Annotated in this window: 107 protein-coding genes, 3 tRNA genes, 1 pseudogene and 1 other annotated feature; of the genes and pseudogenes, 56 read left to right on the top strand and 55 right to left on the bottom strand. The window is 57.3% G+C overall.

The genetic code is table 11. The annotated features are described in order from the left end of the window. Positions 1-75: 75 nt before the first annotated feature. From ACMWKK_RS16330 to hpaG, 4 genes are read right to left on the bottom strand one after another with little or no spacing between them, the layout of a single operon-like run. Positions 76-456, bottom strand: coding sequence for a 5-carboxymethyl-2-hydroxymuconate Delta-isomerase (locus ACMWKK_RS16330; RefSeq protein ID WP_045327536.1), 381 nt, complete (start codon positions 454-456; stop codon positions 76-78). A gap of 8 nt (positions 457-464) precedes the next feature. After that, positions 465-1,316: a 3,4-dihydroxyphenylacetate 2,3-dioxygenase gene (hpaD, locus tag ACMWKK_RS16325; protein ID WP_112781598.1), complete on the bottom strand. Its 852-nt coding sequence runs from the start codon at positions 1,314-1,316 to the stop codon at positions 465-467. A 2-nt stretch (positions 1,317-1,318) separates the two neighbouring features. Next, a complete protein-coding gene (gene hpaE, locus ACMWKK_RS16320; RefSeq protein WP_112781599.1) occupies positions 1,319-2,785 on the bottom strand; it encodes a 5-carboxymethyl-2-hydroxymuconate semialdehyde dehydrogenase in 1,467 nt (488 codons plus the stop codon). Continuing rightward, complete coding sequence (gene hpaG, locus ACMWKK_RS16315) at positions 2,782-4,059, bottom strand: 4-hydroxyphenylacetate degradation bifunctional isomerase/decarboxylase (protein WP_112781600.1); 1,278 nt, start codon at positions 4,057-4,059, stop codon at positions 2,782-2,784. The genes hpaE and hpaG overlap by 4 nt, the downstream gene beginning before the upstream one ends. A 270-nt stretch (positions 4,060-4,329) precedes the next feature. Between hpaG and hpaR the strand changes: the two genes are divergently transcribed. Continuing rightward, the gene (hpaR, locus tag ACMWKK_RS16310) at positions 4,330-4,770 is read left to right on the top strand and encodes a homoprotocatechuate degradation operon regulator HpaR (protein WP_045327540.1); all 441 of its coding nucleotides are present in this window, start codon (positions 4,330-4,332) and stop codon (positions 4,768-4,770) included. Positions 4,771-4,853: 83 nt separating this feature from the next. Next, positions 4,854-6,518 (top strand): methyl-accepting chemotaxis protein, encoded by a 1,665-nt coding sequence (gene tsr, locus ACMWKK_RS16305; RefSeq protein WP_112781637.1) that lies wholly within the window; start codon positions 4,854-4,856, stop codon positions 6,516-6,518. Between the two features lie 416 nt (positions 6,519-6,934). On the opposite strand, the gene ACMWKK_RS16300 is transcribed toward tsr, so the two are convergent. From ACMWKK_RS16300 to ACMWKK_RS16215, 18 genes are all read right to left on the bottom strand, one after another. Further along, positions 6,935-7,441 carry a GNAT family N-acetyltransferase gene (locus tag ACMWKK_RS16300; RefSeq protein WP_112781601.1) on the bottom strand — a complete coding sequence of 169 codons (507 nt, stop codon included), beginning with the start codon at positions 7,439-7,441 and terminating at the stop codon, positions 6,935-6,937. Positions 7,442-7,470: 29 nt separating this feature from the next. Continuing rightward, entirely contained in the window at positions 7,471-7,944 is a 474-nt protein-coding gene (locus ACMWKK_RS16295; RefSeq protein WP_045327541.1) for a hypothetical protein, read from the bottom strand. 1 nt (position 7,945) lies between these two features. Then, a complete protein-coding gene (locus tag ACMWKK_RS16290; RefSeq protein WP_112781602.1) occupies positions 7,946-8,686 on the bottom strand; it encodes a winged helix-turn-helix domain-containing protein in 741 nt (246 codons plus the stop codon). Between the two features lie 127 nt (positions 8,687-8,813). After that, positions 8,814-9,770, bottom strand: coding sequence for a spore coat U domain-containing protein (locus tag ACMWKK_RS16285; RefSeq protein ID WP_112781603.1), 957 nt, complete (start codon positions 9,768-9,770; stop codon positions 8,814-8,816). After that, entirely contained in the window at positions 9,761-12,052 is a 2,292-nt protein-coding gene (locus tag ACMWKK_RS16280) for a fimbria/pilus outer membrane usher protein (RefSeq protein ID WP_406542866.1), read from the bottom strand. Before ACMWKK_RS16280 ends, ACMWKK_RS16285 begins: the two co-directional genes overlap by 10 nt. Then, a complete protein-coding gene (locus ACMWKK_RS16275) occupies positions 11,973-12,749 on the bottom strand; it encodes a molecular chaperone (protein WP_112781605.1) in 777 nt (258 codons plus the stop codon). The genes ACMWKK_RS16280 and ACMWKK_RS16275 overlap by 80 nt, the downstream gene beginning before the upstream one ends. A 2-nt stretch (positions 12,750-12,751) precedes the next feature. Continuing rightward, complete coding sequence (locus ACMWKK_RS16270) at positions 12,752-13,249, bottom strand: spore coat U domain-containing protein (RefSeq protein WP_045327546.1); 498 nt, start codon at positions 13,247-13,249, stop codon at positions 12,752-12,754. A 32-nt stretch (positions 13,250-13,281) separates the two neighbouring features. Next, complete coding sequence (locus tag ACMWKK_RS16265) at positions 13,282-13,824, bottom strand: helix-turn-helix transcriptional regulator (RefSeq protein WP_045327549.1); 543 nt, start codon at positions 13,822-13,824, stop codon at positions 13,282-13,284. After that, a complete protein-coding gene (locus ACMWKK_RS16260) occupies positions 13,821-14,459 on the bottom strand; it encodes an EAL domain-containing protein (protein ID WP_045327551.1) in 639 nt (212 codons plus the stop codon). The genes ACMWKK_RS16265 and ACMWKK_RS16260 overlap by 4 nt, the downstream gene beginning before the upstream one ends. Positions 14,460-14,639: 180 nt before the next feature. After that, complete coding sequence (opgB, locus tag ACMWKK_RS16255; RefSeq protein WP_112781638.1) at positions 14,640-16,931, bottom strand: phosphatidylglycerol--membrane-oligosaccharide glycerophosphotransferase; 2,292 nt, start codon at positions 16,929-16,931, stop codon at positions 14,640-14,642. A gap of 269 nt (positions 16,932-17,200) precedes the next feature. Then, on the bottom strand, positions 17,201-17,683 hold the full coding sequence (locus tag ACMWKK_RS16250; RefSeq protein ID WP_112781606.1) for a DUF2501 domain-containing protein: 483 nt from the start codon (positions 17,681-17,683) through the stop codon (positions 17,201-17,203). An 83-nt stretch (positions 17,684-17,766) separates the two neighbouring features. Continuing rightward, complete coding sequence (dnaC, locus tag ACMWKK_RS16245; RefSeq protein ID WP_045327555.1) at positions 17,767-18,504, bottom strand: DNA replication protein DnaC; 738 nt, start codon at positions 18,502-18,504, stop codon at positions 17,767-17,769. Next, complete coding sequence (gene dnaT, locus ACMWKK_RS16240) at positions 18,501-19,046, bottom strand: primosomal protein DnaT (RefSeq protein ID WP_045327557.1); 546 nt, start codon at positions 19,044-19,046, stop codon at positions 18,501-18,503. The genes dnaC and dnaT overlap by 4 nt, the downstream gene beginning before the upstream one ends. A 148-nt stretch (positions 19,047-19,194) precedes the next feature. Then, positions 19,195-19,623, bottom strand: a complete 429-nt coding sequence (locus ACMWKK_RS16235) for an organic hydroperoxide resistance protein (RefSeq protein WP_013095463.1) — start codon at positions 19,621-19,623, stop codon at positions 19,195-19,197. Positions 19,624-19,706: 83 nt separating this feature from the next. Then, positions 19,707-20,159 carry a MarR family winged helix-turn-helix transcriptional regulator gene (locus tag ACMWKK_RS16230; protein WP_112781607.1) on the bottom strand — a complete coding sequence of 151 codons (453 nt, stop codon included), beginning with the start codon at positions 20,157-20,159 and terminating at the stop codon, positions 19,707-19,709. A 41-nt stretch (positions 20,160-20,200) separates the two neighbouring features. Beyond that, complete coding sequence (locus ACMWKK_RS16225) at positions 20,201-20,842, bottom strand: TetR family transcriptional regulator (RefSeq protein WP_045327560.1); 642 nt, start codon at positions 20,840-20,842, stop codon at positions 20,201-20,203. Between the two features lie 68 nt (positions 20,843-20,910). Beyond that, positions 20,911-21,384 carry a threonine/serine exporter gene (locus ACMWKK_RS16220; protein ID WP_045327562.1) on the bottom strand — a complete coding sequence of 158 codons (474 nt, stop codon included), beginning with the start codon at positions 21,382-21,384 and terminating at the stop codon, positions 20,911-20,913. Then, on the bottom strand, positions 21,375-22,151 hold the full coding sequence (locus ACMWKK_RS16215; RefSeq protein WP_045327564.1) for a threonine/serine ThrE exporter family protein: 777 nt from the start codon (positions 22,149-22,151) through the stop codon (positions 21,375-21,377). Before ACMWKK_RS16215 ends, ACMWKK_RS16220 begins: the two co-directional genes overlap by 10 nt. A gap of 411 nt (positions 22,152-22,562) precedes the next feature. Between ACMWKK_RS16215 and ACMWKK_RS16210 the strand changes: the two genes are divergently transcribed. Both ACMWKK_RS16210 and bglJ read left to right on the top strand, forming a co-directional pair. Further along, entirely contained in the window at positions 22,563-23,300 is a 738-nt protein-coding gene (locus ACMWKK_RS16210; RefSeq protein ID WP_045327566.1) for a helix-turn-helix transcriptional regulator, read from the top strand. Further along, positions 23,297-23,932, top strand: coding sequence for a DNA-binding transcriptional activator BglJ (bglJ, locus tag ACMWKK_RS16205; RefSeq protein WP_112781608.1), 636 nt, complete (start codon positions 23,297-23,299; stop codon positions 23,930-23,932). The genes ACMWKK_RS16210 and bglJ overlap by 4 nt, the downstream gene beginning before the upstream one ends. A 38-nt stretch (positions 23,933-23,970) precedes the next feature. On the opposite strand, the gene ACMWKK_RS16200 is transcribed toward bglJ, so the two are convergent. Next, entirely contained in the window at positions 23,971-24,429 is a 459-nt protein-coding gene (locus tag ACMWKK_RS16200) for a YbaK/EbsC family protein (RefSeq protein ID WP_045327570.1), read from the bottom strand. 328 nt (positions 24,430-24,757) lie between these two features. On the opposite strand from ACMWKK_RS16200, the gene ACMWKK_RS16195 reads away from it, so the two are divergent. After that, on the top strand, positions 24,758-26,104 hold the full coding sequence (locus ACMWKK_RS16195) for a PTS sugar transporter subunit IIC (RefSeq protein ID WP_048994492.1): 1,347 nt from the start codon (positions 24,758-24,760) through the stop codon (positions 26,102-26,104). 100 nt (positions 26,105-26,204) lie between these two features. On the opposite strand, the gene fhuF is transcribed toward ACMWKK_RS16195, so the two are convergent. Further along, positions 26,205-26,993 (bottom strand): siderophore-iron reductase FhuF, encoded by a 789-nt coding sequence (gene fhuF, locus ACMWKK_RS16190; RefSeq protein WP_112781609.1) that lies wholly within the window; start codon positions 26,991-26,993, stop codon positions 26,205-26,207. Positions 26,994-27,088: 95 nt separating this feature from the next. Then, positions 27,089-28,153 carry a GGDEF domain-containing protein gene (locus ACMWKK_RS16185; RefSeq protein WP_112781610.1) on the bottom strand — a complete coding sequence of 355 codons (1,065 nt, stop codon included), beginning with the start codon at positions 28,151-28,153 and terminating at the stop codon, positions 27,089-27,091. Between the two features lie 215 nt (positions 28,154-28,368). Here ACMWKK_RS16185 and ACMWKK_RS16180 point away from each other — a divergent pair, with 215 nt between their 5' ends. Then, positions 28,369-28,638 carry a DUF1435 domain-containing protein gene (locus ACMWKK_RS16180; protein WP_045327576.1) on the top strand — a complete coding sequence of 90 codons (270 nt, stop codon included), beginning with the start codon at positions 28,369-28,371 and terminating at the stop codon, positions 28,636-28,638. 41 nt (positions 28,639-28,679) lie between these two features. Here the strand turns inward: ACMWKK_RS16180 and ACMWKK_RS16175 are convergent. From ACMWKK_RS16175 to rsmC, 4 genes are all read right to left on the bottom strand, one after another. Then, positions 28,680-28,765 (bottom strand) — tRNA-Leu (locus ACMWKK_RS16175). 42 nt (positions 28,766-28,807) lie between these two features. Continuing rightward, positions 28,808-28,894, bottom strand: a tRNA-Leu gene (locus ACMWKK_RS16170). A gap of 28 nt (positions 28,895-28,922) precedes the next feature. After that, positions 28,923-29,009: transfer RNA gene (locus tag ACMWKK_RS16165), tRNA-Leu, on the bottom strand. Between the two features lie 172 nt (positions 29,010-29,181). After that, the gene (gene rsmC, locus ACMWKK_RS16160; protein ID WP_112781611.1) at positions 29,182-30,210 is read right to left on the bottom strand and encodes a 16S rRNA (guanine(1207)-N(2))-methyltransferase RsmC; all 1,029 of its coding nucleotides are present in this window, start codon (positions 30,208-30,210) and stop codon (positions 29,182-29,184) included. Positions 30,211-30,312: 102 nt separating this feature from the next. On the opposite strand from rsmC, the gene ACMWKK_RS16155 reads away from it, so the two are divergent. The 8 genes from ACMWKK_RS16155 (at position 30,313) to ACMWKK_RS16120 (ending at position 36,674) form a co-directional block, all read left to right on the top strand. After that, positions 30,313-30,726: a DNA polymerase III subunit psi gene (locus tag ACMWKK_RS16155; RefSeq protein WP_045327579.1), complete on the top strand. Its 414-nt coding sequence runs from the start codon at positions 30,313-30,315 to the stop codon at positions 30,724-30,726. Then, a complete protein-coding gene (gene rimI / locus ACMWKK_RS16150) occupies positions 30,695-31,138 on the top strand; it encodes a ribosomal protein S18-alanine N-acetyltransferase (protein ID WP_112781612.1) in 444 nt (147 codons plus the stop codon). The genes ACMWKK_RS16155 and rimI overlap by 32 nt, the downstream gene beginning before the upstream one ends. Before the next feature lie 19 nt (positions 31,139-31,157). Next, positions 31,158-31,835, top strand: coding sequence for a pyrimidine 5'-nucleotidase (gene yjjG, locus ACMWKK_RS16145; RefSeq protein ID WP_045327584.1), 678 nt, complete (start codon positions 31,158-31,160; stop codon positions 31,833-31,835). Positions 31,836-31,926: 91 nt separating this feature from the next. Next, positions 31,927-33,516, top strand: coding sequence for a peptide chain release factor 3 (prfC, locus tag ACMWKK_RS16140; RefSeq protein ID WP_112781613.1), 1,590 nt, complete (start codon positions 31,927-31,929; stop codon positions 33,514-33,516). 299 nt (positions 33,517-33,815) lie between these two features. Then, the gene (osmY, locus tag ACMWKK_RS16135) at positions 33,816-34,433 is read left to right on the top strand and encodes a molecular chaperone OsmY (protein WP_112781614.1); all 618 of its coding nucleotides are present in this window, start codon (positions 33,816-33,818) and stop codon (positions 34,431-34,433) included. Between the two features lie 127 nt (positions 34,434-34,560). Then, positions 34,561-34,722 (top strand): DUF1328 domain-containing protein, encoded by a 162-nt coding sequence (locus ACMWKK_RS16130; protein ID WP_003856556.1) that lies wholly within the window; start codon positions 34,561-34,563, stop codon positions 34,720-34,722. 120 nt (positions 34,723-34,842) lie between these two features. After that, positions 34,843-35,895 carry a patatin family protein gene (locus tag ACMWKK_RS16125; protein WP_045327587.1) on the top strand — a complete coding sequence of 351 codons (1,053 nt, stop codon included), beginning with the start codon at positions 34,843-34,845 and terminating at the stop codon, positions 35,893-35,895. After that, positions 35,892-36,674, top strand: coding sequence for a TatD family hydrolase (locus tag ACMWKK_RS16120; protein ID WP_112781615.1), 783 nt, complete (start codon positions 35,892-35,894; stop codon positions 36,672-36,674). The genes ACMWKK_RS16125 and ACMWKK_RS16120 overlap by 4 nt, the downstream gene beginning before the upstream one ends. On the opposite strand, the gene ACMWKK_RS16115 is transcribed toward ACMWKK_RS16120, so the two are convergent. After that, on the bottom strand, positions 36,669-37,529 hold the full coding sequence (locus ACMWKK_RS16115; RefSeq protein ID WP_112781616.1) for a YjjW family glycine radical enzyme activase: 861 nt from the start codon (positions 37,527-37,529) through the stop codon (positions 36,669-36,671). The two genes, ACMWKK_RS16120 and ACMWKK_RS16115, sit on opposite strands and share 6 nt — an antisense overlap. Beyond that, positions 37,504-39,039: a YjjI family glycine radical enzyme gene (locus tag ACMWKK_RS16110; protein WP_112781617.1), complete on the bottom strand. Its 1,536-nt coding sequence runs from the start codon at positions 39,037-39,039 to the stop codon at positions 37,504-37,506. The genes ACMWKK_RS16115 and ACMWKK_RS16110 overlap by 26 nt, the downstream gene beginning before the upstream one ends. Before the next feature lie 262 nt (positions 39,040-39,301). On the opposite strand from ACMWKK_RS16110, the gene deoC reads away from it, so the two are divergent. The 4 genes from deoC (at position 39,302) to deoD (ending at position 43,604) form a co-directional block, all read left to right on the top strand. Next, complete coding sequence (deoC, locus tag ACMWKK_RS16105) at positions 39,302-40,081, top strand: deoxyribose-phosphate aldolase (protein WP_032644972.1); 780 nt, start codon at positions 39,302-39,304, stop codon at positions 40,079-40,081. 100 nt (positions 40,082-40,181) lie between these two features. Next, the gene (gene deoA, locus ACMWKK_RS16100; protein WP_112781639.1) at positions 40,182-41,504 is read left to right on the top strand and encodes a thymidine phosphorylase; all 1,323 of its coding nucleotides are present in this window, start codon (positions 40,182-40,184) and stop codon (positions 41,502-41,504) included. Between the two features lie 53 nt (positions 41,505-41,557). Then, complete coding sequence (gene deoB / locus ACMWKK_RS16095; RefSeq protein WP_023310322.1) at positions 41,558-42,781, top strand: phosphopentomutase; 1,224 nt, start codon at positions 41,558-41,560, stop codon at positions 42,779-42,781. 103 nt (positions 42,782-42,884) lie between these two features. Further along, positions 42,885-43,604 carry a purine-nucleoside phosphorylase gene (gene deoD / locus ACMWKK_RS16090; protein ID WP_003856538.1) on the top strand — a complete coding sequence of 240 codons (720 nt, stop codon included), beginning with the start codon at positions 42,885-42,887 and terminating at the stop codon, positions 43,602-43,604. A gap of 85 nt (positions 43,605-43,689) precedes the next feature. On the opposite strand, the gene lplA is transcribed toward deoD, so the two are convergent. Further along, positions 43,690-44,706: a lipoate--protein ligase LplA gene (lplA, locus tag ACMWKK_RS16085; RefSeq protein WP_139156920.1), complete on the bottom strand. Its 1,017-nt coding sequence runs from the start codon at positions 44,704-44,706 to the stop codon at positions 43,690-43,692. A gap of 39 nt (positions 44,707-44,745) precedes the next feature. Then, positions 44,746-45,390, bottom strand: a complete 645-nt coding sequence (locus ACMWKK_RS16080; RefSeq protein ID WP_045327598.1) for a YtjB family periplasmic protein — start codon at positions 45,388-45,390, stop codon at positions 44,746-44,748. A 117-nt stretch (positions 45,391-45,507) separates the two neighbouring features. On the opposite strand from ACMWKK_RS16080, the gene serB reads away from it, so the two are divergent. The 3 genes from serB to nadR all read left to right on the top strand — a co-directional run bounded on the left by serB (position 45,508) and on the right by nadR (position 49,203). Continuing rightward, on the top strand, positions 45,508-46,476 hold the full coding sequence (serB, locus tag ACMWKK_RS16075) for a phosphoserine phosphatase (RefSeq protein ID WP_025757501.1): 969 nt from the start codon (positions 45,508-45,510) through the stop codon (positions 46,474-46,476). Positions 46,477-46,550: 74 nt separating this feature from the next. Then, on the top strand, positions 46,551-47,936 hold the full coding sequence (gene radA / locus ACMWKK_RS16070; RefSeq protein ID WP_023310326.1) for a DNA repair protein RadA: 1,386 nt from the start codon (positions 46,551-46,553) through the stop codon (positions 47,934-47,936). Positions 47,937-47,970: 34 nt separating this feature from the next. Then, positions 47,971-49,203, top strand: a complete 1,233-nt coding sequence (gene nadR / locus ACMWKK_RS16065) for a multifunctional transcriptional regulator/nicotinamide-nucleotide adenylyltransferase/ribosylnicotinamide kinase NadR (protein ID WP_112781618.1) — start codon at positions 47,971-47,973, stop codon at positions 49,201-49,203. Between the two features lie 64 nt (positions 49,204-49,267). Here the strand turns inward: nadR and ACMWKK_RS16060 are convergent, their stop codons facing one another. Beyond that, entirely contained in the window at positions 49,268-50,269 is a 1,002-nt protein-coding gene (locus ACMWKK_RS16060) for a zinc-binding alcohol dehydrogenase family protein (RefSeq protein WP_112781619.1), read from the bottom strand. 108 nt (positions 50,270-50,377) lie between these two features. On the opposite strand from ACMWKK_RS16060, the gene ACMWKK_RS16055 reads away from it, so the two are divergent. Then, positions 50,378-51,277, top strand: coding sequence for a LysR family transcriptional regulator (locus ACMWKK_RS16055; protein WP_045327607.1), 900 nt, complete (start codon positions 50,378-50,380; stop codon positions 51,275-51,277). A 94-nt stretch (positions 51,278-51,371) separates the two neighbouring features. On the opposite strand, the gene ettA is transcribed toward ACMWKK_RS16055, so the two are convergent. Next, positions 51,372-53,039, bottom strand: coding sequence for an energy-dependent translational throttle protein EttA (ettA, locus tag ACMWKK_RS16050; protein ID WP_006810191.1), 1,668 nt, complete (start codon positions 53,037-53,039; stop codon positions 51,372-51,374). Between the two features lie 229 nt (positions 53,040-53,268). Here ettA and sltY point away from each other — a divergent pair, with 229 nt between their 5' ends. Further along, positions 53,269-55,206, top strand: coding sequence for a murein transglycosylase (sltY, locus tag ACMWKK_RS16045; RefSeq protein WP_161656298.1), 1,938 nt, complete (start codon positions 53,269-53,271; stop codon positions 55,204-55,206). A gap of 55 nt (positions 55,207-55,261) precedes the next feature. Beyond that, entirely contained in the window at positions 55,262-55,588 is a 327-nt protein-coding gene (gene trpR, locus ACMWKK_RS16040) for a trp operon repressor (RefSeq protein WP_021240574.1), read from the top strand. On the opposite strand, the gene yjjX is transcribed toward trpR, so the two are convergent. After that, a complete protein-coding gene (yjjX, locus tag ACMWKK_RS16035) occupies positions 55,585-56,100 on the bottom strand; it encodes an inosine/xanthosine triphosphatase (RefSeq protein ID WP_008502058.1) in 516 nt (171 codons plus the stop codon). The genes trpR and yjjX overlap by 4 nt on opposite strands. A 50-nt stretch (positions 56,101-56,150) precedes the next feature. Here yjjX and gpmB point away from each other — a divergent pair, with 50 nt between their 5' ends. Further along, positions 56,151-56,798, top strand: a complete 648-nt coding sequence (gene gpmB / locus ACMWKK_RS16030; RefSeq protein WP_013095504.1) for a 2,3-diphosphoglycerate-dependent phosphoglycerate mutase GpmB — start codon at positions 56,151-56,153, stop codon at positions 56,796-56,798. Here gpmB and robA read toward each other — a convergent pair. Continuing rightward, positions 56,795-57,664 (bottom strand): MDR efflux pump AcrAB transcriptional activator RobA, encoded by an 870-nt coding sequence (gene robA, locus ACMWKK_RS16025; protein WP_045327609.1) that lies wholly within the window; start codon positions 57,662-57,664, stop codon positions 56,795-56,797. The two genes, gpmB and robA, sit on opposite strands and share 4 nt — an antisense overlap. Before the next feature lie 211 nt (positions 57,665-57,875). On the opposite strand from robA, the gene creA reads away from it, so the two are divergent. Continuing rightward, positions 57,876-58,349, top strand: coding sequence for a protein CreA (creA, locus tag ACMWKK_RS16020; protein WP_045284830.1), 474 nt, complete (start codon positions 57,876-57,878; stop codon positions 58,347-58,349). Between the two features lie 47 nt (positions 58,350-58,396). Here creA and arcA read toward each other — a convergent pair whose 3' ends face one another. Beyond that, positions 58,397-59,113, bottom strand: a complete 717-nt coding sequence (gene arcA / locus ACMWKK_RS16015; protein ID WP_003856501.1) for a two-component system response regulator ArcA — start codon at positions 59,111-59,113, stop codon at positions 58,397-58,399. 95 nt (positions 59,114-59,208) lie between these two features. Here arcA and yjjY point away from each other — a divergent pair, with 95 nt between their 5' ends. The 7 genes from yjjY (at position 59,209) to ACMWKK_RS15980 (ending at position 66,045) form a co-directional block, all read left to right on the top strand. Beyond that, the gene (gene yjjY, locus ACMWKK_RS16010; RefSeq protein ID WP_085928893.1) at positions 59,209-59,349 is read left to right on the top strand and encodes a protein YjjY; all 141 of its coding nucleotides are present in this window, start codon (positions 59,209-59,211) and stop codon (positions 59,347-59,349) included. Between the two features lie 399 nt (positions 59,350-59,748). Then, entirely contained in the window at positions 59,749-60,435 is a 687-nt protein-coding gene (locus tag ACMWKK_RS16005; RefSeq protein WP_112781620.1) for a tRNA/rRNA methyltransferase, read from the top strand. A gap of 211 nt (positions 60,436-60,646) precedes the next feature. Continuing rightward, positions 60,647-60,715, top strand: a complete 69-nt coding sequence (gene thrL, locus ACMWKK_RS16000; RefSeq protein ID WP_072039575.1) for a thr operon leader peptide — start codon at positions 60,647-60,649, stop codon at positions 60,713-60,715. Beyond that, positions 60,654-60,771 (top strand) — a sequence feature (Thr leader region). Its footprint overlaps the gene before it by 62 nt. 24 nt (positions 60,772-60,795) lie before the next feature. After that, positions 60,796-63,258, top strand: coding sequence for a bifunctional aspartate kinase/homoserine dehydrogenase I (thrA, locus tag ACMWKK_RS15995; protein WP_112781621.1), 2,463 nt, complete (start codon positions 60,796-60,798; stop codon positions 63,256-63,258). Between the two features lies 1 nt (position 63,259). After that, on the top strand, positions 63,260-64,189 hold the full coding sequence (gene thrB / locus ACMWKK_RS15990; protein WP_023310337.1) for a homoserine kinase: 930 nt from the start codon (positions 63,260-63,262) through the stop codon (positions 64,187-64,189). A 3-nt stretch (positions 64,190-64,192) separates the two neighbouring features. Continuing rightward, a complete protein-coding gene (gene thrC, locus ACMWKK_RS15985) occupies positions 64,193-65,479 on the top strand; it encodes a threonine synthase (protein ID WP_045327615.1) in 1,287 nt (428 codons plus the stop codon). 263 nt (positions 65,480-65,742) lie between these two features. Continuing rightward, positions 65,743-66,045 carry a DUF2502 domain-containing protein gene (locus ACMWKK_RS15980; RefSeq protein WP_045327616.1) on the top strand — a complete coding sequence of 101 codons (303 nt, stop codon included), beginning with the start codon at positions 65,743-65,745 and terminating at the stop codon, positions 66,043-66,045. Between the two features lie 33 nt (positions 66,046-66,078). Here the strand turns inward: ACMWKK_RS15980 and yaaA are convergent, their stop codons facing one another. Then, a complete protein-coding gene (yaaA, locus tag ACMWKK_RS15975) occupies positions 66,079-66,852 on the bottom strand; it encodes a peroxide stress protein YaaA (RefSeq protein ID WP_112781622.1) in 774 nt (257 codons plus the stop codon). A gap of 66 nt (positions 66,853-66,918) precedes the next feature. Beyond that, positions 66,919-68,349, bottom strand: a complete 1,431-nt coding sequence (locus tag ACMWKK_RS15970) for an alanine/glycine:cation symporter family protein (protein WP_045327619.1) — start codon at positions 68,347-68,349, stop codon at positions 66,919-66,921. A 262-nt stretch (positions 68,350-68,611) separates the two neighbouring features. Between ACMWKK_RS15970 and tal the strand changes: the two genes are divergently transcribed. From tal to ACMWKK_RS15955, 3 genes are all read left to right on the top strand, one after another. Next, positions 68,612-69,565, top strand: a complete 954-nt coding sequence (gene tal / locus ACMWKK_RS15965; RefSeq protein ID WP_045327620.1) for a transaldolase — start codon at positions 68,612-68,614, stop codon at positions 69,563-69,565. A gap of 110 nt (positions 69,566-69,675) precedes the next feature. Next, positions 69,676-70,263, top strand: a complete 588-nt coding sequence (mog, locus tag ACMWKK_RS15960; RefSeq protein ID WP_112781623.1) for a molybdopterin adenylyltransferase — start codon at positions 69,676-69,678, stop codon at positions 70,261-70,263. 122 nt (positions 70,264-70,385) lie between these two features. After that, on the top strand, positions 70,386-71,708 hold the full coding sequence (locus ACMWKK_RS15955; RefSeq protein WP_112781624.1) for an MFS transporter: 1,323 nt from the start codon (positions 70,386-70,388) through the stop codon (positions 71,706-71,708). Here ACMWKK_RS15955 and satP read toward each other — a convergent pair. Continuing rightward, positions 71,685-72,251, bottom strand: a complete 567-nt coding sequence (gene satP, locus ACMWKK_RS15950; RefSeq protein WP_112781625.1) for an acetate uptake transporter — start codon at positions 72,249-72,251, stop codon at positions 71,685-71,687. The genes ACMWKK_RS15955 and satP overlap by 24 nt on opposite strands. 296 nt (positions 72,252-72,547) lie before the next feature. Between satP and dnaK the strand changes: the two genes are divergently transcribed. The 4 genes from dnaK (at position 72,548) to nhaR (ending at position 78,000) form a co-directional block, all read left to right on the top strand. After that, on the top strand, positions 72,548-74,461 hold the full coding sequence (gene dnaK / locus ACMWKK_RS15945) for a molecular chaperone DnaK (RefSeq protein WP_008502041.1): 1,914 nt from the start codon (positions 72,548-72,550) through the stop codon (positions 74,459-74,461). Positions 74,462-74,548: 87 nt separating this feature from the next. Continuing rightward, entirely contained in the window at positions 74,549-75,694 is a 1,146-nt protein-coding gene (gene dnaJ, locus ACMWKK_RS15940) for a molecular chaperone DnaJ (RefSeq protein WP_023310347.1), read from the top strand. 172 nt (positions 75,695-75,866) lie between these two features. Continuing rightward, positions 75,867-77,042, top strand: coding sequence for a Na+/H+ antiporter NhaA (gene nhaA / locus ACMWKK_RS15935; RefSeq protein ID WP_112781626.1), 1,176 nt, complete (start codon positions 75,867-75,869; stop codon positions 77,040-77,042). 58 nt (positions 77,043-77,100) lie between these two features. Then, on the top strand, positions 77,101-78,000 hold the full coding sequence (gene nhaR / locus ACMWKK_RS15930; protein ID WP_406542865.1) for a transcriptional activator NhaR: 900 nt from the start codon (positions 77,101-77,103) through the stop codon (positions 77,998-78,000). Between the two features lie 57 nt (positions 78,001-78,057). On the opposite strand, the gene rpsT is transcribed toward nhaR, so the two are convergent. Continuing rightward, the gene (gene rpsT / locus ACMWKK_RS15925) at positions 78,058-78,321 is read right to left on the bottom strand and encodes a 30S ribosomal protein S20 (protein ID WP_003856458.1); all 264 of its coding nucleotides are present in this window, start codon (positions 78,319-78,321) and stop codon (positions 78,058-78,060) included. 101 nt (positions 78,322-78,422) lie between these two features. Here rpsT and ACMWKK_RS15920 point away from each other — a divergent pair. From ACMWKK_RS15920 to dapB, 7 genes and pseudogenes are all read left to right on the top strand, one after another. Then, a pseudogene (locus ACMWKK_RS15920) lies at positions 78,423-78,641 on the top strand (DUF2575 domain-containing protein). A 7-nt stretch (positions 78,642-78,648) separates the two neighbouring features. Next, positions 78,649-79,575: a bifunctional riboflavin kinase/FAD synthetase gene (gene ribF / locus ACMWKK_RS15915; protein ID WP_045327636.1), complete on the top strand. Its 927-nt coding sequence runs from the start codon at positions 78,649-78,651 to the stop codon at positions 79,573-79,575. Positions 79,576-79,620: 45 nt separating this feature from the next. Next, positions 79,621-82,437: an isoleucine--tRNA ligase gene (ileS, locus tag ACMWKK_RS15910; protein WP_112781628.1), complete on the top strand. Its 2,817-nt coding sequence runs from the start codon at positions 79,621-79,623 to the stop codon at positions 82,435-82,437. Then, positions 82,437-82,937: a signal peptidase II gene (gene lspA / locus ACMWKK_RS15905; RefSeq protein ID WP_032644023.1), complete on the top strand. Its 501-nt coding sequence runs from the start codon at positions 82,437-82,439 to the stop codon at positions 82,935-82,937. Before ileS ends, lspA begins: the two co-directional genes overlap by 1 nt. 118 nt (positions 82,938-83,055) lie before the next feature. Continuing rightward, positions 83,056-83,505 carry an FKBP-type peptidyl-prolyl cis-trans isomerase gene (fkpB, locus tag ACMWKK_RS15900; protein ID WP_003856450.1) on the top strand — a complete coding sequence of 150 codons (450 nt, stop codon included), beginning with the start codon at positions 83,056-83,058 and terminating at the stop codon, positions 83,503-83,505. A gap of 1 nt (position 83,506) precedes the next feature. Next, positions 83,507-84,457, top strand: a complete 951-nt coding sequence (gene ispH, locus ACMWKK_RS15895; protein ID WP_045327641.1) for a 4-hydroxy-3-methylbut-2-enyl diphosphate reductase — start codon at positions 83,507-83,509, stop codon at positions 84,455-84,457. A gap of 205 nt (positions 84,458-84,662) precedes the next feature. Then, the gene (gene dapB, locus ACMWKK_RS15890; RefSeq protein ID WP_045327643.1) at positions 84,663-85,484 is read left to right on the top strand and encodes a 4-hydroxy-tetrahydrodipicolinate reductase; all 822 of its coding nucleotides are present in this window, start codon (positions 84,663-84,665) and stop codon (positions 85,482-85,484) included. A gap of 114 nt (positions 85,485-85,598) precedes the next feature. On the opposite strand, the gene ACMWKK_RS15885 is transcribed toward dapB, so the two are convergent. Further along, complete coding sequence (locus ACMWKK_RS15885; protein ID WP_161656297.1) at positions 85,599-85,757, bottom strand: hypothetical protein; 159 nt, start codon at positions 85,755-85,757, stop codon at positions 85,599-85,601. 181 nt (positions 85,758-85,938) lie between these two features. Between ACMWKK_RS15885 and carA the strand changes: the two genes are divergently transcribed. From carA to folA, 6 genes are all read left to right on the top strand, one after another. Next, complete coding sequence (gene carA / locus ACMWKK_RS15880) at positions 85,939-87,087, top strand: glutamine-hydrolyzing carbamoyl-phosphate synthase small subunit (RefSeq protein ID WP_045327646.1); 1,149 nt, start codon at positions 85,939-85,941, stop codon at positions 87,085-87,087. 18 nt (positions 87,088-87,105) lie between these two features. After that, positions 87,106-90,330 (top strand): carbamoyl-phosphate synthase large subunit, encoded by a 3,225-nt coding sequence (carB, locus tag ACMWKK_RS15875; RefSeq protein ID WP_045327648.1) that lies wholly within the window; start codon positions 87,106-87,108, stop codon positions 90,328-90,330. Positions 90,331-90,469: 139 nt separating this feature from the next. Next, complete coding sequence (locus tag ACMWKK_RS15870; protein WP_003856439.1) at positions 90,470-90,703, top strand: YgdI/YgdR family lipoprotein; 234 nt, start codon at positions 90,470-90,472, stop codon at positions 90,701-90,703. A gap of 103 nt (positions 90,704-90,806) precedes the next feature. Then, positions 90,807-91,337, top strand: a complete 531-nt coding sequence (gene kefF, locus ACMWKK_RS15865) for a glutathione-regulated potassium-efflux system oxidoreductase KefF (RefSeq protein ID WP_112781629.1) — start codon at positions 90,807-90,809, stop codon at positions 91,335-91,337. Continuing rightward, positions 91,330-93,195: a glutathione-regulated potassium-efflux system protein KefC gene (kefC, locus tag ACMWKK_RS15860; RefSeq protein WP_045327652.1), complete on the top strand. Its 1,866-nt coding sequence runs from the start codon at positions 91,330-91,332 to the stop codon at positions 93,193-93,195. Before kefF ends, kefC begins: the two co-directional genes overlap by 8 nt. A 114-nt stretch (positions 93,196-93,309) precedes the next feature. Beyond that, positions 93,310-93,789, top strand: a complete 480-nt coding sequence (folA, locus tag ACMWKK_RS15855) for a type 3 dihydrofolate reductase (protein ID WP_008502023.1) — start codon at positions 93,310-93,312, stop codon at positions 93,787-93,789. A gap of 78 nt (positions 93,790-93,867) precedes the next feature. On the opposite strand, the gene apaH is transcribed toward folA, so the two are convergent. From apaH to lptD, 6 genes are read right to left on the bottom strand one after another with little or no spacing between them, the layout of a single operon-like run. After that, positions 93,868-94,716 (bottom strand): bis(5'-nucleosyl)-tetraphosphatase (symmetrical) ApaH, encoded by an 849-nt coding sequence (gene apaH, locus ACMWKK_RS15850; protein ID WP_045327655.1) that lies wholly within the window; start codon positions 94,714-94,716, stop codon positions 93,868-93,870. 4 nt (positions 94,717-94,720) lie between these two features. Continuing rightward, positions 94,721-95,098, bottom strand: a complete 378-nt coding sequence (gene apaG, locus ACMWKK_RS15845) for a Co2+/Mg2+ efflux protein ApaG (protein ID WP_032644031.1) — start codon at positions 95,096-95,098, stop codon at positions 94,721-94,723. Between the two features lie 3 nt (positions 95,099-95,101). After that, positions 95,102-95,923, bottom strand: coding sequence for a 16S rRNA (adenine(1518)-N(6)/adenine(1519)-N(6))-dimethyltransferase RsmA (gene rsmA / locus ACMWKK_RS15840; protein ID WP_045327661.1), 822 nt, complete (start codon positions 95,921-95,923; stop codon positions 95,102-95,104). After that, positions 95,920-96,906: a 4-hydroxythreonine-4-phosphate dehydrogenase PdxA gene (gene pdxA, locus ACMWKK_RS15835; protein WP_112781630.1), complete on the bottom strand. Its 987-nt coding sequence runs from the start codon at positions 96,904-96,906 to the stop codon at positions 95,920-95,922. Before pdxA ends, rsmA begins: the two co-directional genes overlap by 4 nt. Then, the gene (gene surA, locus ACMWKK_RS15830; protein ID WP_045327665.1) at positions 96,906-98,192 is read right to left on the bottom strand and encodes a peptidylprolyl isomerase SurA; all 1,287 of its coding nucleotides are present in this window, start codon (positions 98,190-98,192) and stop codon (positions 96,906-96,908) included. The genes pdxA and surA overlap by 1 nt, the downstream gene beginning before the upstream one ends. 53 nt (positions 98,193-98,245) lie before the next feature. Then, entirely contained in the window at positions 98,246-100,597 is a 2,352-nt protein-coding gene (gene lptD / locus ACMWKK_RS15825) for an LPS assembly protein LptD (protein ID WP_112781631.1), read from the bottom strand. Between the two features lie 239 nt (positions 100,598-100,836). Here lptD and djlA point away from each other — a divergent pair, with 239 nt between their 5' ends. Then, positions 100,837-101,652: a co-chaperone DjlA gene (gene djlA, locus ACMWKK_RS15820; RefSeq protein ID WP_045327669.1), complete on the top strand. Its 816-nt coding sequence runs from the start codon at positions 100,837-100,839 to the stop codon at positions 101,650-101,652. 39 nt (positions 101,653-101,691) lie between these two features. Here djlA and rluA read toward each other — a convergent pair whose 3' ends face one another. The 6 genes from rluA to araB form a co-directional block, all read right to left on the bottom strand. Then, positions 101,692-102,351 (bottom strand): bifunctional tRNA pseudouridine(32) synthase/23S rRNA pseudouridine(746) synthase RluA, encoded by a 660-nt coding sequence (gene rluA / locus ACMWKK_RS15815; protein ID WP_008502014.1) that lies wholly within the window; start codon positions 102,349-102,351, stop codon positions 101,692-101,694. A 12-nt stretch (positions 102,352-102,363) separates the two neighbouring features. Then, on the bottom strand, positions 102,364-105,270 hold the full coding sequence (gene rapA / locus ACMWKK_RS15810) for an RNA polymerase-associated protein RapA (RefSeq protein ID WP_112781632.1): 2,907 nt from the start codon (positions 105,268-105,270) through the stop codon (positions 102,364-102,366). Between the two features lie 129 nt (positions 105,271-105,399). Continuing rightward, complete coding sequence (gene polB, locus ACMWKK_RS15805) at positions 105,400-107,757, bottom strand: DNA polymerase II (RefSeq protein WP_112781633.1); 2,358 nt, start codon at positions 107,755-107,757, stop codon at positions 105,400-105,402. A 155-nt stretch (positions 107,758-107,912) separates the two neighbouring features. Continuing rightward, positions 107,913-108,608, bottom strand: coding sequence for an L-ribulose-5-phosphate 4-epimerase (gene araD / locus ACMWKK_RS15800; protein WP_161656296.1), 696 nt, complete (start codon positions 108,606-108,608; stop codon positions 107,913-107,915). Positions 108,609-108,695: 87 nt separating this feature from the next. Further along, positions 108,696-110,198 carry an L-arabinose isomerase gene (gene araA, locus ACMWKK_RS15795; protein WP_112781635.1) on the bottom strand — a complete coding sequence of 501 codons (1,503 nt, stop codon included), beginning with the start codon at positions 110,196-110,198 and terminating at the stop codon, positions 108,696-108,698. A gap of 10 nt (positions 110,199-110,208) precedes the next feature. Beyond that, the gene (araB, locus tag ACMWKK_RS15790; protein WP_112781636.1) at positions 110,209-111,918 is read right to left on the bottom strand and encodes a ribulokinase; all 1,710 of its coding nucleotides are present in this window, start codon (positions 111,916-111,918) and stop codon (positions 110,209-110,211) included. A gap of 337 nt (positions 111,919-112,255) precedes the next feature. On the opposite strand from araB, the gene araC reads away from it, so the two are divergent. Together araC and ACMWKK_RS15780 are read left to right on the top strand one after the other, a co-directional pair. Then, positions 112,256-113,101: an arabinose operon transcriptional regulator AraC gene (gene araC / locus ACMWKK_RS15785; RefSeq protein ID WP_045327681.1), complete on the top strand. Its 846-nt coding sequence runs from the start codon at positions 112,256-112,258 to the stop codon at positions 113,099-113,101. A 128-nt stretch (positions 113,102-113,229) separates the two neighbouring features. Next, the gene (locus ACMWKK_RS15780) at positions 113,230-113,997 is read left to right on the top strand and encodes a DedA family protein (RefSeq protein ID WP_045327682.1); all 768 of its coding nucleotides are present in this window, start codon (positions 113,230-113,232) and stop codon (positions 113,995-113,997) included. Positions 113,998-114,095 lie beyond the last annotated feature (98 nt).

Genomic DNA, 114,095 nt, shown 5'->3' with positions numbered 1-114,095 from the left:
GCGCTTTGCTTACCCGGCCTGCGTTCGGGGCCGTTGTAGGCCCGGTAAGCGCAGCGCCACCGGGCAAGCAGACGACTACGTAAACAACGCGTGCACGTTGTTTTGTTTGTAATTGAGCGTCGGGTGCAGTTCGTCGAGCTCAAACGACAGCGCCAGATAACGGGCGGCCATGAGGTCGGCAAAATGCGCTTTGATAAGCCCAAAAAGCATCTCACCCACGGCTTGCCGGCTCTCCAGGCTGCGCCCGGCACCAATCTTCAGCGTCATATGCACGAAGGCGTAATCGTGCCTGCCGTCCGCCATCTGCCAGGTGTCCAGCCAGTGGGCGCGGCTGCGGATACCGCCGATCGGGAAGATGCCGGTCGCGGCCAGCGCTTCGTTCACTTTGGCGAACAGCCCCGGCAGGTCGGCCTGCTCGCGGATGTTGTCGGTACATTCAGCAATAAAGTGCGGCATGGTGGCTCCTAAGCGGGCAGCGGGAAAACGGCGTTGACCTGGCCGGTGCCGGAGCTGGCGAACAGCTCGGTGAGAAACTCCACCTTGCCGTCGTATTTGTCCCAGCCGAGCATGCCCAGCAGCATCACCGTGTCGTGCATGTTGCCCTCGCCGTAGCAGTAGTCAGCGTATTCCGGCAGCATGCTGCAAAACTCTTTGAACTGGCCCTCGCGCCACAGCTTCACCACCCGCTCGTCCATCTGGCGGTCAAACTCGCGGGTGTAGCTGTTCATTCCTTCCTCGGCGCGCTGGTCGTCAATAAAGCGGTGCGACAGCGAGCCGCTGGCGAGCACCGCCACGGTACCGTCGTATTTTTCGATGGCGCTGACGATGGCCTCGCCCAGCCTGCGGCTGTCGGCGAAGTCGTGAACCGTGCAGAACGCCGAGATGGAGACCACCTTGAAGCGTTTATCCGCATTCATGTAGCGCATCGGCACCAGCGTGCCGTACTCCAGCTTCAGGCTCGGAATGTTGTGCGCCTTGGCGCGCACGCCACGCTTCACCGCCTCGTCGGCGATCAGCTGGCCGAGCGCCGGGTTGCCGTCGTAGTCGTAGGTCATGTCGCGGATAAAGTGCGGCAGCTCGTTGCTGGTGTAGACGCCCGAAAAATGGTCCGCACAGTTGATGTGGTAGGCGCTGTTCACCAGCCAGTGGGTGTCGAACACGATGATGGTGTCGACGCCCAGCTCCCGGCAGCGCTTGCTGATTTCTTTATGCCCGTCGATGGCCGACTGGCGGCAGCCGTGGTTTTTCCCCGGCAGCTCGGAGAGATACATCGACGGCACGTGGGTGATTTTTGCCGCTAACGCTAATGTACCCATGGTCAGATCCCCCACTTTGGAATCGGATGGTCGCCCATGGAGATGCAGACGTTCTTCATCTCCGCGAACACCTCGAAGCTGTACTCACCGCCCTCGCGGCCGGTGCCGGAGGCCTTCACGCCGCCAAACGGCTGGCGCAGGTCGCGCACGTTCTGGGTATTCACGAACACCATGCCCGCTTCGATATTGCGCGCCAGGCGCAGCACCTTGCTGACGTCCTGGGTCCAGATGTACGACGCCAGGCCGTACTCCACGTCGTTCGCCAGGCGAAGCCCTTCCGCTTCGTCCTTGAACGGCAGCAGGCAGGCCACCGGCCCGAAGATCTCCTCCTGCGCCACGCGCATGCGGTTATCGACGTCCGCCAGCACGGTCGGGCGCAGGAAGTTGCCGCCGCGAAGGTGCGCAGGCAGGTCGGCTGGTTTGTCCGGGCCGCCCGCCAGCAGGGTCGCGCCTTCCTCGATGCCGAGGCGAATATAGCCGGAGACTTTCTCCCAGTGCTGTTGGCTAATCAGCGCGCCAACCTGGGTGTTCGGATCGGTCGGGTCGCCCACGCGCAGGCGGCTGGCGCGCTCGGCAAAGCGCTTCACGAATTCCGGGTAGATGCTCTGCTGGATGAAGATGCGCGAGCCCGCTGTGCAGCGCTCGCCGTTGATGGAGAAGATGGTGAACAGAGCGGCGTCCAGCGCGCGCTCAATGTCGGCATCCTCAAAAATCAGCACCGGCGATTTGCCGCCCAGCTCCATGGAGTACTTCTTCAGCCCGGCGTTTTTCATGATGTTGCGCCCGGTGGCGGTGCCGCCGGTAAACGACACGGCGCGCACGTCGTGATGACGCACCAGCGCGTCGCCTGCCGTGGCGCCGTAGCCCTGAACGACGTTCAGCACGCCCGCCGGAATACCCGCTTCGAGGGCCAGCTCGCCCAGGCGGTCGGCGGTCAGCGGCGAGAGTTCAGACATCTTCAGCACCGCGGTGTTGCCGAGCGCCAGGCACGGGGCGACCTTCCAGGTGGCGGTCATGAACGGCACGTTCCACGGCGACACCAGCGCGCAGACGCCCACCGGCTGCACCAGGGTGTAGTTCAGCATCTTGTCGTCGACCGGGTAGGTTTTGCCGTTCATCTGCTGGCACACCTCGGCGAAAAATTCGAAGTTGTGTGAGGCGCGCGGGATGAGCACGTTTTTGGTCTGGTGGATCGGCAGGCCGGTGTCGGCGGTCTCCATGGCGGCGATCTCCGGGACGTTCTGGTCGATCAGATCGCCCAGACGGCGCATCAGGCGCGCGCGCTCCTTCATCGGCAGGTTGGCCCATTTCGGGAATGCCTCTTTCGCGGCGGCGACGGCCTGGTGAATTTCCGCTTCCCCGCCGGAAGCGACTTCGGCCAGCACCTCGCCGGAGGCCGGGTTGGTGGTGTGGAAGTACTCGCTTCCGGCGACGTTTTTACCGTTGATCCAGTGGTTAATCTTTTTCATTTTGCCGTCTCCTCACTCACAATTCGGTTCGCCAGGCGTCCTACGCCTTCCACTTCCACCACCACTTCATCCCCCGGCACCACGTCGGAAAGCCCTTTCGGCGTGCCGGTGGCAATCATGTCGCCCGGCTGCAGGGTCATAAAATCGCTCAGGTAGGCAATCAGGAACGGAATGCTGAAGATCAGATCCGCCGTGGTGCCAAGCTGTCGCATCTCGCCGTTGACGAAGGTGCGCAGGGTCAGGTTGTGCGGGTCGGGAATAGCCTCTTTTGGCACGATGTTTGGGCTGATGGGGGTCAGCCCGTCGCGGCTTTTCACCCGCAGGTTCGGGCGGTAGTAGTTTTCAAGGTAGTCGCGGATGGCGTAGTCGTTGCAGACCGTGTAGCCCGCAACATAGTCCATCGCCTCGGCTTCGCTCACCTTACGGGCGGTTTTGCCGATGACTACCACCAGCTCCGCTTCGTAGTGCATGTATTCAATATTGTTCGGGCGCACCGAGGTCTGGTTGTCGCCGTTAAAGGTGTTCGGCGCTTTGATAAACACCAGCGGTTCGGTAGGCGGCTTAAAGTCCAGCTCGCTGGCGTGATCGGCGTAGTTCAGGCCGAGGGCAAACAGCGTGGCGTGCGGCGGCGTGCGGTGAGCGGGAATGACGTCGCGTTCATCCACCACCGGGTTTTCCAGCGGCGGAAAGCCTTCCGCCAGAATACGCACGCGATCGCCTGGGCGGATCTCAACCCGGCTGTGCGGGGTGCCGAGCAGGATCGCATCGCCGGGATTGAGGGTGGCGAACTCGCTCAGGACGCTCAGCAGCTCGGCGGCGTTGCGCTGAAGATCGGCCGTGTTCCAGTGGTCCGCTTCGCGACCGTTAATTTCGGTGATGAGGGTCAGGTTATCCACGTTCTCAACGTTGACCAGCTCGCCGAGCGGGCAGAAGCCGTCCCGGCATTTGGCCTTGATCGCCGGGCGGTAGAAGCTCTCTTCCGGCAGGCTCACCTCGTTGGCGAGCGCATACCCGGCGATGTACGCCGCCGCGTCCTCCACGCGCACCCTGCTGGCGGTTTTGCCCACCACCAGCGCTACCGTCGCACCGCTCAGCACCGTTTCCCCCTGCGGGAACGGAATGGGTTCGCCTGCGCGGATCACGGTGTTATGCGGTTTGATGAACCATACCGCCGTTTTCGGCGGCGTGCTGTAGGGGGCTTTTTCAAACGCCTCGCGCCAGGCTTCCCGCTGGCTTTGATGGTTGAGGGCGACGGCAAAAACGGTACCTTTCATTCACATACTCCTCAGGCCGGATGTCCGGTTTGGATTTCATTAATATGTTAATGATCTGGTTTTATGCTTTTGCTGTTTATTTCGCAATCAGAAGTGAAACATTTGTGATATGAATAACAATAAATTTACATTCTGTTTTATATTGCTATTAAAATCATGTTGTTAATGAGTTTGGTGGGTTTCTGTTAGACTTTTTGATGAAAAACGTGTTGTTTATAAAAGCATCTCTTATGGATTGTTTACTTGTTAATGATGTGAAGGGGAGAAGCCATGCATGATTCATTAACCATCGCGCTGCTGCAGGCGCGGGAAGCGGCGATGTCCTACTTCCGCCCGATCGTGAAGCGCCATAACCTGACCGAACAGCAGTGGCGCATCGTGCGCGTGCTGGCTGAACATCCGTCGATGGATTTTCACGATCTGGCGTTTCGCACCTGTATTTTGCGTCCCAGCCTGACCGGCATTCTGACGCGCATGGAGCGCGACGGCCTGGTGCTGCGCTTAAAGCCGGTAAACGACCAGCGCAAGCTGTACGTGTCGCTGACCAAAGAGGGGAATGCGCTGTATGAACACGCGCAGGCGCAGGTTGAAGAGGCGTATCAGCAGATTGAGGCGGAATACACGCCGGAGAAGATGAAACAGCTGACGGCGCTGCTGGAAGAGTTTATTGAACTCGGAAACCGGCATAACGCAGGACGGGAAGAAGAGTAAAAACCCCAAATTCCAGGATGATTTTCGTAAAGTTTTCCCTTTCCAGGCCGAAAATTCTGTATCTGTCTGAGGAAAGAGAAAACATGTTAAACCGTATCAAGATTGTCACCAGCTTAATGCTGGTTTTAGCGATATTTGGCCTTTTACAACTCACATCCGGTGGTCTTTTCTTTAATGCTCTGAAGAATGACAAAGAGAATTTCACCGTCCTGCAAACCATTCGCCAGCAACAGTCCACGCTGAACGGCAGTTGGGTAGCGTTGCTGCAAACCCGTAATACCCTGAACCGCGCGGGTATCCGCTACATGATGGATCAGAGCAATATCGGCAGCGGCGCGACCGTGAACGACTTGATGCAAATTGCGTCTGCGTCTCTGAAACAGGCGGAAAAAAACTGGGCTGACTATGAAGCCCTGCCGCGCGATCCGCGTCAAAGCGATGCGGATGCCATGGAGATCAAGCGTAACTATGATATCTACCACGGCGCGCTGGCGGAGCTGATTCAGCTGCTGGGCGCGGGCAAAATTAACGCCTTCTTCGACCAGCCGACCCAGAGCTACCAGGATGGTTTTGAGAAGCAATATGTGAGCTACCTGCAGCAGAACGACAAGCTGTACCAGACGGCGGTCGAAGACAGCAACAGCTCCTACAGCCAGGCTATCTGGGTGCTGATCGGCGTCCTGATTGCCGTGCTGGTGGTGATTGTGGCCGTCTGGCTGAACATCAAGCAGACGCTGATCTCCCCGCTCAATCGTCTGATCGATAATATTCGCCATATCGCCAGCGGCGACCTGGTGAAGCGCATTGAGGTTCAGGGCACCAACGAGATGGGTGAACTGGCCGACTCCCTGCGTCATATGCAGGGTGAGCTGGTGCGTACCGTTGGCGACGTGCGTAACGGCGCGAATGCGATCTACAGCGGCGCGAGCGAAATCGCGATGGGCAACAACGACCTCTCCTCCCGTACTGAACAGCAGGCCGCTTCCCTGGAAGAGACCGCTGCCAGCATGGAGCAGCTGACGGCGACCGTGAAGCAGAACGCCGAGAACGCCCGTCAGGCGAGCCATCTTGCGCTGAGCGCCTCTGAAACCGCGCAGAAGGGCGGCAAAGTGGTGGATAACGTGGTGCAGACCATGCGCGATATCGCGGGCAGTTCGCAGAAGATTGCCGACATTATCAGCGTGATCGACGGCATTGCTTTCCAGACCAACATTCTGGCACTGAACGCGGCGGTAGAAGCGGCGCGCGCGGGCGAGCAGGGCCGTGGTTTTGCGGTGGTGGCGGGTGAAGTGCGTAACCTGGCCCAGCGCAGCGCCCAGGCTGCACGCGAGATCAAGAGCCTGATTGAAGACTCCGTGGGTCGCGTGGAGGTGGGTTCAACGCTGGTCGAAAGCGCCGGTGAAACCATGGGTGAGATCGTGAATGCAGTTACCCGCGTAACGGACATCATGGGTGAAATCGCCTCTGCGTCCGACGAGCAGAGCCGCGGTATTGACCAGGTGGGTCTGGCGGTGGCCGAGATGGATCGCGTCACCCAGCAGAACGCCTCGCTGGTTGAGGAATCTGCCGCAGCGGCTGCCGCGCTGGAAGAACAGGCGAGCCGCCTGACGCAGGCCGTAGCGGTGTTCCGCATTCAGCAGGAGCAGATGAAGGCGCGCGAATTCGCTGCGGCTAAAGCGGTTTCCACGCCGGTGACGGCGCGTAAAACCGCGACGGTCGATTCAGGCGATAACTGGGAAACGTTCTAGTCCTGTGCGCGTTGTGCCGGGTGGCGGCTACGCCTTACCCGGCCTACGGTTCGTGGTTTTTGCCGGGTGGCGGCTGCGCCTTACCCGGCCTACGGTTCGTAGTTTTTTGCCGGGTGGCGGCTGCGCCTTACCCGGCCTACGGTTCGTGGTTTTTGCCGGGTGGCGGTTGCGCTTACCCGGCCAACGTTTCGTGGTTTTTGCCGGGTGGCGGCTGTGCCTTACCCGGCCTACGGTTCGTGTTTTTTGCAGGATGGCGGCTGTGCCTTACCCGGCCTACGGTTCGTGGTTTTTGCCGGGTGGCGGCTGTGCCTTACCCGGCCTACGGTTCGTGGTTTTTGCCGGATGGCGGCTGCGCCTTACCCGGCCTACGGTTCGTGGTGTTGTAGGCCCGGTAAGCGCAGCGCCACCGGGCGATATCAAAGCGGCAGACGCATGGCGCAGCGGGAATCAAACGCTAAGCCGTGCGCTGTCTCTTCTTCCCTTTTCTGACGCAGTTCAGGCGTGAGTTCAGTAACGTATTCAAACCCCAGCCGCGCATAGAACGGCGCATTCCACGGCACGTTCCGGAACGTCGTCAAGGTCAGCGACGCCAGCCCTCTTTCACGGGCATGATCAGCCGCACAGGCGATAAGCTGCCGACCAATGCCTTTTCCCTGCCAGTCCAGATCAACCGAAAGCTCCACGATAAACAGCGAAGAAGAATGCGCTTCGGCGAGGATAAACCCGACGGGGCGGCTGTCTGCCAGCGCCAGCCAGCTTAGCCCACGTTCGGCATAAGCAAGATGCTGCTCGGCGGAAATGACCTCGCCATCGGCAAGCCAGGCGAGCGTCGGGTCGTCACGAAAGCGCGCGCCCGCCGCGCGTTCAATAGCGGGCAGGGCAGTAACGTCGTCAGGGGCGGTGGAGCGAATATGAATGTGCATGGCGGCAAGTATAGCCTGAGCCGTCGACATTATTCCGAGCAGATCAGCACCGGCGAGTAAAAATTGCTGATCACCAGCGCATCATGCGGAGTGCGCTCTATCGTCAGAAGCCTTTTATTGCCCAGCGTCAGGCCCGAGACGTATTTTTCAAAGACCCCGGGCGGCATGGCGTCGTGGCTAAACCGCTCCACTTTTTGTATGACAATCTCATACAGTTCGCCCTCTACGTGCCGCCATTTAAACATCTCCTGGCGGGAGACCTCCCAGCTGCGCGGCGCATTCACCACGCTGCCGTTTAGCGTGATATACCCCGTTTTGTCGGGGTGAAAACGCATAATGATCTCGCCGTCAAAGGTGAACTCGTGGCTATCGCGCCGATCGGAAAAGGTCAGGTTTCCGTCGCAGGCCACCGACAGCGGGGGCGTGTGAAAGTACCACGCCAGCGCGGCGCCCAGCAGCAGCAGGTTGAGGATGAGGATTAGCCAAACTTTTTTGTGTCTCATTTCACCACTCGTAATAGTAAAGCGTCCGGCAGGCGCTGGCTTTACCCTGCGTGAGGGAACATTGGGAGAGCACCAGCCGCCCTTCGTGGCCGTAGAAAAGCGTTCTCTGAATGTGCATGTAGAAAATGGAGTTTTTCAGGCACGGAAGATGGCCGTCCTGCTGAATCGTCTGCGCCAGCCCAATCGCCCTCTCGTGAAACACGTCCGCCAGCGGCGTAAAGGTGTAGACCGGACACGTGCCAATATGGGTCAGCAGGTGGATCTCCTGCTGCTGGGTTGCCGGCTTGATTGCCGTTATCCAGATGCACAGCGCAACGATCGCCAGCGTGAGCGCCCCGCAGAACAGCACGTCCGGGCGAACGCGCCGAACGGATGTCGCCGTCCTGGCTGCCGGGCATGGCTCCTCCAGCGCGGTGACCGTGACCTCTGCGCTGAGCATAAAGCCCGTCTTAGGCACGGTGACGATAAACAGGACGTCGGGCAGCAGGCTTGCCAGCAGCTTTCGCAAAATGCTGATGTACTGGTTTAACGAATTGTTCGACCCCTGCAGCCCGCGGCTGTCCCAGACCTCGTGAAGAAGCGTTTCTCGTTCGACCACGTTCCCATGATGCTGCACCAGCAGCTTCATAATGGTATTGGCCGTGCAGGTGAGGATCTGCACATCCTCATCCGGTGCATTAATAAGAGAAACAGAACCGTCCTCGTCGTTGTAGACGAGGGCGTCAGCAAGCAGGTATTTCATAAGTTGTTGTAATACAGACAGAGATAACGAATAAAAGAACAGGCCTTTCGCCTGATTAAGCAGAGCTGTTGGCTATTTTAGCGTCATTGTTACCCATAACATTGATCCAGGCAGGATTTTGCGCTGTTTAATAAGTCAGCGTAACGATGACGTCATCGCTGAATTCCCCCGTGCCGCTCAGCGGCTGCGCCGGGACGTCGCCGTAGACGGTGTAACTCTGCGTGCCGCCAGCGGAGTGAGTGACCTGCATCGCGTCGCCGCTGCTTTGGTCGCCCCAGCGCTGCGTGGCCCCCGCATCCTGCCAGAGGCCGTAGCGCAGGCACTGGCCTCCCTCGTTGCATAGCTGCCGCTGGTTACCGCTGGCATGATTGCCATTTCCCATCGCCAGCGTGAATGCGGTACCGGCTGGACAGCGCGTGGTAAGGGTTGCCGTGGAGCGCGTCGGGCGCAGCGTGGCGGCGCTGGTCAGGGTGCCGAAATTAAGCGGAGTGACGTGCTCGATGTAGCATCCCTGGCTGATTTCGGCCTGCGCGCTGGTGCCGCCCTGCACCTGTTCTCCCTCTGCGGAACCGTCCGAGCAGTTTTGCAGCGCATCCTGGCGCAGGGCGCTGTGCCATGCTATCCGCAGATTCATGTTGTAGTTGTAGTAGTGGTAGGCCGGAAGCTGGCTTTGCCCTGCGGGTAGGGTGGCGATCAGCGGAAAGGTACCGCTGACGTTGGCATTGCTTTCCGCGGCCAGGGTCTGCTGAATCAGGTTCCCGCTGCCGGCAGGCCCCAGCTCCTGAGAGCGCGCAACGCCGTTAAGCAGGCGGAAGAGAAGGGTGTACTGTTTTCCCTCCTGATCCCCCGGCGAGATCATCTTAAAGGGCGGGGCGTCGATGCTGCTCAGGCAGACGTTGATGTACTCTGTCGTCCCGGGGTTATCCGCCTGGCAGCTAAATTTTACCTCGGCGTTGACGGAGGCGGCGTTGCCCGCCACGACGTTGCCAAAGTTAATGGCGGGCATGGAGGTGATCCAGCAGGCTGCCGCCATTGCCTTTATGGACAGGACGAGCAGCAATAATAACGGCGTTCTTAGCGACACGGTTGTTCTCCGATATTCTGTATAGATGACGCGGTACGCGGCGCCGGAAGCGTGACCCGGCACTCCCCCTCACCGGTTTTCACCAGCAGTTCACCCGGCAGGGGCGGGTCCTCAAGCCAGATAAACCCGTCGCGTCCCACGATGGTGGCGCCGTGAGGCGTTGAAACGATGCTGCCCAGCGGGATCGGCGCGCCGCGGCTGTCGACCAGCCTGGCCTGAACCGTCACGGCGTGGTGGACGTTGAAATCGACTTTTACCGCACTGCTGTTACCCGGTCTGGCATACATGTCGGTGACGGAGGCAATCACATCGGAAGGCAGATCCAGCGGATTGATGGTGACTTTGCTGTTGTGGTAGCGCGGCAGGTCGGTCAGCAGAAGGTATCCCTCCTCATCGGTTTCGCCTGCCGGGCGATTTTCCAGCATCACCGGCACGTGCCCGATACCGCGGGTTGAGACCAGCGCCAGGCCCTGCTCGTTGTAGCGCAGGGCGTGCAGGCTGTTATCCAGCAGCGTCAGGCTGCCTTCGGCTGAGGCATACTGATTTCTCGCGTTAGCACCTTGCTCGAGCCCAACGTGCCACTCACCGGCGTGGCCCAGATAGCCCACGTCAGCAAACCTTTCCCTTTGTTCGCCAACGCTTTGCCCCAGCTGCCATGACCAGCCGCCGGTTTGGTCGTCTGGCTGATGGCGATAGTCCATGCGCGGCGAATCCTGGTTTGCCTGGAGTGAGAGAGTGTCCTGCCGCCCCAGCGGGAGCGAGAGCAAAAGCTGAACGTTGCTCGACGCGTCCGTAAACGAGCGGGTATAGCTCAGCGTGGCGGAGAGATGTGCCGGTAACAAAACGGACCAGGAGGCGTTGAGATAGCGTTGTTTGTTGCCCTGAATGTCCTGTTCTACCCAGCCCACGCCTGGCGTGCCCAGGTGGGAGAAGGAATGGCTTAGCCAGACGCTATCGCTGCGACTGACGGGCACGGCACCGCTCATGCGGGCATTGTCGGCGAACGCGGCATCGGTGCGCACGGTGCTGGCAGAAATGCTCGTCCCGCTGCCGTTCCACTGCCAGCCGAGGCCCCACTGCGTTCCCTGACCGTAGGGGCTGTCGCTCACCGCGACGTGCTGGCTGACAATGCCGGCGTCGGGGGATATCAGCCAGTCAATCCCCGTTCCGATATTGCGCAGTTTGTGCTGCTGCTCCGTATGCAGCGCCAGCGTCAGCTGATTGTTGACCCCATACCGCCAGCCGGCGTCGAGCATCGGCGACGCGGCATAGTCGTCGGAACGCTGGGCGTAGTTTTGCCGCATCCAGCCAATATCCAGCGAGCCGCTGCTGAGCCCTTCGGCCAGCATTCCCGGCGCCCCGTACACATCGAGCTGTACGGTGCGACGCTGGCCGTTGATGTCGGTAATGACCAGCTGCGCCTGTCCGCTTCCGGTGAAGGTGGGCAGCGTATCCAGCGTAAACGCCCCCGGCGTAACGTGCTGGGTGCTCTGCCTGAGCCCGTCAATATATAGATCGACCGTTGAAGGGAGAACCGCCGTGTCGCTGTAGCGGCTGCGTGGTTCGGTATTGAGCTGGGGATCGAGTTCAAAATTTCGCGCCCAGTGCAGCCCGCCAAAGCGGACCTGACGGCTCCAGCGCGTGCCCGTAGTGATGCTGTCTCCCAGCGCCAGGGTGGTCAGCGAATCGGTGTTGTCCCACTGCCAGCGGGTTTCAAGACGCGTATGGGTGGGCCGGGCGGCGCTGTTTTCCTCTCCGGCACGGCTTGAAAAGCTGCTGCTGAGCGTCCCGGGCAGCACCCCTGACGCGGTCAGCTGGGTCTGGGCATTCAGCTGGCGTTGACCCTGCGCATCGCTGGCGTAGAGGGTATAGCCGAGCGTAAACGCGCTGATGGGCTGGGCCTCAGGATAGACGTACTGCGGGGACGATTTTTCGAGCGTCAGATGTTGCTGCCCCTCGAGCGCCTTCGCCTCGGCCGTAATCGACACCTGCTGGGCAAGCAGGTCAATCTCCACCTTCAGCCCCGGCAGGGCCGTGAGTTCCACCCATCCGCCGTGGTCATCCGGGGCGTGAAGCCCCAGTTTTTTTACGTCGCTGCGGCTTATCCACAGCGCATTGTCCACCACCCGGCAGGCCCACAGATCCCCACGCGGGGCGTGATTCACGGTGATGGCCAGCCATTGGACGGTGTCGGCGGTACCTTCAGTGCGGGCTAACAGCATCAACGGTAGCCAAAGCAGGAGCGCGAGAAGCGAGCGGGCGCAGGGGGATCTGGCTGGCATGATGGTCATCGTTGAGGTAGACGCGCAACGCGCTGAGCGTATGGCGTGATGCTTGCTTAAGTTTCACAAGAGCGGTCTGTCCGGGCAGGACATAGCCCGCCAGGCCTTTAACCGATCCCGCAACCTGCCCACTTGCCGTCAGAGCCTCAAGATGGCTCAGGCGAATATGGCTTTTTCCTGCGTTATAGCAGCGGATTGTCGCCGGGCCGTCTGCCTGTTCACAGCTCAGCGCATCGTGGCCGATGGGGGTATTCTGAGTGCCGCCAATAAACACCGGAATCGAATAGCGCAGCAGGAAGTGTACGCCGTTGGGATTGGCCGCACGGGAAACGGTGTCCGGCAGCTCGTCAATCACCAGCCGATAGCTCTGCTCCTGTTCATGAACGTCAGGCTGCATAACGATGATGCGGACCAGCTGCTGCTGGCCCGGCGCCAGCGCGGTCATCGCCGGGCTGCTGACCACCTCGTCGGTGGCGGTTAAGACATCCTGACCGTTTTTCTGGGTCCATTCGTACACCCGTATCTGCGCGTGAATGGCCGCTTTTCCACTGTTGGTGAGGGTGACCGCCGTCGCGCGCTGGCCGCTTTGCAGATCGAGCGTAACGGGCGCCACCTGCAGCGTGGCGGCCAGCGCGTAGCGTGACAGCAGCGCCAGCATCATGAGCCACAGAATGAAGCAAGGAAGATAGCGACGCACGATCAGTACACCAGGTTTAAGGTGACGTCGTCGCTGTAGGCACCCGCCTGCGCGGTCGTCAGGGCACCTGCGTCAATCACGCCATAGAGCGTCTCTTTCTGCTCCTGGCCGTTGCCGGTGTCGGTGAGCCCATCGGTGCTGGTGATTTGCGTCTGTTTGCCTTCATCAGCAAAGAGTTTCCAGGCAATCTTCTGTGCGCCCGTTTCGCCGTTTTCCGGCTTCAGCCAGAAGGTGCCGTTATCACTGCTATCGTTGCTGGTGGCCGAGAGGGTGAACGGGGTACCGTTGGTACAGACGATATCAACCTGCGTGCTGGCCTGGATTTCGCTCGATTCATCCGAGCCATGGCGCGAGAAGTTGAGGTCGTTAGCTTTGAGCGTGCACGACTTCACGACCTCAAGTGAGACGTGCATCGTCGCGCTTGCGGTACTGTCTGCGGCGATTGCGGCAACAGGAAGCAGGAGAGCGGAACAACATACAGCAGCGTTGATAATTTTCATGATCGTATTTCCTGACGTGAGTAACAGTGCAATTACAATGTGAAAGACCGAGCGTCCAGCAGGCAGAGTTTTCGATGGAAATCCGCCAGGCTGTGACAGCAAAACTTGTTCATCGCGTTACGCTTGTGGGTGTAGATCGTTTTAGGTGACTTATTCAGGATTTTTGCGATGCGGACCGGACTGAATCCTTTGTGCAGCAGCATGCATACCCGCATCTCCTGATACGAGAGCGTGGCGGCGTTTTCGAAGGCGAATGTCGTGTCGCTAAAGCAGCGGCTCAGCTGCGCAAGAGAGAGGTTATCTGCGACCACCCTGACCCGCTCGTTGCGCAGGCAGGCGTTAACGTCGCAGACCCGCGCGGCATCCGTAAATACCAGCCAGTTCTGTCCGACGTGCGTATTGCGCAGCAGCGTCTGCAGGCGCAGAAGCCCTTGCGGAGTAACGTCATCGATCCAGTGCATCTCCGGGCAGGGGGTGACGGCGGCTGAAATCATCGAGCTGAGGCCAAGCCATAAAAACGCATTGCCGCTCAGGACGATAGCCTGATAGCCAGCATTCGGAATAAAGGGCGTCATTTTCTGCCCCACAGATAGCCCTGGCCATAGTCGGCCACGCTGGCACGGGCCAGCGCGAAATCACCCGCAGTTTCAATGCCTTCTATCAGCACCTTGCTGGCGACGCGCTTGCACTGGCGGGTGAGATGCAGGAACTTCTCCTGCTCGGTGCGTCCGCTCCAGAAGGTATGCTTGTCAATTTTGACGCCGCAGAAGCGGATCTGGCTGGTCAGGAGGTCGGGAAGAATGTCTTCGCAGACGTCGTCAGCCCACACTTCAATCCCCCACTGATGGAGCGTTGCGATGCATATCCGCAGAGCCTGGCTTTGCGCGCCGTCGAGCTGCACCAGCGTATGGAGGTCGGTGACCTCGATGGCAAGCTTCGCCGGGAAGGGCGTCTCTTCTTTGAGCCTGTCGAGGAAGTCCGTTTCCAGCAGCAAATCCGACGTCGCATTGAGATAATACTTGTCGCCCGCCTCGCAAAACATGGCATGACGAAGCTGCGCAAAGAAGTGTGCTTTACGCTGCGTCAGGGGCATTGAGTCAAAGTAGTCTTCGAGATTGACGTGGGGCTTTGCCGTGGACAATACCTCCCAGGCAATGACATTTTCACTGCGCAGTGCCCGGATGGATTCGAACTTATAGCCGGTTAGCATAATAAAAGTGCGTAACGCTCCGTGGTGACTTCAGAAGCTGCACATTTTATGGATTTGGCTTTTTTGCGGGATATTTATAAATTAAAACGGCTGATATAAAGTGTTTTTATCTTATTTATAATGAATTTATAGAATTATTTATTTTCATAAGTGCCCGGCGGAAGGCCGGGCACGCGCGGGTTACCCTTGTGTACTGACGATCTTGATTTCTACCATGCCGATGCCGAGCTCGCGCGGTGAGTGCCCAAGGATATTCCCTTCGTTCGTCGCCTGCGGGTCGGGCGGCACAATCACCAGCGTGTTGCTGCGGGATGGGTTTTCAAAATGCAGCGTGTGCGTGGACACGTCGTTTCCGAGCGTCAGGATCTGCTCCCGATCGCCCACGCGCACCGGCACGGGCTTGTTGGCGTTGGGTCCGTATGCTCTGGCCGTGATCACGAGGTCAAATTGTTCGGGCAGGGGATGGGTGTACTCAATTTTCACCTCGTTGCCCAGCTGCGCGTTGGACCAGCGGCCCCAGGACTCCGGACGCGAGATGCCGCTAAACTGCTTCACTTCCTCAGGCGCGCCGGCCACGTTAAAGATAAAGCTGTCCGCCTTGTAGCGAATATCGTTATCGACGGTTTTCAGCATGTCGACATTGTGCTGATAGCGCGCGGTATCAATCACCGTAGCGTTAAATGCGGTTTTGCCTTTCCACTGGGCGCTATCGACGTGCTGCACGGTTTGCTCCCCGCCAAGCTGCCCCTGAGAGACGCACCAGTCGGTCGAGAGCGCCAGCGGCTGCGACCAGAGCTGGCCCATTTTGTAACATCTGTCGACCCAGACGAAATTATCGCGTGGCGCAAAATCGGCCAGCTGATAGCGCAGCGGCGCGGAATACTCGCTTTCCGGCAGCGGCTCAACGCGCCCCTCCGACACGCGCACCAGCAGCGGCAGACGGAATGTGCTGCCCGAGAAGGCAATCGTGTTTTTATCCCGATCGACGGTGAAATCCTTCATCTCTTTCGGGAAGTTCCACAGGCGGATGATGTCTGGCTTCCAGGCGAGGATTTTTTCCTTCATGTTGAGGAACACTTCCGACAGGGATTGCCCCGACAGCGTGCTGCGGCCGAGGCCGATAAAGTTGTCGCCGCCCAGGATGTCCAGCACGGTGGCGCCGTTATCCATCGAGTTGCGTTTGGTGGCGATCTCCTCCTGCTGCGGCTGGTCGCCGCGCAGGACAAAGAACAGGTTGCTGCGATCCTGCTTGTTGAGCTGGTCCCAGGCGCTGTTTTTCATCGCCAGATGGTCAGACGAGACGACGATGACGGTGTTTTTAAACCAGGGCGAGGCTTTGATTTTCTCGACCAGCGCGGCAATGTGCTCCTGGCTGCAGGTGACGGCGCTGAACGATTTGTTGTTTTTGCCATCAATCTCATAGCTTTTGCGCTTACAGGAGCGCGAGACAAACCCGTCCGGATGGTGGGTATCCACCGTCAGCGCGAAAAGGGAGAAGCGCTTGCCCGCGCGGGAGAGTTCTTCAAATTTCTTCCAGGTTTCGTCGAGCACCGTATCGTCATAGAAGCCCCAGTCGTTGCGGTAGGTCGGATCGGCAACCGTCGTTTTTAACTCTTCCGAGCCATACAGGTGGTCAAAACCGTGGGATTTCAGGAACACGTCTTTTCCGGCGAAGCGCAGGTTTGCCCCCTGCACAAAATAGTTTTCATAGCCGGAGTTTTTCAGGATATCGCCGAGGCAAATATTCTGCGGGAAGAAGGTCGACATCGAGGCGGAGGCGTTACCTTCAAAAGGCGCGAACAGCGGGATACCGCACTGGGAGGCCACCATCCCGGCAATTGTATAATCCGTACCGGGCAGCTGCATGGTGTGGCTGAAATCGAGCCCCTCATTTTTCAGCGCCCCCAGGTCTGGCGTCAGGTCAGGGAAGGCATCGTTATCAAAATACGTGCGCTCCAGGCTTTCGCCGTAGATGTAGACCAGGTTGAGCTTCGGGTTGGCGATCGTTTTCGACGGCTCTTTATAGTAAGCCGCGAAATCAGGATCGCCGTCGCGAGACTGGGACTTCACCAGCTCGGCGATCTGATGGAACGCCGGGCTGGCGTCGACGGAGGCCAGCGCCAAAAATAACGCCAGCAGGCTGTAGCCATGATGGTGCGGATGATGGCGACGTCGACGCAGCACCCAGGCCAGCGCGCCAAAAATCGTCACCAGCGCGACGATAAGGCCGAGCCCCGGAAGAATGTATTTGCCCACCCCCGCGCCCGTCAGGCTGTTCGTCAGCGTGTAGAGCACCGCATCGTTAATACCGTCACCGGTAAAGTAATCGCTGGCGTATAAGGTAATGTTTAAAATAATAAAAATGCCGAGCACCACCAGCGTGACGATAAACCACCAGGTGTGACGGCCAGCTTTGCAGGCGTAAACGCCGACGGAAGCCAGAAAAAGGATAAGAGACAAGAGTTCAGACAACAGCATATCCTCGTGACGCCAGATGCTTCGCTGGCTAACTGTTTATTTTTGGGGCATACAATGTAATTGCGATGTCGTTCAGCTGCAATTTTAGTGTCACGAAAGTGTACTGTTATTAGGATTTGGTTTAGAAAACCGTTTTTATGAAGACGTGCACATCCTGACAAACGGACGCTGAGACGGTGGCAGGCAGGAAAAACGCTCATTTAGCGCCGCGCTGCAAGACTATCGCATTAAACGCGGCGTGTTGTGGCAGAAAATGGGATGGATCAGGAGAGGAAATTCACGCCCTGTTTCAGCACCAGATCGCAGGCTTTGGTTTTCACCTGTTTTGCCAGAGAGGAGTTGCCGAGGGTGCTCAGGTTAAGCTGCTGGCCGTTCTGCGCGTTAAGCAGGCCCTGAATGCCGTCCATATAGTTGGTGTCCGCTTTCTGCTCCTGGGTATCCAGGCCCAGCTTACCCAGCACCTGGTTTTTGATGTTTTGCGCGTCGGTCACGGAAGCCAGCTTTTGCTTCGCGCAATATTCCAGAATTCCCGCCGCATTGTTCATCGTGCCCGCGCTGAGGCTCTGGGAGCTGTTGCCCAGCAGGCTGGTGAGTGAGGAAGCGGAAAGCCCGCCCTGAGAACTGCCGCTCTCTTTGGTCAGCTGGTTCGCTGCACTCGAGAGGGAATCTTGCCAGGACGCCGCTTGCGCTGCGCCGGTCACCAGCAGCGCGCCTGAAAAGGCGCTGATAAGGATCTGTTTTTTCATCGTGGCTCTCTCAAAAAGGTCCGTTTTGGGCCGAAGGGGTTCCAGTATATACCTGCGCCCTGACGGCGATTCCTGGAACTGTCTTAATACTCTTTGCCGGTGACGCGGCTGCGGTAACTGTCCCAGTCGAAGATGACGTACAGGCTGTTACCCAGCTTCATGCGGTCCATGACGCGTTCCCCCAGTAAGCGGGTCATCTCGTCGATGTTGTGGTTCGTCAGCATGCCGGTGGGGCGTTTGGACGAGGAGCGGCGATCGACAATCTGGTTGATGATCACTTTTTCATAGCGGGATTCTGTCTGCACGCCAATTTCGTCGATGACCAGCAGGTCCACATTGCTCAGATCGTTAAGCAGCTGTTCTTCGCTGGTTTCGCGGTTGCTGAAGGTGTCTTTCATCGCGGACATGATATCGGCCACGGTGATAATGAGGACTGACTTACCCCGCAGAAGCAGCTCGTTGCAGATAGCGGCTGCAAGGTGGTTTTTTCCGGTGCCCGGCTTACCGCTAAAGATGAAGCTGGCGATATTGCCGTCGAATTCGTCCACGTACTGCCGCGCGGCGGCCAGCGCGTTCATCTGCCCGGTGGTCTCAATTTTATAGTTATCGAACGAGCAGTTCTGGTGCAGGGGGCGGATACCGGAGCGGTTAAAGGTGCGCTGCATTTTCATCGCCCGGTTTTCCCGGGCGAGCGCGGCGGCGCGGATCTCGCCTTGCTCCTTTTGCCACGCCAGCAGCTCTTCGCCCGTGGTGAAAGCGGGCTTCACGTTGGCAGGCATCATTTTTTGCAGACGTTTCATCAGGTCGCCGACGTTCTTCATTTCGCACCTCGGAATCCGCTGGGGATCTGTTTATCCGGTTCTGAAAACGCGTTGATATCGCGCTTGGGCTGGCCGTTATTGCTGGCGCGAGCGATTTGCAGATGTCGCGCGAGCTTTTGCTGCCACTGAATATGGGTGAAAACTTTACCTTCTGCCTGCCACCAGGCGGTGAACGCGGCGAGCTCTTCCGCGGTGACCGGTTGGGTTAACGCAATGCCCCACAGCGCGGCCTGCCGCTGGAAATCGGCATCCGGTTGCCAGCCCGCGTAGAGGGCGAATTTGCCCATCGGAACGGTCACGGGGACGTTAACCGGTTCATCAAAGAACTGGTTGTCCAGGGTGACGTCGCTCGCCGGGCGTGACAGTTGCGCTTCGATCTCCAGAAGCCGTGCCAGACGTTCCGGCGTAATGGCGTAAAACGCCGGAGCGTTGTCGGCAAAAACCGCAACCGTGCCGCCTTCGGCGTGGCTCAACACACCGCGCGGGTCGCGCATAAAGGCATCAATGCCAGCAATGCTGGTGGTCAAAATTCTTGAGGACATAACGCTTACTCTACTGATGACTACGGGCGTGATATGGGCTTATGGTAGCACAGAGAGGGGAAAGGGAAGGAGGGGATTTCCCCGGTGGCGCTGCGCTTACCGGGGCTACAGTCGTAGGCCTGATAAGCGCAGCACCATCAGGCAGTTATCACGCGATGATGTTCAGCGTGACGTCGATGTTGCCGCGGGTCGCGTTAGAGTACGGGCAAACAATGTGCGCCGCGTCCACCAGCTTTTTGGCTTCCGCTGGATCCATACCCTCAACGTGGATGTTCAGTTTTGCTTCGATACCAAAACCGGTCGGCAGCGGGCCAATCCCCACTTCACCTTCAATAAACGCCTCTTTTGGCAGGGTAAATTTGTCGCGCGCGGCCACAAACTTCATCGCGCCCAGGAAGCAGGCGGAGTAGCCTGCAGCAAACAGCTGTTCAGGGTTGGTCACTTCGCCGCCCATGCCGCCCATCTCTTTCGGCACACCCAGCTTTACGTCCAGTACGCCATCGGAGGAGGTGGCACGACCGTCACGGCCACCGGTTGCTTTGGCTTTGGCGGTATAAACGACTTTTTCTAAAGACATGGCAGGTTCCTCATCTTGCTTTAATTTGCGCTATTAAATAGCGTGCGATGTATATGGGTAATAATCACGCGTAAAGTATAGCTTTACGCGCGGTGAAGCTGTTGTCGCAAAAGTTCGAGCTGCTGTTTGAGCGCCAGCAGAGTGTCGGTATCACACTGCGCGGCACAACCCACCGCATGGGGAATACCCAATGCCTGCTGCTGAAGCTCACGTCCCGCGTCACTCAGCGTGACGGCAACCTGACGTTCGTCTTTACGCGAACGGTGGCGGTTGATGAACCCGGCGCTTTCCAGCCGCTTTAGCAGCGGCGTCAGGGTCGCAGAATCAAGAAACAGCCGTTCGCCGATGTCCGACACCGTTATATCATCCTGCTCCCACAGCACCAGCATCACCAGGTATTGCGGGTAGGTGAGGTTCAGCGGGGCCAGCAGCTGCCGGTACAGCTTGTTAAGCGCCAGGTTTGCCGAATAGAGGGCAAAGCAGAGCTGGTTATCCAGCCTGAGCGCAGCGGTTGCATCGTTCGTTTTCGCGTTCATGAGATGAATATAGATAGTGCACGATATAATTGCAAGCAATTTTATGGGCAGGTGTAACGGAGCGCGACCTGAACGGCCATTTTGCGGTAGTGCTGGCGCTGGGCCTGTTCGTCCGCACCGTCTTCAAACAGGAGCGTGAAGGTGTAGCTGTTGGCCACGTAGTGAAAGCTGAAGCTGCTGATCAGGCGGTGAAGATCGCGGGCGTCAACCGTCTGGCTGAAGAGCTGTTTTTCTTTCCCCCTGTGCAGGATCCCCTCCAGCAGGTCGAGCGCGCTGCGGTTGACCTGGCGAAGATAGCTCGACTGCTGCATGAAGCGGCCGCGCTGCATGTTTTCCATGCAGATAATCCGGATGTAGTCTGGGTGGTCCGCATGATAGTCGAAGGTGGTTTCGACCAGGTTAACCAGCGCTTCGACCGGGGGCATTCCCGCCAGGCTTAGCGCCTTTTCACTGGCGCGAATTTGCGTGTAAACGTGTTCCAGAACCAGAAGGTAGAGATTCTCTTTGTTCTTAAAATGGTAAACCACCATGCGTTTGGTGGTACCTGCTTTCTCCGCGATCTGCTCCATGCGGGCACCGTTCAAACCATACTCGGCAAAAAGCGCGATGGCGCTCTGAAAAATTTTCTCTTTCAGGCTGGATTCTTCACCGTGCTCAGGGTGTTCGCTGCCAGGGTTAGCCACATCCTTTCCTTATTTTTCGCCAAACGGACCAGAAAGATTATCCCCATGACAGCGAAATAACACAAATATCAAACGCGTGGGCGTTTGCGGTACAGCCACAGCCCGGGGATCGACAGCCCGATAGAGAGCGCGCCGACGATGGACGATGCCTTAAGAAAGTTGCTCAGAAGAAGGATCATCTGAGGCTCGGTGTAGCCAAAATGGCTGATTTTCACCGCAGAAATCATCGCCGTATACGCCGATATGCCCGGGAACATTGGGATCACGGCGGCGACGGTGAACACTTTGGGGTGCGCCAGGTACCAGCGCGACCACTGGATGCCAATACTGCCAACCAGCATGGAAGCCATAAATGTTGACCATTCGATATTAAAGCCCGCGGTCATCATCACCATTCGCGAGCCATGGCCAATCGCACCCAGCAGCGCACACCACGGCAGCGCGCGTTGCGGGACGTTAAATACCATCGCAAAGCCGACGGCAGGAATGGCGGCCAGAAGCATGTCCTGCGCCAGCGCCAGCACAAAATCGATCACGCCCATCCGCGTAGCCCCCAGAGCGTCATGGCCATGACCACGCCGATGCAGGTCGCCAGCGTCAGCAGGCTGGCGATAGCCCAGCGTGCCAGACCGGTATTAATGTGCCCTTTAAACATGTCGGCGACGGCGTTGATCAGCGGGAAGCCCGGGACCAGCAGCAGCACGCTGGCGGCCATGGCAATCGTCGGCGTGTTGGCAAACTGCGGCAGGCGCAGCAGCAGACCGGAAACCGTGGTGGCGACAAACGCGGTAATGCAGAAGTTAATTTGCGGGTGCAGCTGCCGGTGCGTCAGCAGCTGGCGCACATACATGGCGATACTGCTGGCGAAAAAGGTGACGATCGCACCATCCCAGCCGCCTTTATTGAGCTTACAAAAGCAGGCGCAAGAGAGCCCTACCATCAACACGACGAGCCAGCGCGGATAACGTAATGGCTTAATCTGGTTGAACCGTTTCTCAATTTCGTGGAGATCGAGAAGCTTATGTTCAGCCAGGATGACGATGTGCTGCACTTCGGTCACGACGTGCATGTTAATGCCGCGGTCATGGTTTTTGCGGGTGGAGGTCAGGCACTGACCGTCTTTGATCGTGGTCAGCACAATGGCGTTGGATGAGATCGCGCTTTCAACGCTATCCATACCCAGCGCCCGTCCCAGCCGGGTGGAAAGCTCCTCGACCAGCGCGCTTTCCGCGCCGTGCTGGAGTAGAAAAAGACCGCACTGAATACATAGCCGCGTGATAGCACGCTGCGTTGACCGATCTGCCTGCATGTATTGTCCTGAAGAAGATGGAAAGTTGCCGCCTGGCCCATAGTGATTACTTTTAGCACAAAGTGCCGTGTCTCTTGCTGTGGGCCAGATCAAGGTTTATGCAAACAGTTTCAGCGCGTATGGCGAAAGGGGAGGCGGGATTAATTTATCAATGCCATGAATTATTAATATGGAAATATAAAATATTTGTATTTAGTTATTCTAATTTTAGATTGTCGTTATTTTAATGGCTACGCAATTAATTTTATTTGCGCTTTATGAGATATTACCGATGTTTTAGGCGTTTCTTAAACTAAGAACATATCTCATCTTCTGCTTGTATTAATCAGTTTTACACTCAGGGACGAAAAAACTCATACATTGATGCGTTTTAACGTTACACATCAAATGAAGAATGGACACGGAGGGTCTATGTTGTCATTACATGGCAAGCATTGCGTTGTCATTAGCCGGATACCCGTGATGCAAAACGGGTTAGGGGGCGTGATGGCTCGCCATTTCCCGGATTTTGAACTGACCTATTGCCGCTCACTGCAGGAGCTGACGCTGCTCCAGTTACGCCGCGCAGATGTCATTATTGCTGATATTTCAGGTGAATACCGGAATCCTCGGGGCACCCTCGAAGAGTATTACAGTTTATTGAACCAATACCGGGATATTCACTGGATCTTTTTAGTCTCGCGGCCGCTTTACCCTATCGCGGTTGAGTTGCTTATGCGCCCGGAAAGTACGCTGCTTTCTGATATGGAGCCTATTGAAGGCGTGGTTAACGCTATTCGGGCAGGCAGCGAGCGCGCAGAGCGGATAAGCCAGACGTTATTGACCCCAGAACCTCAAAGTACGGAGGAGGAAGACGAACACATTATCGCGCTCACGCACTCCGAACGTAAGGTACTGCGTCTGTTAGGTAAAGGATGGGGGATTAACCAAATCGCCACATTGCTCAAGAAGAGCAATAAAACCATTAGCGCGCAAAAAAACAGTGCAATGCGACGGCTGTCTTTACGCAGTAATGCCGATATGTACGCCTGGATCAACAGTACGCAGGGAATGAGAGAGCTGAGTTTGATGTCAGCCTATGGAGAGTTCGAGGAATGGAAAAAACCGATTCAACAAGACATATCGCCATCGTCGAAAATTGCACGATGAGTGCCGTTGGGCTGCAGCATCTTTTTGCGAGGCCCAACCTGAATCATTACCAGCTGCATCTGTTTAGCGAATTTGACAGCTTTAAGAAAGCGCTTCAGCATGTCAATTTTTTCTCGCTGATCTATTCACTTTCCGATGCGCGAGAGGAACGTCGTAACTGTCTGGCACATCTGCGGGATCTCGCGTTTACGCATGGTCATATTCAGCGCATTATCCTGGTCGCGGATGAGACGGAAGCACGGTTAATCACCCATCTTTCGCCGTCACGCCTGCACGGTGTGGTGAGTAAATCGCTGACGCTTGAGCATCTGCAGCAGGAGCTCATGGTATTGCTGAGTGAAACGCAGCGCATCAATGACAATATGATGAATCACTGGTACCGCAGCCAAAACAGAATGTTAAGCCCAACGGAACGGGCAATATTGCGCTATATGTCGTGCGGCTATTCCATTCCTCAAATCGCGGCACAGCTTGAACGCAATATTAAGACCATCCGGGCGCATAAGTTTAATGCGATGGTGAAGCTGGGGGTGAATTCTGACGTAGGGTTGCTCGATGCAGCGGATATTCTTACTCACCTTCCGGTAAGAGAACCACGAAGTTCGGCACTCAGCAAGCCGACCTTTTTATAACCTGCCTGTTGCGCGCCAGACAGGCTCTGGCGCATCAATCAGATGCAAACATCCACCCACTTTGCGGAAGTCAGCTCCGCCATTCTGTCGGGGGAAATACGCACGGCACTGTGAATTGCGCCTGCGGCAGGCAGGACTTCGGCATACTGCTTTAATGAGATATCGCAGTAAACCGCGAGCGGATTTTCCAGCCCGAACGGGCATACGCCACCCACGGGATGACCGGTGATGGTCACCACTTCATCACTGCTGAGCATGCGCGCTTTCGCACCAAACGTCTCTTTCAGCTTTTTGTTATCCAGGCGGGCATCGCCTTTCGCCACCACCAGGATCACCTCATTTTTTACCTTTAATGATAAGGTCTTGGCGATTTGTCCCGGTTCAACGCGATGGGCGGCAGCTGCCAACGCAACGGTAGCGGTACTCTGGCTAAGCTCAATGACGTCGATATCCGGCGCGTTGTCGGCAAAAAATTGCTGTACAGACTGCAAACTCATTATTTCCTCCTGACAAATATCCTGCGTAATCTGTCATAAGAAATTATGCTCTGTAAATATCTCTAAGGTAACAAATATCCTGAACGGCTGATTTCTGGATCCTCTTCACAATCACGGAAACCGGTTACAGTAACCGGTTGCAGAGCGTGATGCGTCGATTAATACTGAGTGCGTAACGTCCCCTGTATCCAATAATAAGAGCAAATTATGAAACCATTTCGTCTGAGCAGTACCACTGGTACACAAGCCAGCAAGGTTGTGAAGCTGATTTATGGAACAACGTGCGGCGCGAATGTGCCCGTAACAAATATTTGACAGGAGAGCTGCCATGTCTGCCAACCATGCTGCGTTTAACCTGATATTCCGTTTCGTAGAAAATTACGTCAGCCCAATTGCCGGGCGGATCTCTTCCCAGCGTCATGTTATGGCTATTCGCGACGGGTTCATCTCCGCGATGCCGTTTATGATCGTGGGTTCATTCTTGTTAGTGTTCGCTTACCCACCTTTTTCGCCTGATACGACCTGGGGTTTCGCCCGCGCCTGGCTGGATATGGCGAAGCAGTTTGAAGGCCAGATCCTGACGCCGTTTGATATGACGATGGGCATTATGTCCATCTATATCTGTGCGGCCATCGCCTATAACCTGGGCAAACACTATGTCAAATCGCACCAGTTAGACCCGTTTATGTGCGCCATGCTGTCGCTGATGGCGTTTCTGCTGGTTGCGGCCCCGAAAACGAAAGGCACGCTTCCTGTCGACAGCCTGGGCGGGACGGGGATTTTTACCGCGATTCTGGTGGCGATCTACTGCGTTGAGATGATGCGTTTCCTGAAAGCGCATAACATCGGTATTCGCCTGCCGGACCAGGTTCCGCCGATGATCAAAAACTCTTTTGATCTGCTGATCCCTGTGCTGGTGGTGGTATTGACCCTCTATCCTCTGAGCCTGGTGATTCAGTCTCAGTTTGGCATGCTCATCCCGCAGGCCATTATGTCGGTCTTTAAACCTCTGGTCTCCGCCGCGGATTCCCTGCCTGCGATCCTGCTGGCGGTGTTGATTGGCCATCTGCTGTGGTTCGCCGGGATCCACGGCGCCGCCATCGTCTCCGGGATGCTGCAGATGTTCTGGCTCACGAACCTGGGCGCTAACCAGACGGCGCTGGCCGCCAGCCAGCCGCTGCCGCATATTTTTATGGAGGCGTTCTGGACCTTCTTTATCGTGATTGGCGGATCGGGCGCTACGATGGGGCTGGTGATTTGCTATCTGCGCAGCCGTTCCGCACATTTACGCTCTATCGGGCGTTTGAGCGTGGTGCCCAGCTTCTTTAACATCAACGAACCCGTCATTTTCGGTACGCCGATTGTGATGAATCCGGTGTTCTTTATTCCGTTCCTGCTGGCACCGATGGTCAACGCCGTTCTGGCCTGGGCGGCGATGTCGTTTGATTTGATTGGGCGCGTCATCTCGGTCGTTCCCTGGACGGCACCGGCGCCGATAGGCGCAGCGTGGGCCCTGGGCTGGGATTTCCGCGCGGCTATTCTGGTTGTAGTGCTGGCCTGCGTATCGGCAATCATCTACTTCCCGTTCTTCAAAGTGTACGAGAAGCAGCTGCTGGAGCAGGAAGCGGAAGAAGCCCAGCGTAGCGCGGAAGAGGACAATCAGCAGGTCGCCTAGGTATAAGCGTTGTGCCGGGTGGCGCCTGCGCCTTACCCGGCCTACGAGTTGAGGTTTTTGTAGGCCCAGTAAGCGAAGCGCCACCGGGCAATACACCGCTCTACTTCAGCGTGCAATCCCCGCACTGCTTAACGTCCGGCAGGCGATAGCGCTGGCAGCAGGTGCGGCGAACCAGAAGCCCGTCACGGAGCACGACGGTACGGAATAACGGGTTGTCACGGCCATCGGAAAGCTGTTTTGCAAAGAAACAGGACTGGCGCAGGGCCTCCACGTTCTCATCCCCAAGCAGCGGCTTCATTTCCGTTAAATACCAGTGGATTAAATAGCCCGTATTGCTCCAGATAAGCTTCGCGTTTATCTCTCCCGTCGCGTCAAGCACCTCAACCACCGGGATAAGGGCCTGCGTGATAAGCCGCTCCATGCGTTCCTGAGCCGTCAGGCGTTCAGCATTCTGGTCTTCGTGAAGATCGATCCAGAAACAGGCCGCGCGCCCGGTTTCGTGGAACTCGACGTGGAAATTATCCGGTGAGAGTTCGAGCATGCTCTTTTGCGTTAACAGCGCCAGCATCAGGGGCGGCACCATCAGCCCGATATACCACTGCGCCCAGAGAGAGAGCAGCGGTTTATTTTCCCGCGTCAGGGTGGGCTGATTGCGGTAAATATGGTCGGAATAGGCGGCCAGCAGCGATTGCAGTTTTGACGGCTGTCGCCACTCCGAGAGCGTCATGGCGTGGGCGGGGGGCGCTTCATCAAGCCGGATAAAGTCCAGCAGGTGGGCGCGCGTTTCCGCAATCTTGTCCCGTATCGCATCCGCAAGCGAAGCATTCCCGCTGGTGAGGGGCGCTCGCCAGAGGAGGGGTTCGACGATGTGTGCGGTATGCGTGGCCATAGTATAGATAGAAATCTAAATGATAATGATTGCCAATCCTAACTATTGCTCATACCAATGGCAAGACTTTTGTCCTGGAGACATCGTCGTGATGTTTACGCCGTCTGCAGCTCTTCACTCAACAGAATGTTATTGCGACCCATGTGCTTGGCTTCGTAGAGGGCTTTGTCCGCTTTTTCCAGCGCACCTTCCACGTCTTCATCCCCGAAGATAGCAATGCCAATGCTGATGGTGACGTTTGTCGCAACACTCTCGTTAAACAGGTGCGGGATTTTCAAATCGTAGACTTTCTGACGGATCCGCTCGGCCGTCTGGCGGGCATGTTCGAGTGAGATATTGGTCAGCAGCACCATAAATTCTTCCCCACCAAAACGCGCCACAATATCGCGAGAACGCACGGCGTCGCGAATTGCCGCAGAGACGCGCTTCAGCGCCTGGTCGCCCATCATATGGCCATAATGGTCGTTATAGGCTTTGAAGTGATCGATATCCATTAGCAGGACAAAATGCTCGCCATTTTCTACCGCCGGCAGGTTCTCCAGACGGCTTTGCAGACCGCGACGGTTATATAGCCCGGTGAGCGGGTCCATCATGCTGAGATCGGTAAGAGTTTCTCGCTCTTCCAGCAGGCGAGAAAGCAGCTCCTGGGCGAAACGGTCGTTACGCCTTTGCAAAATGTTATGAATAGCAATCGCCACCACAGGAAGTGCGAAAGAATAGGTCATTCTCAGCCATATATCGTGATCGCTTAGCCACAGGCAGACAATAAAGGTGGGCAGTGAGTGCAGCGTAAATGCTTTGATATTACTGGCGAATGCCAGTGTGCCGATAAAAAGCACCGTCAACAGGGCGATTAACAAATACGTCGCAGGGTCGTGGGTAATTAAGGCGAATTTGGACACAATTTGCCACGCCCACATAATACCGAAGATCCCTGAAACGAGAGGAATATTTATCTTCCGCGTCTTCTTTCTCCAGTGCCAGACGAACAGCCCAGTGCTAATGCAGAATATAGCAATAAGTGGGACGGAGAACAGGCGTACGGAATTGAGCGGGTTTGTTACCGAGAACACTGCTGAGGTTGCGTTCAGAAATAAAAACAAACGTAACGACAACTGATATTTTCTGTGAACCAAAGACCGCCAGGATTGTGATGTCATAGTCGTACGTTTTTATTAAAATTTAATTAAAACAAATAAGTAGCTGTTGTTTCGTAATAAAATATGCAAAAAACTCAAAGAGTAATTATCAGAAAATCTTTAGATGTTGTTAACAGGTGTGCAATTTATCACCTTAGGCAATTCCTGTCATTACGGGAAAGGTAAAGGTCAATGGATTTTGATTCATTCAGCTGACAAATGATAATGCCTGTCATATGATATTGGTTATCATTATCGTTATAAGAGGGCGGATCATGTTGAACAGGGCGCTGGGAAGTGGTTGGGGGGTATTGCTGCCGGGAGCCATTCTCGGCGGTTTGATGTTTGCCGATCTCTCCCTTGATACCTGGAAAGCGATCATTGTTGCTGGACTGTTAGTCACGTCAGGCATGATCTGGCATAAACAATTACGGCACTTTGTCCTGCTGCCATCTTGTGTAGCACTGGTCAGCGGAATTCTGGTGATACTGATGAGTTTGAAATAACGGGAAAAACAAGGGGAACGTCAGAAGGGATGTAAGATAATTGGTGCGAGGGGGGGGACTCGAACCCCCACATCCTAAGGACACTAACACCTGAAGCTAGCGCGTCTACCAATTCCGCCACCTTCGCACAGTCATCTTACTCTTTATTGTTATGTTGATATCGCCTCGTTGGTGCGAGGGGGGGGACTCGAACCCCCACATCCGTAAGGACACTAACACCTGAAGCTAGCGCGTCTACCAATTCCGCCACCTTCGCCCAGTGCGAGCAATATCATTGTGATTTATGGTGCGAGGGGGGGGACTCGAACCCCCACATCCGTAAGGACACTAACACCTGAAGCTAGCGCGTCTACCAATTCCGCCACCTTCGCATACCATCGATACTGTAAAAGTATCGTAACCACGGAGGCGCATTCTAGATGTTTTCAGCTTTACGTCAACTGAAAAGTGCTCACCTTTTATTGATTGCTGCAAAAATGGTCGGAACGGAGACGCCTGCTTGCCGGATAGTGATTGCGCTTATCCGGCAAGCAGGGGAGGCGATTACTTTTTGGCCTGACGCGTCATCACGGTGCGGTAGACCTTAAAGCGGCCGGTCTGGGCGATGACTTCGTGGAAGCCAAAGGTTTCGTCCAGCACTTTCGGGTACGCCAGAAAGGCGTTGGCGACAATACGCAGCTCGCCGCCGCTGTTGAGGTGACGGACCGCGCCACGGATCAGCGTTTGTGCCGCTTCCAGGCTGGTCTCCATACCGTCGTGGAACGGCGGATTAGAGATGATCATGTCGAAGCGACCGGTGATGTCGGAGAAAACGTTGCTGGCAATCACCTCGCCTTCAATGCCGTTTGCGGCAAGCGTTGCGCGGCTGGCTTCTACCGCCGGGGCGCTCACGTCACACAGGGTTAAGCGCACTTTTGGTGAATGGCTCGCAAGCACGGTCGAGAGAACGCCCGCGCCGCAGCCCACGTCCAACACTTTGCCTTTAGTGTGCGGCGTCAGGGTAGAAAGCAGCAGCTTGCTGCCCGTATCCAGCGCGTCACGGCTGAACACGCCCGGCAGGGTTTTGATGGTCAGGCCGTCAAGCTGGTACTCGTCCCAGTAAGACTGCGCATCAAACGTGGTCTGTTTTTCCAGACGGCCATGGTACAGCCCACAGCGGCGAGCGCTGTCGACCTTATTCAGCGGCGCGTAGCCTTCCAGCATCTGTTCCGCGCTGCGCACGCCGCTGCGGTTTTCACCGACTACAAAAATATCGCAGCCGACCGGCAGCAGAGAGAGCAGGTTCATCAGCTGAAACTGCGCTTCCGGTTTATTCTTCGGCCAGTAGTAGATCAGCGTATCGCAGTCGGCGATATCGCTCTGCTCTGCCACCAGGCTAAAGCGCGCGCGCTCGCCCATCTGGCGGCTCAGCACCTGCCAGTGGTGGTAGTACTGGGTGTGGGCACGGCTTTCAGCACAGTCGAAACGCGCGGGCAGGTCATCCTGCATATCTCCGGCAAACAGAATACGGCTCTCTTCGAAATCATCACTGTGACGCAGCAAGACTTCACTTGCCGGGGTAAATGCAGACATGAATTGTTCCTCAATAAACTCAGGCGGGGATTATAGTAGGTAGATGGCGCAGTTTCGACACATTTGCTATATTTGCGCGCCTGAGAGACAGGAGTTTTCCCTATGACATCCCGACGAGACTGGCAGTTGCAGCAGCTGGGCATTACCCAGTGGGCTTTGCGTCGCCCGACGGCGTTGCAGGGCGAAATCGCCATCTCCATCCCGACGCACGTTCGCCTGGTGATGGTGGCGGAAGAACTGCCTGCCCTGAATGAACCCCTGATCGACGATGTCCTTCGCAGCCTGAAGCTGACGGCCGACCAGGTTTTACCGCTGACGCCAGAGCGTGTCGCGATGCTTCCTCCCGATAGCCGCTGTAACAGCTGGCGTATCGGAGAGACAAACGAGATCCCTCTCAAGGGGAGCCAGATCTGCTCGCCAGCGCTGGACGAACTGAAGGCCAACCCAAAAGCGCGCAGCGCGCTATGGCAACAAATCTGCGAATATGAACACGATTTCTTCCCTCACGACGGCTGACCTGACCACCGCGTTCGCGATTGAAACACGCGCTCACGCGTTTCCGTGGAGCGAAAAAACCTTCGCCAGCAATCAGGGCGAACGGTATCTGAACTACCGTCTGGACGTTGACGGTACTCTGGCCGCCTTCGCCATCACGCAGGTTGTTCTTGATGAGGCGACGCTGTTTAATATCGCGGTTGATCCCGCGTTCCAGCGCCGTGGGCTGGGAAGAGAACTGCTCGAGTACCTCATTCGTGAGCTCGAAACCCGTGACGTTTTCACCCTGTGGCTGGAGGTGCGCGCGTCGAATGTCGCCGCCATCGCGCTCTATGAAAGCTTAGGCTTTAACGAGGCGACAATCCGCCGTAACTACTACCCCACCGCAGAGGGACGTGAAGACGCCATCATAATGGCTCTGCCGATTGGATAATAAAGATAAGGTTGTAACGATGAAATGGGACTGGATTTTCTTTGATGCCGACGAAACGCTGTTTACGTTCGACTCGTTCGGCGGGCTACAGCGGATGTTTCTCGACTATAGCGTGACCTTCACCGCTGAAGATTTTCAGGACTATCAGGCGGTCAACAAGCCGCTGTGGGTGGATTACCAGAACGGTGCCATCACCGCGTTACAGCTTCAGCACCAGCGCTTTGACGTCTGGGCGGAACGGTTAAAGGTGAGTCCGGGGACGCTGAATGAGGCGTTCCTGAACGCGATGGCCGAAATCTGTGCGCCACTGCCGGGGGCGGTCTCCCTGCTGAATGCGTTGAAAGGCAAGGTGAAGCTGGGGATCATCACCAACGGTTTTACCGCCCTGCAGCAGATCCGCCTTGAGCGCACCGGCCTGCGCGATCATTTTGACGCGCTGGTGATCTCGGAAGAGGTTGGCGTGCCAAAGCCGGATCCGCGAATTTTCGACTACGCGCTGGCGCAGGCCGGCAATCCCGACCGCGATCGCGTTCTGATGGTGGGTGACACCGCAGAGTCAGATATTCTGGGCGGCATGAAGGCCGGCCTGTCGACCGTGTGGCTCAATGCCCATGGCCGCGAGAAGCCTGAAGGCATCGAACCGACCTGGACCGTGACGTCGTTGAACGAACTGGAGCAACTCCTGTGTAAACAATGATTGCCTGCCCCCTATTGATGGGTAAAATAGCCGCAATTTTGTATTCCATGATGCGTGGCGTGCTGCCGCGCTTATAAAAGAAGATTTAATTATGACGTTGTCTCCTTATCTGCAAGAGGTGGCCAAGCGCCGCACTTTTGCCATTATCTCGCACCCGGATGCCGGTAAAACGACCATCACTGAGAAGGTGCTGCTGTTCGGACAGGCGATCCAGACTGCGGGTACCGTAAAAGGCCGTGGCTCCAGCCAGCATGCAAAATCTGACTGGATGGAGATGGAAAAGCAGCGTGGTATTTCGATTACCACTTCCGTGATGCAGTTCCCGTATCATGACTGCCTGGTGAACCTGCTTGACACCCCGGGCCACGAAGACTTCTCCGAAGATACCTACCGTACCCTGACGGCGGTGGACTGCTGCCTGATGGTGATCGACGCCGCGAAAGGGGTAGAAGATCGTACCCGTAAGCTGATGGAAGTGACCCGTCTGCGCGATACGCCGATCCTCACCTTTATGAACAAACTCGACCGTGACATCCGTGACCCGATGGAGCTGATGGATGAAGTGGAAAACGAGCTGAAAATCGCCTGTGCGCCCATTACCTGGCCAATTGGCTGCGGTAAGCTGTTCAAAGGCGTTTACCACCTCTATAAAGACGAAACCTACCTGTATCAGACCGGCAAAGGCCACACCATTCAGGAAGTGCGCATTGTGAAAGGTCTGGACAACCCGGAACTGGACGTGGCCGTCGGCGAAGAGCTGGCCGCGCAGCTGCGCGACGAGCTGGAGCTGGTGAAGGGCGCGTCTCACGAGTTCGACAAAGAGCTGTTCCTGAGCGGTGAAATTACCCCGGTCTTCTTTGGTACCGCGCTGGGTAACTTTGGCGTTGACCACATGCTGGACGGTCTGGTGGAGTGGGCGCCGCAGCCGATGCCGCGCAAAACTGACACCCGTGAAGTGGAAGCGAAAGAAGAGAAGTTCACCGGCTTCGTGTTCAAAATTCAGGCCAACATGGACCCGAAACACCGTGACCGCGTGGCCTTTATGCGCGTGGTGTCCGGTAAATATGAAAAGGGCATGAAGCTGCGCCAGGTGCGTATCGGCAAAGACGTGGTGATCTCCGACGCGCTGACCTTTATGGCGGGCGACCGTTCGCACGTTGAAGAAGCCTATCCGGGCGACATCATTGGTCTGCACAACCACGGCACGATCCAGATCGGCGATACCTTCACCCAGGGTGAAATGATGAAGTTCACCGGTATTCCGAACTTCGCGCCGGAGCTGTTCCGCCGCATTCGTCTGCGCGATCCGCTGAAGCAGAAACAGCTGCTGAAAGGCCTGGTTCAGCTCTCCGAGGAAGGCGCCGTGCAGGTGTTCCGCCCAATCGCCAACAACGATCTGATCGTGGGCGCGGTCGGCGTGCTGCAGTTTGACGTGGTCGTCGCGCGTCTGAAGAGCGAATACAACGTGGAGGCGATTTACGAGTCTGTGAACGTCGCGACCGCGCGCTGGGTTGAGTGTGCTGACGTGAAGAAATTCGAAGAGTTTAAGCGCAAGAACGAAATTCAGCTGGCGCTGGACGGTGGCGATAACCTGACCTATATCGCCCCAACCATGGTGAACCTGAACCTGACCCAGGAACGTTATCCTGACGTTCAGTTCCGTAAAACCCGCGAGCACTAATCCCCTCTCAGAGCACGGCTGCCGCCGTGCTCTTCTTTAATTCCTGTCTTATTAATCCCTTGCGGAATGTTCTTAATTCAACGCAATTTCACGCTATTCGCGCGTTTTTTACCCAATTCCGAAAGCGGCTCTGCGAGAGTGATCTATATTTAACTCAGTGTTTAACACCGGGCATGGATAAATTAACTGTTCAATGCATGGCTTTAGGTTATCCATTTTGCCCGCGTGTTTATTCGCAATATATAAAACTACTAAGGATGTACGTAGCCCGAATAACGGGTCAACACAGGAATAGATCGATGAATATGACAAGACTGAAGATTTCTAAAACTCTGCTGGCAGTCACTCTGGGTAGCGTTCTGGTGAGCGGCTCCGCCCTGGCGGAAAGCAGCACCATGGATAAAGCACAGTCCACGGCCGATAGCGCAGGGCAAAAAATCGATAGCTCTATGAATAAAGTCGGCAATTTCATGGATGACAGCTCAATCACAGCAAAAGTGAAAGCCGCACTGGTGGATGATGAAGCCATCAAGAGCACCGATATTTCCGTTAAGACCGACAAGAAAGTGGTCACCCTGAGCGGTTTTGTTGAAAGCCAGGCTCAGGCTGAACAGGCGGTTAAAGTGGCGAAAGGCGTCGAAGGCGTCGCCTCCGTTAGCGATAAACTGCACGTGCGTGACGGTAAAAACGCGTCGATGAAAGGTTATGCCGGTGATGCCGCTACGACCAGCGAAATCAAAGCTAAACTGTTAGCAGATGACATCGTGCCGTCTCGTAAGGTGAAAGTGGAAACCACCGATGGCGTGGTTCAGCTTTCCGGTACGGTAGATTCCCAGGCGCAAAGTGAACGTGCCGAGTCCATCGCGAAAGCGATTGATGGTGTGAAAAGCGTTAAAAACGATCTGAAAACGAAGTAAGTCTGGACCCTTCGCCCGTCTGGTTAATACCGGCGGGCGATATAAGAACGATTCTGGAAAAACGCCGGTGAGTGGCCTGAGCGCTCACGTTTAGCGGCCGACATTAACTATGGTAAAGGAGAAGCTTATGTTTCGTTGGGGCATTATATTTCTGGTTATCGCGTTAATTGCCGCCGCATTGGGCTTTGGTGGACTGGCAGGTACAGCAGCATGGGCAGCTAAAATTGTCTTCGTTGTGGGTATTATTCTGTTCCTGGTCAGCCTGTTTACGGGGCGTCGACGTCCGTAGCAAACGCAATATTTCTTCAACAAAAAAAAGCCAGTCACTGCGACTGGCTTTTTCTTATTTGCGTAACAGGCCGGGTGCGTTACTGTGGTGTTATAAAATAATCAAAACAGGAAAGCAGAGGTGGGGCAACGAATTCCCGTTACGCTCGGCAATATTGCGCCGCTGACGTTAAAACCGTTCCACGCTGGTCAACTCGCACTGGTCTGCGAGGGTGGCGGACAGCGCGGCATTTTCACCGCAGGCGTGCTGGACGAATTTATGCGCGCGCAGTTCAACCCGTTTGACCTTTACTTCGGCACCTCCGCCGGGGCGCAGAATCTCTCTGCCTACGTTTGTAACCAGCCCGGCTATGCGCGCAAGGTCATCATGCGTTACACCACGGCCAAAGAATTTTTTAACCCGGTGCGCTTTGTGCGCGGCGGCAACCTGATCGATCTCGACTGGCTGCTGGAGTCAACCTCCAGCCAGATGCCGCTGGCGATGGACACCGCCGCCCGTCTGTTTGATAGCGGTAAAGAATTCTGGATGTGCGCCAGCCGGGGCGATGACTATTCGCCGGGCTATTTTTCTCCGCAGAAGGAGAACTGGCTGGACATCATCCGCGCCTCCAGCGCGATCCCCGGTTTTTATCGTACCGGCGCCCTGCTGGACGGCATTAGCTATCTGGACGGCGGGATCAGTGATGCGGTGCCGGTGCAGGAAGCCGCCCGGCGCGGGGCGAAAACCATTGTGGTGATCCGCACCGTGCCGTCGCAGATGTACTACACGCCGCAGTGGTTCAAACGGATGGAGCGCTGGCTGGGCGACAGCAGCCTGCAGCCGCTGGTGAACATCGCGAAGCAGCATGAAACCACCTACGGCGCGATGCAGCGCTTTATTGAAAAACCCCCGGGCAAGCTGCGTATTTTTGAAATCTATCCGCCGAAGCCGCTGCTGAGCATGGCCCTGGGCAGCCGCGTTCCTGCACTGCGCATGGACTACAAAACGGGGCGGCTGTGCGGGCGCTACTTCCTGGCGACGGTGGGGAAAATGCTGGCGGAGCAACCGCCGCTTCATCGGCATAAGCGCATTATTACGCCGCCTGCCGTTGTCGCCAACGACGCCCTGACGGTGCCGCTGGTGGATATTCCGCAGGCGAATGACGCTTTACTGGATAACGAGGATCTGGCGTGACGCACCGCTTTATCGATACCCACTGCCACTTTGATTTTCCGCCGTTTACGGGGGATGAAGCGCAAAGCATTGCGAAAGCGGCCGACGCGGGCGTTCAGGCCATTATTGTGCCGTCAGTGGAAGCGGCGTACTTTTCCCGCGTGCTGGATCTTTCTGCACGGCACCCCGCGCTCTATGCGGCGCTCGGCCTGCATCCGATCGTGATTGAACGGCATCGTGATGAGCACATTGAGAGACTTGATGAGATCCTGCAGACCGCAGGCGACAAGCTTGTCGCCATCGGCGAGATCGGGCTCGATCTTTATCGTGAGGATCCCCAGTTCGAGCGCCAGCAGACGATCCTCGACGCGCAGCTCAGGCTGGCGAAGCGCCACGATCTGCCGGTGATCCTCCATTCAAGACGCACCCACGATAAGCTGGCGATGCACCTGAAACGCATCGATCTGCCGCGCAGGGGCGTGGTGCACGGTTTTTCCGGCAGCCTGCAGCAGGCGCAGCGTTTTATCGAGCTGGGCTATAAGATCGGCGTCGGTGGCACCATTACCTATCCGCGCGCCAGTAAAACCCGGGACGTGATGGCGCAGCTGCCGCTCTCGGCGCTTCTGCTGGAAACCGACGCCCCGGATATGCCGCTGAACGGTTTTCAGGGGCAGCCGAATCGCCCGGAACAGGCGGCGCGCGTGTTTACCAGCCTGTGTGAGCTGCGAAAGGAGCCTGAAGAGGTGATTGCCGGTGCGCTGCTTGAGAATACCCGTGAGGTTTTTGGCATCACGCTATAGGTAAAGCGACGGACGGATCACCATTATCTTCTGCTTTTCCAGCGCCCGCGCCAGCGGTTCAACGTCTTCCGGCGTGGCGCTACGCCATGACGCCGCCTCGCCGTAAACGCCATGCGCATGAAACGCGTTGAGGCGCACCGGCACATTTCCCAGCCCGTGGATAAACGTCGTGAGCGCCTTGAGGTGTTCCAGATAGTCACACTGCTCCGGAATCACCAGCAGGCGGAGTTCCGTTAAACGGCGACGATCGGCCAGCCAGCGGATGCTCTGCTTGATCTGCGGGTTGTCGCGCCCGGTCAGGAAGCGATGATGCGCGTTCCCCCACGCCTTCAGATCCAGCATCGCGCCGTCGAGTACCGGCAGCAGTTTTTCCCAGCCGGTTTCGCCTAGCAGCCCGTTGCTGTCCACCAGGCAGGTTAACTGCTGCAGCTCAGGATCGGCTTTGATCGCGCGAAAAAGAGCGATTAAAAACGGCAGCTGTGTTGTGGCCTCGCCGCCGCTCACCGTGATCCCTTCGATAAACGGCGCTGATTTGCGGACCTGGGTGAGGATCTCCTCCACGTTGAAGCGGTGCGCCATGGGCGTTGCCTGCTGCTGGCACAGCTGCAGGCAGGTGTCGCACTGGCGGCAGTTGCTCTCCTGCCACCAGACGCGCCCGGCCTGGAGGGTCAGCGCGTCGTGCGGGCAGCGGGGCACGCAGTCTCCACAGTCGTTGCAGCGGCCAATCGTCCACGGGTTGTGGCAGGTTTTACAGCGCAGGTTGCAGCCCTGCAGGAACAGGGCCAGGCGGCTGCCCGGCCCGTCGACGCAGGAGAATGGAATAACCTGACTAACTAAAGCGCATCTGCTGTTCATGGCTAATCACGCGCGGCTGACGTTCCAGAATCCGGGTATTACGTGCGGCTTCTTCCCCCAGCCACGTGGTATTGGTGCGCGATCCGGCTTCCCGGTATTTCTCCAGATCCGACAGGCGCACCATGTATCCGGTGACGCGGACCAGATCGTTACCCGCCACGTTGGCGGTAAATTCACGCATGCCCGCCCGGAACGCGCCCAGGCAAAGCTGCACCACCGCCTGCGGATTGCGTTTTACCGTCTCATCCAGCGTCAGGATATCGCTTATCCCGGAAGCGTAGTGCTTGTGATGGGGAGCCACCGCCAGCAGATGGCTGATGGGATCCGGCTCGTCGCCGTAGGGCAGACGCGCCCCCGGCGTGGTGCCTGAATCCGAGCTGATGCCCGACTGCGCGTGGAGCATCGCGCGATGCTTCCAGCCGTGCTTCACCGGCGTGTTTTCCACGAACGCCGCAAGCTGTTCGCTGATGCGGTAGCCCAGCGCGTTGGCCTGTTCATCCTTTCCGTAGCGTCCCGCTATGCCTGCTTTCTCGCAGAGCGCGTTTACCGCCTCTGCCAGGCCGTACATGCCAAACATGGGTACAAACCGATCGGCATCAATCAGCCCCTCTTTCACCAGGAAGCTATTCTCAAAGAAGCCTGATTGTTGATAGAGGAAATCGCAGCGGGCATCAATGATGGCGATTTGCTGCTGGCAGTAGTGCGGAAGCGTGCGGGTGAAGAAGTCGTCAATGGAGGTGCTGCGTTCAGCAATGGCTTTGAGGTTCAGGCGAACCAGGGTGCTGCCACCGCCGGCCAGCGGCAGGGAGTTGTAACAGCTCACCACGCCAAAACGGCCTTTTGTGAAAATTTTATCATTCACCGGACCGTTTGAAACATGCGGTTTGCTGCATTCGCAAATGTTTTTCGCCACCTCAAGCAGCAAATCGTCCGGGGTGATTTCAGGGGCGTAAATAAAGGTCAGATTCGGCGCGACCTGCTTCAGTTCTGCATCGGCACGCAGAATGGCACGGGTAATGGGGCCATCGGCGGGCCCGATGTTTGCGTGCATAAACGCATCCGGCAGCGTGCGGTCAAGATAGCGCCAGAAACGTTTTACTCGGCTATCGATCTCTTCTTGTGTTAGAATTCTAACATATGGAGTTAATATCGCATCAAGGTGCCCCAGATAGACCGGCATCGATGTGACGGACGGAACATGATGGTACAGGATGGTTAACAGCGAGAGAGCGTCGTCGAGATCGTTTGCCCCTTCCAGCTCCAGCCATTCTGAGCCGTTAGCGAGGAATTTTGCGTAATCCGGCAGCACGTAGCGCGGTTTGAAAGGCGCATGGCCTTCGAACATGTCGCAGATGAACCCCTCGTCCAGCGCGGCGCGGGCGGCCTCAGGAAGTGCCGGATAAGGCAGATTGTTTTCCGCTTCCAGCGCCAGAAAATGACGCTTTTGTTCCGGGGTTAACACCGGGCTTGTCACAATGTGCTGGCAACGTTGTTGCAGGGCGTGGGGCATGTTCGCTTCCTTGAGTGTTCTGCGGATGATGAACGAATTGTAGGAAGCCAGCCTGTTGGGGCTTTTGATCCGACAGGGGGTATCGCTGCTTTAGGCAGCAATTTACGCGCTAAAGTTTGAAGAAGATCTCATTACAGTAATGCAAATTTGTACGCAGTTTTCATTAACTGTGATGAATGTCGAAGTGTGGATGCGGGTGAATGTTAGAATACTCACAGACCCGCAAGGTAAAATTGATACGGCACTGCCGTTGGAGAATGTTATGACCGATTTAACTGCAAGCAGCCTGCGCGCGTTGAAGCTGATGGACCTGACCACCCTGAACGATGACGACACCAATGAGAAGGTCATCGCCCTGTGCCATCAGGCGAAAACGCCAGTGGGTAACACCGCAGCCGTCTGTATCTACCCGCGCTTTATCCCGATTGCCCGTAAGACGCTGAAAGAGCAGGGCACCCCGGACGTGCGCATTGCAACCGTGACTAACTTCCCGCACGGCAATGACGACATTGAGATTGCGCTGGCAGAAACCCGTGCGGCCATTGCTTACGGCGCGGACGAAGTTGACGTGGTATTCCCGTACCGCGCGCTGATCGCCGGTAACGAGCAGGTTGGCTTCGACCTGGTGAAAGCCTGTAAAGACGCGTGCGCGGCGGCAAACGTGCTGCTGAAAGTGATCATCGAAACCGGCGAGCTGAAAGAAGAAGCGCTGATTCGTAAAGCCTCTGAAATTTCTATCAAAGCCGGTGCGGACTTCATTAAAACCTCGACCGGTAAAGTGCCGGTGAACGCCACCCCGGAAAGCGCGCGCATCATGATGGAAGTCATTCGCGATATGGGCGTGTCCAAAACCGTTGGTTTCAAACCTGCGGGCGGCGTGCGTACCGCGGAAGACGCGCAGCAGTTCCTCGCGATTGCCGACGAGCTGTTCGGCGCAGAGTGGGCGGACTCCCGCCACTACCGTTTCGGTGCGTCCAGCCTGCTGGCCAGCCTGCTGAAAGCGCTGGGCCACGGCGACGGTAAGAGCGCAAGCAGCTACTAAGTTTGAATTGCCGGGTGGCGCTACGCTTACCCGGCCTACCGGATCGTGGTCGGGTAAACCGTACCCGCCGCCATTCACCCGATTCCTCATGGGGGTTACCGTGTTTCTCGCACAAGAAATTATTCGTAAAAAACGTGATGGTCATGCATTAAGCGACGAAGAGATCCGCTTCTTCATCAACGGCATTCGTGATAACACCGTCTCAGAAGGGCAGATTGCGGCTCTGGCGATGACCATTTTCTTCCACGATATGTCGATGCCCGAGCGCGTGTCGCTGACCATGGCGATGCGAGATTCAGGAACCGTTCTCGACTGGAAAAGCCTCAACCTTAACGGCCCGATTGTCGATAAGCACTCCACCGGCGGCGTGGGCGATGTGACCTCCCTGATGCTCGGCCCGATGGTGGCCGCCTGCGGCGGTTACATCCCGATGATTTCCGGGCGCGGCCTGGGCCACACCGGCGGCACGCTCGACAAACTGGAAGCCATTCCGGGCTTCGATATCTTCCCGGACGACAACCGCTTCCGCGACATTATTAAAGACGTTGGTGTGGCGATTATCGGCCAGACCAGCTCTCTTGCTCCGGCAGACAAGCGTTTCTACGCGACCCGCGATATCACCGCTACCGTTGACTCCATCCCGCTGATCACCGCCTCTATCCTGGCGAAGAAGCTGGCAGAAGGGCTGGACGCGCTGGTGATGGACGTGAAGGTGGGCAGCGGCGCGTTTATGCCAACCTATGAACTCTCTGAGGCACTGGCCGAAGCGATCGTTGGCGTCTCCAACGGCGCGGGCGTGCGCACCACCGCGCTGCTCACCGACATGAACCAGGTGCTGGCCTCCAGCGCCGGTAACGCTGTCGAAGTGCGTGAAGCGGTGCAGTTCCTCACCGGCGAATACCGTAACCCGCGTCTGTTTGACGTGACCATGGCGCTGTGCGTTGAGATGTTAATCTCCGGCAAGCTGGCCAAAGACGATGCAGAAGCCCGCGCGAAACTGCAGGCGGTGCTGGACAACGGCAAAGCGGCGGAGATCTTCGGCCGTATGGTCGCTGCGCAGAAAGGCCCGACCGATTTCGTCGAAAACTACGCGAAATACCTGCCCACCGCGACGCTCAGCAAAGCGGTGTATGCCGATAGAGAAGGGTTTGTCTCTGCGATGGACACCCGTGCCCTCGGCATGGCGGTGGTTTCGATGGGCGGCGGCCGTCGTCAGGCGTCAGACACCATTGATTACAGCGTCGGCTTTACCGATATGGCCCGCCTGGGCGACAGCGTTGACGGCCAACGTCCGCTGGCGGTGATCCACGCGAAAGACGAAGCCAGCTGGCAGGAAGCGGCAAAAGCGGTGAAGGCGGCCATCACGCTTGACGATAAAGCGCCGGAAACCACACCGACTGTCTATCGCCGTATCACCGAATAGCGGTATACTGATCTGATCGATAATTTTTGAAGCACTACGTACGGAGAACAATTATGAAACGTGCATTTATTATGGTGCTGGACTCATTCGGCATCGGCGCAACCGAAGATGCAGAACGTTTTGGTGACGTGGGTTCCGATACCATGGGTCACATCGCGGAAGCCTGTGCTAAAGGCGAAGCGGACAACGGTCGTAAAGGCCCTCTGACTCTACCTAACCTGACCCGCCTCGGGCTGGTGAAAGCGCATGAAGGTTCTACCGGTAAAATCGCAGCCGGTATGGACGGCAACGCGGAAGTGGTGGGCGCCTACGGCTGGGCTCACGAGCTTTCTTCCGGTAAAGACACCCCGTCCGGACACTGGGAAATCGCCGGTGTACCGGTCCTGTTCGACTGGGGCTATTTCTCCGATCATGAGAACAGCTTCCCGCAGGAGCTGCTTGATAAGCTGGTTAAGCGTGCCAACCTGCCGGGCTACCTCGGTAACTGCCACTCTTCCGGTACCGTGATTCTGGACCAGCTCGGCGAAGAGCATATGAAAACCGGCAAGCCGATTTTCTACACCTCCGCCGACTCCGTGTTCCAGATTGCCTGCCACGAAGAGACGTTTGGCCTGGATAAACTCTACGAGCTGTGCGAAATCGCTCGCGAAGAGCTGACCGAAGGCGGCTACAACATTGGCCGCGTTATCGCGCGTCCGTTTATCGGCGACAAAGCGGGTAACTTCCAGCGTACCGGTAACCGTCACGACCTGGCCGTTGAGCCGCCGGCACCGACCGTGCTGCAGAAGCTGGTTGACGAGAAAGACGGTCACGTGGTGTCCGTGGGTAAAATCGCGGACATCTACGCCAACTGCGGCATCACCAAAAAAGTGAAAGCCACCGGTCTGGATGCGCTGTTCGATGCCACCATCAAAGAGATGAAAGAAGCGGGCGACAAGACTATCGTCTTCACCAACTTCGTGGACTTCGACTCCTCCTGGGGCCACCGTCGCGACGTGGCGGGTTATGCTGCGGGTCTGGAGCTGTTCGACCGCCGTCTGCCGGAGCTGATGGAGCTGGTGGGTGAAGATGACATTCTTATCCTCACCGCGGACCACGGCTGCGACCCAACCTGGACCGGTACCGACCATACCCGTGAGCATATTCCGGTGCTGGTCTACGGCCCGAAAGTGAAACCCGGTTCACTGGGACACCGTGAAACCTTCGCGGACATCGGCCAGACCCTGGCGAAATACTTTGGTACGTCCGACATGGAATATGGCAAGGCCATGTTCTGAGGTCATTGCCCGGTGGCGCTTCGCTTACCGGGCCTACGGTTTTGTAGGCCGGGTAAGGCGTAGCCGCCACCCGGCAAAAACAACAATGTAAAAGGAACTGAAGATGGCAACTCCTCACATTAATGCAGAAATGGGTGATTTCGCTGACGTCGTATTGATGCCGGGCGACCCGCTGCGCGCGAAGCACATTGCAGAAACCTTCCTCGAAGACGTGCGTGAAGTGAACAACGTGCGCGGCATGCTGGGCTTCACCGGTACCTATAAAGGCCGCAAAATCTCCGTGATGGGCCACGGTATGGGTATCCCATCCTGCTCTATCTACACCAAAGAGCTGATCACCGATTTCGGCGTGAAGAAAATCATCCGCGTGGGCTCCTGCGGCGCGGTGCGCATGGACGTTAAGCTGCGCGACGTGGTGATCGGCATGGGCGCGTGTACCGACTCTAAAGTCAACCGCATCCGCTTTAAAGATCATGACTTTGCGGCCATCGCTGACTTTGACATGGTGCGTAACGCGGTTGACGCAGCAAAAGCGCTGGGCGTTGACGCGCGCGTGGGCAACCTGTTCTCTGCCGATCTGTTCTACTCGCCGGAAGGCGACATGTTCGACGTGATGGAGAAATACGGCATCCTGGGCGTGGAAATGGAAGCGGCGGGTATCTACGGCGTGGCGGCTGAGTTCGGTGCGAAAGCGCTGACCATCTGCACCGTGTCTGACCACATCCGTACCCACGAGCAGACCACCGCGGCTGAACGTCAGACCACCTTCAACGACATGATCAAAATCGCGCTGGAATCCGTTCTGCTGGGCGATAAAGAGTAAGAGCTGTTGTGCCGGGTGGCGGCTTCGCCTGACCCGGCCTCCGGTTTTGCAGGCCCGCCAGGCGCAGCGCCTGCGGGCTTTTTTACTAACGTACGGCCTGGGCAATCCACGTCGACAGTTCCCGCAGCTCTTTTTCCTGCTCCGGAAAATCCCCAGTCAATGCATCACATTCCTGCTGCAACATATCCGCCCGATACAAACAGCCCTGCAGACGAACGGCCAGCGCCTCTAGCGGTGCCGGATTAAGGCTGTCCGTAAACACCTGCGTGCGGGTGATATGGCCTTTCTCCACGTCAAAATGCAGCTCAACGCCGCCCCAGGTAAAACGCTCGTCCAACAGATGAGAAAACGCCGGAGCCTGACCGAAGTTCCACTCCCAGCTGCTCTGGCGGGCGAAGGTTTCCACGAAGTTGGGCAGGTCCGGGATTTTGTCAGGAGAGATGACTTCTGCTTCCACGCGCTCGCCGTAATGTTCAAAGAACGCGTCACGGACCGCATCGCAGATCTGCTCGTGAGTAATCCCCGGCAGCAGTTCCACCAGATTCGCCACGCGTCCGCGTACGGAGGTAATGCCCTTAGCCTGGAGCTTTTTCTTGTCAGGATTCAGGTAGTTCGCCAGACGGCTCAGATCGGCGTTCAGCAGCAGGGTGCCGTGATGGAATCCGCGATCCATCGTTTCGCGATAGGCGGAGCCGGAGACCTTCCGGTCGCCTTCGGGGGTTTTCACCACCAGATCGTTACGCCCGGACGCTTCCGCCGTCACGCCGAGCGAATTCAGCGCGTTGAGCACAATTGAGGTGGAGATGGTTTTGTCGTATTCCGGTTTGCCCGCCATAAAGGTAAAGCAGGTGTTGCCCAGATCGTGAAACACCGCGCCGCCGCCGCTGCTCCGGCGCGCGAGGCGGACGTTGTCCTCCTCCATGCGCCGCGTATTACACTCTTTCCACGGGTTTTGCGCGCGGCCAATCACCACCGTATCGGCGTTACGCCAGAGGAAGAGGACGCGCTGGGTGGCGGGCATCTGGCGGAAAATACACTCTTCCACCGCGAGATTAAACCAGGGATCGTAAGAGTCAGAGATAAGCAGGCGTAACGTCGTCATGGCAAAGTTCCTTTTCCGAATCGTTCGCCTACTTTATCACTATTCTTTCTTCTCGCTCTCTTCGTCTTCCGGGACCGACCGGCTGGCGGTCAGCAGGAACGGGGATTGCTGCCAGCGCGAGCGCTTGCCGCGAAGCAGGGTGCGCGCCAGCACCACGCCGATGGCGAGCGAAAGCAGCAGCATCAGGCGCAGAATGTTGGTGGTATTATCAACCTGTTTGGCCTCGGTAGGCAGGGTGTGGGTATCGAGGGTCAGGCGCAGATAGCCCAGCGGACCATTTTTCCCCTGAATAGGTTCGACGATCTGCTGGTTAAAATAGCCGCCGGCTTTTTTGCCGTCCAGCGCCAGCCTGTCGCGCACGTCGACGTGCTCGCCCGCCCGGGCAATCAGGTTGCCTTGCTCATCGTAAACGCCGGCATCAAGAATGCGGCTGTTCTCCGTGAGCTGGCGTAGAACCTGGCTTATACGCTTGTCGTCCGGCGTTTCGGTACGCATGGACGGCGCGACGTTGAGCGTCACCTGGCGTGCCAGCGTGCGGGCCAGCTCTTCAAACTGCGGGTTGCGTTGCCGTTGATGATTCTGGCTAAACCACGATGCCCCTTGCATCAGCACCACTAATAGTGCGAGACAGGAAAGGACAATCACGGCGCGATGAAGCCGGAATTTCAGTTTTGCGCGAGCCATATTCCACCTGCTGAAAATTTACGGCTTAATGTTGCCAGAAGTGATGGTTACAGGGTAGCCTCATGCGTTATTTTCCCTCTGCAACCTTCCGGCGCGAACGAAATTACAGGAGCTTTAATGCCGAACATTACCTGGTGTGACCTGCCAACGGATGTCTCTTTATGGCCAGGATTGCCGCTCTCGTTAAGTGGCGATGAGGTGATGCCTCTGGATTACCACGCCGGTCGTAGCGGCTGGCTCCTCTACGGACGCGGTCTGGATAAGCAACGCCTGACCCAGTATCAAAGCAAGCTGGGTGCGGCGATGGTCATCGTCGCCGCCTGGTGCGTGGAAGACTATCAGGTTATTCGCCTGGCGGGCTCCCTGACGCAGCGCGCCACGCGTCTGGCGCATGACGCCGGGCTGGACGTCGCGCCGCTGGGGAAAATTCCGCACCTGAAAACGCCGGGCCTGCTGGTGATGGACATGGACTCAACCGCCATTCAGATCGAATGCATTGACGAGATTGCGAAACTGGCGGGCAGCGGCGAGCTGGTGGCGGAAGTCACCGAGCGGGCGATGCGCGGCGAGCTGGACTTTACCGCCAGCCTGAGACAGCGCGTGGCGACCCTGAAAGGGGCCGATGCCAATATTTTGCGCCAGGTGCGCGACGTGCTGCCGCTGATGCCAGGGCTGACGCAGCTTGTGCTAAAGCTGCAGTCCCTCGGCTGGAAGGTGGCGATCGCCTCCGGCGGCTTCACCTTCTTCGCCGATTATCTGCGCGAGAAACTGCATCTGACCACCGTGGTTGCCAACGAGCTGGAGATCATGGACGGCAAGCTGACCGGACAGGTGATTGGCGACATCGTGGATGCGCAGTACAAAGCCAATACGCTGACCCGTCTGGCGGAAAAATATGAAATTCCGGTCGTGCAGACCGTTGCTATCGGTGACGGCGCGAACGACCTGCCGATGATCAAAGCGGCTGGTCTTGGCATTGCCTACCATGCCAAGCCAAAAGTGAATGAAAAGACGGAAGTGACTATCCGTCACGCTGACCTGATGGGGGTGTTCTGCATTCTCTCCGGCAGCCTTAATCAGAAATAGTGCCAGGGCTTGTAGGCCGGGTAAGCGTAAGCGCCACCCGGCACGCAGGCCGCACAGAAATAACGAGGTAAACCGTGGCGAAAGCTCCAAAACGCGCATTTGTCTGTAATGAATGTGGTGCGGATTATCCGCGCTGGCAGGGGCAATGCAGCGCCTGTCATGCCTGGAACACCATCACCGAAGTGCGTGGCGTGGCGGCTTCGCCGAGCGTGGCCCGTAATGAGCGCCTGAGCGGCTACGCCGGTAACGCGGGCGTGGCGAAGGTGCAAAAGCTTTCAGACATCAGCCTTGAAGAGCTGCCGCGCTTCTCCACCGGGTTCAAAGAGTTTGACCGGGTGCTCGGCGGCGGCGTGGTGCCGGGCAGCGCGATCCTGATTGGCGGTAACCCGGGCGCGGGCAAGTCAACTCTGCTGCTGCAAACGCTCTGCAGGCTCGCCGAACAGATGAAAACCCTGTACGTCACGGGGGAAGAATCACTCCAGCAGGTGGCGATGCGCGCGCACCGTCTGGGCCTGCCGACCGGCAACCTGAATATGCTTTCGGAAACCAGCATCGAGCAGATCTGCATGATCGCCGAAGAAGAGCAGCCGAAGCTGATGGTGATCGACTCCATCCAGGTGATGCACATGGCGGACATCCAGTCCTCGCCGGGCAGCGTCGCGCAGGTGCGTGAAACCGCGGCCTACCTGACGCGCTTTGCCAAAACGCGCGGCGTGGCGATTGTGATGGTCGGCCACGTGACCAAAGACGGCTCGCTGGCCGGGCCGAAGGTGCTGGAACACTGCATCGACTGCTCCGTGATGCTCGACGGCGACGCGGACTCCCGCTTCCGCACCCTGCGCAGCCATAAAAACCGTTTTGGTGCGGTGAACGAGCTGGGCGTGTTTGCCATGACCGAGCAGGGGCTGCGCGAAGTCAGCAACCCGTCGGCCATCTTCCTGAGCCGTGGTGATGAGATCACCTCCGGCAGTTCGGTGATGGTGCTGTGGGAAGGGACGCGCCCCCTGCTTGTCGAAATTCAGGCGCTGGTGGACGTGTCCATGATGGGCAACCCGCGGCGCGTGGCGGTTGGTCTGGAACAGAACCGTCTGGCGATCCTGCTGGCGGTGCTGCACCGCCACGGCGGGCTGCAGATGGCGGATCAGGACGTCTTCGTGAACGTGGTCGGCGGCGTCAAGGTCACCGAGACCAGCGCAGACCTGGCGCTGCTGCTGGCGATGGTCTCCAGCCTGCGCGACAGGCCGCTGCCGCAGGATCTGGTCGTCTTCGGCGAAGTGGGGCTGGCCGGAGAGATCCGTCCGGTGCCGAGCGGGCAGGAGCGTATCTCCGAGGCGGCAAAACACGGCTTCCGCCGGGCTATCGTTCCCGCTGCCAACGTGCCGAAAAAAATCCCGGAAGGGATGCAGGTTTTTGGCGTTAAAAAACTCGCTGATGCGTTAAATGTCTTTGACGACTTATAATTACGTATCGATTTTGCAGGAGGCACCGTAATTTATGTCATCATTTGACTACATCAAAACCGCAATCCGCCAGAAGGGCTGCACGCTGCAGCAGGTGGCGGACGCCAGCGGTATGACCAAAGGCTACCTGAGCCAGCTGCTGAACGCCAAAATCAAAAGCCCCAGCGCGCAAAAGCTTGAAGCGCTGCATCGCTTTCTGGGGCTGGAGTTCCCGCGTCTGCAAAAGAACATCGGCGTGGTGTTCGGCAAGTTTTATCCGCTGCATACCGGGCATATCTATCTGATCCAGCGCGCCTGTAGCCAGGTTGACGAGCTGCATATCATCATGGGCTACGACGAAACCCGCGATCGTCAGCTGTTTGAAGAAAGCGCCATGTCGCAGCAGCCGACCGTGCCGGACCGCCTGCGCTGGCTGCTCCAGACCTTTAAGTACCAGAAAAACATTCGCATTCATGCCTTTAACGAAGAGGGCATGGAGCCGTATCCGCACGGCTGGGACGTGTGGAGCAACGGCATCAAAGCGTTTATGGAAGAGAAGGGCATTGCGCCTAACTGGATCTATACCTCTGAAGAGTCCGACGCGCCGCAGTTCCGCGAGCATCTGGGCATTGAGACGGTGCTGATCGATCCGAAACGCACCTTCATGAACATCAGCGGGGCGCAGATCCGCGAAAACCCGTTCCGCTACTGGGATTACATCCCTACCGAGGTAAAACCGTTCTTCGTGCGTACCGTTGCGATCCTGGGCGGAGAGTCGAGCGGCAAATCCACGCTGGTCAACAAGCTGGCGAATATCTTCAACACCACCAGCGCGTGGGAGTATGGCCGCGATTACGTCTTCTCGCACCTCGGCGGCGACGAGATGGCGCTGCAGTATTCCGACTACGACAAAATCGCGCTCGGTCACGCCCAGTACATTGATTTTGCAGTGAAATACGCCAATAAGGTGGCGTTTATCGATACCGATTTCGTCACCACCCAGGCGTTCTGCAAAAAGTACGAGGGGCGCGAGCACCCGTTCGTGCAGGCTCTGATTGACGAATACCGCTTTGACCTGGTGATCCTGCTGGAAAACAACACCCCGTGGGTGGCCGATGGGATGCGCAGCCTCGGCAGCTCCGTCGACAGGCGCGAGTTCCAGTCCATGCTGGTTGAGATGCTCAACGAAAACAACGTTGAGTTTGTGCACGTAGAGGAGTCGGACTACGACTCCCGTTTCCTGCGCTGCGTCGAGCTGGTGAAGGAGATGATGGGGGAGCAGGGTTAAAGACGGCTCCGTGCGATCCCCTCTCCCCTATGGGGAGAGGGTTAGGGTGAGGGGAACAAGCCACTCAGAACGCCACCACCACTTTCCCCCGCATATGCCCGTCCAGCACCTTACGGTGCGCCTCGGTAATGCTTTCCACGCTCAGTCCGTGCAGCGTTTCGCTCAGCGAACTTTCCACCACGCCGTTATCCACCAGCTTCGCCACCTCGTTGAGGATCTCGCCCTGACGCGCCATGTCGGCGGTCTGGTACATGCTGCGGGTGTACATAAATTCCCAGTGCAGGGCGGCGGATTTTGACTTCAGCTTGTCCTGGTTCAGCGGACGTTCATTCTCAACGATGGAGCAGATATGCCCCTGCGGCGCAATCAGCTCGCTGACCGCATCCCAGTGGCCGTCGGTGTCGTTGAGGATGAAAATGTAATCCACAAAGGTCAGCCCGTGTTTCGCCAGCTCGCCTTTCAGATCGCGGTAATTGACGACAACATCAGCCCCACGGTCGCGGCACCACCGGGCGGAGTCTTCGCGGGACGCGGTTGCGATGACCTTTACCTTGCTGTTGTGCTTCGCAAACGGGATCGCCAGCGATCCCACGCCGCCCGCGCCGCCGATAATCAGCAGGGTTTTGTCCGCACCGGCATCCTGAACGTTCAGCCGTTCAAACAGGCCTTCCCACGCGGTGAGCGCGGTCAACGGCAGCGCAGCGGCCGCCGCCCAGTCGAGGCTGGCAGGCTTGTGCCCGACAATGCGCGCGTCGATCAGCTGGTGGGTGGTGTTGCTGCCCGGACGGGTGATGTCGCCCGCGTACCACACTTCATCCCCTGGTTTGAATCCGGTGACGGCCGATCCCACGGCTTTCACAATCCCGCTGGCATCCCATCCGAGCACGCGCGGCTCGCTCAGCCCGCTTTTAGCAATGCTCGCGTGGACCTTGGTATCGACCGGGTTAACGGAGACGGCCTTCACCTCTACCAGCAGATCGCGCTCGCCGGGCTGCGGCATCGGCGAGGTGATTTCAATGAAAGCAGAGGGATTTTCCGGGTTAACGGCAATGGCTTTAACTGACATGGTGTGCTCCTCAATGGCATGCGTTTTATTGAGGCTAGTCTATTAAGTGGCCAGCTGCGTGATAAGATGGACAATCAAGAACTCAGCGTTCGTACAGGGTGAACAATCATGTTTAAACAGCTGCAGGATATGGCGCTGTTCGCGCTGGTGGCAGAGATGGGCAGCTTTACCGCTGCCGCTCAGAAGGCCGAACTGCCGAAATCCAGCGTGAGCCAGCGCATCAGCCAGCTGGAGCAGCAGGTGGGGATCCGCCTGCTGAACCGCACCACGCGCAGGCTGAACCTGACGTTTGCGGGCGAGCACTATCTGGTGCACTGCCGCGAAATGCTGGCGGCCAGCGAGCGGGCGGAGTATGCCATTCAGCGGCTGCGCGAAAACCCGAGCGGACGGTTGCGCATCACCTGTCCGGCAGGGATTGGGGCGACGCTGCTGGCGCATATGAATGCCGCGTTCCAGCTTCGCTATCCCGACGTGTCGCTGGATGTGTCGATCTCCGATGACGTCTTAGACCTGGTCGAGTCCGGGTTTGACGTGGCGCTGCGTACCGGCAAGCCGCAGGACTCCTCCCTGATTGGCCGAATGATCGGGCACTGCCCGCGCTACATGCTGGCCTCGCCGGGCTATCTGGCGCGCCGGGAGCCGCTAACGCATCCCCGTCAGCTGGTGGAGCATCGAAGCATTACGCACCGGGCGTGGTCGGAGTGGCTTCTGCGAAGCGAGAATGAGGATTATCGCTATCTGCCGGATAACGCGCACATGACCGATAATCTGGTGTACGCCCGCGAGTGCGCGATGGCCGGAGCGGGGATCACGCTGCTGCCCGCCTTTATGCTGGAAGATAAGGTTGAAAAGGGCGCGCTGGTGCAGGTGCTGCCGGAGTGGAACGTTGAAGGGAACGACCTGTGGCTGGCCTACCCGAGCCGGAAGCTGAACTCACCCGCGCTGATGAGCTATATCGAGTTTGCGATGCAGTTTGACGAGGTGAAGCGGTATTACGTGGGCAAATAAAAAAAGCCGGGTGGCGGCTTCGCCTTACCCGACCTACAAACAGCGCAGAACCGTAGGCCGGGTAAGCGTGAGCGCCACCCGGCTTTTTGGGCACTTACTTAGCAATACGCTTGTACTTAATACGCTTCGGCTCCAGCGCGTCGGCGCCCAGCGTGCGTTTCTTGTACTCTTCGTATTCGGTGAAGTTACCTTCGAAGAACTCCACTTTACCTTCGTCCTGATAGTCCAGAATGTGGGTCGCGATACGGTCCAGGAACCAGCGGTCGTGCGAGATAACCATTGCACAGCCCGGGAACTCCAGAAGGGCGTTTTCCAGCGCGCGCAGGGTTTCGATGTCCAGGTCGTTTGTTGGTTCATCGAGCAGCAGCACGTTACCGCCCACCTGCAGCAGCTTCGCCAGGTGCAGACGACCGCGCTCACCGCCGGACAGCTCGCCCACGCGTTTGCCCTGGTCGGTGCCTTTGAAGTTGAAGCGGCCGACGTAGGCGCGGCTTGGCATCTCGGTGTTGCCGATACGCATGATATCCAGACCGCCGGAAACCTCTTCCCACACGGTTTTGCTGTTGTCCATCGCGTCACGGAACTGGTCAACGGACGCCAGCTTCACGGTCTCGCCCAGCGTGATGGAGCCGCTGTCAGGCTGTTCCTGACCGGACATCATGCGGAACAGGGTCGATTTACCCGCGCCGTTCGGACCGATGATCCCGACGATAGCGCCTTTCGGTACGGAGAAGGTCAGATCGTCGATCAGCAGGCGGTCGCCGTAAGACTTACGCAGGTTGGTCACTTCAACCACTTTATCCCCCAGACGTGCTCCAGGTGGAATAAACAGTTCGTTGGTTTCGTTACGTTTCTGGTATTCGGTGTTGTTCAGCTCTTCGAAGCGCGCCAGACGGGCTTTGCCCTTAGACTGACGGCCTTTCGCACCCTGACGCACCCACTCCAGCTCTTTCTCGATAGACTTACGACGCGCCGCTTCCTGAGAAGCTTCCTGTGCCAGACGCTGATCTTTCTGCTCCAGCCAGGAGGAGTAGTTGCCTTCCCACGGAATACCTTCCCCGCGGTCCAGCTCCAGGATCCAGCCGGCGACGTTGTCGAGGAAGTAACGGTCGTGGGTAATCGCCACAACGGTGCCTTCGAAGTCGTGCAGGAAGCGCTCCAGCCACGCCACGGATTCCGCATCCAGGTGGTTGGTCGGTTCGTCCAGCAGCAGCATGTCTGGTTTTTCCAGCAGCAGGCGGCACAGCGCCACGCGGCGGCGCTCACCACCGGAGAGATTCGCGATTTTCGCATCCCAGTCCGGCAGGCGCAGGGCGTCAGCCGCGCGCTCCAGCTGCACGTTCAGGTTATGACCGTCGTGCGCCTGGATAATCTCTTCATACTTGCCCTGCTGCGCGGCCAGCTTGTCGAAGTCCGCATCCGGCTCGGCGTATTTGGCATACACTTCATCCAGACCTTTCAGGGCGTTAACCACCTCGGAAACCGCTTCTTCAACGGATTCACGCACGGTGTGTTCCGGGTTCAGCTGAGGTTCCTGCGGCAGGTAGCCGATCTTGATGCCGGGCTGCGGACGGGCTTCACCTTCGATGTCTGTATCAATGCCGGCCATGATGCGCAGCAGGGTGGACTTACCGGCACCGTTGAGACCCAGAACACCGATTTTTGCGCCCGGGAAGAAGCTCAGCGAGATATTTTTAAGAATATGACGTTTCGGCGGGACAACTTTGCCGACACGATGCATGGTATAAACGAATTGAGCCACGTTGGACTTCGCCTCTTTTATCGTAATGAGAAGGAATTTCAGCCTCGAAGTGTAGCCTTTTTCACGCCCTAATCCCAGCCAGGAACGTCGGGAGTGTTAAAACGCGCAGGAAAGGTAAAAAAGTGTCCATGACGTGGCGCGTTGAGGGATGCCTGGTTAGCATAGGTTAATGAGACTTTGACGTGGCAAGACGCTGCAATTGACGAAAAAAAACAATGAGGAAGAGCGTGTGGAAAAAGCCAAACGGGTGGTCTGGCGTCTGCTGGCTGCCAGCGTATGCGTAATGGCGGTAAGCCAGGCGGTGCATGCCGATTCACTGGACGAACAACGTAATCGCTACGCTCAGATTAAACAGGCGTGGGACAACAAGCAGATGGATACCGTGCAGGCGCTGATGCCGACGCTCAAGGATTATCCGCTGTATCCGTATCTGGAGTATCGCCAGATCACGGACGATCTCATGAACCAGCCTACCGTTACCGTAAATAACTTCATTCAGGCGAACCCGACCCTGCCGCCAGCCCGAAATCTTCAGTCTCGTTTTGTGAATGAGCTGGCGCGTCGGGAAGACTGGCGCGGACTGCTGGCGTTTAGCCCTGAAAAGCCAAATACCACCGAAGCGCAGTGTAACTACTACTATGCGAAATGGGCGACTGGACAGCAGGAGGAAGCCTGGGCCGGGGCGAAAGAGCTCTGGCTGACCGGCAAAAATCAGCCGAACGCCTGCGATTCTCTGTTCGGCGCGTGGCGCGCCTCCGGCAGGCAGGATCCGCTGGCCTACCTTGAGCGCATCCGTCTGGCGATGAAGGCCGGCAACACGCGTCTGGTGACCACGCTGGCGGGGCAGATGCCGTCCGATTACCAGACGATCTCCACCGCAGTTATCTCGCTGGCAAACGATCCGAACAGCGTCCTGACCTTTGCCCGCAGTACGGGCGCGACCGATTTTACCCGTCAGATGGCGGCGGTCGCCTTTGCCAGCGTGGCGCGTGACGACGTGGAAAACGCGCGGCTGATGATCCCGCAGCTGGTGCAGGCGCAGCAGCTCAATGAGGAGCAAACCCAGGAGCTGCGCGATATCGTGGCGTGGCGACTGATGGGCACCGACGTGACCGACGAACAGGCGCGCTGGCGAGACGATGCCATTATGCGTTCGAACTCCACGTCGCTGGTGGAGCGCCGCGTGCGCATGGCGCTGGGTACGGGCGATCGTCGTGGGCTCAATACCTGGCTCGCGCGGTTGCCAATGGAGGCCAAAGAGAAAGACGAATGGCGTTACTGGCAGGCCGATCTGCTGATGGAGCGCGGTCGTGATGATGAGGCCAAAGAGATCCTTCATGCGCTGATGCAGCAGCGCGGGTTCTACCCGATGGCCGCCGCGCAGCGCCTGGGCGAGGAGTACACCTTCCGCATTGATAAAGCGCCTGCCAACGCGAACCCGGCGCTGACGCAGGGGCCAGAGATGGCGCGCGTGCGCGAGCTGATGTACTGGAATATGGATAACACCGCGCGCAGCGAGTGGGCGAACCTGGTGACCAGCCGCACCACCGACGAGAAAGCCCAGCTTGCCCGCTATGCCTTTGATAACCACTGGTGGGATCTCAGCGTGCAGGCGACGATCGCCGGTAAGCTGTGGGATCATCTCGAGGAGCGTTTCCCGCTGGCGTATAAAGATCTCTTCGATCGCTACACCAGCGGTAAAGATATCCCGCAAAGCTACGCGATGGCGATTGCTCGTCAGGAGAGTGCCTGGAACCCGAAGGTCCGTTCTCCGGTGGGTGCCAGCGGGCTGATGCAGATTATGCCGGGCACGGCGACGCACGCGGTGAAGATGTTTAACATCCCTGGATACAGCAGCCCGTCACAGCTGCTGGATCCGGATACCAACATCAACATCGGCACGAGCTACCTGCAGTACGTCTATCAGCAGTTCGGCAATAACCGCATCTTCTCGTCGGCGGCCTATAACGCGGGACCTGGACGCGTGCGTACCTGGCTCGGCAACAGCGCCGGACGCATCGACGCCGTGGCGTTTGTTGAGAGCATTCCGTTCTCGGAAACGCGCGGCTACGTGAAGAACGTGCTGGCCTATGACGCCTACTATCGCTACTTCATGGGGCAGAAAGATACCCTGATGAGCGATGCCGAGTGGCAGAGACGTTACTGATCGGCGTGGGTTGTGTTATGCTGTACTCGCTAATGAGTACAAGAGGCAGCATAACATGACCCAGCATTCCCCGTATTCCTCGGCCATGGCCGAACAACGTCATCAGGAGTGGCTTCGTTTTGTGGAGCTGCTTCGCCAGTCTTACGAGCAGGATTTGCATTTACCCCTGATGCAGCTGATGCTCACGCCGGACGAGCGCGAGGCGCTGGGCACGCGCGTGCGGATCATTGAAGAGCTGCTGCGCGGCGAGATGAGCCAGCGCGAGCTGAAAAATGAGCTGGGCGCGGGCATCGCGACGATCACCCGCGGATCGAACAGCCTGAAGTCGGCACCGGTTGAGCTGCGCCAGTGGCTGGAAGCGGTGTTGTTGAAAAATGCCTAACGATAAATCGCGTTATGGAACGGGCTTAACGCCAGGATCACCGCCTGGTGGTAAACGCCTGAACGGGTCAGCGCGCCTGCGGTAAAGACGCCAATCGCCCCTTCTTTACGACCGATCTCATCAATGCCGGTGTACTGCGACATCACCGGCCCGAGCGCTTCCCCCGCGCGAACTTTTTCCAGAATGATCTCTGGAAGCGGCAGGGTAGCCGAACGCGCTTCACCGCGCTGCTCGCGGCTTTCGATCACTACCCAGCTAAAGGTTGCGCCTTCGTCGATCCCGGCTTCAATCGCCACCCAAAAGTCAGCATCCGGTGCGGCAGCTCTGGCGTTTGCCACGCGATTTCGTGCGCCAGCGCGCGTTTCCTCGCTGCCAAACGGCTGTTCAGGCACGCCACTCTCGACGCCGATAGCCTCAATATGGCAGGATCCTGCGCCGAAGATCTCGTCAAATGCCCTTAGAATTGCCTGAATTTTGGCAGGATTAGTGGTAGCAGAGACAACATGGTGCATAATTAAGCTCGATTCAAAAAAAACTCATCGCAGTATAACGGAAAAAAAGCATGTTACAGGTATACCTTGTTCGCCACGGTGAAACGCAGTGGAACGCCGAGCGACGTATTCAAGGCCAGTCAGACAGTCCTCTCACTGAGAAGGGCGTGCAGCAAGCGTGGCAGGTGGCGGAGCGTGCCAGAACGCTGGGCATTACCCACGTGATTACCAGCGATTTAGGTCGCACACAGCAGACGGCGCGCATCATCGCAGATGCCTGCGGCTGTGACGTACTGCTTGAGCCGCGCCTGCGCGAGCTGGATATGGGCGTGCTGGAAAAACGCCATATCGATACGCTGACGGAAACGGAAGAGGGCTGGCGCCGCACGCTGGTGAACGGTACCGAAGATGGCCGCATTCCTGAAGGCGAATCCATGCAGGAGCTCAGCGTACGTATGCATGCCGCGCTGGCGGAATGCCTGAAGCTTCCGGCGGGAAGCCGTCCGCTGCTGGTGAGTCACGGGATTGCGTTGGGTTGCCTGGTGAGCACCATTCTGGGATTACCGGCTTACGCCGAGCGCCGTCTGCGTCTGCGCAACTGCTCTATTTCCCGCATTGATTATCAGGAAAGCGCATGGCTGGCATCGGGATGGGTCGTGGAGATGGCAGGGGACATTTCGCATCTTGATGCCCCTGCGCTTGATGAACTGCAGCGTTAACGACGTATCGGAATCAAGAATTCCATTCGCAGATTGATTGGGCCTTCTTCCGGTTTGGCATCCTGCGCCGGGTAGTAGCGCTCAATGTCCTGACCTTTACGGCGATTCAGATTCAGCATCGGCATGCAGGTCCCGTAAACGGTCAGGATAAACTCCTGAACGCCCGTTCCCAGACCTTCATAGGCGAACATCACGTATTCGCCGCCTTCCAGTACGACAGGCTTAGACCCCTGAACATACCCATTGGCCATATCTGGCGTCAGCGCGGTGGTGTAGAACACCTCCTGCTCGTCGTCCTTTTCCTGGCTCGGGTGCGTTTCGTTGAGGCCATACAGGATGGGCGGGATCGCCGGTGCGTGGCTCAGGAAATCGCGCCAGAACTGAACGCGCATCTGATGACGGAACTCGGAGATCTGCTCCAGGGAGCAGGAGTAGCTCTGGGTTGTACCGATCAGATGGGTTTCCGGCAGGGTAATAATTTCATACTTCGGCATCGCGAACTCGCCCAGACGCAGCGGCGGGCGCATGCCAAACGAGCTCCAGTCAGGCGAGCGGCGATACAGCGCAGGCGTTAACGAGAACTGTTTTTTAAAGGCGCGGGTGAACGTCTGCTGTGAATCGAAACGATACTGCAGGGCAATATCCAGAATCGGCCGCGCGGTCAGGCGCAATGCCACAGCAGATTTCGATAAACGACGCGCGCGAATATAGGCCCCGATAGCATGACCGGTGACATCCTTGAACATCCTTTGCAGATGCCACTTGGAATAGCCTGCTTTAGCCGCCACATTATCCAGTGACAAAGGCTGGTCGAGATGACCTTCCAGCCAGGTGAGCAGGTCGCGAATAATTCCAGCCTGATCCATATACTATCCTCATCCTTAAAACAGCAGGTGCCTGATAACAGGTTAGCGGATAATAGCATTTTTTGATGTTTTAGCATTCAGTGTTTTTTTTGCGCATTCATGCTTTTTGGCGCACATTACAGGCAGATATATTCTAATCCTGTGATCTTGCTACATTTTTGTCTAAAGTGTTGAATAATCGCTCAGTGTAATTTTAAAGAATGGTAACAATATGAAATACAAGACTTTGATCTTCACCGCGCTGATGCTGATGGTCGGGCGCGCTGCACAGGCGGAACAGATTGGTTCCGTCGATACCGTGTTCAAAATGTTTGGCCCGGACCACAAAATCGTGGTGGAGGCGTTTGACGATCCCGACGTGAAAAACGTCACCTGCTACGTCAGCCGCGCGAAAACGGGCGGTATCAAAGGCGGTTTGGGGCTGGCGGAAGACACCTCTGACGCGGCGATATCGTGTCAGCAGGTAGGGCCGGTTGAATTGAGCGATAAAATTAAAAACGGCAAAGCGCAGGGCGACGTGGTATTCCAGAAACGGACCTCGCTGGTGTTCAAAAAGCTGCAGGTGGTGCGCTTCTACGATGCCAAACGCAACACCCTGGCCTACCTCGCCTATTCAGACAAAGTGGTAGAGGGCTCACCGAAAAATGCGATCAGCGCGGTGCCGATTATGCCGTGGAGGGAATAAAAAAACGGCGCATAAGCGCCGTTTTTTATACTGCCTGACGTGCGGGATTACTCCTGCAGATCGCCGCAGAAACGGTACCCTTCGCCGTGGATCGTGGCGATGATTTCCGGCGTATCTGGCGTAGATTCGAAATGCTTACGAATACGACGGATGGTCACGTCTACGGTACGGTCGTGCGGCTTCAGCTCACGGCCGGTCATTTTCTTCAGCAGTTCTGCACGGGACTGAATTTTGCCCGGGTTTTCGCAGAAGTGCAGCATCGCGCGGAATTCACTGCGCGGCAGTTTATACTGCTCACCGTTCGGGCTAATCAGCGAACGGCTATTGATATCAAGTTCCCAGCCGTTGAATTTGTAGCTATCGACGCTACGACGCTCTTCGCTGACCGTACCCAGGTTCATGGTGCGGGACAGCAGGTTGCGTGCACGAATGGTTAACTCGCGTGGATTGAACGGCTTGGTGATGTAGTCATCCGCACCGATTTCCAGACCAAGAATTTTATCAACTTCGTTATCACGGCCCGTCAGGAACATTAACGCGACGTTCGCCTGCTCGCGCAGTTCGCGCGCCAGAAGAAGACCGTTTTTGCCCGGCAGGTTAATATCCATGATCACCAGGTTGATATCATTTTCAGAAAGGATCTGATGCATCTCTGCGCCATCGGTCGCTTCAAAGACATCGTAGCCTTCTGCTTCGAAAATGCTCTTTAACGTGTTGCGTGTTACCAACTCGTCTTCAACGATAAGAATGTGCGGGGTCTGCATGTTTGCTACCTAAATTGCCAACTAAATCGAAACAGGAAGTACAAAAGTCCCTGACCTGCCTGATGCATGTCGCAAATTAACATGATCGGCTTAACGTGACTAAAGTACGTAATTGCGTTCTTGATGCACTTTCCATCAACGTCAACAACATCATTAGCTTGGTCTTGGGTACTTTCCCTTTGGACCCGACAGTGTCAAAAACGGCTGTCATCCTAACCATTTTAACAGCAACATAACAGGCTAAGTGACACCAGACACCCAATAAAACTACGCTTCGTTGACATATATCAAGTTCAATTGTAGCACGTTAACAGTTTGATGAAATCATCGTAGCCGAATGCTAGCCTTTGTCACAATTTTTCAATAAACCAACTAGTTGCGGACATTGATTTATAAACGAAGCGAATCCAATCAGAATAGGGTATTCATATCGCTATTATCATTATAAAACATAGGGATAATAGTGTTCTGTTAACATTCTAACTGATTGTTCAGACAAGGAATAGTTTAGCGTTTTTAATTTGTTGTGAAACGCTATTTCGGTGATTTGTGTTGCAATTTTGTAAATTCGCGCTGCGTAATATGTTGAAGTGCATCACATTTTTACCGGCTAACTGATTAAAAAGAGAGCATAAATGCATCTGTCGATTGTACTGGTTGCCCCAGCGAGAGCAGAAAATATAGGCGCTGCCGCGCGCGCCATGAAGACCATGGGCTTTACCGATTTGCGTATTGTGGACAGCACGGCGCATCTGGAGCCCGCCGCCCGCTGGGTGGCGCACGGCTCGGGAGATATTCTCGATAATATAACCACTTACGCTACGCTTGCCGACGCGCTGCATGACATTTCGTTTACCGTGGCTACCACCGCACGCAGCCGGGCGAAGTTCCATTACTACGCCACGCCTGCCGAGCTGGTGCCGATGCTGGCAGAGAAAAGCCAGTGGCTGGAGAAAGCGGCGCTGGTATTTGGCCGCGAAGATTCCGGGCTCACCAACGAAGAGCTGGAACTGGCTGACGTTCTCACCGGTGCGCCGATGGTCGCGGATTATCCCTCCCTGAACTTAGGTCAGGCGGTCATGGTGTATTGCTATCAATTAGCATCCTTAATACAAATTCCCCAGCCGCAAAGTACAGGAACCGATGAAAACCAGCTGGCCGCACTTCGCGCTCGCGTGGATAAGCTGTTAGTGCATCTGGATGTCGCTGACGATCAAAAAATGGCCGACTGGCTGCACCAGCGTCTCGGGCGACTTGAGCAACGGGATACGGCAATGCTGCACCGTTTGCTGCATGACGTTGAAAAAAAATTAGCCGAGTAAAACACTGCCATAAGTTTTTACTATGGCGGATAAGTCTGTGTGTGTGGGTTGCATCTGGGGGAATCGGATGAAAATAAATCGTCAAACAGCGGGACGTAAGAGCTTCCCGAATTGTGATCAAATTAAAAATTCGTTGACTTAAGGTGCCCAATCCTTTAACCCTAAAAGAATACAGCACAGACAGATAATAATGACAGAGTACACAACATCCATGAAACGCATCAGCATCACCACCATTACCACAACCACCATCATTACCACAGGTAACGATGCGGGCTGACGCGTACAGGAAAAACAAAAAAAAGCCCGCACCTGAACAGTGCGGGCTTTTTTTTCGGCTAAAGGAAACGAGGTAGAACCATGCGAGTGTTGAAGTTCGGCGGTACATCAGTGGCAAATGCAGAGCGATTTCTGCGTGTTGCCGATATCCTGGAAAGCAACGCCAGGCAGGGGCAGGTTGCGACCGTGCTCTCTGCCCCGGCGAAAATCACGAACCATCTGGTGGCGATGATTGAAAAAACCATCGGTGGCCAGGATGCACTCCCGAACATCAGCGACGCAGAGCGTATTTTCGCTGACCTGCTGCAGGGGCTGGCAGAGGCGCTGCCCGGCTTCCCACATGCCCAGCTGAAGTCCTTCGTTGAGCAGGAATTCGCGCAAATCAAACACGTCCTTCACGGCATCAGCCTTCTCGGCCAGTGCCCGGACAGCGTCAACGCGGCGCTGATCTGCCGGGGCGAAAAACTCTCTATCGCCATCATGGCGGGCGTGCTGGAAGCGCGCGGCCATCGCGTGGCCGTGATCGATCCCGTTGAAAAACTGCTGGCGGTGGGCCACTACCTCGAATCCACCGTTGATATTGCCGAATCAACCCGCCGTATCGCCGCCAGCAAAATTCCCGCTGACCACATGATCCTGATGGCAGGCTTCACCGCCGGTAACGAGAAGGGCGAACTGGTGGTGCTGGGCCGTAACGGCTCCGACTACTCCGCCGCCGTGCTGGCTGCCTGCTTACGCGCGGACTGTTGTGAGATCTGGACTGATGTTGACGGGGTCTATACCTGCGACCCGCGCCAGGTACCGGACGCCAGGCTGCTGAAGTCGATGTCGTACCAGGAAGCGATGGAGCTTTCCTACTTCGGCGCCAAAGTGCTTCACCCGCGTACCATCTCCCCGATTGCCCAGTTCCAGATCCCTTGCCTCATTAAAAACACCGGTAACCCGCAGGCGCCGGGCACGCTGATTGGCGCGAGCACCGATGAGGACGGCCTGCCGGTGAAAGGTATCTCCAACCTGAATAACATGGCGATGTTCAGCGTCTCCGGCCCAGGAATGAAAGGGATGGTCGGCATGGCGGCGCGCGTCTTTGCGGCCATGTCCCGCAACGGGATCTCGGTGGTGCTGATCACCCAGTCCTCTTCCGAATACAGCATCAGCTTCTGCGTGCCGCAGGCTGACTGCCTGCGCGCCCGCCGCGCGCTCGAGGAAGAGTTCTATCTGGAGCTGAAAGAAGAACTGCTGGAGCCGCTCGCGATTCAGGAGCGTCTGGCAATTATCTCTGTCGTCGGCGACGGCATGCGCACCCTGCGCGGCATCTCCGCGAAGTTCTTTGCCGCGCTGGCGCGAGCCAATATTAACATCGTGGCGATTGCCCAGGGCTCGTCAGAGCGTTCAATCTCCGTGGTGGTGGATAACGACGATGCCACCACCGGCGTTCGTGTGGTTCACCAGATGCTGTTCAACACCGATCAGGTCATCGAGCTGTTCCTGATTGGCGTGGGCGGCGTAGGCGGCGCGCTGCTGGAGCAGGTGAAGCGCCAGCAGGCGTGGCTGAAGAAGAAACATATCGATCTGCGCGTCTGCGGCATCGCGAATTCCAAAGCGCTGCTGACCAACGTCCACGGCCTGAACCTGGAAAACTGGCAGACCGAGATGAGTGAGGCAAAAGAGCCGTTTAACCTGGGCCGCCTGATCCGTCTGGTAAAAGAGTATCACCTGCTTAACCCGGTGATCGTCGACTGTACCTCGAACCAGGCGGTGGCCGACCAGTACGCGGACTTCCTGCGCGAAGGTTTCCACGTGGTGACGCCGAACAAAAAGGCCAACACCTCGTCGATGGATTACTATCACCAGCTGCGCCTGGCGGCGAGCAAGTCGCGCCGCAAGTTCCTGTACGACACCAACGTGGGCGCGGGCCTGCCGGTTATCGAGAACCTGCAGAACCTGCTTAACGCGGGCGACGAGCTGCAGCGTTTCTCCGGCATTCTCTCCGGCTCCCTGTCGTTTATCTTCGGCAAGCTGGACGAGGGCATGAGCCTGTCGGAAGCGACCCGCGCCGCGCGCGAGCTGGGCTATACCGAGCCGGATCCGCGTGACGATCTCTCCGGTATGGACGTGGCGCGCAAGCTGCTGATCCTCGTGCGCGAAACGGGCCGCGAGCTGGAGCTTTCGGATATTGTGATTGAACCCGTGTTGCCAACCGAGTTTGACAGCAGCGGTGATGTCAGCACCTTTATGGCGAATTTACCCCAGCTTGACGATGCTTTTGCCGCGCGCGTGGCGAAAGCCCGTGATGAAGGTAAGGTATTGCGCTATGTTGGCAACATTGAAGAAGATGGCGTGTGCCGGGTGAAGATTGCTGAAGTGGACGGCAACGACCCGCTGTACAAAGTCAAAAACGGCGAAAACGCCCTCGCGTTTTACAGCCACTATTATCAGCCACTGCCGCTGGTGCTTCGCGGCTATGGCGCAGGGAACGATGTTACGGCGGCGGGTGTGTTTGCCGATCTGCTGCGCACCCTGTCATGGAAGTTAGGAGTTTAACATGGTCAAAGTTTATGCCCCGGCTTCCAGCGCGAATATGAGCGTCGGATTTGACGTGCTGGGCGCGGCGGTGACGCCGGTGGATGGTTCGCTGCTGGGCGATACGGTGACGGTGGAAGCGGCAGACAGCTTCAGCCTGAACAACGTGGGCCGCTTCGCCAGCAAGCTGCCGTCCGACCCGCGCGAGAATATCGTCTATCAGTGCTGGGAACGCTTCTGTCAGGAGATCGGCAAAAACGTGCCGGTTGCCATGACGCTGGAAAAAAGTATGCCGATCGGCTCGGGCCTGGGCTCCAGCGCCTGTTCGGTGGTCGCCGCGCTGGTGGCGATGAACGAGCACTGCGGCAAGCCGCTGAACAACAACCGCCTGCTGGGATTAATGGGCGAGCTGGAAGGGCGCATTTCCGGCAGCATTCACTATGACAACGTGGCACCGTGCTTCCTCGGCGGCATGCAGCTGATGATCGAAGAAAATGGCATCATCAGCCAGCAGGTGCCAGGGTTTGATGAGTGGCTTTGGGTGCTGGCCTATCCGGGCATTAAGGTGTCTACCGCGGAAGCGCGTGCGATCCTGCCCGCGCAGTATCGTCGTCAGGACTGTATCGCCCACGGGCGTCATCTGGCGGGCTTTATCCACGCCTGCTACACCCGTCAGCCGCAGCTGGCGGCCAAACTGATGAAGGACGTCATTGCCGAGCCGTACCGCACGAAGCTGCTGCCCGGCTTTAACGAAGCGCGACAGGCATCAATGGATATCGGCGCGCAGGCGTGCGGCATCTCCGGCTCCGGCCCGACGCTGTTCGCCCTTTGCGACAAGCCTGACACCGCGCAGCGCGTGGCGGACTGGCTCTCTAAACACTACCTGCAAAATCAGGAAGGCTTTGTTCATATTTGCCGTCTGGACACGGCTGGCGCACGAGTACTGGGATAATTAATGAAACTCTACAACCTTAAAGATCATAACGAGCAGGTCAGCTTCGCGCAGGCGGTGACTCAGGGACTGGGCAAAAATCAGGGGCTGTTTTTCCCGCACGACCTGCCGGAATTCCAGCTGACCGAGATCGACGAGCTGCTGAAGCAGGACTTTGTCACGCGCAGCACCAAAATTCTCTCTGCGTTTATCGGTGACGAAATCCCGCAGGCGCTGCTGGAAGAGCGCGTGCGCGCGGCGTTTGCGTTCCCTGCGCCGGTTCAGCAGGTGGAGCCTGACGTTGGCTGCCTGGAGCTGTTCCACGGCCCAACCCTGGCGTTTAAAGACTTCGGCGGCCGCTTTATGGCGCAGATGCTGACCCACATCAGCGGCGACAAGCCGGTGACCATTCTGACCGCTACCTCCGGCGATACCGGCGCGGCGGTGGCCCACGCGTTCTACGGCCTGAAAAACGTCCGCGTGGTGATCCTGTATCCGAAAGGCAAAATCAGCCCGCTGCAGGAGAAACTGTTCTGCACCCTCGGCGGCAACATTGAAACCGTCGCCATCGACGGCGATTTCGATGCCTGCCAGGCGCTGGTCAAGCAGGCCTTCGACGACGAAGAGCTGAAGGTGGCCCTGGGTCTGAACTCCGCCAACTCCATCAACATCAGCCGTCTGCTGGCGCAGATTTGCTACTACTTCGAAGCGGTGGCGCAGCTGCCGCAGGAAGCGCGCAACCAGCTGGTGATCTCCGTGCCGAGCGGTAACTTCGGCGATCTGACGGCGGGCCTGCTGGCGAAGTCCCTGGGGCTGCCGGTGAAGCGCTTTATCGCCGCCACCAACGCCAACGACACCGTGCCGCGCTTCCTGAAGGACGGGAAGTGGGCGCCGAACGCCACGCAGGCGACGCTCTCCAACGCGATGGACGTGTCCCAGCCGAACAACTGGCCGCGCGTGGAAGAGCTGTTCCGCCGTAAGATCTGGCGTCTGGGTGACCTGGGCTACGCAGCGGTGACGGATGAGACCACCAAAGCGACGATGCGCGAGCTGAAGGCGGTGGGGTATACCTCTGAGCCGCACGCGGCGATTGCCTACCGCGCGCTGCGCGACCAGCTTAACCCGGGTGAATATGGTCTGTTCCTCGGCACCGCGCATCCGGCGAAGTTCAAAGAGAGCGTGGAAGCGATCCTCGGCGAAACGCTGCCGCTGCCGAAAGAGCTGGCCGAGCGTGCCGACCTGCCGCTGCTGTCTCATGAGCTGCCGGCAGACTTTGCCGCGCTGCGTAAGCTGATGATGACCCGCGCGTGATGTTTTGTCGGGTGGCGCTTCGCTTACCCGACCTACAACGGCTCAGAATGTAGGCCGGGTAAGCGCAGCGTCACCCGGCAACAGCAGCACTCACCCGGCTTTTTTGTGAAGAAATTAAGGAGAAAAATAGCAGGGAAAAAGCAGAAATTCCCAATAAATGCGGTCACTTAGCGTTTAGGATTGCAGAGAATAACATCCCCCGTTCCCCTCGCGTAATCTCCTTACATCGGCCCACGCTGGGCAATGTTAATAAGGAGTCACCGATGTCTACACTGAAACCTGTGCTGATTGCGCTTTCACTGATGCTGGTCGCTCCCATGGCGGTACAGGCATCTGAAATCACCCTCGTCCCTGCGGTCAAACTGCAGATTGGCGACCAGGATAACAACGGGCACTACTGGGACGGCGGCCGCTGGCGCGACCATGACTGGTGGAAGGCGCACTATGACTGGCGCGATAACCACTGGCGTCCACATGATGAGCATCGTAAACATGACGATCGTCATGATGACCATCATCACGATGACCACCGCGACGATCGCGGCCCGGACTGGAAACACCACTAATGCAAAACCCCGCCAGCAGGCGGGGTTTGTTTTTTACTGCTCGTGGCGCTTAAACACCAGCTCACCTTTCCCTGACGACGCTTCGTCAAAGAAATAGCCTTCGCTGTTAAATCCGGTCAGCTGTTCCGGCTTCGTCAGGCGGTTCTGGATGATGTAGCGGCTCATCAGGCCGCGCGCTTTCTTGGCGTAGAAGCTGATCACTTTGAACTTGCCGTTCTTCTCGTCGAGGAATACCGGCTTGATGATTTCGGCATCCAGTTTTTTCGGCTTCACCGACCTGTAGTATTCATCTGACGCCAGGTTAATCACTACGTTATCGCCCTGGGCGCGCAGCGCCGCATTCAGCTTGTCGGTAATGATATCGCCCCAGAAGTGGTACAGATCTTTGCCTTTGGCATTCTCCAGGCGAATCCCCATCTCCAGACGGTACGGCTGCATCAGATCCAGCGGGCGCAGTACGCCGTACAGGCCCGAGAGCATGCGCAGATGCTGCTGGGCAAAATCGAAATCGGCTTCGCTAAAATCTTCCGCCTGCAGGCCTGTGTAAACATCGCCCTTAAACGCCAGAATCGCCTGACGAGCGTTAGACGGGGTGAAATCCGGGTGCCAGTCGTGAAAGCGGGTCGCGTTAAGATCGGCCAGCTTGTCGCTGATGCTCATCAGCGAGGCGATTTGCGGCGCGGAGAGCTTGCGCGCTTCGCGGATCAGCTGTTGGGAATAGTCCAGCAGTTCAGGCTGGGTATAGCGCTCGGTGGCGAGCGGGCTCTGGTAGTCGAGCGTTTTTGCAGGTGAAATCAGAATCAGCATATCCAGTCCTTGCAGGAAATTTAGAGCGACTTTAGCAAAAAATCGCCCTGGATTGATCGATAGCTGTTATTGCCGGGGCAAATCATCCCACGTGCCGGGGGCAAGCTGCGCCTTAATATCGGGATAGCGGGCGGGATCAAAGACCGGCGGAACGCCGAGTTTGCGCTGACGCAGATAGTCTCTGGCAATCAGGCTCACCACGGGGGAGAGCAGCAGGATCGCCGTGAGGTTCGTGATCGCCATCAGCGCCATAATGATATCGGCCAGCTGCCAGACCAGCGGCATACTGAGCAGGGAGCCTGCTATTACCATCAGTATGACCCCCAGGCGCAGCGTCCCGATGGCGGCGCGGGAGTCGAGCTTCAGGAAAATAAGGTTATTTTCAGCGTAGAGGTAGTTCACCACAATCGAACTGAAGGCAAACAATGTCAGGATGAGCGAGACAAATCCTGCTCCCCAGCCGCCCGTCAGGTTCACCAGCGCCTGCTGGAGAAGCTGTATCCCGGCGGTGCCAGAGGAATGCGGCACGGGGCCTGCCAGCAGCAAAATCATGGCGCTGGCGGAACAGATGATAATGGTATCGGTAAAGACGCCAATCATCTGCACAATGCCCTGCGCGGCCGGGTGCGGCGGCCAGGAAGCGGCTGCGGCGGCCGCGTTAGGGGTTGACCCCATACCGGCTTCATTGGAGAACATGCCGCGCTGGAAACCCGCCATCAGCGCCTGGCTGAAGGTGTAGCCCAGCGCCCCGGAGGCCACCTCGCGCCAGCCAAAGGCGCTTTTGACGATGGTCGCCATCACACCCGGCACCAGGTCGATATGCAGTGCGGCGACGAACAGGCTCGCGACAACCCAGAGCAGCGCCATGATGGGAACCAGCCACTGCATCAGGCGGGCGATGCCCTTGAGACCGGCAGATATGGTGAGCAGTACGACGAGGGCTAAAACGAGACCGGCGAGCCACTCCGGGCAGGAGAAGGCGTAGCTCAGGGCATGGGCGACCGAGTTCGCCTGGACGGTATTAAAAATAAGACCGTACGCGAGCAGTAAAAAAAGCGAGAACAGGATGCCCATCCAGCGCATGCCTAAGCCACGCGCCATGTACCAGGCGGGACCGCCGCGAAACTGTCCGCTTTTATCCTTCTCTTTGTAGAGTTGCGCCAGCGAACTTTCGGCAAAGGAGGTGGCCATCCCGAGTAGCGCCGTCACCCACATCCAGAAGACCGCGCCAGGCCCGCCGGCGCTGATGGCGAGCGCAACGCCCGCCAGATTGCCGCTGCCGAGGCGTGCCGCCAGGCTGGTGCAGAGCGCCTGAAACGACGTTAATCCGCCCGGCTGGGGCGTGACGCTGTTTTTCAGACTTCTGCCAAACTTGCGGATATAGCGAAACTGGATAAACCCGCTGCGTAGCGTAAACCAGAGACCTGCTCCCAGAAGCAGGTAAATCATTATCGAACCCCAGAGGACTTCGTTAATAAAGAAAAAGAAATCAGGCATTAACGTCCCTCTTGTTGATGCCAACGTGAATATGTAAGCGCTACCACTGATTGGGCATGCTGTTGCTTAGCAGCCTGTTAATATTTCCAGTTTATCATACTCTGCCTAAGCGCACTGTCTGCGGTTGCGCTACCCCTCCGTCGTGTTATCATCAGGGCAGACCGGTTACATCCCCCTAACAAGTAAACCTGTCATTTTTCCGCTGCAGGCATGCTGTCGGTAGCGTGAATTATCCAGGGCACGTTAAAAGAGAAACACTATCATGACGGATAAATTGACCTCCCTTCGTCAGTTCACCACTGTCGTAGCTGACACCGGAGATATCGCGGCAATGAAGCTGTACCAGCCGCAGGATGCCACAACCAACCCTTCTCTGATCCTTAACGCCGCACAGATCCCTGAGTATCGCAAACTGATTGACGACGCAGTGACCTGGGCGAAAGCACAGAGCAACGACCGCGCGCAGCAGATTGTGGATGCCACCGACAAGCTGGCCGTGAACATCGGTCTGGAAATCCTGAAGCTGGTTCCTGGCCGTATCTCTACCGAAGTGGATGCGCGTCTCTCCTACGACACCGAAGCGTCTATCGCGAAAGCGAAACGTCTGATCAAACTGTACAACGACGCGGGCATCAGCAACGACCGTATCCTGATCAAACTGGCTTCCACCTGGCAGGGTATCCGCGCGGCCGAGCAGCTGGAAAAAGACGGTATCAACTGTAACCTGACCCTGCTGTTCTCCTTCGCGCAGGCGCGTGCATGTGCAGAAGCGGGCGTATACCTGATTTCTCCGTTCGTGGGCCGTATTCTGGACTGGTACAAAGCCAACACCGATAAGAAAGAGTACGCACCAGCTGAAGATCCAGGCGTGGTTTCTGTGACTGAAATCTACGAATACTACAAACAGCACGGCTATGAGACCGTGGTTATGGGCGCAAGCTTCCGTAACGTCGGTGAAATCATCGAGCTGGCTGGCTGTGACCGCCTGACCATCGCGCCTGCGCTGCTGAAAGAGCTGGCAGAGAGCGAAGGGACGATCGAGCGTAAGCTGTCCTACACCGGTGAAGTGAAAGCGCGCCCAGAGCGCATCACGGAATCCGAGTTCCTGTGGCAGCACAACCAGGATCCAATGGCTGTAGACAAGCTGGCGGACGGTATCCGCAAGTTTGCTGTTGACCAGGGCAAACTGGAAAAAATGATCGGCGACCTGCTGTAATCATTCCGCGTGACCGGGCTTCCGGTCCCGCGACTGCTTTCCCACCCTGTCTGAATCCCCTCTCTGCGTGTATCATTCCCTTTAATCAGTACTCTTTGAATGGAATGAATATGAATACCTTACGCATCGGCTTAGTGTCGATTTCTGACCGCGCCTCCAGCGGCATTTACCAGGATAAAGGCATCCCCGCTCTGGAAGAGTGGCTTGCCAGCGCGCTGACCTCCCCGTTTGAGATCCAGACGCGTCTGATCCCTGACGAACAGCCGATCATCGAGCAGACGCTTTGCGAGCTGGTGGATGAGATGAGCTGCCACCTTGTGCTGACGACGGGCGGAACCGGCCCCGCGCGCCGCGACGTGACGCCGGACGCAACGCTGGCTATCGCCGACCGCGAAATGCCGGGCTTCGGTGAACAGATGCGCCAGATCGGTCTACACTTTGTTCCGACGGCGATTCTTTCCCGCCAGGTAGGGGTGATCCGCAAGCAGGCGTTGATTCTGAACCTGCCGGGCCAGCCGAAGTCGATCAAAGAGACGCTGGAAGGCCTGAAAGGGGAGGATGGTAGCGTCATTGTTCACGGCATCTTTGCAAGTGTACCGTATTGTATACAGCTGCTTGACGGTCCGTATGTCGAAACCGATGAGAAAGTGGTAGCAGCTTTTCGTCCTAAAAACGCACGTCGCGAAACAATCTCCTGAAATTAATCAATATGTGACATTAGCTGAAGCGGCGATAGCGTGGTAGCGCTTTTACGGTATAGTAATTTTTTCTTTACGATTGCTGTAAAAATAAATCCACAATAAACGCATAATGGTTCGCTATGTCACATAACACCCGACCTCTGAATCGACAGGATTACAAAACCCTTACGCTCGCGGCCCTGGGCGGCGCGCTGGAGTTTTACGACTTTATCATCTTCGTCTTCTTCGCCGCCGTGGTGGGGGAGCTCTTCTTCCCGGCGGATATCCCTGAGTGGCTGCGTCAGGTACAAACCTTCGGCATATTTGCCGCCGGGTATCTGGCGCGTCCGCTTGGCGGCATCATCATGGCCCACTTTGGCGATCTGGTCGGGCGCAAGAAGATGTTTACCCTCAGCATCCTGCTGATGGCCGTGCCGACGCTGGCGATTGGTCTGCTGCCCACCTATGCCTCAATGGGCATTCTCGCGCCGCTGCTGCTGTTGCTGATGCGCGTTCTCCAGGGCGCGGCGATAGGCGGTGAAGTGCCGGGCGCGTGGGTGTTTGTCGCGGAGCATGTTCCGGCGCGCCGCATTGGTATCGCCTGCGGAACCTTAACCGCGGGGCTGACCGTCGGGATCCTGCTCGGTTCGGTGGTCGCAACGATTGTGAACACCAGCATGACGCAGCAGGCCGTACACGACTGGGGCTGGCGGATTCCGTTCCTGCTGGGCGGGGCGTTTGGCCTGGTCGCGATGTACCTGCGCCGCTGGCTGCAGGAGACGCCGATTTTCCTCGAGATGCAGCAGCGTAAGGCGCTGGCGCAGGAGCTGCCGGTGAAGGCGGTGGTGGTCCGCCATAAAAAAGCGGTGGTAGTGTCGATGCTGCTCACCTGGCTACTCTCGGCGGGCATCGTGGTGGTGATATTGATGTCCCCGGTGTGGCTGCAAAAGCAGTACGGTTTCGCCCCTGCCGTGACGCTACAGGCGAACAGCATTGCGACAATCATGCTCTGCTTTGGCTGTCTGGCCGCCGGGCTGGCGGCCGATCGTTTCGGTGCCAGCGTCACCTTTATCGTCGGCAGCCTGCTGCTGGCCGCATCAAGCTGGGCGTTTTACCATCTGGCGGGCAGCCATCCTGAACAGCTGTTCCTGCTGTACGGCGCGGTTGGGCTGTGCGTGGGCGTTGTCGGCGCGGTGCCGTACGTGATGGTTCGCGCGTTCCCACCTGAGGTGCGCTTCACTGGGATCTCTTTTTCCTACAACGTGTCGTATGCCATTTTCGGTGGGCTGACGCCGATTGCGGTGACGGTGCTGATGGGCGTGTCTCCCATGGCTCCGGCCTGGTACGTGCTGGCGCTCTCGCTGATGGGGCTGGGATTAGGATTTTGGCTTCGTCAGGCGGGGGGATGTCGTGCCCGCGAGGCGGACACGACAGAGGGATCAGTGTTTTTCACCAATCGGTAGAACGGTACGGTCAAACTGCTCGTTCAGCACTTCACCCATTGCGAGGTAGATAGCGCTTGCGCCGCAAACCAGACCAATCCAGCCTGCTACGTGAACGATGCCTTCGTTATCCACCAGGTGACCGATCGCCAGCAGGGCGAACAGGACGGTCAGGCTCAGGAAAACGAACTGCAGCATGCGGTTACCTTTCAGGGTACCGAAGAACATGAACAGGGTGAAGACGCCCCACAGGCCCAGGTAAACGCCCAGGAAGTGGGCGTTTGCCGCGTCTGCCATGCCCATTTTTGGCAGAAGCAGAATGGCGACCAGGGTCAGCCAGAAAGAACCGTAAGAGGTGAAGGCGGTTAAGCCGAAGGTGTTGCCTTTCTTATATTCCAGCAGGCCCGCGAAAATTTGCGCGATACCGCCGTAAAAAATGCCCATCGCCAGGATGATGCCATCCATCGGGAATATCCCGATATTGTGCAGGTTTAGCAGGATAGTGGTCATGCCAAAACCCATCAGGCCCAGCGGAGCCGGATTAGCCAACTTAGTGTTGCCCATAAGTCCTCAAAAAAATCATCATTAATATGGTGAAATGGTTAAACCCGCGTCAGTTCTCCCTGACGGGGCGCGGCATCATAATGGGCGCAATTGATGGCGTCTATGATCTCATCAGGGTGAAATTAAAATTTTTTTTATGCTTGCCCCTTGATGGATGCCGCCGCGACCCCATCTTGTAGTCAACCGCAGTGTGTGGACCTGAAAAAAATCAAATCTGGGCAGTTGAAAAAGCACGTTCTGCCCTTATTACAGGTACACAACCACATGTTGACTGAATTTTTAGTGGAGACGTTTAGATGGGTAAAATTATTGGTATCGACCTGGGTACGACCAACTCTTGTGTAGCGATTATGGATGGCACTACTGCACGCGTGCTGGAGAACGCCGAGGGCGATCGCACCACGCCTTCTATCATTGCTTATACCCAGGATGGTGAAACTCTGGTTGGTCAGCCGGCTAAACGTCAGGCAGTGACAAACCCGCAAAACACCCTGTTTGCGATTAAACGCCTGATCGGTCGCCGCTTCCAGGACGAAGAAGTTCAGCGTGACGTTTCTATCATGCCTTACAAAATCATCGCGGCAGATAACGGCGATGCATGGCTTGATGTGAAAGGCACCAAAACGGCACCACCGCAGATCTCTGCTGAAGTGCTGAAAAAAATGAAGAAAACCGCTGAAGATTACCTGGGTGAGCCGGTAACGGAAGCTGTTATCACCGTTCCTGCGTACTTCAACGATGCTCAGCGTCAGGCAACCAAAGATGCTGGCCGTATCGCAGGTCTGGAAGTCAAACGTATCATCAACGAACCAACCGCAGCGGCGCTGGCTTACGGTCTGGATAAAGAAGTCGGCAACCGTACTATCGCGGTTTACGACCTCGGTGGTGGTACCTTCGATATCTCTATTATCGAAATCGACGAAGTTGACGGCGAAAAAACCTTCGAAGTTCTGGCAACCAACGGTGATACCCACCTGGGTGGTGAAGACTTCGATACCCGTCTGATCAACTACCTCGTTGACGAGTTCAAGAAAGATCAGGGCATTGACCTGCGTAACGACCCGCTGGCCATGCAGCGCCTGAAAGAAGCCGCTGAGAAAGCGAAGATCGAACTGTCTTCCGCTCAGCAGACCGACGTGAACCTGCCGTACATCACCGCAGACGCGACCGGTCCTAAACACATGAACATCAAAGTGACCCGTGCGAAACTGGAAAGCCTGGTCGAAGACCTGGTGAACCGTTCTATCGAGCCGCTGAAAGTTGCTCTGCAGGACGCTGGCCTGTCCGTGTCTGATATCAACGACGTTATCCTCGTTGGTGGCCAGACCCGTATGCCAATGGTGCAGAAGAAAGTGGCTGAGTTCTTTGGTAAAGAGCCACGTAAAGACGTTAACCCGGACGAAGCGGTGGCAATTGGTGCTGCGGTTCAGGGTGGCGTACTGACCGGTGAAGTGAAAGACGTACTGCTGCTGGACGTTACCCCGCTGTCTCTGGGTATCGAAACCATGGGCGGTGTGATGACTGCGCTCATCAACAAAAACACCACCATCCCAACCAAGCACAGCCAGGTGTTCTCTACCGCTGAAGACAACCAGTCTGCGGTAACCATCCATGTGCTGCAGGGTGAGCGTAAGCGTGCGGCGGATAACAAATCTCTGGGTCAGTTCAACCTGGACGGTATTAACCCGGCACCGCGCGGCATGCCGCAGATCGAAGTCACCTTCGACATCGATGCCGACGGTATCCTGCACGTGTCTGCGAAAGACAAAAACAGCGGTAAAGAGCAGAAGATCACCATCAAGGCATCTTCTGGCCTGAACGAAGCGGAAATCGAAAAAATGGTTCGCGATGCCGAAGCTAACGCGGAATCCGACCGTAAGTTCGAAGAGCTGGTTCAGACCCGTAACCAGGGTGACCATCTGCTGCACAGCACCCGTAAGCAGGTTGAAGAAGCCGGCGATAAGCTGCCAGCGGAAGACAAAACTGCAATCGAAGCTGCCCTGAGCGCGCTGGAGTCCTCACTGAAAGGTGAAGATAAAGCGGACATCGAAGCGAAGATGCAGGAACTGGCGCAGGCTTCCCAGAAGCTGATGGAAATCGCTCAGCAGCAGCACGCTCAGCAGCAGGCAGGCGCTGACGCTTCGGCGAACAACGCGAAAGACGACGACGTTGTCGACGCTGAGTTCGAAGAAGTTAAAGATAAAAAATAATCGCCCTGATGCAGGGTAATTAATCGGCACGGGCGTAGGAGAACTCTCCACGCCCGTGCTCGCATGTTAAGGGGCTTAAAAAAACCAATGGCAAAGCAAGACTATTACGAGATTTTAGGCGTTCCGAAAACTGCGGAAGAGCGTGAAATCAAAAAGGCGTACAAGCGCCTGGCCATGAAATTCCACCCGGACCGTAATCAGGGTGACAAAGAGGCTGAAGCCAAATTTAAAGAGATCAAAGAAGCCTACGAAGTCCTGACCGATGCACAAAAACGTGCGGCCTATGACCAGTACGGTCACGCGGCTTTTGAACAGGGCGGCATGGGCGGCGGTGGATTCGGTGGCGGCGGCTTCGGCGGCGGCGCTGACTTCAGCGATATCTTTGGCGATGTGTTTGGCGACATCTTCGGCGGCGGACGTGGCCGTCAGCGCGCGGCGCGCGGCGCGGACCTGCGCTACAACATGGAGCTGACGCTGGAAGAGGCCGTTCGCGGCGTCACCAAAGAGATCCGTATCCCGACGCTGGAAGAGTGTGACGTTTGCCACGGCAGCGGCGCGAAAGCGGGTACCCAGCCTCAGACCTGTCCAACCTGCCACGGTTCGGGCCAGGTACAGATGCGTCAGGGCTTCTTTGCAGTTCAGCAGGCCTGTCCACACTGTCACGGACGCGGTACGCTGATTAAAGATCCGTGCACCAAGTGCCACGGCCACGGTCGCGTAGAGAAAACCAAGACTCTGTCCGTTAAAATCCCGGCTGGCGTCGATACGGGCGACCGCATCCGTCTGGCAGGTGAGGGCGAAGCAGGGGAGCACGGCGCACCGGCTGGCGACCTGTACGTTCAGGTGCAGGTGAAACAGCATGCGATTTTCGAGCGCGAAGGGAACAACCTGTATTGTGAAGTGCCGATCAACTTCGCGATGGCGGCACTGGGCGGCGAAATCGAAGTCCCGACGCTGGACGGTCGCGTGAATCTGAAAGTGCCAGGCGAAACCCAGACCGGCAAGCTGTTCCGCATGCGCGGGAAAGGCGTTAAATCCGTTCGCGGCGGTGCGCAGGGCGACCTGCTGTGCCGCGTCGTCGTGGAAACACCGGTTGGCCTGAACGACAAGCAGAAACAGCTGCTGAAAGAGTTGCAGGAGAGCTTTGGTGGCCCGACGGGTGAGAAAAACAGCCCGCGCTCCAAAAGCTTCTTCGATGGCGTCAAAAAATTCTTCGATGATCTAACCCGCTAATCTGTTTGCAGGTTTTCATCCACAAAAGCCCGGAAGTCATTCCGGGCTTTTTCTATTTGTGGATATTGCTCGGTAAAACTGAATCTATACTCAATATTAATCTGTTTTTGCCGAGTTATCTGGCTTGGTATTATGGTTTTATCGAGGTATTGTTGTAAAAGAGAGAATTAAAGTGAAATTACTACACCGTTTTTTTAGCAGTGAGGCGTCCGGCGGCGTGATCCTGATTATTGCCGCTGCGGCCGCGATGGTGCTCGCTAACCTTGGCAGTACGCAGGCTTTCTACCATGCATTTCTGGAAACGCCCGTCGAGCTGAAGGTCGGGGCGCTGGAAATCAACAAGAACATGCTGCTGTGGATTAACGATGCGCTGATGGCGGTGTTCTTCCTGCTCGTCGGGCTTGAGGTTAAGCGCGAGCTGGTGCTGGGCTCGCTAGCCAGCCGCCAGCGCGCGGCGTTTCCGGTGATTGCCGCGCTCGGCGGCATGGTGGTGCCGGCGCTGCTCTTCCTGGCGTTCACCTGGCAGGATCCGGTCGCCCGCCACGGCTGGGCGATCCCGGCCGCGACGGATATCGCCTTTGCGCTCGGGGTGCTGGCCCTACTGGGAAGCCGCGTGCCGGTTGCCCTGAAAATCTTCCTGATGGCGCTGGCGATCATCGATGACCTGGGCGCCATTGTGATTATCGCACTGTTCTACACCAGCGATCTGTCGATCCTGTCCCTGAGCGTGGCCGCCGGGGCGATTGCGGTGCTGGCGCTGCTGAACATCTTCAACGTTCGCCGCATCGGTATCTACATCCTCGTGGGGATGGTGCTGTGGACGGCGGTGCTGAAATCGGGCGTGCACGCGACGCTTGCCGGTGTGATCGTCGGCTTCTTCGTGCCGCTTAAGCCGCAGGACGGCAAGTCGCCCGCTAAACAGCTGGAGCATGTGCTGCACCCGTGGGTCGCCTTTATGATCCTGCCGCTGTTTGCGTTTGCCAACGCGGGCGTTTCCCTCGGCGGCGTGACGCTGGACGGGCTGACGTCCGTGCTGCCGCTGGGCATTATTGCCGGGCTGTTTATCGGCAAGCCGCTGGGGATTAGCCTCTTCTGCTGGCTGGCGACGAAGCTGAAGCTGGCGTCATTGCCTCACGGCACCACGTTTAAGCAGATTATGGCCGTCGGCGTGCTGTGCGGCATCGGGTTTACGATGTCGATCTTTATCTCGACGCTGGCCTTTGGCGCACATGCGCCTGAGCTTATCGTCTGGGCGAAACTCGGCATTCTTATCGGCTCATTACTGGCTGCGGTAATCGGCTATACCTTGTTGAAGGTAAAATTGTCCGGACAGGCCGTCCAGGCATAGCGGAACACCGGGAGGAGGCGATCCTTCTCCCGATACACACTCAGGGAGAGAAGACGCGATGTCTCATTTGAATTACAACCATCTGTACTACTTCTGGCACGTCTATAAACAGGGCTCGGTGGTGGGGGCGGCCGAGGCGCTCTACCTGACGCCGCAAACTATCAGCGGGCAAATCAAGGCGCTGGAAGAACGCCTCCAGGGCAAGCTGTTCAAGCGTAAGGGGCGTGGAATTGAACCCAGCGAACTGGGCGAGCTGGTTTTCCGCTATGCGGATAAAATGTTCACCCTGAGCCAGGAGATGCTGGATATCGTCAACTACCGCAAAGAGTCGAACCTGCTCTTTGACGTGGGCGTGGCGGACGCGCTGTCCAAACGGCTGGTGAGCGGCGTGCTCGACGCGGCGGTGGTGGAAGACGAACAAATTCATCTTCGCTGCTTTGAATCCACCCATGAGATGCTGCTGGAACAGCTGAGCCAGCACAAGCTGGACATGATTATCTCTGACTGCCCCATCGACTCCACGCAGCAGGAAGGGCTGTTCTCGGTGAAGATTGGTGAATGCGGCGTCAGCTTCTGGTGCATTAACCCGCCGCCGAAGAAACCCTTCCCCGCGTGCCTTGAAGAGCGTCGCCTGCTGGTGCCGGGAAGGCGCTCAATGCTCGGACGCAAGCTGCTGAACTGGTTTAACTCCCAGGGGCTAAAGGTAGAAATCCTCGGTGAGTTCGACGATGCGGCGCTGATGAAAGCCTTTGGCGAAGCGCATAACGCGATCTTCGTTGCGCCGACGCTGTACGCGCACGATCTCTATTCGGACGACAAGATTACGGAGATAGGCCGAGTGGATAACGTGATGGAGGAGTATCACGCCATATTTGCCGAACGGATGATTCAGCACCCGGCGGTGCAGCGAATCTGTAACCGTGACTACTCGGCGCTGTTTACGCCACCGGCAATCTGAAGGCATAAAAAAACCCGCGTTAAGCGGGTTCTTTAAACAAGCAACAACAAGCGGCGATTAAGCCAGTTTGTTGATCTGCGCAGTCAGGTTTGCTTTATGACGCGCTGCTTTGTTTTTGTGGATCAGACCTTTAGCAGCCTGACGATCCACGATTGGTTGCATTTCGTTAAATGCGTTCTGCGCTGCAGCTTTGTCGCCTGCTTCGATTGCTGCGTATACTTTCTTGATGAAAGTACGCATCATAGAGCGACGGCTTGCGTTGTGCTTACGAGCCTTTTCAGACTGAACGGCACGTTTCTTAGCTGATTTGATATTAGCCAAGTCCAACTCCCAAATATGTTCTATGTGGACAATTCAAAGGCCGAGGAATATGCCCTCTTTGCCTTCTTTTGTCAATGGATTTGTGCAAATAAGCGCCGTTAATTAGCGACGCTACGTTACGTAGTGATGGCGCAGGATTCTACCAGCTTGTCTTCCCTGAATACAGCCTTTCGGCATAAAAATCGCAGTTCACGAGCAGATTTTTTCGCTGCGAAAGGTCAGCCTGATGAAATCATTACGGCTTTCTGTTTTGCGCGAACAATCGCCGGTTAACCTTAACCGCTGTACAAGGTATACTTTGGCGATTTTCACTGTTTTGAGCCAGACATGAAGCTGATACGCGGCATACATAATCTCAGCAGCGCACCGCACGGGTGCGTGCTGACCATTGGTAATTTCGACGGCGTGCATCGTGGTCATCAGGCGCTGTTGCAGGGATTGCGCAAAGAAGGGGAGGCCCGTGGCCTGCCCGTTGTAGTGATGATTTTCGAACCGCAGCCGCTGGAGCTGTTCGCGGGCGATAAATCTCCCGCCCGTCTGACGCGCCTGCGCGAGAAGTTGCGCTATCTGGCAGAGTCCGGCGTGGACTACGTATTGTGCGTACGGTTCGATCGCCGCTTTGCCGCGCTGACAGCACAAAATTTCGTCAGCGACCTGTTGGTTAAGCGTCTTGGCGTACAGTTTCTTGCCGTGGGGGATGATTTCCGCTTTGGCGCTGGTCGTCAGGGCGATTTCTTGCTATTACAGAAGGCTGGTCTGGAGTACGGATTTGACGTCACCAGCGCGATGACCTTCTGCGAAGGCGGCGTGCGCGTCAGCAGCACGGCGGTTCGCCGGGCGCTGGCCGATGACGAGCTGGAGACGGCGGAAACTCTGCTGGGGCATCCGTTCACTATCTCTGGCCGCGTGGTCCATGGCGATGCGCTGGGCCGCACGATAGGCTTCCCGACGGCGAATATACCGCTGCGCCGTCAGGTTTCCCCGGTTAAAGGGGTGTATGCGGTGGAAGTGGCTGGACTGGGCGATAAGCCGTTTTACGGCGTCGCCAATATTGGCACGCGTCCGACCGTCGCCGGTGTGCGTCAACAGTTAGAAGTGCACCTGCTGGACGTTGTAATGGACCTGTATGGTCGCCATATAGATGTGATACTGCGTAAAAAAATACGCAACGAGCAGCGATTTGCTTCGCTGGATGAACTGAAAGCGCAAATTGCGCGAGATGAATTGACGGCCCGCGAGTTTTTTGGGCTTTGAACCCGGCTTAACTGCCTACGTGATAAATACGGAACCGAGAATCTGATGAGTGACTATAAATCAACCCTGAATTTGCCGGAAACAGGGTTCCCGATGCGCGGCGATCTCGCCAAGCGCGAACCGGGAATGCTGGCGCGTTGGACCGATGATGACCTGTACGGCATCATTCGTGCAGCCAAAAAAGGCAAAAAAACCTTCATTCTGCATGATGGCCCTCCATATGCGAATGGCAGCATTCATATTGGTCACTCGGTTAACAAGATTCTGAAAGACATTATCGTGAAGTCCAAAGGCCTCACGGGATATGACTCGCCTTACGTTCCGGGCTGGGACTGCCACGGTCTGCCTATCGAGCTGAAAGTCGAGCAAGAGTTCGGCAAGCCGGGTGAGAAGTTCACCGCCGCCGAGTTCCGCGCTAAATGCCGCGAATACGCCGCGACGCAGGTTGACGGTCAGCGCGCTGACTTCATTCGTCTGGGCGTGCTGGGCGACTGGTCGCACCCGTACCTGACCATGGACTTCAAAACCGAAGCCAACATCATCCGTGCGCTGGGTAAAATCATCGGTAACGGCCACCTGCATAAAGGCGCGAAGCCAGTCCACTGGTGCGTGGACTGCCGCTCTGCGCTGGCGGAAGCGGAAGTCGAGTATTACGACAAAACCTCTCCTTCTATCGACGTGGCCTTCCACGCGGTGGATCAGGAGGCGGTGAAAGCCAAGTTTGGCGTGTCGTCGGTCAACGGCCCGATCTCTTTAGTGATCTGGACCACCACGCCGTGGACCCTGCCTGCCAACCGCGCGATCTCCCTGTCCGGCGAGTTTGAATACGCGCTGGTGCAGGTTGAAGGTCAGGCGCTGATTCTGGCGAAAGATCTCCTTGAGAGCGTGCTCAAGCGCGCGCAGATCGCCGACTACACCGTGCTGGGCACCGTGAAAGGCGACGCGCTGGAGCTAATGCGCTTCAAGCACCCGTTCCTCGACTTCGACGTTCCGGCGATCCTGGGCGACCACGTGACGCTGGACGCGGGTACCGGTGCGGTGCATACCGCCGGTGGCCACGGTCCTGACGACTACAGCATCAGCCTGAAGTACGGTCTGGAAATCGCTAACCCGGTTGGCCCGGACGGCTCGTATCTGCCTGGCACCTACCCGGCGCTGGACGGTATCAACGTCTTCAAAGCCAACGACATCATCGTGGACATGCTGCGCACCAGCGGCGCGCTGCTGCACGTTGAAAAAATGCAGCACAGCTATCCGTGCTGCTGGCGTCATAAAACCCCGATTATCTTCCGTGCGACCCCACAGTGGTTCATCAGCATGGATCAGAAAGGCCTGCGCGCGCAGTCTCTGAAAGAGATCAAAGGCGTGCAGTGGATCCCCGACTGGGGCCAGGCGCGTATCGAATCCATGGTGGCTAACCGCCCTGACTGGTGTATCTCCCGTCAGCGTACCTGGGGCGTGCCGATGTCGCTGTTCGTGCATAAAGAGACGCAGGAGCTGCACCCTAACACCCTGGAACTGATGGAAGAAGTGGCGAAGCGCGTCGAAGTTGACGGCATTCAGGCGTGGTGGGATCTCGACGCCCGCGACATCCTGGGCGCTGATGCTGACAGCTACGAGAAAGTGCCGGATACCCTGGACGTGTGGTTTGACTCCGGGTCTACCCACTCCTCCGTGGTTGACGTGCGTCCGGAGTTTGCCGGTCACGCTGCCGATATGTATCTGGAAGGGTCTGACCAGCACCGCGGCTGGTTCATGTCATCCCTGATGATCTCCACCGCCATGAAGGGTAAAGCGCCTTACCGTCAGGTACTGACTCACGGCTTCACCGTGGATGGTCAGGGCCGTAAGATGTCCAAATCTATCGGTAACACCGTTTCTCCGCAGGATGTGATGAACAAGCTGGGCGCAGACATTCTGCGTCTGTGGGTGGCGTCTACCGACTACACCGGCGAAATGGCGGTGTCTGACGAGATCCTGAAGCGTGCTGCCGACAGCTATCGTCGTATCCGTAACACCGCGCGCTTCCTGCTGGCGAACCTGAACGGGTTCGATCCGGCAAAAGACATGGTGAAACCGGAAGAGATGGTGGTGCTGGACCGCTGGGCGGTAGGCTGCGCGAAAGCGGCGCAGGACGATATCCTGAAAGCCTACGAGTCTTACGACTTCCACGAAGTGGTGCAGCGTCTGATGCGCTTCTGCTCCATCGAGATGGGCTCGTTCTACCTCGACATCATCAAAGACCGCCAGTACACCGCGAAAGCGGACAGCGTGGCGCGCCGTAGCTGCCAGACCGCGCTGTTCCACATCGCAGAAGCGCTGGTGCGCTGGATGGCGCCGATCATGTCCTTCACCGCGGATGAGATCTGGGGCTACCTGCCGGGCGACCGTGAGAAGTATGTCTTCACGGGCGAGTGGTACGAAGGTCTGTTCGATCTCTCCAGCACCGAAGCGATGAACGATGCCTTCTGGGACGAGCTGCTGAAAGTGCGTGGCGAAGTGAACAAGGTTATCGAGCAGGCGCGTGCTGACAAGAAAGTCGGCGGCTCTCTGGAAGCGGCAGTGACCCTGTACGCCGAACCTGAGCTGGCGGCGAAGCTGACGGCGCTGGGCGATGAATTACGATTTGTCCTGTTGACCTCCGGTGCGAAAGTTGCGGATTATGCTGAGGCCTCTGCTGATGCTCAGCAGAGCGAGCTGCTCAAAGGACTGAAAGTCGCGCTGAGCAAAGCCGACGGTGAGAAATGCCCGCGCTGCTGGCACTTCACCACCGATGTCGGCCAGGTGGCGGAACACGCAGACATCTGCGGACGCTGTGTAAGCAACGTCGCCGGTGACGGCGAAAAACGTAAGTTTGCCTGATGAGTAAAACTCTCTGTTCAACAGGACTGCGCTGGCTGTGGCTGGTGGTGGTGGTGCTGATTATCGATCTGGGCAGCAAGTTCCTGATCCTCCAGAACTTCGCTCTGGGGGAGACGGTTCCGCTGTTCCCGTCGCTTAACCTGCACTACGCGCGTAACTACGGCGCAGCGTTTAGTTTCCTTGCCGACAGCGGTGGCTGGCAGCGTTGGTTCTTCGCGGGTATCGCCATCGGTATCTGCGTGATCCTGGCGGTGCTGATGTACCGCTCGAAGGCCACGCAAAAGCTGAATAACATCGCCTACGCGCTGATCATTGGCGGCGCGCTGGGCAACCTGTTTGACCGCCTGTGGCACGGCTTTGTGGTCGATATGATCGACTTCTACGTCGGCGACTGGCACTTTGCGACCTTTAACCTCGCCGATAGCGCCATTTGCATCGGTGCGGCGTTAATCGTGCTGGAAGGCTTCTTGCCTAAACCGGCCGCGAAAGAGCAGGCGTAAGCATGAATGCCGGGTGGCGCTTCGCTTACCCGGCCTACAAAATTTGTGGCATCCCGTAGGCCCGGTAAGCGAAGCGCCACCGGGCAAACAGGCACCCCAAAACAAGCGAGCAATTTGCATGTCTAAATCCGTACAGAGCAACAGCGCGGTTCTCGTTCACTTCACGCTGAAGCTGGATGATGGCTCCACGGCTGAATCCACCCGCAATAACGGTAAACCGGCCCTGTTTCGCCTGGGCGATACCTCCCTGTCTGAAGGTCTTGAGCAGCAGCTTCTGGGTCTGAAAGAGGGTGAGAAAAAAGCCTTTTCGCTGGAGCCGGATGCCGCGTTTGGCGTGCCAAGCCCGGATCTGATTCAGTATTTCTCGCGCCGTGAATTCATGGACGCGGGTGAGCCGGAAATCGGGGCGATTATGCTCTTTACCGCTATGGACGGCAGCGAAATGCCTGGCGTGATCCGTGAAATTAACGGCGACTCGATTACCGTTGATTTCAACCATCCGCTTGCCGGGCGTACCGTTCATTTTGATGTTGAAGTGCTGGAAATCGATCCGGCACTGGAGGCCTGAAATGCAGATCCTGTTGGCTAACCCGCGCGGCTTTTGCGCCGGTGTAGACCGCGCTATCAGCATTGTTGAAAACGCGCTGGAGATTTACGGCGCGCCGATTTATGTGCGTCACGAAGTGGTGCATAACCGCTACGTGGTCGACAGCCTGCGCGAGCGCGGTGCCATCTTTATTGAGCAGATTAGCGAAGTGCCGGACGGCGCGATCCTGATCTTCTCCGCGCACGGCGTCTCGCAGGCGGTGCGTAACGAAGCGAAAAGCCGCGATCTGACCGTCTTCGATGCCACCTGTCCGCTGGTGACAAAAGTGCATATGGAAGTGGCGCGCGCCAGCCGTCGTGGTGAAGAGTCGATTCTGATTGGTCACGCGGGCCACCCGGAAGTCGAAGGCACGATGGGACAGTACAGCAACCCGGAAGGGGGCATGTACCTGGTGGAGTCGCCGGAAGATGTCCTGACGCTGAACGTTAAAAACGAAGCCCGACTGTCGTTTATGACCCAGACGACGCTCTCCGTTGACGATACCTCAGACGTCATTGACGCCCTGCGTCAGCGCTTCCCGAAAATCGTCGGGCCGCGTAAGGATGATATCTGCTACGCCACCACCAACCGTCAGGAAGCGGTGCGTGCGCTGGCCGAGCAGGCGGATGTGGTGCTGGTGGTCGGCTCTAAAAACTCCTCTAACTCCAACCGTCTGGCCGAACTGGCGCAGCGCATGGGTAAGGCGGCTTTCCTGATTGACGACGCGTCTGATATTCAGGAAGCGTGGGTGAAAAACGCGGCCTGCGTCGGCGTAACGGCCGGGGCGTCCGCGCCGGATATTCTGGTGCAGAACGTCATTTCTCGTCTGCAGGAGCTGGGCGGTGGCGAAGCGGTGCCGCTGGAAGGACGCGAAGAGAACATCGTTTTCGAAGTCCCGAAAGAACTGCGCATCGACGCCCGCGAAGTGGAATAACCCCTTATCTGATGAAAGGCCAGCATCTCATGTGCTGGCCTTTTTTTTGCCCCGTACTTTATCGTGACGACAAAATCATGTCTTTTACTGATATTTGAGTCGGTTTCACGTTAAATTCTAATTATCGGTGTTTTCAGTTGGCAGTGCTTCTCAAGGCTGGTTAATCTGAAAACGGTTTACATCATTTTAACGTAAGAGAATAACTATGCATGATGCACAGATCCGCGTCGCCATTGCGGGCGCGGGTGGACGTATGGGCCGTCAGCTGATTCAGGCGGCACTTCAGATGGATGGCGTAGCGCTTGGCGCGGCGCTGGAGCGTGAAGGTTCATCGCTTCTGGGCGCCGATGCCGGAGAGCTGGCGGGCGCAGGCCACACGGGCGTTACCGTACAAAGCAGCCTGGAGGCGGTAAAAGAGGACTTCGATGTCTTCATCGATTTTACCCGCCCGGAAGGGACGCTCGCGCATCTGGCGTTTTGTCGTCAGCACGGCAAGGGAATGGTGATCGGCACCACCGGTTTTGACGATGCGGGCAAGCAGGCTATCCAGGATGCATCAAAAGAGATTGCGATTGTCTTCGCCGCAAACTTTAGCGTGGGCGTTAACGTCATGCTGAAGCTGCTGGAGAAGGCCGCGAAGGTGATGGGCAACTATACCGATATTGAGATCGTAGAAGCTCACCACCGTTACAAAGTGGATGCGCCATCAGGCACGGCGCTGGCGATGGGCGAAGCGATTGCTCATGCGCTCGATAAAGATTTAAAGGACTGCGCGGTCTACACCCGCGAAGGTCACACCGGCGAACGCGTGCCGGGCACCATCGGTTTCGCAACCGTCCGTGCGGGTGACATCGTCGGCGAACATACCGCGATGTTCGCCGATATTGGCGAGCGCGTCGAAATTACGCATAAGGCGTCAAGCCGAATGACGTTTGCTAACGGTGCCGTACGCTCCGCGTTGTGGCTTAAAGAGAAGAAAAACGGTCTTTTTGATATGCGGGACGTGCTCGATCTCAACAATTTGTAAGCATTATTACCCATCGTGATGTGGTTATTGCAGTCGTAATTGTTTGATTGCATAGGGCAATATTTTATTGCCCTTTTATTTTATCGGTTATGTTCATGTTTTGATTTAAAGTGATTAAAAGTAGATGTATTCCTCTGGATTTACATTGCTGAAATGTAAATTTTGACCATTTGGTCCACTTTTAGATGCCGTGCCGCTTCTTTTTTTATTTAACCCGACGCGCAAGCGTTTTCCGCAGTGATTTACCTGATCTTTTTGTCGCTTAAGCTGCATTCCGCTCTCCAGGCCTGCAAAAGACTAAACAAAATATCCGTTTTAAGTTGACTTTTACCCACCAAATCTCCAGAATGCCGCCGTTTGCCAAAAATCCGCTGGCAACACATTTGCATTGATTCATGACATGGTTATGAATTAATATGCAAATAAAGTGAGTGAATATTCTCTGGAGGGTGTTTTGATTAAGTCAGCGCTATTGGTTCTGGAAGACGGAACCCAGTTTATCGGTCGGGCCATAGGGGCAACGGGTTCGGCGGTTGGGGAAGTCGTTTTCAATACTTCAATGACCGGTTATCAAGAAATCCTCACTGATCCTTCCTATTCTCGCCAAATCGTTACTCTTACTTATCCTCATATCGGCAATGTCGGCACCAATGCGGCTGACGAAGAATCCTCTCAGGTACATGCGCAAGGCCTGGTCATTCGCGACCTGCCGCTGATTGCCAGCAACTTCCGCAGCACTGAAGACCTCTCTTCCTACCTGAAGCGCCATAACATCGTGGCGATTGCCGATATTGATACCCGTAAGTTAACGCGTCTGCTGCGCGAGAAGGGTGCACAGAACGGCTGCATCATCGCGGGTGATAACCTCGATGCGACGCTGGCGCTGGAAAAAGCGAAAGCCTTCCCGGGCCTGAACGGCATGGACCTGGCGAAAGAAGTGACCACCGCCGAAGCCTACAGCTGGACGCAGGGTAGCTGGACGCTGGAAGGCGACCTGCCGGAAGCGAAAAAAGAGAGCGAGCTGCCGTTCCACGTGGTGGCCTACGATTTCGGCGCCAAGCGCAACATCCTGCGCATGCTGGTTGACCGCGGCTGTCGCCTGACGGTAGTGCCGGCGCAAACGTCCGCCGAAGACGTGCTGAAGATGAATCCGGACGGTATTTTCCTGTCCAACGGTCCTGGCGACCCGGCGCCGTGCGATTACGCCATCGCCGCCATTAAGTCCTTCCTGGAAACCGACATCCCGGTATTTGGCATCTGCCTCGGCCATCAGCTGCTGGCGCTGGCGAGCGGTGCAAACACCATCAAGATGAAGTTCGGCCACCACGGTGGTAACCACCCGGTGAAAGACATTGATAACAACACGGTGATGATCACCGCGCAGAACCACGGCTTTGCCGTCGATGAAGCGTCAATGCCGGCTAACCTGCGCGTGACGCACAAATCGCTGTTCGATGGCACCCTGCAGGGTATCCACCGTACCGATAAGCCAGCATTCAGCTTCCAGGGGCACCCGGAAGCCAGCCCGGGCCCACACGACGCCGCGCCGCTGTTCGATCACTTCATCGAACTTATCGAGCAATACCGTAAGACCGCTAAATAATCAGGAGCCGAGAAGACAATGCCAAAACGTACAGACATAAAAAGCATCCTGATCCTTGGCGCTGGCCCGATCGTCATCGGCCAGGCCTGCGAATTCGACTACTCCGGCGCCCAGGCCTGTAAAGCCCTGCGTGAAGAGGGTTACCGCGTTATCCTGGTCAACTCAAACCCGGCAACCATCATGACCGATCCGGAAATGGCTGATGCGACCTACATCGAGCCGATTCACTGGGAAGTGGTGCGCAAAATCATCGAGAAAGAGCGTCCGGACGCGGTGCTGCCAACCATGGGCGGCCAGACGGCGCTGAACTGCGCGCTGGAGCTTGAGCGTCAGGGCGTGCTGGAAGAGTTCGGCGTGACCATGATCGGTGCGACCGCCGATGCGATTGATAAAGCAGAAGACCGCCGCCGCTTCGACGTGGCGATGAAGAAAATCGGCCTCGACACCGCGCGTTCCGGCATCGCGCATAATATGGAAGAGGCGCTGGCCGTCGCGGCTGACGTGGGCTATCCGTGCATCATCCGTCCCTCGTTCACCATGGGCGGCACCGGCGGCGGTATCGCCTACAACCGCGAAGAGTTCGAAGAGATTTGCGAACGCGGTCTGGATCTCTCGCCAACCAAAGAGCTGCTGATTGATGAATCGCTGATTGGCTGGAAAGAGTACGAGATGGAAGTGGTGCGTGATAAAAACGACAACTGCATCATCGTCTGCTCCATCGAAAACTTCGATGCAATGGGTATCCACACCGGTGACTCCATCACCGTTGCGCCAGCCCAGACCCTGACCGACAAAGAGTACCAAATCATGCGTAACGCCTCGATGGCGGTACTGCGTGAAATCGGCGTGGAAACCGGCGGTTCTAACGTGCAGTTCTCCGTTAACCCGAAAACCGGCCGCCTGATTGTTATCGAAATGAACCCGCGCGTGTCCCGTTCCTCCGCGCTGGCCTCTAAAGCGACCGGCTTCCCAATTGCTAAAGTGGCGGCAAAGCTGGCGGTGGGTTACACCCTCGACGAGCTGATGAACGACATCACCGGTGGCCGCACGCCAGCCTCCTTCGAGCCGTCCATCGACTACGTTGTGACCAAAATTCCACGCTTTAACTTCGAGAAATTCGCCGGCGCGAACGACCGTCTGACCACCCAGATGAAATCAGTCGGTGAAGTGATGGCGATTGGCCGCACGCAGCAGGAATCTCTGCAGAAAGCGCTGCGCGGCCTCGAAGTGGGCGCGACCGGCTTCGACCCGAAAGTGAGCCTCGACGACCCGGAAGCGCTGACGAAAATTCGTCGCGAGCTGAAGGACGCGGGCGCAGAGCGTATCTGGTACATCGCCGACGCCTTCCGTGCGGGCCTGTCCGTCGACGGCGTGTTCAACCTGACCAACATCGACCGCTGGTTCCTGGTGCAGATTGAAGAGCTGGTGCGTCTGGAAGAGAAAGTGGCTGAACTGGGCATTAACGGCCTGGACGCTGACTTCCTGCGTATGCTGAAGCGTAAAGGCTTCGCCGACGCGCGTCTGGCGAAGCTGGCGGGCGTGCGTGAAGCTGAGATCCGCAAGCTGCGCGACCAGTATGACCTGCACCCGGTCTACAAGCGCGTGGACACCTGCGCGGCGGAATTCTCGACCGACACCGCATACATGTACTCCACCTATGAAGACGAGTGCGAAGCGAACCCGTCCGTCGACCGCGACAAGATTATGGTGCTGGGCGGCGGTCCAAACCGTATCGGCCAGGGCATCGAGTTCGACTACTGCTGCGTACACGCCTCGCTGGCGCTGCGCGAAGACGGTTACGAGACCATCATGGTTAACTGTAACCCGGAAACCGTCTCAACCGACTACGACACCTCCGACCGTCTCTACTTCGAACCGGTCACCCTGGAAGACGTGCTGGAAATCGTGCGCATCGAGAAGCCTAAAGGCGTTATCGTGCAGTACGGCGGCCAGACTCCGCTGAAGCTGGCGCGCGCGCTGGAAGCCGCAGGCGTGCCGGTTATCGGCACCAGCCCGGATGCGATTGACCGCGCCGAAGACCGCGAGCGTTTCCAGCAGGCGGTTGACCGTCTGAAGCTCAAGCAGCCTGCGAACGCCACCGTCACCGCCATTGAGATGGCCGTTGAGAAGGCGAAAGAGATTGGCTACCCGCTGGTGGTGCGTCCTTCCTACGTCCTGGGCGGCCGCGCGATGGAAATCGTGTATGACGAAGCCGACCTGCGTCGCTACTTCCAGACGGCGGTAAGCGTTTCTAACGATGCGCCAGTGCTGCTCGACCGCTTCCTCGACGACGCGGTAGAGGTGGACGTTGACGCCATCTGCGACGGCGAAATGGTGCTGATTGGCGGCATTATGGAGCATATCGAGCAGGCGGGCGTGCACTCCGGTGATTCGGCCTGTTCTCTGCCCGCATACACCCTGAGCCAGGAGATTCAGGACGTGATGCGCCAGCAGGTGCAGAAGCTGGCCTTCGAGCTCCAGGTTCGCGGCCTGATGAACGTCCAGTTCGCGGTGAAAGACAACGAAGTCTACCTGATTGAAGTCAACCCGCGTGCGGCACGTACCGTCCCGTTCGTCTCTAAAGCCACCGGCGTTCCGCTGGCGAAAGTGGCGGCGCGCGTAATGGCGGGCCAGACGCTGGCGCAGCAGGGCGTGACCAAAGAGATTATTCCACCGTACTACTCGGTGAAAGAAGTGGTCCTGCCGTTCAACAAGTTCCCGGGCGTTGACCCGCTGTTGGGGCCAGAAATGCGCTCGACCGGGGAAGTGATGGGCGTGGGCCGCACCTTCGCAGAAGCGTTCGCGAAGGCGCAGCTGGGCAGTAGCTCCACCATGAGAAAATCGGGCCGTGCGCTGCTCTCCGTTCGCGAAGGCGACAAAGAGCGCGTGGTTGACCTGGCCGCCAAGCTGCTGAAACAGGGCTTCGAGCTGGACGCGACCCACGGTACGGCGATTGTGCTGGGCGAAGCCGGCATCAACCCGCGTCTGGTGAACAAGGTGCATGAAGGTCGTCCGCACATTCAGGACCGTATCAAGAATGGCGAATATACCTACATCATTAACACCACCGCAGGCCGCCAGGCGATTGAAGACTCCAAGCTGATTCGCCGCAGCGCCCTGCAGTATAAAGTGCACTACGACACCACCCTGAACGGCGGTTTCGCAACGGCCATGGCGCTGAATGCGGATGCCACCGAGAAGGTGATTTCGGTTCAGGAAATGCACGCGCAGATGAGTAAGTAAGTTTAAATGCCCGGTGCCGTTCGGTTGCCGGGCATTCTCCCCATCTTCAGAAACTTCTGGTTTTTCATCCGCTTTCAGTCAGTTAGCCTAAAATGGTTAGGTCGATAACGAAATTCAACTGAGAGCAGGGGAAAACACCATGCAAAATAAATTACTGATCGCTTCCGTTCTGGCTGCCACCGCAATGTTTACCGTGGCGGGCTGTTCGTCTAATCAGGCGGTGAAAACCACCGATGGCAAAACCATTGTCACCGACGGCAAGCCGCAGGTGGATGACGATACCGGTCTGGTGTCGTACAAAAACGCCGAAACCGGTCAAACCGAGCAGATTAACCGTGACCAGGTGAAATCCATGGGCGAACTGGATAACTGATTCAGAATTCTGACGTAAGCCCGTCAATAATATTCACTATTAGCCTGTTGAATTACTGACTACACTCTTTTGTTAAAAGAAAGCAGTAACAACAGGCTAATCAATGATTCTGATAATTTACGCCCATCCTTATCCGCAGCACTCGCATGCGAATAAGCGGATGCTTGAGCAGGTAAGGACGCTTGATAACGTAGAGATACGTTCCCTCTATCAACTCTATCCCGATTTTAATATTGATATCGCCGCCGAACAGGAGGCGCTTTCCCGTGCCGATCTGATCGTCTGGCAGCATCCCATGCAGTGGTACAGTACGCCTCCGCTGCTAAAGCTGTGGATCGATAAAGTCTTCTCTCACGGCTGGGCGTATGGTCATAACGGCAATGCGCTTAAAGGGAAAAGCCTGTTGTGGGCAGTCACCACTGGCGGAGGGGAAAGCCACTTTGATATTGGTTCTTTCCCGGGGTTTGACGTCCTGGCTCAGCCGCTGCAGGCGACTGCGCTCTATTGTGGGCTGAACTGGCTCCCGCCTTTTGCCATGCACTGCACCTTTGTTTGCGACGATGAAACGCTGCAGGCGCAGGCTCGCCATTACAAACAACGCTTACTTGAGTGGCAGGAGGCGCACCATGGATAGCCATACGCTGATACAGGCGCTGATTTACCTCGGCGCGGCGGCGCTGATTGTTCCCGTGGCGGTGCGTCTGGGGCTGGGTTCCGTGCTCGGCTACCTGATTGCGGGCTGCGTGATTGGGCCGTGGGGCTTCCGGCTGGTCACCGATGCCGAGGCGATACTCCATTTCGCTGAAATCGGCGTGGTGCTGATGCTCTTTGTGATTGGTCTGGAGCTTGACCCGCAGCGGTTGTGGAAGCTTCGCGCCTCGGTATTTGGCGGCGGGGCGCTGCAGATGGTGGCCTGCGGCCTGCTGCTGGGCGGGTTCTGTATCCTGCTGGGCATGGACTGGAAAGTGGCGGAGCTGATCGGCATGACGCTGGCGCTCTCCTCAACGGCCATTGCCATGCAGGCGATGAACGAGCGCAATCTGACCGTTTCCCAGATGGGGCGCAGCGCGTTCTCGGTGCTGCTGTTCCAGGACATTGCCGCTATTCCGCTGGTGGCCATGATCCCGCTGCTGGCGGCCAGCGGTTCCTCTACCACGCTGGGCGCTTTTGCGCTGTCGGCCCTGAAGGTGGCGGGCGCGCTGGCGCTGGTGGTGCTGCTTGGCCGCTACGTGACCCGCCCGCTGCTGCGGTTTGTTGCCCGTTCTGGCCTGCGCGAAGTGTTCAGCGCCGTGGCGCTGTTCCTGGTATTTGGCTTCGGTCTGCTGCTGGAGGAGGCCGGGCTGTCGATGGCGATGGGGGCGTTCCTTGCAGGCGTTCTGCTGGCGAGCTCTGAATACCGTCACGCGCTGGAAAGCGATATTGAGCCGTTCAAAGGCTTGCTGCTGGGGCTGTTTTTCATCGGCGTGGGGATGTCCGTCGACTTCGGCACGCTGGTGACGCACCCGCTGCGGATCGTCATTCTGCTCGTCGGCTTCCTGGTCATTAAAATGGCGATGCTGTGGCTGATTGCGCGTCCGCTGAAGGTGCCGAACAGGCAGCGCAGCTGGTTTGCGGTTCTGCTGGGGCAGGGAAGCGAATTTGCGTTCGTGGTCTTTGGCGCGGCGCAAATGGCAAACGTCCTCGATCCCGAGTGGGCGAAAGCGCTGACGCTGGCGGTCGCGCTGTCGATGGCGGCGACGCCCGTCCTGCTGGTGGTGCTGACGCGTCTGGAAAAATCGGGCAGCGAGCAGGAGCGTGAAGCCGATGAGATTGACGAAGAGCAGCCGCGCGTGATCATTGCCGGATTTGGCCGCTACGGACAGATCGTAGGCCGTCTGCTGCTGTCCAGCGGGGTGAAGATGGTCATCCTCGATCACGATCCCGACCATGTTGATACCCTGCGTAAATTCGATATGAAGGTGTTTTACGGCGATGCGACCCGCGTCGACCTGCTGGAATCCGCCGGAGCGGCGAAAGCCGAGGTGCTGATCAACGCCATTGACGATCCGGAGACCAGCCTGCAGATGGTGGAAATGGCGAAAGAACATTTCCCGAGTTTGACCATCATTTCCCGCGCGCGCGATGTGGATCACTATATCCGCCTCAGGCAGGCGGGCGTCGAATCTCCCGAGCGTGAAACCTTCGAAGGCGCGCTGAAGTCTGGCCGCATGGCGCTGGAAAACCTGGGGCTCGGCGCGTATGAAGCGCGCGAACGGGCGGACCTGTTCCGCCGCTTTAATACCGAGATGGTGGAAGAGATGGCGGCGATGGCGGGCAGTACGGCCACCGAGCGAGCGGCGGTGTTTAAACGCACCAGCGCGATGCTGACGGAAATCATCAATGAGGATCGCAATCACCTGTCGCTGATCCAGCGTCACGGCTGGCAGGGCACGGAAGAGGGCAAGCATACCGGGGACCCTTCTGACGAACCGGAGAGTAAACCTTCCGCGTGAAGCGGAGTTGCCAGCAATATTAAAAAATTTCTTTATCTTTACTCTGCCGCCAGTCGACGAAAGATTAAGCTTTCCGTATAGTGGCGGCAATTTTTTGCATCCGGGAAATTTTCAATGATCAGTCTGATTGCAGCGCTGGCGGTGGACCGCGTTATCGGTATGGAAAATGCCATGCCGTGGAACCTGCCTGCCGATCTCGCATGGTTTAAACGTACTACGTTAAACAAGCCGGTAGTGATGGGCCGCCTGACCTGGGAGTCGATTGGTCGTCCATTGCCGGGCCGTAAGAATATCGTTATCAGTAGCCAGCCGGGCACTGACGATCGCGTCGAATGGGTGAAATCGGTCGACGAAGCGATTGCTGCATGCGGCAATGCCGAAGAGATCATGGTGATTGGCGGTGGCCGCGTGTACGAGCAGTTCCTGCCAAAAGCGCAGAAGCTGTATCTGACCCACATTGATGCCGAAGTTGAAGGGGATACCCATTTCCCGGACTACGATCCGGACGAGTGGGAATCGGTATTCAGCGAGTTCCACGACGCGGATGCACAAAACTCCCACAGCTACTGCTTCGAGATTCTGGAACGTCGTTAAGTGATATCCCCCTCACCCTAACCCTCTCCCCAGAGGGGAGAGGGGACTATTCGGTGCGGTCGGGGGGAGGGGCAATAGTCAGGAGGCAACGGCCTCGTTTTCTCCTGAGTTCAGCTGTCGGTTGGATGGCTGCACAAAGTACGCTTTATCTTCCCAGCGTAAGCAGGTTAACTCTCCGCCCCAGCAGCATCCGGTATCCAGACCGTAAATCCCTTCCGGCGTTCCTTTTCCTTCCAGTGCCGCCCAGTGGCCAAATACCACGCTGTACTCGCTGGTCACCGGTCCCGGAATGGCAAACCACGGCTTCAGCGGAGCGGGCGCGCTTTCCGGCGTCTCTTTGGAATACATGTCCAGCTGTCCGTTCGGGAAGCAGAAACGCATGCGGGTGAAGGCGTTGGTGATAAAGCGCAGACGAGCCAGACCGCTAAGCTCCTCGCTCCAGTGGTTTGGCATATCGCCGTACATGGCATCCAGGAAGAAAGGATACGAGTCGCTCGCCAGCACCGCCTCAACGTCACGCGCGCAGGTTTTCGCCGTCTCAAGATCCCATTGTGGGGTGATCCCGGCATGCGCCATGACCAGCTTTTTCTCTTCGTCGACCTGCAGCAGGGGCTGACGGCGCAGCCAGTTAATCAGATCGTCCGCGTCCGGCGCATCCAGCAGTGGGGTGAGGCGATCTTTAGGTTTGTTGCGGCTGATCCCGGCGAATACCGCCAGCAGATGCAGATCGTGATTACCCAGCACCATGCGCACGCTGTCGCCCAGCGATTTGACGAAACGTAATACTTCAAGAGAGCCGGGGCCACGCGCGACTAAATCGCCCGTCAGCCAGAGCGTGTCCTGTCCTGGCGTAAAGTCGACCTGTTTTAACAATGCGATCAGTTCATCGTAGCAGCCGTGAACGTCGCCAATCAGATATGTAGACATTAGATTAATGAATAAGTGTGGTTACGGCGAGACGGAACACGGGAATGGCAACGCGGAAGCCATTGCCATCGACGTCGACCATTTCATAATGGCCTTGCATGGTACCCATCGGCGTTTCAATCACCGCGCCGCTGGTGTACTGATACTCTTCACCAGGGGCGATGTGGGGCTGTTCACCGACCACACCTTCGCCCTGTACTTCGATTTCGCGGCCATTGCCGTTGGTGATAAGCCAGTAGCGCCCGCGCAGCTGCACCGGCGTCCGCCCCAGATTGCGAATGGTCACGGTGTAAGCGAAAACAAAACGTTCTTCGTCCGGGGAGGACTGGGATTCAACATAGACGCTTTGTACATGGACACAGACGCGGGGCGAATCAATCATGGCTTAACTCTCCTTCGGCGGCGCATTATCGCTGATATAATTAGCCAGCTTGCAGTACTGCTCTACGGAAATGTTCTCCGCACGCATTGCCGGGTCGATCCCCAGCTCGGCTAACACCTCAACGGTAAACGAATTGCTCAGGCTGTTACGGATCGTTTTACGGCGCTGGTTAAAGGCCTCCGTGGTGATGCGGCTGAGCACGCGCAGGTCTTTAACCGGGTACGGTTTCGTTTTGTGCGGCACAAGGCGCACAACCGCTGAATCCACTTTCGGTGGCGGTGTAAAGGCGGATGGCGGAACTTCGAGTACCGGGATCACGTTGCAGTAATACTGCGCCATCACGCTTAAACGACCATACGCTTTACTGTTCGGGCCTGCAACCAGACGGTTAACCACCTCTTTTTGCAACATGAAGTGCATGTCGGCAATGGCATCAGTATAGCTAAACAGGTGGAACATGAGCGGCGTGGAGATGTTGTACGGCAGGTTGCCGAAGACGCGCAGCGGCTGACCCATTTTTTCCGACAGTTCGCCAAAGTTCATGGTCATGGCATCCTGCTGATAGATGGTCAGCTTCGGCCCGAGGAACGGATGCGTTTGCAGGCGTGCGGCCAGATCGCGGTCCAGTTCGATGACGGTCAGCTGGTCGAGGCGTTCGCCGACCGGCTCGGTCAGCGCGGCAAGGCCCGGGCCGATCTCGACCATCGCCTGACCTTTTTGCGGATTAATAGCCGAGACAATGCTTTCGATCACGAACTGATCGTTAAGGAAGTTTTGCCCGAAACGTTTACGGGCTAAGTGGCCCTGATGGACTCGATTAGTCATTGAGTATTAACAATCATTTTGATGGCGAGATTAAGCGCCGTAATAAAACTGCCGACATCCGCTTTCCCCAGGCCTGCCAGATCCAGCGCAGTTCCGTGGTCAACGGACGTTCGAATAAAGGGTAAACCGAGGGTGATATTCACCCCGCGGCCAAAGCCCTGGTATTTTAGCACGGGCAGGCCCTGATCGTGGTACATCGCGAGCACGGCGTCGGCATTATCCAGGTATTTTGGCTGGAAAAGGGTATCCGCAGGCAGCGGCCCGCTGAGGTTCATCCCCTTCGCCCGCATTTCGTTGAGCACCGGAATGATGGTGTCGATCTCTTCGGTGCCCATGTGCCCACCCTCACCGGCGTGCGGATTGAGGCCACACACCAGCACGTGCGGCTGCGGGATGCCAAATTTTGTCTGCAGGTCGTGATGCAAGATCCCGATGATCTCACGCAGGAGTTCAGGAGTAATCGCATCAGGAATGGCTTTGATCGGCAGATGGGTAGTCACCAGCGCAACGCGCATCGCCTCCGTCGCCAGCATCATCACCACTTTCGGGCTGTGCGAGCGCTCCTCGAAGAACTCCGTATGCCCGGTAAACGGTATGCCCGCTTCGTTGATAACGCCTTTGTGGACCGGGCCGGTGATCAGGGCGGCAAATTCGCCCTTCAGGCAACCGTCGCAGGCGCGCGCAAGGGTTTCAACGACATAGTGACCGTTTTCCGTGCTGAGCTGGCCCGGAATAACCGGCCTGCGAAGGGGAACGGAGAGAAGAGTAAGCGTACCGGCTTGCTGCGGTGCAGGCTGTTGACCTTCAACGTAAGGGATGAGCGTTAAAGGCAGACCGAGCAATGCTGCCCGGTCCTGTAACAGTGTTGCATCGGCGCAGACCACCAGTTCCACCGGCCAGCTGCGCTGGGCGAGCTGGACAACGAGGTCAGGCCCAATCCCGGCGGGTTCGCCGGGCGTGATAACAACACGATGCTGTTTCATTAGTTGCTCAGAATTTTCACGTAAGCACTGGCGCGTTGTTCCTGCATCCAGGTAGCTGCTTCTTCAGAGAACTTACGGTTGAACAGCATACGGTAGGCTCTGTCTTTCTGAGCCGCATCCGTTTTATCCACGTTACGGGTGTCCATCAGCTCGATCAGGTGCCAGCCAAATGAAGAGTGAACCGGCGTGCTGATCTGGCCTTTGTTCAGCTTCATCAACGCGTCGCGGAAGGCAGGATCGTAAATATCCGCAGCGGCCCAGCCCAGATCGCCGCCCTGGTTAGCAGAGCCTGGATCCTGAGAGAACTCTTTTGCCGCCTTCGCAAAGGAGGTTTTACCGCTCTTAATGTCCGCAGCAATCTGTTCCAGCTTCGCACGTGCCTGATCGTCAGTCATGATCGGTGACGGTTTCAGAAGAATGTGGCGAGCGTGAACCTCAGTGACGGAAATATTTTGGCTCTGGCCACGCAGGTCGTTCACCTTCAGAATGTGGAAGCCCACGCCTGAACGGATAGGGCCGACGATATCCCCTTTCTTCGCCGTGCTCAGCGCCTGGGCAAAGATGGATGGCAGCTCCTGAATACGTCCCCAGCCCATCTGACCGCCTTTCAGCGCCTGTTGGTCTGCGGAGTAGGTGATGGCCAGCTTGCCAAAGTCGCCGCCGTTACGCGCCTGTTCGACAATCGAACGCGCCTGGCTTTCTGCTTCCGCAGCCTGATCGGACGTTGGGTTCTCTGGCAGTGGGATCAGAATGTGGCTCAGGTTCAGCTCTGTGCTCGCATCGTTCTGGTTACCCACCTGTTTTGCCAGCGCGTCCACCTCCTGAGGCAGGATGGTGACGCGGCGACGTACTTCGTTGTTACGCACTTCCGAAATCAGCATCTCTTTACGGATCTGGTTACGGTAGGTGGCGTAGCTGATGCCGTCATAGGCCAGACGGCTGCGCATCTGATCTAAAGACATATTGTTCTGCTTCGCGATGTTAGCGATCGCCTGATCGAGCTGCTCGTCAGTGACCTTCACACCCATTTTCTGCCCCATCTGCAGAACGATCTGATCCATGATCAGGCGCTCCAGGATCTGGTGGCGCAGCGTGGCGTCATCCGGAAGCTGTTGACCGGCTTCGCCCGAATTAAGCTTCACCGATTTCATCAGACCGTCAACGTCACTTTCAAGCACGACGCCGTTGTTAACCACAGCAGCGACTTTATCAACAACCTGGGGGGCCGCGAAGCTGGTATTCGCAACCATAGCGACACCGAGCAGCAGCGTTTTCCAGTTCTTCATACTTTTTCCATTTCAATTAACCGCAAAGCGGATTACGTTGCAAATCAAGCACATTACAAGGCGCTACTGTACGGCAGAATATTCGAGCGCAGCATTTTCTGGGTACCCAGACCGTAGTTGGAACTCAGGCCGCGTAGCTCGAAGTTAAAGCCAATCACGTTATCGTATTTGCTCTGATTGTTTTCAGTGTTCCAGCCGTTAAGCTTACGTTCGTAACCGACACGCAGCGCGTAACAGCAGGAGTTATATTGCAGACCTACCATCTGGTCAGCAGCTTTATTGGCGTTGGTGTCGAAGTAGTACGCGCCCACGATTGACCACCTGTCGGCGATTGGCCAGCTTGCTGCACCACCCACCTGCGAAATACCGTCTTTATACTGCTCTGCAGTACCGTAGTTCGGTAACGTCGCCTGAATATATTCCGGGCTGGCATAACGATAGGTCAACTGCACCATACGATCTTCATCCCGGCGGTACTCAATGGCTGCCGTGCTGTTGGCGATATTGTCGAGACGGGTATCATATTGCACGCCGCCGCGCAGGCCCCAACGATCGGTCATACGCCAGTAGGTGTCGCCAGCCCAAATCAGCGAACCTGTCTTGTTATCTTTCTCCCACTTGATATTGTCATCGCCCGTGCGAGACTCGGTGAAATAGTAGATTTGACCAACAGAAACGTTAAAACGTTCAACGGCGGCATCATCATATACGCGTGTTGTGACCCCGGTCGTTACCTGGTTCGCTGAAGCGATGCGGTCAAGGCCACCGTAGGTACGGTCGCGGAACAGGCCGCTGTAGTCAGACTGCAGTAATGAGGAGTCGTAGTTATTGATGTTGCTCTGATCGCGATAAGGCACGTACAGGTACTGCATACGTGGCTCCAGCGTCTGGGTATAGCCATCGGCCAACAAGGCCATATCACGCTCAAAGATCAGCTTGCCATCCATTTTAAACTGAGGGAGCGTCCGGTTGACCGACTCTTCCAGATGAGCATTGTTAGTTGCGTTGTAATTATCGATATTTTTTTGCTGATAGTGAGTCGCCATCAGCTTGGCTTCGGTATCCAGACTTGCCCAATCGTTGGACCACGGTAGATTGATCGTCGGCTCGAGGTGAACACGCGTGGCTTCAGGCATGTCCGAATCTGTGTTAACGAAATGCACCGCCTGAGCGTACACATGGGTGTCGAATGGACCCACATCATTCTGGTACCAGTTAACGTCCAGCTGCGGCTCGGCGCCATAGGTACTCGCCGTTTGGTCAGAAAACACCTGGAATTGCTTGGTCGAGACCGTTGCATCAAAGTTTTGTAACGCATAGCCTACGCTGAATTTCTGCGTGGCATAGCCATCCGTACTCGAGCCGTATTTCGACGAGAAGTCATTAAAATAAGACGAATCGCTAACCTTGGTATAGTCAACGTTAAAGCGCCACACCTGATCCATCACCCCGGCATGCTGCCAGTAGAATAGCCAGCGGTGCTTATCGCCTTCGGTCGGATGTTCGTCCTGGAAGACTTTATCCGACGGCAGATAATCCAGCTCCATCAGGCCAGCACCGGCGTGGGTCAGATAGCGGAACTCGTTCTCCCACATGACGTTGCCGCGCTTGTGGATATAGTGCGGCGTGATCGTCGCATCCATGTTGGGCGCGATGTTCCAGTAATACGGCAGGTAGAACTCAAAGTAGTTCGTGGTGCTGTATTTGGCGTTAGGGATCAGGAAGCCCGAGCGACGTTTGTCACCCACGGGAAGCTGCAGATAAGGGCTGTAGAAAATGGGAACCGGACCCAGCTTGAAGCGGGCGTTCCAGATCTCCGCGACCTGTTCTTCGCGGTCATGGATAACCTCGCTCCCGACCACGCTCCAGGTATTTGAACCCGGCAGACATGACGTGAACGTACCGTTTTCCAGGATCGTATAGCGGTTTTCGCCGCGCTGTTTCATCAGGTCTGCGTCACCGCGACCCTGGCGACCCACCATCTGGTAATCACCTTCCCAGACGTTAGTATCTTTCGTATTCAGGTTTGACCACGCTTTCGGACCTTTCAGGATGACCTGATTGTCGTCATAGTGCACATTACCCAGCGCATCCACCGTGCGTACCGGCTCGGCCGCGCCTTCCGGCTGCTTCTGGTGCAACTGCACTTCATCTGCCTGCAGACGGCTATTGCCCTGGTTAATATCCACATTGCCCGTAAACGTGGCATTGTCAGGGTAAGTCCCTTTGGAACTGTCGGCAGTAATGGTTACCGGCAAGCTATTTGTATCGCCACTCACCAGTGGGCGATTATAACTTGGGACGCCAAGCATACATTGCGAGGCGAGATCGGCCGCCAGCCCCTGTTGACTGTACAGGGCGGTGCCAATCATTGTGGCCAGGAGGGTGGGGATACGTTTTTTCATACGTTGTATTTTATTGTTCCGTCATCAGTGGCTACGGCTTACAAACGCTCAGAGACTATCTTACTCATCTGCGCAGTACCAGCGTTAATCCTGCCCGTTTGCGTGCCAGAGTGTTAGGCTCGCTATCGAATGACGAGTATGATAAAGCAAATTATAGGCGATGTCCTTCAATTGACCGTGACTTGAACACAGTGATGATGACGTTGCGTCGGCCAGGAATATGACTATCCGGGGAGTATATGCAGTATTGGGGTAAAATAATCGGCGTTGCGTTCGCCATCATCATGGGTGCCGGGTTCTGGGGAATTGTGCTTGGGCTTATTATCGGCCATATGTTTGACAAGGCGCGCAGCCGCAAAATGGCCTGGTTTGCCAATCAGCGCGAGCGTCAGTCACTCTTTTTCTCCACCACCTTTGAGGTCATGGGGCACTTAACCAAATCCAAAGGGCGCGTCACGGAAGCCGATATTCAGATTGCCAGCGTCTTTATGGATCGCATGAACCTGCACGGCGACTCCCGTCTGGCAGCGCAAAATGCGTTTCGCATCGGTAAAGCGGATAACTATCCGCTTCGCGAAAAAATGCGTCAGTTCCGCAGCATCTGCTTCGGGCGTTTTGATTTAATTCGGATGTTTCTGGAAATTCAAATCCAGGCGGCGTTTGCCGACGGTTCACTGCATCCGAATGAACGTGATGTCCTGTACGTGATTGCGGAAGAGCTGGGCATCTCCCGCATGCAGTTCGACCAGTTCCTGCGCATGATGCAGGGCGGGGCACAGTTTGGCGGCGGGTACCACCAGCAGTCGTCCGGCGGCGCCTGGCAGCAGGCGCAGCGTGGCCCGACGCTGGAGGATGCCTGCAACGTGCTTGGCGTTAAGCCGTCTGACGATCAGACCACCATCAAACGCGCCTATCGTAAGCTGATGAGCGAGCACCATCCGGATAAGCTGGTCGCGAAAGGCTTACCGCCGGAAATGATGGAGATGGCGAAGCAAAAAGCGCAGGAAATCCAGAAGGCGTACGAGCTGATTAAAGAGAAGAAAGGTTTCAAATAAGAAAAAGCCCGACGACGTCGGGCTTTTTTTCGGGCTTTTTTAGAAGTCCACCGGGGCTTTAAACGTCATCGCGTTGCCGAAGGCCGGATGGGTGATGGTGAGCGTCTGGGCGTGCAGCTGCAGACGTGGCGCTAGCGCCAGCGCTTCCGGCGGCGCGTAAAACCGGTCGCCCAGAATCGGGTGACCTAAGGCAAGCATATGCACGCGCAGCTGGTGTGAACGTCCGGTAATCGGCTTAAGCAGGACGCGGGCGGTGTTATCCGGCGCGTACTCCAGCACTTCATATTCGGTCTGCGCGGCCTTGCCGGTTTCATAACACACCTTCTGCTTTGGCCGGTTCGGCCAGTCGCAGATCAGCGGTAAATCCACCAGCCCTTCCGCCTGCGCCGGGTGACCCCAGACGCGGGCGACGTACTGTTTTTTCGGCTCGCGCTCGCGGAACTGGCGCTTTAACTCGCGTTCCGCGGCCTTATTCAGCGCCACCACAATCACGCCGCTGGTGGCCATATCCAGGCGATGGACGGACTCCGCCTGCGGATAATCGCGCTGAATGCGCGTCATCACGCTGTCTTTGTGCTCGTCCAGACGCCCCGGCACGGACAGCAGGCCGCTCGGCTTGTTGACCACCATAATGTGTTCATCCTGGTACAGAATGACCAGCCAGGGATCCTGCGGCGGATTGTAAGGCTCCATCACCATCTTGCGCTCCGTTTACTGATGCGTCACAACGATAAGACGCAGGGCATCCAGACGCCAGCTTGCCTGATTCAGGCTTTCCAGCACCTGCTGACGGTTGCTTTCAATCGCCGTCAGCTCGTCGTCACGGATGTTCGGGTTGACGGCTTTTAACGCTTCCAGACGGGACTGCTCGGCAGACAGTTTCTCGTCGGCTTCCGCGCGTGCGGCGTCAATCAGCGCTCTGGCCGCTTTCTCAATCTGGGTTTCGCCCAGCTGCAGAATGGCGTGCACGTCCTGCTGTACGGCGTTCACCAGCTTGCTGCCCGTGTGGCGGTTTACCGCGCTCAGCTGTCGGTTGAAGCTTTCGAATTCAACCTGTCCTGCCAGGTTGGTACCGTTTTTATCCAGCAGCAGACGCACCGGCGTTGGCGGCAGGAAGCGGGTAAGCTGCAGCTGTTTCGGCGCCTGCGCTTCCACCACGTAAATCAGCTCCACCAGCAGCGTGCCCACCGGCAGCGCCTTGTTCTTCAGCAGGGAGATGGTGCTGCTGCCGGTATCGCCGGAGAGGATCAGGTCCAGGCCGTTGCGGATCAGCGGGTGTTCCCAGGTGATGAACTGCGCATCTTCGCGGGACAGCGCCACGTCACGCTCGAAGGTGATGGTGCAGCCATCTTCCGGCAGGCCCGGGAAATCCGGCACCAGCATGTGATCGGACGGGGTCAGAACAATCAGGTTCTCGCCGCGGTCGTCCTGATTGATGCCGACGATGTCGAACAGGTTCATGGAGAAGCTAATCAGGCTGGTGTCATCGTCCTGCTCTTCAATGCTTTCAGCCAGCGCCTGCGCTTTTTCACCGCCGTTGGAGTGAATTTCCAGCAGGCGGTCGCGGCCCTGCTCCAGCTGCGCTTTCAGCGCGTCGTGCTTCTCGCGGCAGGACTTGATCAGATCGTCAAAGCCGTCGGTGTTTTCCGGCGCGGCCAGGTAGCCGATCAGATCCCCATGCACCTGGTCGTAAATGGTGCGGCCCGTCGGGCAGGTATGTTCAAACGCGTCCAGACCTTCGTGGAACCAGCGCACCAGCACGGACTGGGCGGTTTTTTCCAGATATGGCACGTGGATCTGAATATCATGCGCCTGGCCGATACGGTCCAGACGGCCGATACGCTGCTCCAGCAGATCCGGGTTAAACGGCAGGTCGAACATCACCAGGTTGCTGGCGAACTGGAAGTTACGGCCTTCAGAGCCGATTTCCGAACACAGCAGCACCTGTGCGCCGCTGTCCTCTTCCGCAAACCACGCCGCGGCGCGGTCGCGTTCCACGATGGACATGCCCTCGTGGAACACGGCGGCGCGAATGCCTTCACGCTCGCGCAGAACCTGCTCCAACTGCAGCGCGGTGGCCGCTTTGGCGCAGATCACCAGCACCTTCTGGGAGCGGTGCGCGGTCAGGTAGCCCATCAGCCACTCCACGCGCGGGTCAAAGTTCCACCAGGTGCCGGTATCGCCTTCAAATTCCTGGTAGATTTGTTCCGGGTAGAGCATGTCGCGGGCGCGCTCTTCCTGGGTTTTGCGCGCGCCCATAATGCCGGAGACCTTGATTGCCGTCTGATACTGCGTCGGCAGCGGCAGCTTGATGGTGTGCAGCTCGCGTTTCGGGAAACCTTTCACGCCGTTGCGGGTGTTACGGAACAGCACGCGGCTGGTGCCGTGGCGATCCATCAGCATGTCGATCAGCTCTTTACGCGCGGATCCCGCGTTGTCGCTGTCGCTGTTCGCGGCCTGTAAAAGCGGCTCGATATCCTGCTCGCCGATCAGCTCGCTCAGGGTGTTGAGTTCGTCATTAGAGAGACGCTTGCCCGCCAGCAGCATGGCGACGGCGTCCGCGACCGGACGGTAGTTATTCTGTTCTTCCACAAACTGCGCAAAGTCGTGGAAACGGTTTGGATCGAGCAGGCGCAGGCGGGCGAAGTGGCTTTCGAGGCCCAGCTGCTCCGGCGTTGCGGTCAGCAGCAGGACGCCCGGGACGTGCTCGGCAAGCTGCTCGATCGCCAGGTATTCGCGGCTTGGCGCGTCTTCGCTCCAGACCAGGTGGTGCGCTTCGTCAACGACCATAATGTCCCACTCGGCATCGCACAGGTGCTCAAGACGCTGCTTGCTGCGGCGCACGAAGTCCAGGGAGCAAATGACCAGCTGTTCGGTTTCAAACGGGTTGTCCGCATCGTGCTGCGCTTCGGCGTAGCGTTCGTCGTCGAAGAGAGAGAAACGCAGGTTGAAGCGGCGCAGCATCTCAACCAGCCACTGGTGCTGCAGGGTTTCTGGCACCACGATCAGCACGCGCTCGGCGGCGCCGGAAAGCAGCTGTTGATGCAGGATCATGCCCGCTTCGATGGTTTTACCCAGGCCGACTTCATCGGCCAGCAGCACGCGCGGCGCGTGGCGGCGGCCCACGTCATGGGCGATGTTCAGCTGGTGGGGGATCAGGCTGGTGCGCTGGCCGCGCAGGCCGCTCCACGGCATGCGGTACTGTTCACTCTGGAACTTGCGCGCGCGATAGCGCAGGGAGAAACGATCCATACGGTCGATTTGCCCGGCAAACAGGCGGTCCTGCGGCTTGCTGAACACCAGCTTGCTGTCGAGCAGCACCTCACGCAGGATGACATTGGCCTCGTCGGTGTCCAGACGAGTGCCGATATAGGCGAGCAGTCCATTCTCTTCTTTTACGTCTTCAATCTTGAGCTGCCAGCCGTCATGGCTGGTCACGGTGTCACCCGGATTAAACATCACGCGGGTTACAGGGGAGTCATTGCGAGCGTACAGGCGGTTTTCACCGGTGGCAGGGAAGAGGAGGGTAACCATGCGCGCATCGACGGCAACGACGGTTCCTAATCCAAGTTCGCTTTCTGTATCGCTGATCCAGCGTTGACCAAGTGTAAAAGGCATAGTTGTTCGGCTCTAATCTTAAATTGCAGGCAATAGTTCGACCCCCGTCAAATAAAGACGGTCATCGAAAAATGGGTCCGGGAATGGAAAGGGCGCTATGGTACTGGATGGCAGCCATTTCGTCACGCGTCAAAATAGGCCAAGTTGCCCTGTAACCAGTGTAGCAAAGTCGTCGTCGATGAAGGGCAAAATTCCGTCGGCGACCGGCTGAAGCTGACGCGTCAGATAGTGTTCGTAATCGAGCGGTGAGTGCTGATAATCCACAGGTTCAGGGCCGTTAGTTGTCCAGACGTATTTGATGGTTCCCCGGTTCTGGTACTGCGGCGCGCGGCCGCGCTTCACGTTCTCTTCATCCGCCAGGCGCGCGGCGCGCACGTGGGGAGGTACGTTGCGCTGATATTCCGCCAGCGGGCGGCGCAGGCGCTTGCGGTAGACCAGCTGGTTATCCAGTTCGCCCGCCATCAGGCTGGCTATCGTCTCGCGCACGTAGTCCTGATAGGGCTCATTGCGGAACACCCGCAGATAGAGCGTCTGCTGGAACTGCTGCGCCAGCGGGGTCCAGTCGGTGCGCACCGTCTCCAGCCCTTTAAAAACCATCCGCTGCGCGTCGCCTTCCTGAATCAGCCCGGCGTAGCGCTTCTTGCTGCCCTGATCGGTACCGCGAATGGTGGGCATTAAAAAGCGGGCGAAATGGGTTTCAAATTCCAGCTCCAGCGCGCTGGTTAACCGCTCTTTTTGCAAATGTGCCTGCCACCAGTCGTTTACGAAGGCGACCAGCGCTTTGCCGATTTGCGCGGCGTCGTCTTCTGAATGCGCGCCCTTAAGCCACACAAAGGTGGAGTCGGTGTCGCCGTAGATGACGTCATAGCCCCGGGATTCAATCAGCGCTTTGGTCTGGCGCATGATCTCGTGCCCGCGCATGGTGATCGAGGAGGCGAGACGGGGGTCAAAGAAGCGGCAGGCGCTGGTGCCCAGCACGCCGTAGAAGGCGTTCATGATGATTTTCAGCGCCTGCGAGAGCGGCTTGTTGCCGTGGCGTTTGGCCTCGTCGCGGCCGTGCCAGATGCTGCCCACAATGTCAGGCAGGCAGTGTTTTTCCCGCGAGAAGCGTGCGCCGAGGAAGCCTTCGGTGCTGTGCTCATCATCCGGCTGGGCCATGCCCTCAACCAGCCCGACGGGATCGATCAGGAAGGTGCGGATAATCGACGGGTACAGGCTTTTGTAGTCCAGGACCAGTACCGAGTCGTACAACCCTGGACGCGAATCCATGACGTAACCGCCGGGGCTCGCCTGCGGCGGCACGTCCCCGAGGTTGGGTGCGACGTAGCCTGCCCGGTGCATTCGCGGAAAATAGAGGTGGCTAAATGCGGCAACCGAGCCGCCGTGCCTGTCGACCGCGAGGCCGTTCACCGTCGCGCGCTCCAGCAGGAACGGCATGATCTCGGTTTTGTGGAATATCTGCGTGACCAGCTCGCAGTCTTTCAGGTTATAGGTGGCGAGCGCGGGCTTATCCTGGTTAAAGCGCCGGTCGATCTCGTCCATTCGGTCCCAGGGATTGTCGATGGATTTGCCTTCGCCAAGCAGCTCCTGGGCGACCGCTTCGAGGGAGAATGACGAGAAGTTCCAGAAGGCGGACTTCAGCGCCTCGATGCCGTCGATAATCAGGCGGCCATTGGCCTGGGCGAAGAAGACGCCGTTCTTGAAGCCGTGTTCGCGCCATTCCAGCTCGCTGTTTCCGCGCCCGAGCATCAGCGGAATGCGGTAGCGCTCGGCGTGCTTTTGCAGCACGCGCAGGTCAAACTGCACCACGTTCCAGCCAATCAGGACGTCGGGATCGTAGTCGGCAAACCACTGGTTAAGCTTCTCCAGCAGCTGCGGGCGGCTGTTGACGTACTCAAGCCGGAAATCCAGCGCGGTGGCATCGCCGTTCGGCGGGCCGAGCATATAGACAACCCGATCGCCGCAGCCTTCCAGACCAATGCAGTACAGCTCGCCATGGCGGGTGGTTTCAATATCCAGGGAGACCCACTTCAGCGGTGGACGATAGTGCGGATTCGGCTTCAGGCGCGCGTTAACGAGGCTGCCGCTATGCCCTGTGCCATCAACCCAGACGGGCGCGGTGATAAAACGCTCCATCAGAAAGCGCTCCGGTGGGCGGATATCGGCTTCGTAGAGCGTCACGCCCGCCTCGCGCAGCAGTTTTTCATAGCGCATCAGCTGACGATGGGCGCGGCAGTAGAGGCCGTAAACCGGCTGTCGGTGGAAATCTTTCAGCTCAAGGGGCGTTATGCGCCAGCCGTTTTCGCCGCGCAGCAGCTGTCTGACTTTTTCGACGTGCGCTTCAGGGATAAACGCCACGGACTCCTGCGGCGGCAGCGTGACGTGCAGCGGACCGTTGTCCGTCGCCAGCCAGAACGCAACCTCGGTGCCCTGAGGCGTATCCCGCCAGTGTCGGGTCAGTAAAAAACCTTCTTGCGCCTGCGTCACGCCGTTATCCCATAAAACAAAACCAGGCCTGATTATAGCCTGGTTGAGGTGGGTTTGCTGGGGTTTTATACAGTGCCTGTTTTGCCGGTGGCGCTGCGCTTATCCGGCCTACAGCGATCGTAGGCCCGGTAAGCGCAGCGCCACCGGGCAATGATTTACTGCCCGTAATATGCCTTTGCACCGTGCTTGCGCAGGTAATGCTTATCCAGCAGGGTTCGCTGCATATCCGGCAGCTGCGGCGCGAGCTGGCGACAGAAGATCCCCATATAGGCAACCTCTTCCAGCACGATGGCGTTATGTACCGCATCCTCCGCGTTTTTCCCCCAGGCAAACGGGCCGTGGGAGTGTACCAGCACGCCGGGCATTTGCGCCGCGTCGATACCCTGTTTTTCGAAGGTTTCGACAATCACGTTGCCGGTTTCCCACTCATACTCGCCGTTGATTTCCGCATCGGTCATCAGGCGCGTGCAGGGAATGGTGCCGTAAAAGTAATCCGCGTGGGTGGTACCCGTGGCCGGAATGGGCTGGCCCGCCTGCGCCCAGATGGTGGCATGGCGGGAATGGGTATGCACAATGCCGCCGATGGTCGGGAATGCCTGATACAGCAGGCGGTGAGTCGGCGTATCGGACGACGGCTTTTTGTTCCCTTCCACCACTTCACCCGTTTCGATGCTGACCACCACCATATCGTCCGCCGTCATCACCGCGTAATCCACGCCTGAAGGCTTAATCACGAACACGCCTTTTTCGCGGTCGACGGCGCTGACGTTGCCCCAGGTAAGTGTAACGAGGTTGTGTTTAGGCAGGGCCAGGTTGGCGTCAAGCACCTGCTGCTTCAAAACTTCGAGCATTACGTTCTCCTTGCCGGGTGGCGCTTCGCTTATCCGGCCTACGGTTTTGTAGGCCCGGTAAACGCAGTGCCACCGGGAATTTCGTACTTAGCGTTTTGAACCGTAATAGACTTCGTTCCAGCGCAGCGCGTCTTTGAAGGCGGGCAGGCGGGTATCGTTATCAATCACGGTCAGTTCGATATCGTGCAGCTCGGCGAACTGGCGCATGTCGTTCAGATCCAGCGCGTGGCTGAAGACGGTATGGTGCGCGCCACCGGCCAGGATCCAGGCTTCTGACGCGGTTGGCAGGTCCGGCTGTGCTTTCCACAGGGCGTTGGCGACCGGCAGTTTCGGCAGGGAGTGCGGCGTTTCAACCGCATCGACGCAGTTCACCAGCAGGCGGAAACGATCGCCCAGATCGATCAGGCTGGCGTTGATGGCCGGGCCCGTGCGGGTGTTGAAGATCAGACGCGCCGGATCGGCTTTACCGCCGATGCCGAGGTACTGCACGTCAAGGATCGGCTTCTCTTCGACGGCGATCGACGGGCACACTTCCAGCATGTGCGAGCCGAGCACAAGGTCATTGCCGTTTTCGAAGTGGTAGGTGTAGTCCTCCATAAAGGAGGTGCCGCCCTGCAGACCGGTCGACATCACCTTCATGATGCGAAGCAGAGCGGCAGTTTTCCAGTCGCCTTCGCCCGCAAAGCCGTAGCCCTGCTGCATCAGACGTTGTACCGCCAGACCCGGCAGCTGTTTCAGACCGTGGAGGTCTTCAAAGGTGGTGGTAAAGGCGTGGAAGCCGCCCTGTTGCAGGAAGCGCTTCATGCCCAGCTCGATACGCGCCGCGTCCAGCACGTTCTGGCGCTTGTCTCCGTTGATTTGCGCCGCAGGCGTCAGGCGGTAGCTGCTTTCGTACTCGTCCACCAGCGCGCTTACGTCGCCGTCGCTGATTTCATTGACCACCTGCACCAGATCGCCCACCGCCCAGGTATTGACGGAGAAGCCGAACTTAATCTGCGCGGCCACTTTGTCGCCGTCGGTGACCGCCACCTCACGCATGTTATCGCCGAAACGCACGACCTTCAGGTGGCGGGTATCCTGTTTTGATACCGCCTGGCGCATCCACGAGCCGATACGCTGTTGCGCCTTGCCATCCTGCCAGTGGCCGGTGACCACCGCGTGCTGCTGACGCATGCGCGCGCCTATGAAGCCGAACTCGCGGCCGCCGTGCGCGGTCTGGTTCAGGTTCATAAAGTCCATGTCGATGCTGTCCCACGGCAGGGAGGCGTTGAACTGGGTATGGAACTGCAGCAGCGGTTTGTTGAGGATAGACAGGCCGTTGATCCACATTTTGGCCGGTGAGAAGGTGTGCAGCCACACCACCAGACCGGCGCATTTATCGTCGTAGCTGGCGTCGCGGCAGATGTGGGTGATTTCGTCCGGCGTCGTGCCCAGCGGTTTCAGCACCAGCTTGCACGGCAGCTTGGCCTCCGCGTTCAGCGCGTTGACGACGTGCTCCGCGTGTTTCGTCACCTGCTGTAGCGCTTCCGGTCCGTACAGATGCTGGCTGCCAATCACAAACCACACTTCATAGTTATTAAAAATGGTCATCATCGTGTCCTTAATGGGTCAGGGTTGCCGTAGTGTCCGCGGTGCTTTTGGCCGGGGCGGCGACAGGGAGATAGTGAAGTTCAGCGCTTTTTGCCCACTGCTGGTAGCGCTGATAAAGCTGTTCAAAGCGTTGCGCCTGCTGGGCGCGCGGCTGGAGCGTGTTTTCGACGGCGCTCGCCATATGCTGCTGCGCGGTCGGGATATCCGCATGGACGCCTGCGGCCACGGCGGCGAAAATCGCCGCGCCCAGCGCGCAGCACTGATCGGAGGCCACAATCTGCAGCGGACGGTTCAGCACATCGCAGCAGGCCTGCATGATCACCGGGTTTTTACGGGCGATGCCGCCCAGCGCCATCACGCTGTTGACGTCGATACCCTGTTCGATGAAGCACTCCATAATGGCGCGCGCGCCGAAGGCCGTGGCGGCAATCAGGCCGCCGAACAGCGCAGGGGCGTCGGTCGCCAGGTTGAGATCAGTAATAACCCCTTTCAGGCGCTGGTTGGCAAACGGCGTGCGGCGACCGTTGAACCAGTCCAGCACCACCGGCAGGTGATCGAGAGACGGGTTTTTTGCCCAGGCTTCCGTGAGCTGCGGCAGAAGCTGCTTTTTGCTCTCTGCGATCTGAGTTTTCAGCTCAGGATGCGCTGCCGCCAGCCGATCCAGCGGCCAGCCCAGCACGCGACCAAACCAGGCGTAGATATCGCCAAATGCGGACTGACCGGCTTCCAGCCCGATGAAGTCCGGCACCACGCTGCCGTCAACCTGGCCGCAGATGCCTTTTACCGCGCGCTCGCCAACGGTGGCTTTATCCGCCGTCAGGATGTCGCAGGTTGACGTTCCGATGACTTTGACCAGCGTGTTGGGCTGCGCGCCCGCGCCCACGGCGCCCATATGGCAGTCAAACGCGCCGCCGGAGATGGCCACGTTCTGCGGCAGGCCGAGGCGTTTTGCCCACTCTTCGCAGAGCGTGCCCACCGGAATATCGGCGGTGAAGGTGTCGGTAAACAGCGGATAGGTCAGGCTCTTGTTGATAATCGGGTCGAGCTCATCGAAGAACGCGGACGGAGGCAGGCCGCCCCAGCTTTCATGCCACAGGGATTTATGCCCGGCGCTGCAGCGACCGCGGCGGATGTCCTGCGGACGGGTCGTGCCGGAGAGCAGGGCGGGCACCCAGTCGCACAGCTCAATCCACGATGCCGCAGCCTGCGCGACGGCGGCGTCGGCACGGGTGACGTGGAGAATCTTGGCCCAGAACCACTCGCTGGAGTAAATTCCGCCGATGTAGCGCGAGTAGTCGGTTTTGCCCGGCTGATGGCACAGGCGCGTAATGGCTTCGGCCTCTTCCACGGCGGTATGGTCTTTCCACAGCACGAACATGGCGTTCGGGTTGTCGGCAAACTCCGGGCGCAGCGCCAGCACGTGGCCTTCGGCATCTACCGGAGCAGGCGTGGAGCCGGTGCTGTCGACGCCAATCCCGACAATTTCCGCCCGCTGGGCGTCAGTCAGTTCTGCCAGAACGGTTTTGATCGCCGCTTCCATCGACTCAATGTAGTCACGCGGGTGGTGGCGGAACTGGTTGTTTGGCGCATCGCAGTAGCGCCCCTCTTGCCAGCGCGGGTACCACTCAACGCTGGTTGCTATTTCCCGGCCAGTGGTACAGTCCACTGCCAGCGCGCGAACCGAATCGCTGCCAAAATCGAGGCCAATCGCAATTGCCATGGTGTTGCTCCATCGAAAAAACAGGTATGGAAGAACATTAGAGACTGGGGGCAAAAGTCGTCAGGCAGGATCCGCTAATCTTATGGATTAAATTGCTGTTACAACGGAAAGTGTGACGCCGTGCAAATATTCAATGTGGACATTTCTGCCGCACTTATAGACACTTTTGTTACTGCTCATCCGCCCGCTCTGGCGGAGAAATCAGGGGTAAAGGCTGAAACATGGCGGACGTAAAAGCGGCGTGATGCTTTTTGGATCGTTTCGCGGGCCATTTTTAAGCTGCTTTTAGTGATATGGACAATTGGTTTCCTTCATGACCCTTGGGAGAACTGAATCTATGGCCGAAACGCAAAACGATCCCCTGCTGCCGGGATACTCGTTTAACGCGCACCTTGTGGCGGGGCTGACGCCTATTGAGGCTGAGGGATATCTCGACTTTTACGTCGACCGACCGCTCGGCATGAAGGGGTATATCCTCAACCTGACCGTGCGCGGAGAGGGGATCATCAAGAATGGCGACCAGCAGTTCGTCTGCCGCCCCGGCGATATCCTGCTGTTCCCGCCGGGGGAGATCCATCACTATGGCCGTCATCCGGATGCCAAAGAGTGGTATCACCAGTGGGTCTACTTCCGTCCGCGCGCCTACTGGCAGGAGTGGCTTACGTGGCCCGCTATTTTTGCGCACACCGGTTTTTATCGCCCGGATGAGGTACATCTGGCGCAGTTCCGTGAGCTGTTCGCGCAGATTATTGAGGCGGGGCAGGCCGGTGGTCGCTACGCTGAGCTGCTGGCAATAAACCTGCTTGAACAGCTGCTGCTGCGACGGATGGAGGCGATTAACGCGTCGCTTAACCCGCCGCTGGATAACCGCGTGCGCGACGCCTGCCAGTACATCAGCGACCACCTGGCCGACAGCCAGTTTGATATTGCCAGCGTTGCCCAGCACGTCTGCCTGTCGCCGTCGCGGCTGTCGCATCTGTTTCGCCAGCAGTTGGGCGTCAGCGTGTTGAGCTGGCGCGAGGATCAGCGCATCAGCCAGGCGAAGCTGCTGCTCAGCACCACCCGAATGCCGATTGCCACCGTAGGGCGCAACGTGGGCTTTGAGGATCAGCTCTATTTTTCTCGCGTATTTAAAAAATGCACCGGCGCCAGCCCGAGTGAATTCCGCGCCGGGTGTGAATAAACGGTAAAAAAAGCTAAACAAACAGGTGAACCCGGAAAGCAACCTGTAAACTATTCAGACAATTGTTGCCTTGACGCGGTGCGGGGCGCTAAGCAGAATCGCTGATTCGTTTTCTGACCGGAATAGTTATGCAGGCATTGCTGGAACACTTTATTACCCAGTCCGTTATGTACTCGCTCATCGCCGTGGCGCTGGTGGCGTTTCTGGAATCGCTGGCGCTCGTGGGGTTAATCCTGCCCGGCACCGTGATGATGGCGGGGCTTGGCGCGCTGATTGGCAGCGGCGAGGTTAATTTCTGGCAGGCGTGGCTGGCCGGGATTATCGGCTGCCTGCTGGGCGACTGGATCTCCTTCTGGCTGGGCTGGCGCTTTAAGAAGCCGCTGCACCGCTGGTCGTTCATGAAAAAGAACAAAGCCTTGCTGGATAAAACCGAGCATGCGCTGCACCAGCACAGCATGTTTACTATTCTCGTGGGCCGCTTTGTCGGGCCAACGCGTCCGCTGGTGCCGATGGTGGCGGGGATGCTGGATCTGCCCGTCGCAAAGTTTGTGGTGCCGAACATCATCGGCTGCGTCTTCTGGCCGCCGTTCTACTTCCTGCCGGGGATCCTGGCCGGTGCGGCTATCGATATTCCTGACGGCATGCAAAGCGGTGAGTTTAAGTGGCTGCTGCTGGGCACCGCGCTGCTGCTGTGGCTGGCCGCGTGGCTGTGCTGGCGGCTGTGGCGCAGCGCGAAAGCCAGCGTCGATCGCCTGACGCGCTATCTTCCGCGCACTCGTCTTTTGTGGCTGGCCCCGCTGACGCTGGGTGTGGCGGTGGTGGCGCTGGTCGCGCTGATTCGCCATCCGCTGATGCCGGTGTACGGTGAGATTTTATTAAAAGTGGTGAGCCGTTAATGACTTTTCCCTCTCCCTGTGGGCTGAGGGATCCCCACAAAATAATGCCAGCACAGTCGGCCCCCTCTCCATTGAGGGAGAGGGTTGGGGTGAGGGGG

This window comes from Enterobacter sp. 01-M-03-SI-ECC (assembly GCF_047530215.1).
Lineage (GTDB): Bacteria > Pseudomonadota > Gammaproteobacteria > Enterobacterales > Enterobacteriaceae > Enterobacter > Enterobacter chengduensis.
This window is presented reverse-complemented; position numbering and strand designations above follow the sequence as displayed.

Bases quoted from the DNA above. Each gene is read 5' to 3' on its own strand.
- ACMWKK_RS15955 (WP_112781624.1), top strand. From the start codon at position 70,386: ATGTCACATAACACCCGACCTCTGAATCGACAGGATTACAAAACCCTT.
- thrC (WP_045327615.1), top strand. From the start codon at position 64,193: ATGAAACTCTACAACCTTAAAGATCATAACGAGCAGGTCAGCTTCGCG.
- lspA (WP_032644023.1), top strand. From the start codon at position 82,437: ATGAGTAAAACTCTCTGTTCAACAGGACTGCGCTGGCTGTGGCTGGTG.
- tal (WP_045327620.1), top strand. From the start codon at position 68,612: ATGACGGATAAATTGACCTCCCTTCGTCAGTTCACCACTGTCGTAGCT.
- ispH (WP_045327641.1), top strand. From the start codon at position 83,507: ATGCAGATCCTGTTGGCTAACCCGCGCGGCTTTTGCGCCGGTGTAGAC.
- ACMWKK_RS16060 (WP_112781619.1), bottom strand. From the start codon at position 50,269: ATGTCAGTTAAAGCCATTGCCGTTAACCCGGAAAATCCCTCTGCTTTC.
- araA (WP_112781635.1), bottom strand. From the start codon at position 110,198: ATGACCATTTTTAATAACTATGAAGTGTGGTTTGTGATTGGCAGCCAG.
- thrA (WP_112781621.1), top strand. From the start codon at position 60,796: ATGCGAGTGTTGAAGTTCGGCGGTACATCAGTGGCAAATGCAGAGCGA.
- osmY (WP_112781614.1), top strand. From the start codon at position 33,816: ATGAATATGACAAGACTGAAGATTTCTAAAACTCTGCTGGCAGTCACT.
- kefF (WP_112781629.1), top strand. From the start codon at position 90,807: ATGATTCTGATAATTTACGCCCATCCTTATCCGCAGCACTCGCATGCG.
- trpR (WP_021240574.1), top strand. From the start codon at position 55,262: ATGACCCAGCATTCCCCGTATTCCTCGGCCATGGCCGAACAACGTCAT.
- ACMWKK_RS16230 (WP_112781607.1), bottom strand. From the start codon at position 20,159: ATGAACGCGAAAACGAACGATGCAACCGCTGCGCTCAGGCTGGATAAC.
- robA (WP_045327609.1), bottom strand. From the start codon at position 57,664: ATGGATCAGGCTGGAATTATTCGCGACCTGCTCACCTGGCTGGAAGGT.
- apaG (WP_032644031.1), bottom strand. From the start codon at position 95,098: ATGATTGATTCGCCCCGCGTCTGTGTCCATGTACAAAGCGTCTATGTT.
- ACMWKK_RS16330 (WP_045327536.1), bottom strand. From the start codon at position 456: ATGCCGCACTTTATTGCTGAATGTACCGACAACATCCGCGAGCAGGCC.
- ACMWKK_RS15970 (WP_045327619.1), bottom strand. From the start codon at position 68,349: ATGCCTGATTTCTTTTTCTTTATTAACGAAGTCCTCTGGGGTTCGATA.
- ACMWKK_RS16280 (WP_406542866.1), bottom strand. From the start codon at position 12,052: ATGCCAGCCAGATCCCCCTGCGCCCGCTCGCTTCTCGCGCTCCTGCTT.
- prfC (WP_112781613.1), top strand. From the start codon at position 31,927: ATGACGTTGTCTCCTTATCTGCAAGAGGTGGCCAAGCGCCGCACTTTT.
- rimI (WP_112781612.1), top strand. From the start codon at position 30,695: ATGAACACGATTTCTTCCCTCACGACGGCTGACCTGACCACCGCGTTC.
- pdxA (WP_112781630.1), bottom strand. From the start codon at position 96,906: ATGAAACAGCATCGTGTTGTTATCACGCCCGGCGAACCCGCCGGGATT.
- hpaG (WP_112781600.1), bottom strand. From the start codon at position 4,059: ATGAAAGGTACCGTTTTTGCCGTCGCCCTCAACCATCAAAGCCAGCGG.
- ACMWKK_RS15780 (WP_045327682.1), top strand. From the start codon at position 113,230: ATGCAGGCATTGCTGGAACACTTTATTACCCAGTCCGTTATGTACTCG.
- dnaJ (WP_023310347.1), top strand. From the start codon at position 74,549: ATGGCAAAGCAAGACTATTACGAGATTTTAGGCGTTCCGAAAACTGCG.
- ACMWKK_RS16195 (WP_048994492.1), top strand. From the start codon at position 24,758: ATGTCTGCCAACCATGCTGCGTTTAACCTGATATTCCGTTTCGTAGAA.
- ACMWKK_RS16155 (WP_045327579.1), top strand. From the start codon at position 30,313: ATGACATCCCGACGAGACTGGCAGTTGCAGCAGCTGGGCATTACCCAG.
- ACMWKK_RS16110 (WP_112781617.1), bottom strand. From the start codon at position 39,039: ATGCCCCACGCCCTGCAACAACGTTGCCAGCACATTGTGACAAGCCCG.
- deoD (WP_003856538.1), top strand. From the start codon at position 42,885: ATGGCAACTCCTCACATTAATGCAGAAATGGGTGATTTCGCTGACGTC.
- ACMWKK_RS16295 (WP_045327541.1), bottom strand. From the start codon at position 7,944: ATGAGACACAAAAAAGTTTGGCTAATCCTCATCCTCAACCTGCTGCTG.
- ACMWKK_RS16300 (WP_112781601.1), bottom strand. From the start codon at position 7,441: ATGCACATTCATATTCGCTCCACCGCCCCTGACGACGTTACTGCCCTG.
- dnaK (WP_008502041.1), top strand. From the start codon at position 72,548: ATGGGTAAAATTATTGGTATCGACCTGGGTACGACCAACTCTTGTGTA.
- ACMWKK_RS16235 (WP_013095463.1), bottom strand. From the start codon at position 19,623: ATGTCTTTAGAAAAAGTCGTTTATACCGCCAAAGCCAAAGCAACCGGT.
- ACMWKK_RS16115 (WP_112781616.1), bottom strand. From the start codon at position 37,529: ATGAACAGCAGATGCGCTTTAGTTAGTCAGGTTATTCCATTCTCCTGC.
- araB (WP_112781636.1), bottom strand. From the start codon at position 111,918: ATGGCAATTGCGATTGGCCTCGATTTTGGCAGCGATTCGGTTCGCGCG.
- gpmB (WP_013095504.1), top strand. From the start codon at position 56,151: ATGTTACAGGTATACCTTGTTCGCCACGGTGAAACGCAGTGGAACGCC.
- yjjG (WP_045327584.1), top strand. From the start codon at position 31,158: ATGAAATGGGACTGGATTTTCTTTGATGCCGACGAAACGCTGTTTACG.
- ACMWKK_RS16290 (WP_112781602.1), bottom strand. From the start codon at position 8,686: ATGAAATACCTGCTTGCTGACGCCCTCGTCTACAACGACGAGGACGGT.
- arcA (WP_003856501.1), bottom strand. From the start codon at position 59,113: ATGCAGACCCCGCACATTCTTATCGTTGAAGACGAGTTGGTAACACGC.
- folA (WP_008502023.1), top strand. From the start codon at position 93,310: ATGATCAGTCTGATTGCAGCGCTGGCGGTGGACCGCGTTATCGGTATG.
- ACMWKK_RS16005 (WP_112781620.1), top strand. From the start codon at position 59,749: ATGCATCTGTCGATTGTACTGGTTGCCCCAGCGAGAGCAGAAAATATA.
- ACMWKK_RS16260 (WP_045327551.1), bottom strand. From the start codon at position 14,459: ATGCTAACCGGCTATAAGTTCGAATCCATCCGGGCACTGCGCAGTGAA.
- yaaA (WP_112781622.1), bottom strand. From the start codon at position 66,852: ATGCTGATTCTGATTTCACCTGCAAAAACGCTCGACTACCAGAGCCCG.
- deoC (WP_032644972.1), top strand. From the start codon at position 39,302: ATGACCGATTTAACTGCAAGCAGCCTGCGCGCGTTGAAGCTGATGGAC.
- deoB (WP_023310322.1), top strand. From the start codon at position 41,558: ATGAAACGTGCATTTATTATGGTGCTGGACTCATTCGGCATCGGCGCA.
- tsr (WP_112781637.1), top strand. From the start codon at position 4,854: ATGTTAAACCGTATCAAGATTGTCACCAGCTTAATGCTGGTTTTAGCG.
- ACMWKK_RS16210 (WP_045327566.1), top strand. From the start codon at position 22,563: ATGTTGTCATTACATGGCAAGCATTGCGTTGTCATTAGCCGGATACCC.
- ribF (WP_045327636.1), top strand. From the start codon at position 78,649: ATGAAGCTGATACGCGGCATACATAATCTCAGCAGCGCACCGCACGGG.
- ACMWKK_RS16185 (WP_112781610.1), bottom strand. From the start codon at position 28,153: ATGACATCACAATCCTGGCGGTCTTTGGTTCACAGAAAATATCAGTTG.
- carB (WP_045327648.1), top strand. From the start codon at position 87,106: ATGCCAAAACGTACAGACATAAAAAGCATCCTGATCCTTGGCGCTGGC.
- rsmA (WP_045327661.1), bottom strand. From the start codon at position 95,923: ATGACTAATCGAGTCCATCAGGGCCACTTAGCCCGTAAACGTTTCGGG.
- dapB (WP_045327643.1), top strand. From the start codon at position 84,663: ATGCATGATGCACAGATCCGCGTCGCCATTGCGGGCGCGGGTGGACGT.
- thrB (WP_023310337.1), top strand. From the start codon at position 63,260: ATGGTCAAAGTTTATGCCCCGGCTTCCAGCGCGAATATGAGCGTCGGA.
- apaH (WP_045327655.1), bottom strand. From the start codon at position 94,716: ATGTCTACATATCTGATTGGCGACGTTCACGGCTGCTACGATGAACTG.
- ACMWKK_RS16270 (WP_045327546.1), bottom strand. From the start codon at position 13,249: ATGAAAATTATCAACGCTGCTGTATGTTGTTCCGCTCTCCTGCTTCCT.
- dnaT (WP_045327557.1), bottom strand. From the start codon at position 19,046: ATGTCCTCAAGAATTTTGACCACCAGCATTGCTGGCATTGATGCCTTT.
- ACMWKK_RS16080 (WP_045327598.1), bottom strand. From the start codon at position 45,390: ATGGCTCGCGCAAAACTGAAATTCCGGCTTCATCGCGCCGTGATTGTC.
- ACMWKK_RS16180 (WP_045327576.1), top strand. From the start codon at position 28,369: ATGATATTGGTTATCATTATCGTTATAAGAGGGCGGATCATGTTGAAC.
- araD (WP_161656296.1), bottom strand. From the start codon at position 108,608: ATGCTCGAAGTTTTGAAGCAGCAGGTGCTTGACGCCAACCTGGCCCTG.
- ACMWKK_RS16055 (WP_045327607.1), top strand. From the start codon at position 50,378: ATGTTTAAACAGCTGCAGGATATGGCGCTGTTCGCGCTGGTGGCAGAG.
- yjjX (WP_008502058.1), bottom strand. From the start codon at position 56,100: ATGCACCATGTTGTCTCTGCTACCACTAATCCTGCCAAAATTCAGGCA.
- fkpB (WP_003856450.1), top strand. From the start codon at position 83,056: ATGTCTAAATCCGTACAGAGCAACAGCGCGGTTCTCGTTCACTTCACG.
- serB (WP_025757501.1), top strand. From the start codon at position 45,508: ATGCCGAACATTACCTGGTGTGACCTGCCAACGGATGTCTCTTTATGG.
- hpaR (WP_045327540.1), top strand. From the start codon at position 4,330: ATGCATGATTCATTAACCATCGCGCTGCTGCAGGCGCGGGAAGCGGCG.
- ACMWKK_RS15980 (WP_045327616.1), top strand. From the start codon at position 65,743: ATGTCTACACTGAAACCTGTGCTGATTGCGCTTTCACTGATGCTGGTC.
- bglJ (WP_112781608.1), top strand. From the start codon at position 23,297: ATGAGTGCCGTTGGGCTGCAGCATCTTTTTGCGAGGCCCAACCTGAAT.
- ileS (WP_112781628.1), top strand. From the start codon at position 79,621: ATGAGTGACTATAAATCAACCCTGAATTTGCCGGAAACAGGGTTCCCG.
- rapA (WP_112781632.1), bottom strand. From the start codon at position 105,270: ATGCCTTTTACACTTGGTCAACGCTGGATCAGCGATACAGAAAGCGAA.
- fhuF (WP_112781609.1), bottom strand. From the start codon at position 26,993: ATGGCCACGCATACCGCACACATCGTCGAACCCCTCCTCTGGCGAGCG.
- kefC (WP_045327652.1), top strand. From the start codon at position 91,330: ATGGATAGCCATACGCTGATACAGGCGCTGATTTACCTCGGCGCGGCG.
- hpaD (WP_112781598.1), bottom strand. From the start codon at position 1,316: ATGGGTACATTAGCGTTAGCGGCAAAAATCACCCACGTGCCGTCGATG.
- creA (WP_045284830.1), top strand. From the start codon at position 57,876: ATGAAATACAAGACTTTGATCTTCACCGCGCTGATGCTGATGGTCGGG.
- ACMWKK_RS16250 (WP_112781606.1), bottom strand. From the start codon at position 17,683: ATGAAAAAACAGATCCTTATCAGCGCCTTTTCAGGCGCGCTGCTGGTG.
- araC (WP_045327681.1), top strand. From the start codon at position 112,256: ATGGCCGAAACGCAAAACGATCCCCTGCTGCCGGGATACTCGTTTAAC.
- ACMWKK_RS16220 (WP_045327562.1), bottom strand. From the start codon at position 21,384: ATGGGCGTGATCGATTTTGTGCTGGCGCTGGCGCAGGACATGCTTCTG.
- mog (WP_112781623.1), top strand. From the start codon at position 69,676: ATGAATACCTTACGCATCGGCTTAGTGTCGATTTCTGACCGCGCCTCC.
- rsmC (WP_112781611.1), bottom strand. From the start codon at position 30,210: ATGTCTGCATTTACCCCGGCAAGTGAAGTCTTGCTGCGTCACAGTGAT.
- ACMWKK_RS15870 (WP_003856439.1), top strand. From the start codon at position 90,470: ATGCAAAATAAATTACTGATCGCTTCCGTTCTGGCTGCCACCGCAATG.
- satP (WP_112781625.1), bottom strand. From the start codon at position 72,251: ATGGGCAACACTAAGTTGGCTAATCCGGCTCCGCTGGGCCTGATGGGT.
- rluA (WP_008502014.1), bottom strand. From the start codon at position 102,351: ATGGTGATGGAGCCTTACAATCCGCCGCAGGATCCCTGGCTGGTCATT.
- nhaR (WP_406542865.1), top strand. From the start codon at position 77,101: ATGTCTCATTTGAATTACAACCATCTGTACTACTTCTGGCACGTCTAT.
- surA (WP_045327665.1), bottom strand. From the start codon at position 98,192: ATGAAGAACTGGAAAACGCTGCTGCTCGGTGTCGCTATGGTTGCGAAT.
- ACMWKK_RS15885 (WP_161656297.1), bottom strand. From the start codon at position 85,757: ATGCAGCTTAAGCGACAAAAAGATCAGGTAAATCACTGCGGAAAACGC.
- dnaC (WP_045327555.1), bottom strand. From the start codon at position 18,504: ATGAAGAACGTCGGCGACCTGATGAAACGTCTGCAAAAAATGATGCCT.
- ACMWKK_RS16130 (WP_003856556.1), top strand. From the start codon at position 34,561: ATGTTTCGTTGGGGCATTATATTTCTGGTTATCGCGTTAATTGCCGCC.
- djlA (WP_045327669.1), top strand. From the start codon at position 100,837: ATGCAGTATTGGGGTAAAATAATCGGCGTTGCGTTCGCCATCATCATG.
- hpaE (WP_112781599.1), bottom strand. From the start codon at position 2,785: ATGAAAAAGATTAACCACTGGATCAACGGTAAAAACGTCGCCGGAAGC.
- lplA (WP_139156920.1), bottom strand. From the start codon at position 44,706: ATGACGACGTTACGCCTGCTTATCTCTGACTCTTACGATCCCTGGTTT.
- ACMWKK_RS16200 (WP_045327570.1), bottom strand. From the start codon at position 24,429: ATGAGTTTGCAGTCTGTACAGCAATTTTTTGCCGACAACGCGCCGGAT.
- ACMWKK_RS16265 (WP_045327549.1), bottom strand. From the start codon at position 13,824: ATGACGCCCTTTATTCCGAATGCTGGCTATCAGGCTATCGTCCTGAGC.
- nadR (WP_112781618.1), top strand. From the start codon at position 47,971: ATGTCATCATTTGACTACATCAAAACCGCAATCCGCCAGAAGGGCTGC.
- ACMWKK_RS16215 (WP_045327564.1), bottom strand. From the start codon at position 22,151: ATGCAGGCAGATCGGTCAACGCAGCGTGCTATCACGCGGCTATGTATT.
- lptD (WP_112781631.1), bottom strand. From the start codon at position 100,597: ATGAAAAAACGTATCCCCACCCTCCTGGCCACAATGATTGGCACCGCC.